Origin of the sequence: Aeromonas sp. S11(2024), assembly GCF_041402345.1 — a bacterium.
Classification (GTDB): domain Bacteria; phylum Pseudomonadota; class Gammaproteobacteria; order Enterobacterales; family Aeromonadaceae; genus Aeromonas; species Aeromonas veronii.
In genome coordinates this window covers 56,202-169,338 of the sequence record NZ_JBGLRC010000006.1, presented here as the reverse complement: position 1 = coordinate 169,338, position 113,137 = coordinate 56,202, and the positions used below count along the sequence as shown (strand labels likewise).

At 58.2% G+C, this 113,137-nt stretch carries 115 protein-coding genes and 1 pseudogene (2 of these 116 only partly in view); 45 read left to right on the top strand and 71 right to left on the bottom strand.

The features are described 5' to 3' along the window. From deoC to ACB040_RS07980, 4 genes are all read right to left on the bottom strand, one after another. On the bottom strand, window positions 1–409 hold the 5' portion of the coding sequence (gene deoC, locus ACB040_RS07995) for a deoxyribose-phosphate aldolase (protein WP_005341328.1). It extends 365 nt beyond the left edge of the window; the window shows 409 of its 774 coding nt (coding positions 1–409); it begins with the start codon at window positions 407–409; its stop codon lies off the left edge, out of view. Between the two features lie 424 nt (window positions 410–833). Further along, window positions 834–1,004, bottom strand: a complete 171-nt coding sequence (locus ACB040_RS07990) for a XapX domain-containing protein (protein ID WP_005340467.1) — start codon at window positions 1,002–1,004, stop codon at window positions 834–836. A 125-nt stretch (window positions 1,005–1,129) separates the two neighbouring features. Next, window positions 1,130–2,404, bottom strand: a complete 1,275-nt coding sequence (locus ACB040_RS07985) for a NupC/NupG family nucleoside CNT transporter (RefSeq protein WP_005340466.1) — start codon at window positions 2,402–2,404, stop codon at window positions 1,130–1,132. Between the two features lie 222 nt (window positions 2,405–2,626). Then, complete coding sequence (locus ACB040_RS07980) at window positions 2,627–3,400, bottom strand: TatD family hydrolase (RefSeq protein WP_371154078.1); 774 nt, start codon at window positions 3,398–3,400, stop codon at window positions 2,627–2,629. 41 nt (window positions 3,401–3,441) lie between these two features. On the opposite strand from ACB040_RS07980, the gene tppF reads away from it, so the two are divergent. Next, on the top strand, window positions 3,442–4,059 hold the full coding sequence (tppF, locus tag ACB040_RS07975) for a type IVa pilus pseudopilin TppF (protein ID WP_371154076.1): 618 nt from the start codon (window positions 3,442–3,444) through the stop codon (window positions 4,057–4,059). Between the two features lie 324 nt (window positions 4,060–4,383). On the opposite strand, the gene luxS is transcribed toward tppF, so the two are convergent. From luxS to ACB040_RS07955, 4 genes are read right to left on the bottom strand one after another with little or no spacing between them, the layout of a single operon-like run. Beyond that, window positions 4,384–4,893: an S-ribosylhomocysteine lyase gene (gene luxS / locus ACB040_RS07970; RefSeq protein ID WP_005340462.1), complete on the bottom strand. Its 510-nt coding sequence runs from the start codon at window positions 4,891–4,893 to the stop codon at window positions 4,384–4,386. Window positions 4,894–4,911: 18 nt separating this feature from the next. Then, window positions 4,912–5,505, bottom strand: coding sequence for a hypothetical protein (locus tag ACB040_RS07965; protein ID WP_272951253.1), 594 nt, complete (start codon window positions 5,503–5,505; stop codon window positions 4,912–4,914). Between the two features lie 59 nt (window positions 5,506–5,564). Then, window positions 5,565–5,903, bottom strand: coding sequence for a nitrogen regulatory protein P-II (glnB, locus tag ACB040_RS07960; RefSeq protein WP_005308848.1), 339 nt, complete (start codon window positions 5,901–5,903; stop codon window positions 5,565–5,567). 9 nt (window positions 5,904–5,912) lie between these two features. Beyond that, window positions 5,913–7,535 carry an NAD+ synthase gene (locus ACB040_RS07955; protein WP_338772563.1) on the bottom strand — a complete coding sequence of 541 codons (1,623 nt, stop codon included), beginning with the start codon at window positions 7,533–7,535 and terminating at the stop codon, window positions 5,913–5,915. Between the two features lie 11 nt (window positions 7,536–7,546). Here ACB040_RS07955 and ACB040_RS07950 point away from each other — a divergent pair, with 11 nt between their 5' ends. Beyond that, on the top strand, window positions 7,547–8,179 hold the full coding sequence (locus ACB040_RS07950) for a GspH/FimT family pseudopilin (protein WP_338772564.1): 633 nt from the start codon (window positions 7,547–7,549) through the stop codon (window positions 8,177–8,179). A gap of 3 nt (window positions 8,180–8,182) precedes the next feature. Here the strand turns inward: ACB040_RS07950 and tapY2 are convergent, their stop codons facing one another. The 7 genes and pseudogenes from tapY2 to ispH (ACB040_RS07915) all read right to left on the bottom strand — a co-directional run. Beyond that, window positions 8,183–8,458: a type IVa secretion system protein TapY2 gene (tapY2, locus tag ACB040_RS07945; protein ID WP_069529597.1), complete on the bottom strand. Its 276-nt coding sequence runs from the start codon at window positions 8,456–8,458 to the stop codon at window positions 8,183–8,185. Further along, complete coding sequence (locus ACB040_RS07940; RefSeq protein ID WP_338772565.1) at window positions 8,455–12,066, bottom strand: PilC/PilY family type IV pilus protein; 3,612 nt, start codon at window positions 12,064–12,066, stop codon at window positions 8,455–8,457. Before ACB040_RS07940 ends, tapY2 begins: the two co-directional genes overlap by 4 nt. A gap of 11 nt (window positions 12,067–12,077) precedes the next feature. After that, window positions 12,078–12,515, bottom strand: coding sequence for a type IVa pilus pseudopilin TppD (gene tppD / locus ACB040_RS07935; RefSeq protein WP_021230970.1), 438 nt, complete (start codon window positions 12,513–12,515; stop codon window positions 12,078–12,080). Beyond that, window positions 12,515–13,498 carry a type IVa pilus pseudopilin TppC gene (gene tppC, locus ACB040_RS07930; RefSeq protein ID WP_005340454.1) on the bottom strand — a complete coding sequence of 328 codons (984 nt, stop codon included), beginning with the start codon at window positions 13,496–13,498 and terminating at the stop codon, window positions 12,515–12,517. Before tppC ends, tppD begins: the two co-directional genes overlap by 1 nt. Then, complete coding sequence (pilV, locus tag ACB040_RS07925) at window positions 13,495–14,061, bottom strand: type IV pilus modification protein PilV (protein ID WP_338772566.1); 567 nt, start codon at window positions 14,059–14,061, stop codon at window positions 13,495–13,497. The genes tppC and pilV overlap by 4 nt, the downstream gene beginning before the upstream one ends. A gap of 2 nt (window positions 14,062–14,063) precedes the next feature. After that, window positions 14,064–14,468, bottom strand: a complete 405-nt coding sequence (locus tag ACB040_RS07920; protein ID WP_151286217.1) for a type IV pilin protein — start codon at window positions 14,466–14,468, stop codon at window positions 14,064–14,066. A 110-nt stretch (window positions 14,469–14,578) separates the two neighbouring features. Beyond that, window positions 14,579–15,049: pseudogene (gene ispH / locus ACB040_RS07915) on the bottom strand (4-hydroxy-3-methylbut-2-enyl diphosphate reductase); the annotation flags it as partial. A gap of 254 nt (window positions 15,050–15,303) precedes the next feature. Here ispH (ACB040_RS07915) and ACB040_RS07910 point away from each other — a divergent pair. The 3 genes from ACB040_RS07910 (at window position 15,304) to ACB040_RS07900 (ending at window position 17,465) form a co-directional block, all read left to right on the top strand. Next, entirely contained in the window at window positions 15,304–16,158 is an 855-nt protein-coding gene (locus tag ACB040_RS07910; protein WP_338772567.1) for an AraC family transcriptional regulator, read from the top strand. A 240-nt stretch (window positions 16,159–16,398) separates the two neighbouring features. Beyond that, entirely contained in the window at window positions 16,399–17,136 is a 738-nt protein-coding gene (locus tag ACB040_RS07905; RefSeq protein WP_338772569.1) for an AzlC family ABC transporter permease, read from the top strand. A 17-nt stretch (window positions 17,137–17,153) separates the two neighbouring features. Continuing rightward, a complete protein-coding gene (locus ACB040_RS07900) occupies window positions 17,154–17,465 on the top strand; it encodes an AzlD domain-containing protein (RefSeq protein WP_338772571.1) in 312 nt (103 codons plus the stop codon). 643 nt (window positions 17,466–18,108) lie between these two features. Here ACB040_RS07900 and ispH (ACB040_RS07895) read toward each other — a convergent pair. The 6 genes from ispH (ACB040_RS07895) to murJ form a co-directional block, all read right to left on the bottom strand. Continuing rightward, window positions 18,109–19,044: a 4-hydroxy-3-methylbut-2-enyl diphosphate reductase gene (ispH, locus tag ACB040_RS07895; RefSeq protein ID WP_371154069.1), complete on the bottom strand. Its 936-nt coding sequence runs from the start codon at window positions 19,042–19,044 to the stop codon at window positions 18,109–18,111. Then, window positions 19,044–19,496: an FKBP-type peptidyl-prolyl cis-trans isomerase gene (gene fkpB / locus ACB040_RS07890; protein ID WP_005341354.1), complete on the bottom strand. Its 453-nt coding sequence runs from the start codon at window positions 19,494–19,496 to the stop codon at window positions 19,044–19,046. Before fkpB ends, ispH (ACB040_RS07895) begins: the two co-directional genes overlap by 1 nt. Then, entirely contained in the window at window positions 19,493–19,990 is a 498-nt protein-coding gene (lspA, locus tag ACB040_RS07885) for a signal peptidase II (protein ID WP_005340447.1), read from the bottom strand. The genes fkpB and lspA overlap by 4 nt, the downstream gene beginning before the upstream one ends. Beyond that, window positions 19,990–22,851 (bottom strand): isoleucine--tRNA ligase, encoded by a 2,862-nt coding sequence (gene ileS, locus ACB040_RS07880; RefSeq protein WP_371154066.1) that lies wholly within the window; start codon window positions 22,849–22,851, stop codon window positions 19,990–19,992. The genes lspA and ileS overlap by 1 nt, the downstream gene beginning before the upstream one ends. Next, window positions 22,851–23,825, bottom strand: a complete 975-nt coding sequence (gene ribF / locus ACB040_RS07875; RefSeq protein WP_371154098.1) for a bifunctional riboflavin kinase/FAD synthetase — start codon at window positions 23,823–23,825, stop codon at window positions 22,851–22,853. The genes ileS and ribF overlap by 1 nt, the downstream gene beginning before the upstream one ends. Window positions 23,826–23,980: 155 nt before the next feature. Beyond that, window positions 23,981–25,543, bottom strand: a complete 1,563-nt coding sequence (murJ, locus tag ACB040_RS07870; protein ID WP_338772579.1) for a murein biosynthesis integral membrane protein MurJ — start codon at window positions 25,541–25,543, stop codon at window positions 23,981–23,983. A gap of 191 nt (window positions 25,544–25,734) precedes the next feature. Between murJ and rpsT the strand changes: the two genes are divergently transcribed. After that, window positions 25,735–25,998, top strand: coding sequence for a 30S ribosomal protein S20 (rpsT, locus tag ACB040_RS07865; protein WP_005308808.1), 264 nt, complete (start codon window positions 25,735–25,737; stop codon window positions 25,996–25,998). Window positions 25,999–26,047: 49 nt separating this feature from the next. Here rpsT and ACB040_RS07860 read toward each other — a convergent pair whose 3' ends face one another. The 8 genes from ACB040_RS07860 to rppH all read right to left on the bottom strand — a co-directional run bounded on the left by ACB040_RS07860 (window position 26,048) and on the right by rppH (window position 33,646). Continuing rightward, on the bottom strand, window positions 26,048–26,350 hold the full coding sequence (locus ACB040_RS07860; protein ID WP_013724128.1) for a metalloregulator ArsR/SmtB family transcription factor: 303 nt from the start codon (window positions 26,348–26,350) through the stop codon (window positions 26,048–26,050). Between the two features lie 51 nt (window positions 26,351–26,401). Beyond that, the gene (nhaR, locus tag ACB040_RS07855) at window positions 26,402–27,334 is read right to left on the bottom strand and encodes a transcriptional activator NhaR (protein WP_005340434.1); all 933 of its coding nucleotides are present in this window, start codon (window positions 27,332–27,334) and stop codon (window positions 26,402–26,404) included. After that, complete coding sequence (locus ACB040_RS07850; RefSeq protein ID WP_005348920.1) at window positions 27,321–27,728, bottom strand: hypothetical protein; 408 nt, start codon at window positions 27,726–27,728, stop codon at window positions 27,321–27,323. Before ACB040_RS07850 ends, nhaR begins: the two co-directional genes overlap by 14 nt. Next, window positions 27,725–28,915: a Na+/H+ antiporter NhaA gene (nhaA, locus tag ACB040_RS07845; protein ID WP_005358003.1), complete on the bottom strand. Its 1,191-nt coding sequence runs from the start codon at window positions 28,913–28,915 to the stop codon at window positions 27,725–27,727. Before nhaA ends, ACB040_RS07850 begins: the two co-directional genes overlap by 4 nt. A gap of 223 nt (window positions 28,916–29,138) precedes the next feature. Beyond that, window positions 29,139–29,933 (bottom strand): thymidylate synthase, encoded by a 795-nt coding sequence (gene thyA, locus ACB040_RS07840; RefSeq protein ID WP_005340427.1) that lies wholly within the window; start codon window positions 29,931–29,933, stop codon window positions 29,139–29,141. Next, window positions 29,933–30,757 (bottom strand): prolipoprotein diacylglyceryl transferase, encoded by an 825-nt coding sequence (gene lgt, locus ACB040_RS07835; RefSeq protein ID WP_031227775.1) that lies wholly within the window; start codon window positions 30,755–30,757, stop codon window positions 29,933–29,935. The genes thyA and lgt overlap by 1 nt, the downstream gene beginning before the upstream one ends. A 67-nt stretch (window positions 30,758–30,824) precedes the next feature. Continuing rightward, window positions 30,825–33,104: a phosphoenolpyruvate--protein phosphotransferase gene (ptsP, locus tag ACB040_RS07830; protein WP_279507405.1), complete on the bottom strand. Its 2,280-nt coding sequence runs from the start codon at window positions 33,102–33,104 to the stop codon at window positions 30,825–30,827. A gap of 14 nt (window positions 33,105–33,118) precedes the next feature. Further along, window positions 33,119–33,646, bottom strand: a complete 528-nt coding sequence (rppH, locus tag ACB040_RS07825; protein ID WP_005340421.1) for an RNA pyrophosphohydrolase — start codon at window positions 33,644–33,646, stop codon at window positions 33,119–33,121. A 733-nt stretch (window positions 33,647–34,379) separates the two neighbouring features. Between rppH and mutH the strand changes: the two genes are divergently transcribed. Both mutH and ACB040_RS07815 read left to right on the top strand, forming a co-directional pair. Beyond that, window positions 34,380–35,054 (top strand): DNA mismatch repair endonuclease MutH, encoded by a 675-nt coding sequence (gene mutH, locus ACB040_RS07820; protein ID WP_338772584.1) that lies wholly within the window; start codon window positions 34,380–34,382, stop codon window positions 35,052–35,054. Window positions 35,055–35,134: 80 nt separating this feature from the next. Next, window positions 35,135–35,458, top strand: coding sequence for an isoamylase early set domain-containing protein (locus ACB040_RS07815; protein ID WP_005348910.1), 324 nt, complete (start codon window positions 35,135–35,137; stop codon window positions 35,456–35,458). 108 nt (window positions 35,459–35,566) lie between these two features. Here the strand turns inward: ACB040_RS07815 and rplS are convergent, their stop codons facing one another. From rplS to ffh, 5 genes are all read right to left on the bottom strand, one after another. Next, window positions 35,567–35,914: a 50S ribosomal protein L19 gene (gene rplS, locus ACB040_RS07810; protein WP_005313505.1), complete on the bottom strand. Its 348-nt coding sequence runs from the start codon at window positions 35,912–35,914 to the stop codon at window positions 35,567–35,569. Window positions 35,915–35,946: 32 nt separating this feature from the next. Then, a complete protein-coding gene (gene trmD, locus ACB040_RS07805; RefSeq protein ID WP_005340400.1) occupies window positions 35,947–36,696 on the bottom strand; it encodes a tRNA (guanosine(37)-N1)-methyltransferase TrmD in 750 nt (249 codons plus the stop codon). Window positions 36,697–36,730: 34 nt separating this feature from the next. Next, window positions 36,731–37,252 carry a ribosome maturation factor RimM gene (rimM, locus tag ACB040_RS07800; protein WP_005340394.1) on the bottom strand — a complete coding sequence of 174 codons (522 nt, stop codon included), beginning with the start codon at window positions 37,250–37,252 and terminating at the stop codon, window positions 36,731–36,733. 24 nt (window positions 37,253–37,276) lie between these two features. Beyond that, window positions 37,277–37,525 carry a 30S ribosomal protein S16 gene (rpsP, locus tag ACB040_RS07795; protein ID WP_005340392.1) on the bottom strand — a complete coding sequence of 83 codons (249 nt, stop codon included), beginning with the start codon at window positions 37,523–37,525 and terminating at the stop codon, window positions 37,277–37,279. A gap of 177 nt (window positions 37,526–37,702) precedes the next feature. Beyond that, the gene (gene ffh, locus ACB040_RS07790; protein ID WP_005357987.1) at window positions 37,703–39,079 is read right to left on the bottom strand and encodes a signal recognition particle protein; all 1,377 of its coding nucleotides are present in this window, start codon (window positions 39,077–39,079) and stop codon (window positions 37,703–37,705) included. A gap of 202 nt (window positions 39,080–39,281) precedes the next feature. On the opposite strand from ffh, the gene ACB040_RS07785 reads away from it, so the two are divergent. Both ACB040_RS07785 and ACB040_RS07780 read left to right on the top strand, forming a co-directional pair. Further along, on the top strand, window positions 39,282–40,070 hold the full coding sequence (locus ACB040_RS07785) for an inner membrane protein YpjD (RefSeq protein ID WP_005340390.1): 789 nt from the start codon (window positions 39,282–39,284) through the stop codon (window positions 40,068–40,070). 42 nt (window positions 40,071–40,112) lie between these two features. After that, window positions 40,113–41,393, top strand: coding sequence for an HlyC/CorC family transporter (locus ACB040_RS07780; RefSeq protein WP_139441869.1), 1,281 nt, complete (start codon window positions 40,113–40,115; stop codon window positions 41,391–41,393). A 40-nt stretch (window positions 41,394–41,433) separates the two neighbouring features. Here ACB040_RS07780 and ACB040_RS07775 read toward each other — a convergent pair whose 3' ends face one another. After that, window positions 41,434–41,904 carry an Rrf2 family transcriptional regulator gene (locus ACB040_RS07775; protein ID WP_164537731.1) on the bottom strand — a complete coding sequence of 157 codons (471 nt, stop codon included), beginning with the start codon at window positions 41,902–41,904 and terminating at the stop codon, window positions 41,434–41,436. Between the two features lie 111 nt (window positions 41,905–42,015). On the opposite strand from ACB040_RS07775, the gene hmpA reads away from it, so the two are divergent. Further along, the gene (gene hmpA, locus ACB040_RS07770) at window positions 42,016–43,209 is read left to right on the top strand and encodes an NO-inducible flavohemoprotein (protein WP_338772589.1); all 1,194 of its coding nucleotides are present in this window, start codon (window positions 42,016–42,018) and stop codon (window positions 43,207–43,209) included. A 99-nt stretch (window positions 43,210–43,308) separates the two neighbouring features. Here the strand turns inward: hmpA and ACB040_RS07765 are convergent, their stop codons facing one another. From ACB040_RS07765 to ACB040_RS07740, 6 genes are all read right to left on the bottom strand, one after another. Continuing rightward, complete coding sequence (locus tag ACB040_RS07765) at window positions 43,309–43,893, bottom strand: flagellar protein MotX (RefSeq protein WP_338775020.1); 585 nt, start codon at window positions 43,891–43,893, stop codon at window positions 43,309–43,311. A gap of 395 nt (window positions 43,894–44,288) precedes the next feature. Then, a complete protein-coding gene (gene mdh, locus ACB040_RS07760; protein WP_005340384.1) occupies window positions 44,289–45,224 on the bottom strand; it encodes a malate dehydrogenase in 936 nt (311 codons plus the stop codon). 221 nt (window positions 45,225–45,445) lie between these two features. Next, window positions 45,446–46,108 (bottom strand): arginine ABC transporter permease ArtM, encoded by a 663-nt coding sequence (artM, locus tag ACB040_RS07755; protein ID WP_005348902.1) that lies wholly within the window; start codon window positions 46,106–46,108, stop codon window positions 45,446–45,448. Window positions 46,109–46,111: 3 nt separating this feature from the next. After that, window positions 46,112–46,762 (bottom strand): arginine ABC transporter permease ArtQ, encoded by a 651-nt coding sequence (gene artQ / locus ACB040_RS07750; RefSeq protein WP_064338813.1) that lies wholly within the window; start codon window positions 46,760–46,762, stop codon window positions 46,112–46,114. A gap of 3 nt (window positions 46,763–46,765) precedes the next feature. Then, complete coding sequence (locus ACB040_RS07745; RefSeq protein WP_149153638.1) at window positions 46,766–47,503, bottom strand: transporter substrate-binding domain-containing protein; 738 nt, start codon at window positions 47,501–47,503, stop codon at window positions 46,766–46,768. A 24-nt stretch (window positions 47,504–47,527) separates the two neighbouring features. Next, a complete protein-coding gene (locus ACB040_RS07740) occupies window positions 47,528–48,268 on the bottom strand; it encodes an ATP-binding cassette domain-containing protein (RefSeq protein WP_005357971.1) in 741 nt (246 codons plus the stop codon). A 201-nt stretch (window positions 48,269–48,469) separates the two neighbouring features. Between ACB040_RS07740 and argR the strand changes: the two genes are divergently transcribed. Further along, the gene (argR, locus tag ACB040_RS07735) at window positions 48,470–48,940 is read left to right on the top strand and encodes a transcriptional regulator ArgR (RefSeq protein WP_005340378.1); all 471 of its coding nucleotides are present in this window, start codon (window positions 48,470–48,472) and stop codon (window positions 48,938–48,940) included. A 90-nt stretch (window positions 48,941–49,030) separates the two neighbouring features. On the opposite strand, the gene ACB040_RS07730 is transcribed toward argR, so the two are convergent. From ACB040_RS07730 to glnK, 5 genes are all read right to left on the bottom strand, one after another. Continuing rightward, entirely contained in the window at window positions 49,031–49,936 is a 906-nt protein-coding gene (locus tag ACB040_RS07730; protein ID WP_064338814.1) for a Dyp-type peroxidase, read from the bottom strand. A gap of 103 nt (window positions 49,937–50,039) precedes the next feature. After that, the gene (locus tag ACB040_RS07725; protein ID WP_371154054.1) at window positions 50,040–51,074 is read right to left on the bottom strand and encodes an ABC transporter ATP-binding protein; all 1,035 of its coding nucleotides are present in this window, start codon (window positions 51,072–51,074) and stop codon (window positions 50,040–50,042) included. 82 nt (window positions 51,075–51,156) lie between these two features. Further along, window positions 51,157–52,782 (bottom strand): ABC transporter permease, encoded by a 1,626-nt coding sequence (locus ACB040_RS07720; RefSeq protein ID WP_371154052.1) that lies wholly within the window; start codon window positions 52,780–52,782, stop codon window positions 51,157–51,159. A gap of 39 nt (window positions 52,783–52,821) precedes the next feature. Further along, a complete protein-coding gene (locus ACB040_RS07715; RefSeq protein WP_371154096.1) occupies window positions 52,822–53,829 on the bottom strand; it encodes a Fe(3+) ABC transporter substrate-binding protein in 1,008 nt (335 codons plus the stop codon). Between the two features lie 258 nt (window positions 53,830–54,087). Continuing rightward, complete coding sequence (gene glnK / locus ACB040_RS07710) at window positions 54,088–54,426, bottom strand: P-II family nitrogen regulator (RefSeq protein ID WP_005341406.1); 339 nt, start codon at window positions 54,424–54,426, stop codon at window positions 54,088–54,090. Between the two features lie 201 nt (window positions 54,427–54,627). Here glnK and arfB point away from each other — a divergent pair, with 201 nt between their 5' ends. Next, window positions 54,628–55,044: an alternative ribosome rescue aminoacyl-tRNA hydrolase ArfB gene (arfB, locus tag ACB040_RS07705; protein ID WP_021230947.1), complete on the top strand. Its 417-nt coding sequence runs from the start codon at window positions 54,628–54,630 to the stop codon at window positions 55,042–55,044. A gap of 30 nt (window positions 55,045–55,074) precedes the next feature. Beyond that, window positions 55,075–55,566 carry a methylated-DNA--[protein]-cysteine S-methyltransferase gene (locus ACB040_RS07700; RefSeq protein WP_101530185.1) on the top strand — a complete coding sequence of 164 codons (492 nt, stop codon included), beginning with the start codon at window positions 55,075–55,077 and terminating at the stop codon, window positions 55,564–55,566. A 359-nt stretch (window positions 55,567–55,925) separates the two neighbouring features. Here the strand turns inward: ACB040_RS07700 and ACB040_RS07695 are convergent, their stop codons facing one another. From ACB040_RS07695 to tapT, 4 genes are all read right to left on the bottom strand, one after another. Beyond that, complete coding sequence (locus ACB040_RS07695) at window positions 55,926–56,351, bottom strand: hypothetical protein (protein ID WP_005340360.1); 426 nt, start codon at window positions 56,349–56,351, stop codon at window positions 55,926–55,928. Between the two features lie 194 nt (window positions 56,352–56,545). Beyond that, the gene (gene yaaA / locus ACB040_RS07690) at window positions 56,546–57,319 is read right to left on the bottom strand and encodes a peroxide stress protein YaaA (RefSeq protein WP_371154048.1); all 774 of its coding nucleotides are present in this window, start codon (window positions 57,317–57,319) and stop codon (window positions 56,546–56,548) included. 47 nt (window positions 57,320–57,366) lie between these two features. Then, complete coding sequence (gene tapU / locus ACB040_RS07685) at window positions 57,367–58,476, bottom strand: type IVa pilus ATPase TapU (RefSeq protein ID WP_005357951.1); 1,110 nt, start codon at window positions 58,474–58,476, stop codon at window positions 57,367–57,369. 28 nt (window positions 58,477–58,504) lie between these two features. Then, entirely contained in the window at window positions 58,505–59,539 is a 1,035-nt protein-coding gene (gene tapT / locus ACB040_RS07680) for a type IVa pilus ATPase TapT (protein ID WP_005340354.1), read from the bottom strand. Window positions 59,540–59,578: 39 nt separating this feature from the next. Between tapT and ACB040_RS07675 the strand changes: the two genes are divergently transcribed. The 5 genes from ACB040_RS07675 (at window position 59,579) to ACB040_RS07655 (ending at window position 62,575) form a co-directional block, all read left to right on the top strand. Continuing rightward, a complete protein-coding gene (locus ACB040_RS07675; protein ID WP_368177498.1) occupies window positions 59,579–60,280 on the top strand; it encodes a YggS family pyridoxal phosphate-dependent enzyme in 702 nt (233 codons plus the stop codon). Window positions 60,281–60,422: 142 nt separating this feature from the next. Further along, window positions 60,423–61,247 (top strand): pyrroline-5-carboxylate reductase, encoded by an 825-nt coding sequence (proC, locus tag ACB040_RS07670; protein ID WP_371154046.1) that lies wholly within the window; start codon window positions 60,423–60,425, stop codon window positions 61,245–61,247. Between the two features lie 11 nt (window positions 61,248–61,258). Further along, complete coding sequence (locus ACB040_RS07665) at window positions 61,259–61,810, top strand: YggT family protein (RefSeq protein ID WP_047436998.1); 552 nt, start codon at window positions 61,259–61,261, stop codon at window positions 61,808–61,810. After that, window positions 61,810–62,112, top strand: a complete 303-nt coding sequence (yggU, locus tag ACB040_RS07660; RefSeq protein WP_005340341.1) for a DUF167 family protein YggU — start codon at window positions 61,810–61,812, stop codon at window positions 62,110–62,112. Before ACB040_RS07665 ends, yggU begins: the two co-directional genes overlap by 1 nt. A 43-nt stretch (window positions 62,113–62,155) precedes the next feature. Continuing rightward, the gene (locus ACB040_RS07655) at window positions 62,156–62,575 is read left to right on the top strand and encodes a DUF4426 domain-containing protein (RefSeq protein WP_005340339.1); all 420 of its coding nucleotides are present in this window, start codon (window positions 62,156–62,158) and stop codon (window positions 62,573–62,575) included. A gap of 101 nt (window positions 62,576–62,676) precedes the next feature. On the opposite strand, the gene ACB040_RS07650 is transcribed toward ACB040_RS07655, so the two are convergent. From ACB040_RS07650 to ACB040_RS07620, 7 genes are all read right to left on the bottom strand, one after another. After that, a complete protein-coding gene (locus tag ACB040_RS07650; protein WP_005348874.1) occupies window positions 62,677–63,873 on the bottom strand; it encodes a NupC/NupG family nucleoside CNT transporter in 1,197 nt (398 codons plus the stop codon). 182 nt (window positions 63,874–64,055) lie between these two features. Then, the gene (locus ACB040_RS07645; RefSeq protein WP_005340335.1) at window positions 64,056–64,991 is read right to left on the bottom strand and encodes a LysR family transcriptional regulator; all 936 of its coding nucleotides are present in this window, start codon (window positions 64,989–64,991) and stop codon (window positions 64,056–64,058) included. 82 nt (window positions 64,992–65,073) lie between these two features. Beyond that, entirely contained in the window at window positions 65,074–65,610 is a 537-nt protein-coding gene (locus tag ACB040_RS07640) for a glutathione peroxidase (protein WP_005348870.1), read from the bottom strand. 58 nt (window positions 65,611–65,668) lie between these two features. Beyond that, on the bottom strand, window positions 65,669–66,232 hold the full coding sequence (locus ACB040_RS07635) for an NnrU family protein (protein ID WP_005340331.1): 564 nt from the start codon (window positions 66,230–66,232) through the stop codon (window positions 65,669–65,671). Window positions 66,233–66,464: 232 nt separating this feature from the next. Then, window positions 66,465–67,598 carry a glycerate kinase gene (locus tag ACB040_RS07630; protein WP_371154041.1) on the bottom strand — a complete coding sequence of 378 codons (1,134 nt, stop codon included), beginning with the start codon at window positions 67,596–67,598 and terminating at the stop codon, window positions 66,465–66,467. A gap of 9 nt (window positions 67,599–67,607) precedes the next feature. Continuing rightward, a complete protein-coding gene (locus ACB040_RS07625; protein ID WP_005340326.1) occupies window positions 67,608–68,870 on the bottom strand; it encodes a GntP family permease in 1,263 nt (420 codons plus the stop codon). A gap of 118 nt (window positions 68,871–68,988) precedes the next feature. Further along, entirely contained in the window at window positions 68,989–70,104 is a 1,116-nt protein-coding gene (locus ACB040_RS07620) for a sugar diacid recognition domain-containing protein (protein WP_338772616.1), read from the bottom strand. 209 nt (window positions 70,105–70,313) lie between these two features. Here ACB040_RS07620 and ACB040_RS07615 point away from each other — a divergent pair, with 209 nt between their 5' ends. Further along, window positions 70,314–70,688 carry a YacL family protein gene (locus ACB040_RS07615; RefSeq protein ID WP_041202421.1) on the top strand — a complete coding sequence of 125 codons (375 nt, stop codon included), beginning with the start codon at window positions 70,314–70,316 and terminating at the stop codon, window positions 70,686–70,688. Between the two features lie 66 nt (window positions 70,689–70,754). Then, a complete protein-coding gene (locus ACB040_RS07610; RefSeq protein ID WP_288728935.1) occupies window positions 70,755–71,051 on the top strand; it encodes a hypothetical protein in 297 nt (98 codons plus the stop codon). A 67-nt stretch (window positions 71,052–71,118) separates the two neighbouring features. Here the strand turns inward: ACB040_RS07610 and ACB040_RS07605 are convergent, their stop codons facing one another. Next, complete coding sequence (locus ACB040_RS07605) at window positions 71,119–71,856, bottom strand: ABC transporter substrate-binding protein (protein WP_021230935.1); 738 nt, start codon at window positions 71,854–71,856, stop codon at window positions 71,119–71,121. A gap of 120 nt (window positions 71,857–71,976) precedes the next feature. Here ACB040_RS07605 and ACB040_RS07600 point away from each other — a divergent pair, with 120 nt between their 5' ends. From ACB040_RS07600 to ACB040_RS07590, 3 genes are all read left to right on the top strand, one after another. Further along, window positions 71,977–72,807: a CPBP family intramembrane glutamic endopeptidase gene (locus ACB040_RS07600; protein ID WP_270659331.1), complete on the top strand. Its 831-nt coding sequence runs from the start codon at window positions 71,977–71,979 to the stop codon at window positions 72,805–72,807. A gap of 198 nt (window positions 72,808–73,005) precedes the next feature. Continuing rightward, on the top strand, window positions 73,006–74,322 hold the full coding sequence (locus ACB040_RS07595) for a sphingomyelin phosphodiesterase (protein ID WP_270659332.1): 1,317 nt from the start codon (window positions 73,006–73,008) through the stop codon (window positions 74,320–74,322). Then, a complete protein-coding gene (locus ACB040_RS07590; protein WP_270804015.1) occupies window positions 74,319–75,164 on the top strand; it encodes a hypothetical protein in 846 nt (281 codons plus the stop codon). Before ACB040_RS07595 ends, ACB040_RS07590 begins: the two co-directional genes overlap by 4 nt. Window positions 75,165–75,166: 2 nt before the next feature. Here the strand turns inward: ACB040_RS07590 and ACB040_RS07585 are convergent, their stop codons facing one another. After that, complete coding sequence (locus tag ACB040_RS07585) at window positions 75,167–76,387, bottom strand: DEAD/DEAH box helicase (protein ID WP_335820036.1); 1,221 nt, start codon at window positions 76,385–76,387, stop codon at window positions 75,167–75,169. Window positions 76,388–76,530: 143 nt separating this feature from the next. On the opposite strand from ACB040_RS07585, the gene ACB040_RS07580 reads away from it, so the two are divergent. Then, window positions 76,531–77,358, top strand: a complete 828-nt coding sequence (locus ACB040_RS07580; RefSeq protein WP_101530199.1) for a transporter substrate-binding domain-containing protein — start codon at window positions 76,531–76,533, stop codon at window positions 77,356–77,358. Window positions 77,359–77,416: 58 nt separating this feature from the next. On the opposite strand, the gene tpx is transcribed toward ACB040_RS07580, so the two are convergent. Next, window positions 77,417–77,917 (bottom strand): thiol peroxidase, encoded by a 501-nt coding sequence (gene tpx / locus ACB040_RS07575; protein WP_005341463.1) that lies wholly within the window; start codon window positions 77,915–77,917, stop codon window positions 77,417–77,419. A gap of 184 nt (window positions 77,918–78,101) precedes the next feature. Here tpx and ACB040_RS07570 point away from each other — a divergent pair, with 184 nt between their 5' ends. Further along, on the top strand, window positions 78,102–80,555 hold the full coding sequence (locus ACB040_RS07570) for a zinc/cadmium/mercury/lead-transporting ATPase (RefSeq protein ID WP_371154036.1): 2,454 nt from the start codon (window positions 78,102–78,104) through the stop codon (window positions 80,553–80,555). A gap of 429 nt (window positions 80,556–80,984) precedes the next feature. Further along, window positions 80,985–81,398, top strand: a complete 414-nt coding sequence (locus ACB040_RS07565; protein WP_259584162.1) for a hypothetical protein — start codon at window positions 80,985–80,987, stop codon at window positions 81,396–81,398. Window positions 81,399–81,447: 49 nt separating this feature from the next. Here the strand turns inward: ACB040_RS07565 and ACB040_RS07560 are convergent, their stop codons facing one another. Then, entirely contained in the window at window positions 81,448–82,176 is a 729-nt protein-coding gene (locus tag ACB040_RS07560; protein WP_005335875.1) for a 1-acylglycerol-3-phosphate O-acyltransferase, read from the bottom strand. Between the two features lie 185 nt (window positions 82,177–82,361). On the opposite strand from ACB040_RS07560, the gene ACB040_RS07555 reads away from it, so the two are divergent. Genes ACB040_RS07555 through ACB040_RS07540 form a run of 4 tightly spaced genes read left to right on the top strand, consistent with a single transcriptional unit; the run spans window position 82,362 to window position 86,106 of the window. After that, window positions 82,362–82,739: a hypothetical protein gene (locus tag ACB040_RS07555; RefSeq protein ID WP_005354882.1), complete on the top strand. Its 378-nt coding sequence runs from the start codon at window positions 82,362–82,364 to the stop codon at window positions 82,737–82,739. Between the two features lie 52 nt (window positions 82,740–82,791). Beyond that, window positions 82,792–84,834, top strand: a complete 2,043-nt coding sequence (locus ACB040_RS07550) for a protein-disulfide reductase DsbD family protein (RefSeq protein ID WP_371154033.1) — start codon at window positions 82,792–82,794, stop codon at window positions 84,832–84,834. A gap of 9 nt (window positions 84,835–84,843) precedes the next feature. Next, on the top strand, window positions 84,844–85,587 hold the full coding sequence (locus ACB040_RS07545) for a DsbA family protein (RefSeq protein ID WP_371154031.1): 744 nt from the start codon (window positions 84,844–84,846) through the stop codon (window positions 85,585–85,587). Window positions 85,588–85,590: 3 nt separating this feature from the next. After that, complete coding sequence (locus ACB040_RS07540; RefSeq protein WP_371154029.1) at window positions 85,591–86,106, top strand: protein disulfide oxidoreductase; 516 nt, start codon at window positions 85,591–85,593, stop codon at window positions 86,104–86,106. Window positions 86,107–86,168: 62 nt separating this feature from the next. Here the strand turns inward: ACB040_RS07540 and ACB040_RS07535 are convergent, their stop codons facing one another. Continuing rightward, window positions 86,169–86,993 carry a LysR family transcriptional regulator gene (locus ACB040_RS07535; RefSeq protein ID WP_371154027.1) on the bottom strand — a complete coding sequence of 275 codons (825 nt, stop codon included), beginning with the start codon at window positions 86,991–86,993 and terminating at the stop codon, window positions 86,169–86,171. Between the two features lie 130 nt (window positions 86,994–87,123). Here ACB040_RS07535 and ACB040_RS07530 point away from each other — a divergent pair, with 130 nt between their 5' ends. From ACB040_RS07530 to ACB040_RS07500, 7 genes are all read left to right on the top strand, one after another. Then, window positions 87,124–88,002, top strand: coding sequence for an NAD(P)-dependent oxidoreductase (locus tag ACB040_RS07530; RefSeq protein ID WP_371154025.1), 879 nt, complete (start codon window positions 87,124–87,126; stop codon window positions 88,000–88,002). Then, a complete protein-coding gene (locus ACB040_RS07525) occupies window positions 87,999–88,751 on the top strand; it encodes an SDR family NAD(P)-dependent oxidoreductase (RefSeq protein WP_371154023.1) in 753 nt (250 codons plus the stop codon). Before ACB040_RS07530 ends, ACB040_RS07525 begins: the two co-directional genes overlap by 4 nt. A 293-nt stretch (window positions 88,752–89,044) precedes the next feature. Next, the gene (locus ACB040_RS07520) at window positions 89,045–89,329 is read left to right on the top strand and encodes a DnaJ domain-containing protein (RefSeq protein WP_005343121.1); all 285 of its coding nucleotides are present in this window, start codon (window positions 89,045–89,047) and stop codon (window positions 89,327–89,329) included. 23 nt (window positions 89,330–89,352) lie between these two features. Further along, window positions 89,353–89,895 (top strand): hypothetical protein, encoded by a 543-nt coding sequence (locus ACB040_RS07515; RefSeq protein WP_371154021.1) that lies wholly within the window; start codon window positions 89,353–89,355, stop codon window positions 89,893–89,895. A 12-nt stretch (window positions 89,896–89,907) separates the two neighbouring features. Further along, the gene (locus ACB040_RS07510) at window positions 89,908–90,675 is read left to right on the top strand and encodes a hypothetical protein (RefSeq protein ID WP_005343119.1); all 768 of its coding nucleotides are present in this window, start codon (window positions 89,908–89,910) and stop codon (window positions 90,673–90,675) included. Window positions 90,676–90,686: 11 nt separating this feature from the next. Next, window positions 90,687–91,589, top strand: coding sequence for a hypothetical protein (locus ACB040_RS07505; protein WP_013723446.1), 903 nt, complete (start codon window positions 90,687–90,689; stop codon window positions 91,587–91,589). A 525-nt stretch (window positions 91,590–92,114) separates the two neighbouring features. Continuing rightward, window positions 92,115–93,602 carry a peptide MFS transporter gene (locus ACB040_RS07500; protein WP_371154019.1) on the top strand — a complete coding sequence of 496 codons (1,488 nt, stop codon included), beginning with the start codon at window positions 92,115–92,117 and terminating at the stop codon, window positions 93,600–93,602. Window positions 93,603–93,800: 198 nt separating this feature from the next. Here ACB040_RS07500 and ACB040_RS07495 read toward each other — a convergent pair whose 3' ends face one another. Then, window positions 93,801–95,021 (bottom strand): MFS transporter, encoded by a 1,221-nt coding sequence (locus ACB040_RS07495; protein ID WP_371154017.1) that lies wholly within the window; start codon window positions 95,019–95,021, stop codon window positions 93,801–93,803. A 123-nt stretch (window positions 95,022–95,144) separates the two neighbouring features. Here ACB040_RS07495 and ACB040_RS07490 point away from each other — a divergent pair, with 123 nt between their 5' ends. Beyond that, a complete protein-coding gene (locus ACB040_RS07490; protein WP_371154015.1) occupies window positions 95,145–96,053 on the top strand; it encodes a LysR family transcriptional regulator in 909 nt (302 codons plus the stop codon). 119 nt (window positions 96,054–96,172) lie between these two features. Here ACB040_RS07490 and ACB040_RS07485 read toward each other — a convergent pair whose 3' ends face one another. The 7 genes from ACB040_RS07485 to nudF all read right to left on the bottom strand — a co-directional run bounded on the left by ACB040_RS07485 (window position 96,173) and on the right by nudF (window position 103,999). Continuing rightward, window positions 96,173–96,985 (bottom strand): hypothetical protein, encoded by an 813-nt coding sequence (locus tag ACB040_RS07485; protein ID WP_371154013.1) that lies wholly within the window; start codon window positions 96,983–96,985, stop codon window positions 96,173–96,175. A 59-nt stretch (window positions 96,986–97,044) separates the two neighbouring features. After that, on the bottom strand, window positions 97,045–99,339 hold the full coding sequence (gene parC, locus ACB040_RS07480) for a DNA topoisomerase IV subunit A (RefSeq protein WP_371154011.1): 2,295 nt from the start codon (window positions 99,337–99,339) through the stop codon (window positions 97,045–97,047). Between the two features lie 83 nt (window positions 99,340–99,422). After that, window positions 99,423–101,333: a DNA topoisomerase IV subunit B gene (gene parE, locus ACB040_RS07475; protein WP_371154009.1), complete on the bottom strand. Its 1,911-nt coding sequence runs from the start codon at window positions 101,331–101,333 to the stop codon at window positions 99,423–99,425. 132 nt (window positions 101,334–101,465) lie between these two features. After that, a complete protein-coding gene (locus ACB040_RS07470) occupies window positions 101,466–102,053 on the bottom strand; it encodes a YqiA/YcfP family alpha/beta fold hydrolase (protein ID WP_270659200.1) in 588 nt (195 codons plus the stop codon). Window positions 102,054–102,065: 12 nt separating this feature from the next. Beyond that, window positions 102,066–102,884: a 3',5'-cyclic-AMP phosphodiesterase gene (gene cpdA, locus ACB040_RS07465; RefSeq protein ID WP_041202814.1), complete on the bottom strand. Its 819-nt coding sequence runs from the start codon at window positions 102,882–102,884 to the stop codon at window positions 102,066–102,068. Window positions 102,885–102,906: 22 nt separating this feature from the next. Beyond that, complete coding sequence (locus ACB040_RS07460) at window positions 102,907–103,311, bottom strand: DUF1249 domain-containing protein (RefSeq protein WP_202411252.1); 405 nt, start codon at window positions 103,309–103,311, stop codon at window positions 102,907–102,909. Window positions 103,312–103,357: 46 nt separating this feature from the next. After that, a complete protein-coding gene (gene nudF / locus ACB040_RS07455; protein ID WP_270659198.1) occupies window positions 103,358–103,999 on the bottom strand; it encodes an ADP-ribose diphosphatase in 642 nt (213 codons plus the stop codon). A gap of 304 nt (window positions 104,000–104,303) precedes the next feature. Here nudF and tolC point away from each other — a divergent pair, with 304 nt between their 5' ends. Further along, window positions 104,304–105,626, top strand: coding sequence for an outer membrane channel protein TolC (tolC, locus tag ACB040_RS07450; RefSeq protein ID WP_236297687.1), 1,323 nt, complete (start codon window positions 104,304–104,306; stop codon window positions 105,624–105,626). A 116-nt stretch (window positions 105,627–105,742) separates the two neighbouring features. Here tolC and hldE read toward each other — a convergent pair whose 3' ends face one another. Further along, entirely contained in the window at window positions 105,743–107,170 is a 1,428-nt protein-coding gene (gene hldE / locus ACB040_RS07445; RefSeq protein WP_005335903.1) for a bifunctional D-glycero-beta-D-manno-heptose-7-phosphate kinase/D-glycero-beta-D-manno-heptose 1-phosphate adenylyltransferase HldE, read from the bottom strand. A gap of 204 nt (window positions 107,171–107,374) precedes the next feature. Here hldE and lpxL point away from each other — a divergent pair, with 204 nt between their 5' ends. From lpxL to ACB040_RS07420, 5 genes are all read left to right on the top strand, one after another. After that, window positions 107,375–108,298: an LpxL/LpxP family Kdo(2)-lipid IV(A) lauroyl/palmitoleoyl acyltransferase gene (lpxL, locus tag ACB040_RS07440; protein WP_270659191.1), complete on the top strand. Its 924-nt coding sequence runs from the start codon at window positions 107,375–107,377 to the stop codon at window positions 108,296–108,298. Between the two features lie 513 nt (window positions 108,299–108,811). Beyond that, on the top strand, window positions 108,812–109,405 hold the full coding sequence (locus ACB040_RS07435) for a TetR/AcrR family transcriptional regulator (RefSeq protein ID WP_338772670.1): 594 nt from the start codon (window positions 108,812–108,814) through the stop codon (window positions 109,403–109,405). Window positions 109,406–109,439: 34 nt separating this feature from the next. Next, the gene (locus ACB040_RS07430; RefSeq protein ID WP_338772672.1) at window positions 109,440–110,486 is read left to right on the top strand and encodes a heparan-alpha-glucosaminide N-acetyltransferase domain-containing protein; all 1,047 of its coding nucleotides are present in this window, start codon (window positions 109,440–109,442) and stop codon (window positions 110,484–110,486) included. Window positions 110,487–110,940: 454 nt separating this feature from the next. Further along, entirely contained in the window at window positions 110,941–112,863 is a 1,923-nt protein-coding gene (locus ACB040_RS07425) for a PTS mannitol transporter subunit IICBA (RefSeq protein WP_076493337.1), read from the top strand. A gap of 37 nt (window positions 112,864–112,900) precedes the next feature. Then, window positions 112,901–113,137, top strand: partial view of a mannitol-1-phosphate 5-dehydrogenase gene (locus ACB040_RS07420; RefSeq protein WP_168797185.1) — the 5' portion only. 909 nt of this gene lie beyond the right edge of the window; only the first 237 of its 1,146 coding nucleotides appear in the window; it begins with the start codon at window positions 112,901–112,903; the stop codon falls past the right edge of the window.

Below are 113,137 nucleotides of genomic sequence, written 5' to 3'. Positions count from 1 at the left end.
CTTTCAGCAGCACCTTGGCACCACAGGCCTCTTTACAGGCTTTGACCAGATCAAAACCGATCTGTTCATTGCCGGCCATGAAGGCACGGTACGGGAACACCACGTCCACTTCATCAGCACCGTAGGCGACAGCGGCACGGGTCTCGGCCACGGCGATCTCGATGTCGTCGTTGCCGTGCGGGAAGTTGGTCACGGTCGCAATGCGCACGTCGGCAGCGCCGATCTCACGCAGGGTCTTGCGAGCGATAGGAATAAAACGGGGATAGATGCAGACGGCGGCAGTCAGGCCAGCCGGTGACTTGGCCTTATGGCACAGGTCGATCACCTTCTGATCGGTGTCGTCATCGTTCAGGGTGGTCAGGTCCATCAGGTTCAGGGCGCGCTGAGCGGCCACTTTCAGATCAGTCATTCTGTTCTCCAAAGTCTCGATTTAATCCAGATAACCGGGCACCACCATACCATCCAGCGATGGATGCACAGGCAGTAATCCCCAGCTATACGGGAATGGAATTACAGTGCGAAGGCACCGGCACTATCGGGATGCTATTCAAAACACCCTGCAGGCACTGCGACTGTAAATAAGGCAAGAGCCCTGTCACTTTCTTACAAAAGTGCGGACTTGGTTCCATGAAGACTTGAGAAAGGCCGACAACATCTGACCCGACTTCCCAATCAATTCCATTTGACCGCCAACACCCGATTTCATCGAGTATTAGTCATTGCCAGCACCCTGCTGGCAACGCCTATTTCAGCCGAGATACCCCCTGTTTGCAAGCCGGATTTACCAATTTCAGAGGTACCTCACATCTGGCAAATCCAGGTCTAAAAAAGCCTTACGAAAAGAAACGGGTCAGGATCCAGGAGTAGGCCAATCCCCCCAGATAGACCCCGACGATCCCCATTACCCCGGACAAAACGGGAGGCGCCGGGATCGGCAATTTGAGGAAAGAAAACAACAAACCAACTATAAAGCCGGCCACCATCGCCAGTAGCACTTCATTCATATAACCTCCGATTTGACTCATTTTATTATTAGTTTAGATAGGAAAACGGTTGTCACCGCTCCATACGCGAACGCCACGGCAGATGCCGTGGCGTTCGTGTTTATACCCTGTCAGTCAGGCGGCGATTACATGCCGGACAATGCCAGGAAGAAGCCTGCGATAGTGGCAGACATCAGGTTGGACAGAGAGCCAGCCAGTACGGCTTTCAGACCAAAGCGTGCAATGGTGCCGCGGCGGTTCGGTGCCATGGACCCCAGACCACCCAGCAGGATGGCAACAGAGGAGAGGTTGGCAAAACCACACAGCGCGAAGGAGATGATCGCCTTGGTGTGATCGGACATGGCCACACCGTTGATCAGCACTTCGTCTTTCAGGTACGGAGCGAAGTTCAGGTAAGCCACGAACTCGTTCACTACCAGCTTCTGACCGATGAAGGAACCGGCAACCACTGCTTCATTCCAGGGCACACCGATCAGGAAGGCCAGCGGGGAGAAGATCCAGCCCAGCAGCAGTTCCAGAGAGAGTTGCGGATAACCGAACCAGCCACCCACACCGGAGAAGATGCCGTTGATCATGGCGATCAGACCGATGAAGGCCAGCAGCATGGCGCCGACGTTCAGGGCCAGTTGCATACCGGCAGAAGCGCCAGCAGCAGCAGCGTCAATGACGTTGGCAGGCTTGTCATCCAGCTCGGCATCGGCAGAGCTCTCGTCGTAGTTCGGGGTCTCGGTCTCGGGAACCAGCAGCTTGGCGAACAGCAGACCACCCGGTGCAGCCATGAAGGAGGCAGCAATCAGGTACTCCATCTTCACGCCCATGGAGGCGTAACCGGCCAGTACGGAACCGGCAACGGAAGCCAGACCACCACACATGACGGCGAACAGCTCGGAGTCAGTCATCTTGGCGATGTAAGGACGAACCACCAGCGGCGCTTCGGTCTGACCGACGAAGATGTTGGCAGTTGCAGAGAGGGATTCGGTGCGGGAAGTACCCAATACTTTCTGCAGACCGCCGCCCAGCAACTTGATGACCATCTGCATGATGCCCAGGTAATAGAGCACTGCAATCAGGGAAGAGAAGAAGATGATGACCGGCAGAACACGGAAGGCAAAGACAAAGCCGCCGCCACCGAACACTTCAAACATCTTGTTGCTGACCAGACCGCCAAACAGGAAGTCGATCCCGTTCTGGCCGTAGCTGATCACGCTGGATACCGCGTCGGACACGCCGACCAGGATATCGCGACCAACCGGAACATAGAGAACAAATGCCCCCAGACCGGCTTGAATTGCGAACGCACCGACAACGGTACGGACGTTGATTGCCTTGCGATTGCTGGAGAACAGCACCGCGATAAGGACGAGCGTCGCCATCCCTACCAGACCCATGAACAAATTCATTATTATCTTCCTCTAGTAGCACCTGGCTTGTTAGCGAGTTGTTATTAAACCCAACTAATCAAGGGGAGCGCATTATACTAATTAAAGTCCGATAAAATAGAATGCTGGTCACATTTTATCGTTATCAAAATGTCCAAGTGTCACAAAATTAGACAGCAAACGATTTTTACGCTCATTTTTTTTCCTGACAACTAAATCAGGTGTTGCAAATTTGTTTCATGGCTATTGGTCGTGATGGAAAATATGCCGGGCAGTTTCAAATAACACCTTGGTAACATCCGCTGATGATTCCTCCCGCAAGGTCATCAATATTTCCGCTATTTTCGGCAGCGCTTCCGGGGTATTCCGGGTGCCTTGCTCACCTTGTAAGGGCATATCGGGCGAATCGGTTTCCAGCACCAGGGCCTCGAGCGGCATGGCCCGAAATACCTCTCGCGTCTTGTTCGCCCGTTCAAAACTGATTACCCCGCCCACCCCGAGTCGAAAGCCCAGTTGCCAGAAGGCCTCCGCCTGCTGCAACGAACCGCTGAAAGCATGGATCACCCCGCCACGTGGCGGCTTGAAGCGGCGCAACAGCTTGGCCACAGTGTCATTGGCGCGCACCGAGTGGATCATCAGGGGAAGCCCGACATCGGCAGCCAGCCGGATCTGAGCCTCAAACAGCGCAAGCTGCCCCTCCTGCGGCACGTGAGAACGGAGGTCCAGCCCGCACTCGCCTATGGCCACCAGCCCGGCAGGCTGGCTCATTACCAGCGTTCGCAGCCGCTCCATCACCCCCTCACGCTGCTCACCGGTATACCAGGGATGAATGCCCAGACCATAAAAGAGGCCGTCATGTTGCTCTGCCAGTGCCATCACACGAGTCCAGTTATCCTCTGCGATGGCAGGAATGATATACTCCGTCACCCCCAATGCCCGACAACGGGCCAGCAGTGCCTCCCTGTCCTGGTCGAACACCGGAAAGTCGAGATGGCAATGGGTATCTATCAGCTGCATATCACTCACACCTGTTTGCGGTATTTAATGGGTCATTGAACATGATGAACAACAGAAACAACGGCTTTACCCTGATTGAACTGGTGCTGGTGATCATAGTGCTGGGGATCCTGGCCGTCACCGCCCTGCCCCGCTTTATCAATATCAAGGATGATGCCCTGAAAAGCACGGTCTCGGCGACCGCAGGCAGCTTTGCCGGTGCAGTTCAGTTGGCTCATGCTGGCTGGGCGGTGAAAGTTCAGGGACAAGACCTCGCACTGTATAACTTCAGTGGGATGGGCAAGAAAGATCTGGATATCAACCACTACGGCTGGCCTGTGGGGACAGAAGAAGACTACAACATACAAGGAATTGATGTCATTTTTACAGGAGGAACTAGCGAGCAAATATCAGTAAGCAGCATAAACGACTGCGAACTCCTATTCGAGGCACTCCTCGACACAGACCAAACAGTCTCAAAGAAATTAGAGGAAAAAGCTGATTATTACTCGCAAATAATTGAAATCCCCAGCCAGGTTGAAAATGGACTACACCACGATAACTGCCGCTATATCCTGCGCGACTCGATGGGTCGCTTCCCGGCTGACTCAGAGTATGAAAACGGCCTCGGCTTCGAGTACAACAGCGTTACTGGTGCCGTGACCCGCAATTTTGATTGAGTTCAGCCTCTTCTGCGCAAGCTCGCTCTTTGCTTGAATCATCATCATAACGAACCGGCGTGCAGCAGCGCCGGTTCTCCTGAGTGAGCCCCCACTCCTCACACCATGCATCGTAACGGGCCAGCCAACGCAGCAATACCCCTTTCATCGTCGCACCTCCGCCAACAGGTTCAGGTCAAAAACCATCCTAATCAGAGTTGGCAAGGGGAGCAAGCCATCCCCATTTTTGCGGTCGGTCGAGATAGAAAGAGCCAGTCAGCATGGCTGACTGGCTCTTTTAACATTCCCTGAAGAGGTTATCCGATGAGCGACAGCTCATCATCCTCACAGGCTCTTCAGCTTCTCTTCCGGCAGGGCCAGCTCGTCGTTGTGGTTAACGCCGATGCCACGCTCCAGCACATGGCGAGCGATGGCATGAGCCTCTTCCAGCGAATGCATGCTGTAGGTCCCGCACTGATACTCGTTCAGCTCGGGGATCTTGGCCTGATCCTGCACGGTCAGCACATCGCTCATGGCTGCTTGCCAGGCGGCACCGACACGGGCCTCGTCCGGCGCGCCGATCAGGCTCATGTAGAAGCCGGTACGGCAACCCATGGGGGAGATGTCGATGATCTCCACGCCGTTGCCGTTCAGATGATCACGCATGAAACCGGCGAACAGGTGCTCCAGCGTATGGATACCGCGCTCGGAGAGGATCTCCTGATTCGGTACGCAGAAACGCAGGTCGAACACGGTAATGGTGTCCTTGTTCGGGGTCTGCATGGTCTTGGCCACACGCACCGCTGGCGCTTCCATACGGGTGTGGTCAACGGTAAAACTGTCCAATAACGGCATTTCTGACTCCTGATTTGGTTACCAGAACCAGCCCCCACGGGAGAGCTGATCCTTGCATTGACGGTACTGGGCGCCGTAGCGCTGGGCGCGAGCTTCCACTTTGCGAGAGGTCTTCATCAACCACCCCTTGCTGCGATAGCTGCCACGCCGGTAGCCACCCCACCCTTCGTGATAGTTGAGGTACTGGCCATAGGCATCCCACTTGGAGGTGCCATTTAGCCGCTGGGCCTTGTTAGTGTACCAACCCATAAAATCGATGGCGTCGGCAAAGTCATCGCGGTCACTCCAGCTGTTGCCGGTTTCCCGCTGGTAATCCGCCCAGGTTTCATCTTTGACCTGAGCATAACCATAAGCCGAACTGGCCCGCCCGGTCGGGATGAAGAGGAAATACTGCATCGGCGGCTGGGCATCATGTACGTAAGAGGACTCCTGATACATCATGGCCATCACCACATGGATCGGCGTCCCCCACTTCTCGTTCATCTTGAGCGCGGCCTTGTGCCAGTCCGGCTTCTCGCGAAAGATCTGGCACAGATTCTCCGGCTGAGCCGGTGGACGGGTACTACAGGCAGTCAGGCCCGCCAACAGGCTGGCGACCACAGCAAAACGCATCCACCCCATCAAATGAGGCCGCACTTCACGCCGCTGGTCAGGTAAAGAGATAGCCAAGGTCAGATCGCGTCTTCGTTCTCTTCGCCGGTACGGATACGAATGACACGCTCCACCTCGCAGACGAAGATCTTGCCATCACCAATCTTACCGGTACGGGCGGTGTTCTGGATCGCTTCCAGACAGGCGTCGAGATCCTCATCCTGCACCACTAGCTCCACCTTCACTTTCGGCAGGAAGTCGACCATATATTCGGCGCCGCGATAGAGCTCGGTATGGCCCTTCTGGCGGCCGAAGCCTTTGACTTCGGATACAGTCATGCCGTTGATGCCGATCTCGGCCAGGGCCTCGCGCACATCGTCCAGCTTGAACGGTTTGATGATGGCTTCAATCTTCTTCATGGTGACTCCTTACCAGTTCTGTTTGCCGAACCCGGATGTAATGGGGTAACGGCGATCCTTACCAAAGTTGCGAGCCGTAATGCGGGGCCCGACCGCCGCCTGACGGCGCTTGTATTCGTTGAGATCCACCAAGCGTATCACCTTGCGCACCACCGCTTCCTCGAACCCTTCGGCCACCATGTCGGCCACGGACGCATCCTCTTCCACGTAACGCTTGAGGATGGCATCCAAGATGTCGTATGGCGGCAGGCTGTCCTGATCCACCTGATCCGGTGCCAGTTCCGCTGAAGGAGGACGGTCGATAACCCGCTGCGGGATCACATAGTCGACCGAGTTGCGATATTCGCACAACTTGAACACCAGCGTCTTGGGCACATCTTTCAGCACGTCGAAGCCACCGGCCATGTCACCGTACAGAGTGGCATAGCCGACCGCCATTTCACTCTTGTTGCCAGTGGTCAGCACGATACGACGACGTTTGTTGGAGAGCGCCATCAGCAGCACGCCGCGGCAGCGGGCCTGCAGGTTCTCTTCAGTCGTATCGCGAGCGGTACCTTCAAACAACGGCGCCAGCTGGGTCATAAATCCTTCGAACATCGGCTCGATGGAGATGATGTTGAACTCAACCCCCATCCGCTCGGCCTGCTCCTTGGCATCTTCCACACTCATCTGTGCTGTGTAGCGGAACGGCATCATCACCGCCTGCACCTTGTCGGCCCCGATGGCATCAGCCGCGATGGCCAACGTCAGCGCCGAGTCGATCCCACCGGAGAGACCCAGCACAGCGCCGTGGAAACCGTTCTTGGTAACGTAGTCGCGCACCGCCAGCACCAGCGCCTGATAGGTCTCGGCCAACGGCTCCAGCGGTGCAGCGGGTTCCCGCTCCTTCACCGGCTGGCCATCAACAAAGCGTACCAGCGCCAGCTCTTCGGCAAACGGGGCCAGCTTGTGAGTCAACTCGCCCTGGCTGCTGAACACCTTGGAGCAGCCGTCGAAAATCAGCTCATCCTGACCGCACACCTGATTGAGGTAGACCAGCGGCAGACCGGTCTGATCGCAGCGCTCGGCCATCAGTTCGCGGCGGATCCAGGGTTTATCCTGATCGTATGGCGACGCATTGATGGTGAGCAGCAGCTCGGCCCCCGCGGCCTTGGCGGCCAGCGCCGGCCCCGGCTGCCAGAGGTCTTCGCAGATGAGCAGGCCCAGCTGGTGACCACGGAACGGCACCACGCAGGTCTCGGTCGCCGCGGTGAAGTAGCGCTTCTCATCAAACACGCCGTAGTTGGGCAAGTCCTGCTTGAAGTAACGAGCAATCAGCTTGCCCTGCTCATAGAGGGAGGCGGCGTTATAGAGTGACTCCCCTTCACGCCAGGGATGCCCGACCAAAATGGCACAGTTGCCCTGCCATTCGGCAACACGAGCCAACGCGGCTTCGACCCGGATCATCAGATCGGCGCGCAGCAGTAGATCTTCCGGTGGATAGCCGGTGAGGGCCAGCTCGGAGCAGACCAGCAGATCGGCACCTTGCTGCTCGGCCTGAGCTGCCGCAGCGAGCACTTTGTCAGTGTTATCTTCGATGGCGCCTACCGTCAGATTCAACTGGGCAAGCATCAGAGAGAGGGCTTTTGCCATGGCGATGCATCTTGAATTCGAAAATGATGGGGAATGATAAAGAAAAGGGGGGCAATCTGCCAGTTCAAGACAGGCGTAACCGTGTGACAGCAACCAGCGGGAAGGATAAGCTGTACATAGTCACGGAACGACAGGCCTTCGCAGATATGAAAAACGCCGGATTTACCCTGATGGAGTTGATGATAGCCATTGCACTGGGCGTCATTCTGTTGGGGATTGGTATTCCTTCTTTGGGCTCTCTGCTTAAAGACAGCACGGCTAACTATGAAAGCGAGCGGTTGATTAAGCTCCTGCGCTTTGCCCGCACCCAAGCTATCAGTGACCAGCAAACTGTCACCGCATGCCTAATAAACAACGATAACGAGTGTGTTGAACAGGATCCGGTTCAATTATTGGTTTTCATCGATGATGACGGTAATGCCGAGCTGGACGAAGGGGAAGTAGAACTCGCGCGCACACCAGCTTTTACTCCTGATGCCACCATCAGTTCAACCAGACCCCGAGTCTTGTTTGCCGCTGATGGAACCAGCCTAGGTACCAATATGACCGTAAGAGTCTGCATCAGCGAAGAACCCAGAGTTGATGTTGTAATCGCAGCATCAGGTCGCAGCAGTAAATCCGAAACCACCAGCATTTGCCCTTGACCACTATCTTGGCTGCAGTTTCTCTTGCCGTTGCGCAGCCTCAAGATTGAATGGCTGTTCGGTTGGCTGACACTCGATAACTCTCTTCACCATCAGAAGTTGCCCATTCAGTTCAAACCCTTTCTTTTGAAAGACGATTTCAGCACTCTGGCTATCCTTTATCGTTCCCTGAATAACGACATAGGTATCATTTGCCAACTCGACATAGCATTTTCTATCCACGACAGCATAGACATTGACTGCATTTAACAACGCCATCAGCCAGAGGATCATTTTCATTGTGACTCATCCTCATACAGGTATATTTTCTTGGGCGTCATATCCATTTCAGCCTCCTCCGCCCCTTCCGAACACTCCCCCTCGCCGGTACAGCGCTCAGGAACCCCTTCTCCTTCGTCTTTGAGAATCACCTCTTCACCCGGGGCACCACCAATAATCCGGATCTTTGAATCATCACCAGCATGGATCACTAGATCATCGGCCACCTTGTTATTGACTTCCACATAGCGTTCCGGGATTTCATTACCATCCTGATCCACCACATATTTGAAAGAGGTACCGTAATGCATGTCGACCATATACTGCCGCATGGCGCCTATCGACTGAATCGTACACTCCTCGAATGACTGAACCTGCGGCAAAAAAGAGGTGAAATAGAGCTTGCCTTGCAGCACAACCCCAGACCCCATCGACTTCTCTCCTGACTCGGCTAGCCAATATTTCCAACCCAATTTACTGGTAATGGCAGCTCTCAAACTAAGCAGGTCATTGGTGTCCGTGACACCAGCCAGAGGATCAACCGATACGTCATACAAGTCCGTCATCGTGATAGGGGCTGGAGCAGCAGTGTTATAACTCTTGGTAACTACCCCGTAGTCACGCAACATAAAATAGGCGTTTTGCACGGTAGACTCGGACGATGGGCGGTTTCGATCACCAGAACCAATCAGCACTGCATCGAATGGCCTATCTTTGAACGAGAAATAATCTTCGCCACTAATTACCGTCTTGGTCACTTGCTTGTTTATAGTACGTACCAATACAGGCTGAGTGAAAAAGCGGCGGTCATTAGCCTGTACATCATCAGACCCAAGACTGGCAAACTTGAAAATACTCCAGGAGCTAGTACTGGTTGAAGGCATATCCAGGCGCCAGATATTGCCGCCTGTATCACCAGCATAAATTCGGTCAGTTTTCCCATCACCATCACTGTCTAGAGTGGAAACTGACCCCGGCATGCTATCAACCATCGCAGTCACCTGCTTGTTGGTACTGGAGCCAGCTTCAGGTGTTGCGCTGAACACAAGAGCACCACTATCGGCATCGACCATGTAGACGCCCATACCCTTGCTGTCAGAGCTACCTATCCCGACTTTACTCTTATTGGCATCGTAACCACCGGAAAAAACCATCACCAATCGCTTGTTGCTCGGAGGAGCATCCCAAGGAATATAAGCCACCTCCGGTACTGACCAGGTTTCCCCCAGTAATGAGAAGCCCGCAGTCTGACTATTGATCGTCCATTTCAAGCTGGGGGCATCTGGATTGGTAATATCGAGCGCATAGTAGCTACTACCACCCCCTCGCAAACCGAAAAGCAGCCAGACAAAGTCTCCCTCTGATGCCTTGATAACACCATTCCTGTTGGCATCCTTGATCAAAGCAACCGGTGAAGCATCAACACCGTAGATATGATCGCCAGACTCGGCATTGAGACGTAGAGCTTCTTGCCTGGGCAACAGCTCATAGGGGATCATGGCCCAGCTTTCATCAACCGTACTACCGAGATCTTTGAACATATGCAGGAAACCAGCATTGGTTCCCATCAGGATCCGCAAGTCAGGGGTACAGGTGCTCTGGCCTGAAGCAATGGAGCAACCATAATTGACCACCAATGGACGAGAGTGCAGGGGGTCTCCCACTATGTATGGCCGAATGGTGGTACTGGCATCATAATCTTCATCGTCCACATCGACACCTTTTGTCCAGTCGATCTGTCCGTCAAGCTCGGTGGCACTGGCCAACCGCATGTAGCTGGCCAAGTTGTCGGCAGAGCCTGCGATCGACACCAAATTGGCTTTGTTAAAGGCATCCAATCGCTTGGGCGATGCAACCGTATTGATCACATAAAGATTGCGATTGGTCTTCTCTGCCAACATGGACTGCACGCCGCCCTTGGCAACCAGATTGCCATCCCGTTCCGATGACCAATAGGTCTGAGCCTGATCCAGAATGGAACCATCTACCTTGATGGCGGGCAAACCGTTAACATCTGCCACATACCCATCACCAGACAAAACCAGCTTCTTCAGGTTACCCTTCCAGCGCGGCCCAGTATCAGGCTCGAACATGGCGTAATAGATATTATTGAGGCTGCGAGTCCGGTCAAAGTTGTTAGTGGTGATAGCTGGCGACACCAGAGAGGTGTTTATCCGCAAAATGGCTAACAGGGAAGATCGCAACGCCTGAGTGAGAGCTTCAGCACTGACCGCAGGGTAATATTGACCGCCTCCACGTCTCGCCGTTTCTGCCAGCAGATTGCCCGCCCCAGAGATCGCGTCATCACCAAATCCCACGGTAAACGTGGTAACAGTCTGCTTGCCGGGCGATGAAGTATTTACATCCTTGTTCTTCATGTAGCCAGCCATCGCTGCCAGATAGCTCTTGGAAGTGCCGGAACCATATCCCACTGTTGAGCCGTAGGCAGCCCGTTCATCTGGGCTTAGCGAATCCGTCAACGCTTTTACTGCACTATCAGCAGCCGTATCGCTGGTCGGAGCACCATCAGTGACATAGATGACATAGCCATTATTTGAACATTTGTCATAAGGCGAGGTGTAAGTACCTTCCGGATCTTCAGCAAGCTTGTCCCGCGTACCACCTTGCTTGCCATAAAGTACAGATTGCCCTCCATAGAAACGGTAGGCTTCATAGAGGGTTTCACATAATGGCGTATTGGTCGTAGCCGACAGGTCTTCCACAGTATTGAGCAAGTCCTGTTCGGCAGTAATGGTGCCGACAATATCGTCGTTACTGAGGATGCGACGTACCACTCTGCCACCATTGGTACTGGTACTATTGTTGGTATTGAAGATGGCCAAGCCGAAATCAACCCCAGGAGTGGAGGAGATCACCGACTTGACCGCATCCTTGGCGATACGCAAGCGTGATTCAACGGCATAACCCGTCGGCCCGTAATACCAGCGGATATAGTTGGCAGTGTAGAGAGTTACACTGGTATTGCTACCCGATGTGGCATTATTCGCATTAGCTGTGTAATACCACTCGCCGCGAGTGTTGCTGGTTTTGTCGACCGGATAACCATCGCCGACCGCCCCCACCACCAGCGTTCCGTTGAAAGGATTGGCTGGATTGCGGTTCTGAATATCCTGCTTGCAGTCGACAATGGTGATGTCATCTTCGTACTTGCCAGAGATGGTCTCCCAATCCCCCTGACGAGGTAATCCATTGCGATAACTTGAATAGACATACGTCCAGACTTGGGACTGAAAATAACCGACCGTGCTTAGGGGGGTCTTTGATGAGGCGCAAGCATTGATGCTGTCGCGAAAACGCCGAGAACTATTGATGGCGGGCACAGAACCATCGGTCGAATAATAGATATAATTAAGCGAGTTACTGGTATCAGGATCCCGGTTCAGCGCTGGGTAGACAGTGGCAGGATTATACTTTTCCCGCTCCAGCTCCATGGTTTCGGCCATACTGCCAGAGTTGTCGAAGATAATCAGCACCTTGGGCCGATAATCTCCCGCTTTCGAGAAGTCATAGATGAACAGTTCGGTATCATCCGAGTAAGCATCGCTGGCGACAGCTGGCACACTAAGTGCACACAGGGCCATCAGCCACAGTTTTCCATGATGTAACATCGCTGTCGCTCCTATTCAGCCGTCTTTAACAATGGCTGTTCGACTCCAACCGTCCACGTCATAGGACGCCCCTGTTTTCCGTACGCTTGGCTTGCCTCGAGCTCTACATAACGGCAGGCTGGTATGACGTTCTTGCTGGTCGCGTCAAATCGGCGCTTGCACACTGTTTCACTTCTATATTGCATGGTGGCGTTACCCATAGAGCCACTCACTGTTGACGTTGCCGTCGAAACCGAAGGCATCTGAGCAATCTGGGTAGCAAGCCCTGCTTGCTGCATAGCGCCACCTATGATGCCCTCTACTCTGTGTTCGACTTGCTGTAACGCCGCCGCCGCTCCACTAGCACGTAAATCCATGCCCCCAGATTGCATCAACACCACGGCAATCAAAGTCAAAGGGGCCAGAATCACCAGCGCCACGATCAATGCAACGCCACGTGAATGCTTCACTACCCACCTCCCGCCATCACCATGGGATTACGCAATACCACAGTACTTTCCAGCAATAAGCGTCGAAACCCATCCCCATTGCCAGCCACGCTGATATCTCCCAGTTGATAGACATTGTTGTTGGTATAGCGACTGGATGCCTGCAGCGAGCGCACAAGCAAAAAAACACGGACTGCGATGACCCGCCCCTCGCCCCACTCTTGCGAGGTGACTGCATCTATGGCGGAAAACTTGTCTACACGACCATCCGGCACATTGCTGGTATCGACCCCAAACAACAGCACCATCCGTTCAATACCATCAACCAAAGCCCCAGATATCAACCAAGAACCGCCATCAGCAGTGAGGATACGCTTGCGCAGTTCAAAACCACCACGACCATTAGGCGAGAGGTAATAGACATGATGCTGGTACTCCCAAATCTGACGCATCGGCATGGCCGCCTCGGAAGGCGCAGTCTCATTACCTCTGAATAAATGAGCCTGTTGAGTATTGGTGGCCATATAGAAACGATTGGCATCCAGTCCTCCTGTCACCGGATTGCCAATCAGGCGCTTGATACTGATGACATCTGAGCCGGCAACGCGAGTAGAGGATGAGATACAGGCAAAACCACTCATGGTGCCTGCAGCACTGATATGAGTAACCCACAGCGGGCGTACTGGAAAAAGGTTGGAGGGTAGACTCCCTTCATTTCTCTCATCCAGACAGTCATTTGTCACGGTAGCATCAGCAGACAAAGTGAGCTCATCACCCGCAATCAAAGCCCCCCCCGTGAAATCCCCCCAAAACCCGGCCCAGCGTAAATCCTGAGTGATGAGACGCATGGCAATTCGACCATTTTCGAGCAGCTCACTCTGATCGAAGGACTCATTGGTGGTAGCGCGTGAGGCCACAAAAATACTCATCACCCCACCGAGCAGAAAAACACCAATCACCATTGCGATGAGCCATTCAACCAGCGTAAACCCATGATGTTTCATAGCGTCGTCATCAGAACAAACTGACGCCTCGTTAAATCAACACCTGCAATTCCACATGCCGTCGTAATCGCTGATGCAACGCCATTTGCCCCATCATGAGATGATTCACGTCCAGCCCAAAAAATTGAGACCGTCAATGCATTGCTGGCTCCCTTGATAATGCAGCCGGTGGGATTTTGTAATGTTGCTCCGGCCCCCGAAGCAGCACTTCCCATTAATGACTGTCGCCAATAATAGAGATCGAGAGCCCGTAACTGAGCATCGCTACAGCTGCTCATAGTGCCATTTTCATTAGCGCAGGATGGCAATGATGAAGTGCCTGCGCTGACAATCCAGGTATTGTTAGCTTGCGACTCCCAGGCTCCACGGTTGACTCTGAGCCTCTCAACCATATCGTTAGCCAACCAGCTGGCTATTGTGCGCTGTCGGGCTTCATATCCGGAAAACTTAGACTGAGCCTGCATAGCAACCAGTCCCAGCAAGCCAAATGACAACACTACTGCCGCTATCATCACCTCCAGCAGGCTGAATCCCCTCTCATGTGATGAAACACGAATGGCCATGGCTATTCCCAACAGCTATTGCTAGCTGCACCAGAGGCACTTTTGACACCCAACTGATTAATGGAAAACACCGTGCAATCGGTATCTTTGGCTTGGGCTGTCGCCGCGCCAGCACTGGCTGACAAGGTGTAGGTGTTGCCTGATACGGCAATGGATAATTGATACAGGCCATTCTCAGATACACTACTGATACCAAGAGCAGCAGCAGAGGATGCATACTGATTGAAATCCATAAAATAGGTTTCTTGCCGATTGGCCGCATTCAACAGCATGCTCTTGGCTTCGACGCGATGACTGGTCAGCACATATTGCTGATAGGCGGGATAAGCGATAGTGCCAAGAATCGCCACGATGGCGATGACAATCATCAACTCAATAAGAGAAAAGCCACGAAAGTATCCAATCATATCCCATCCTTGGTGACAGACTGCTTCATAAGTTTAACGCCGAGCCTGTCTCTTGAACAAACCCGGCGTCATTATCAACACACTTTATTCTTAAGCCTTCCTGGCTGCACTCAAATTATTCTAAGTTCGGGAGGAACCTCAAAGACTACGTTCTCTTCACGGCCAGGATGCTCGGCAACCACCTTGCCACCCAGCTCCCGCAGGCGGGCAATCACGTTTTGCACCAGCACCTCAGGGGCGGATGCGCCGGCAGTAACTCCGATCGCCTTCACCCCTTCCAGCCAGCTCGCCTCAATCATCGACGCATCGTCGATAAGATAGGCTCTGGCGCCCACCTTCTCGGCCAGCTCCCGCAGACGGTTGGAGTTGGAAGAGTTGCGAGATCCCACCACCAGCATGGCGTCCACCAGCCCCGCCATCTCCCGCACCGCATCCTGACGGTTCTGGGTGGCGTAGCAGATATCGTCCTTGCGCGGCCCCTGGATCTTGGGGAAGTGCTTGCGCAGCGCATCGATCACGTCAGAAGTCTCATCCACGCTCAGGGTGGTCTGGATAATGAAGCAGAGGTCAGGATCGTCCCGACCCACTTCAGTTTGATGTCATGTTTATACGAAAGCTCACTTGGCCCAGACTAAATCATGTCAGGATGGCTTCATACAAGGCCACTCGAGAGGTACACTTACCTATCACCAAATGACTATTTGGTAAGTTAATACGACGTCATAATTTTTTGCATCTTGCAATCAGGCAAAAAGAACCCAATGAGTCACACCCTCGATTCACGAAGAGAACCCAAGGAAACTTCAGATACCATTAAATTGGAAGTAGCACTTTTATGCAAAAACCACGGGTTGATACCGTTACAGCAGAGATAAAAATGAAAGAAAAGACTCATTTCCAACGGATCGATGCACTAGGTGGCGTTGATATGCTTCAGGCACGCTATTACAAGCAGCGCTTTGCTCGGCATGTCCATGACACTTTCTGCATTGGCGTTATCGATCAGGGAGCACAGCGATTTTACCGTTCAGGGACAGAGCACGTTGCCCCGCGCGGGGACATCATCATTGTCAACGCAGACGATGTGCATACTGGTAGCTCAGAACTAGAGCAAGGGTGGGGTTATCGTGCCATCTATCCCCATCCAGAGATGCTACGCAATATTCTGCGACAAATACCTGACAACACAGATTTTATCCCTTGGTTCCCCGATGCAGTTATTCACGATCCCGGTCTGTCGGCACAGCTACTACTGACCTTCGATATGCTGGGAAAAGAAGGCAATCACTTGCTTAAAGAAAGCCTGCTGCTCTCTTCACTCATGCTGCTGAGCCTGCGCTACAGCAAAACGCGTAAAACTCCGGCGGCGCTGCCAGCCACTACACGACCGATCCTTCTAGCTAAAGAGTTGATGGACTGTTGCCCACAAGAGGAGCACACACTGACACAGCTCGCGGAGCTGGCAGGTCTGAGCCAGTGGCATTTTCTCAGGCAATTCAAGGCAGTAGCTGGCATGACACCACACGCCTATCTGGTACAAGCGCGCCTTCGAAAAGCCCGTGCCTTACTGCGTCAAGGCACTACCATCCTCGACACAGCCATCCTATGTGGCTTTACCGATCAAAGCCATTTCCACCGCCATTTTAAAAATTCTGTGGGTCTGACTCCCGGCGAATTCATCAAGGCCTGACCCCTCGAAAACAAACAAAAGTTGTTGTTCGACCCAAGAAGCACAACAGTCCACCGCCTCACGACAGTCACGACAAGGGCATCAAATCAAGCACAGACCGCCCCCACCCACCGCTCTACCCGCTCACTCAGTCTGAATTCGCCTAATCTCACTACCAGTAGCAAGATCATTCAATACTGCCGACTCCGCGACCGTTAATGTTACCTACTCTTTTTACTTACCTAATCCGTGAGAAAAGCAATGATTGAATCAGGCACCTGTTCCTCTCCTTCAGAACAGTCATCTTCGAGCTCATCGTTTATGCGTGGGGCTATTGAGATGCTTCCACTGTGCGTTTCCGTAATCCCATGGGGAATATTGGCGGGATCAATGGCAATACAGGCCGGTTTAACCTTCTGGCAAAGCGTAGCAATGTCGGCCATTGTTTTTGCCGGCGCGGCCCAGCTGGTTACCTTAGGCATGATAATGGCAGGAGCAAATTTATTTACAATTCTTGTTTCAGTATTTTTCATCACATCACAGCACTTCATATACGGCCTCACTCTCAGAGAGTTTGTGTCCTATCTTAAGATTAAGCTCCGCCTTCCTATTGGTTTTTTGCTCACCGATGAGCTGTTCGCCTTGAGCGAGACAAAAAACAAAGAATCTGAGTTGACACCCAGTTATTTAATCGGTGCCGGACTGACTTTCTACCTCTCTTGGAATGCGTTCAGTTTGATGGGTATTTTAATGGCCTCCTCGGTACCGGACCTTGAAAAATACCATCTCGATTACTCTATTGTCGCAACCTTTATCACCATTGTGGTACCTATGGTGAAAAAAATGAGCACCCTGGTTAGTGTCGCTGTTTCACTGTTGCTCTCCATGCTTCTTAGCTATTGGCAACTAGAGGGCGCCATTGTCATCTCCGGGCTCTGCGGCATGTTCTCTGCAGTACTGGCATCTGTACTACTGAATGAAGAGCAATCTCAAGAATAACTCAATAAGGATAGAAGATGAGTTGGTTTCTTATTTTAGCACTGGCAACAATTGTGTTTTGTAATCGTTATATCTTTCTTGAACCTAACGTACCATTAAAAATACCTAACTTTGTCAACCGGGCGCTTAAGTATTCTGCACCATGCCTCATGACTGCGATATGCGGCCCAATTATACTCATGGAGCATGGCACCATAAGGGAATTCCCTAATAACCCGTATTTTCTGGGCGCACTGATCAGCATCGTTATTTCATTTTACATTAAGAACATCGTCAGCGCCGTCTTGCTAAGCCTTGCTGCCTTTTACACTATTAACTATTTCATCTAGCCCTGCTATCAGAGGATAACGTATGGACCGCGTGGCAAAAGATTATCATCACTCAACGGACATAATAAAGAGCTACGAAATATTACCCCTCCAGGGAGTATGGAGTTGGCTGACAGGAAAATAAGTACTGGGTCGCAAACCACTTCGGCATGTCTCTTTCGTTACTATCTGTGTCTTTCACAATGGGACGAAGAGTATTGTTCTAAGATATTAAAAACTTCCGTTAACAGCAAAATCCCCGTTTTTATTTTTAACGCCAGCATTCTGCAGAAGGCTGAGCAGCCATAATGGAAAGAAAATTGGCGAATTCATCGGGCAAGGACGTTATGGTCAGACACAGCAAGACTAAAGAGATAATGTTATATAGCGGCATGAATGCAAAGAAATAAGGAGAGCGCACACAAGGCCACCAGAGCTGTAACGCAAGTCAGTTAAGATAATTTGAGTCTCAACCCGCGGGGTATAAAGTCTAAGAATGAGGGAGGCATGATGCCTCCCTCTTTTTATTGCATGCCCGTCAGGATAAGGGTTGGAGCCAAATTGACTCTTTAATCATGGAGACACTTTGGATATTCAGCATCTCGAGTATTTAGTCACAAAAATGCTTAACTAACAGGCATCAGGCTCCAAAACCGGCACTCTTCTAGAGGATCCGCAGCTCGGGTGGTACCTCAAACACCACGTTCTCTTCACGGCCAGGATGCTCGGCGACCACCTTGCCTCCCAGCTCCCGCAGGCGGGCAATCACGTTTTGCACCAGCACCTCGGGGGCGGATGCGCCAGCGGTGACGCCAATCGCCTTCACGCTTTCCAGCCAGCTCGCCTCAATCATCGACGCATCGTCGATAAGATAGGCTCGGGCACCTACCTTTTCGGCCAGCTCGCGCAGACGGTTGGAGTTGGAGGAGTTACGCGACCCCACCACCAACATGGCGTCCACCAGCCCTGCCATCTCCCGCACAGCATCCTGACGGTTCTGGGTGGCGTAGCAGATATCATCCTTGCGCGGCCCCTGGATCTTGGGGAAGTGCTTGCGCAGCGCATCGATAACATCAGAGGTCTCGTCCACGCTCAGGGTAGTCTGGGTGACGAAGCAGAGGTCATCCGGATTCTTTACCTGGAGCTTGGCCACATCTTCCGGTGTTTCTACCAGATACATGCCGCCTTCGCGATTCTCGTACTGCCCCATGGTCCCGATCACCTCGGGGTGACCGGCGTGGCCGATGAGCACAGCCTCGGAGCCCTTGCGGCTGGCGCGATGAACCTCCATGTGCACCTTGGTCACCAGCGGACAGGTGGCATCGAATACCTTGAGGGCTCGGGACTTGGCCATCTCGCGCACTGTCTTGGCCACACCGTGGGCAGAGAAGATGACGATGCTGTCGTCCGGCACCTCGTCCAGCTCCTCGACGAAGACGGCACCCGCATCTTTCAGCTTGTTCACCACATAGCGGTTATGCACCACTTCGTGGCGGACATAGATGGGGGCACCGAACTTCTCCAACGCGCTCTCGACAATGCTGATGGCGCGATCGACACCGGCGCAAAAACCGCGAGGGTTAGCGAGCAGAATATCCATTAATGCACCTTCTCCTCATCATCAACGCCCAGGATCTCCACCTCGAAGGTGACGGTATGACCGGCCAGCGGGTGGTTGAAATCGACCGTCACCGACATCCCGGCTACCGCCCGGATAATGCCCGGCAGCTCGCTGCCATTGGGCTGATCGAACAGGATGATGGTGCCGACTTTTGGCTCCACATCGGCGCCAAATTTGGCACGGTCGAGATGGTAGATGTTGTCGGGATTGGAGAGACCAAAGGCCTCTTCCGGCGCCAGAGTAAAACTCTTGCTCTCCCCTTCGCTCAGCCCCAACAGGCACTGCTCGAAGGTGGGGGTCAGGCTGCCATCGCCCATCCGCAGGCGGGCAGGTTTGCCGTGCAGCGCCGTGCTGTCGGCAACCGAGCCATCTTCCAACTTGATGGAGAAGTGGAACAGCACGCTGCTGTTAGCGGTGATCTGCTGGCTCATGCCTGCTCCTTTTTCTCACCACGGAAACCGTCCAGCACGATCATGGCGGCCCCGATAAAGATAAAGCTGTCGGCCAGATTAAATGCCGGCCAATGCGCACGCTGCCAGTAGAAGTCGAGAAAATCGACCACATGGCCCAACACCAGTCGATCAAAGACGTTGCCGAGGGCGCCGCCGATGATGAGTGAATAGGCGATACCGCTCCAACGCTGGGTCACCGACTGCTTGCGCAGCCAGTGGATCAGCAATCCACAGATGGCAAAAGCCAGCACCGCGAAGAACCAGCGCTGCCAACCCCCCTGATCAGCCAGAAAGCTGAATGCGGCGCCCTTGTTGTAGACGTGAACCAGATTGAAGAAGGGGGTGATCTCCACCCCCGGGTAACCAAATGGCAGCAACTTGACCACGGCGAGCTTGCTCGCCTGGTCCAGTACAAAGGCCAGCACTGCCAGCCACAGCCAACGCAGGCCGCTTTTATGTTGAGTCATGTTCATCAGGCAAATTGACGCGTTTCGCCGTCACCCTCAACGTTGGTCACACAGCGACCACAGATCTCTTCGTGACCCGCGATAGTGCCCACATCTTCTACATGGTGCCAGCAGCGGTCGCACTTGGCGGCGGCAGACTGGGTCACGCTCAGCCACAGGTCATCACGCTCGGTCGCCACAGAGCCTTCCGGCGCAGTGTCAGCCTCAACAACCTTGGCCTTGGAGGTGAGCAGCACGAAGCGCAGCTCATCAGCCAGGGCATTCAGGCGTGCAGCCAGCTCCGGCTTGGCGAACAGGGTCAGCTCGGCCTGCAGGGAGCCGCCGATGCGCTTCTCACCACGAGCCACTTCCAGCGCCTTGTTCACTTCACCGCGCACGGTGAGGATCTCGGCCCAGAACTCGTCGTTGAGGGTTTCACCCGCTTCCAGCCCGAACAGGCCGTCGTACCACTCTTCGGTGAAGACGAACTCGCCGCGCTCACCCGGCAGCAGGGCCCAGATTTCATCAGCGGTGAAGCTCATGATCGGCGCCATCCAGCGCACCATGGCCTCGGCGATGTGATAGAGGGCGGTCTGGCAAGAACGACGGGCCAGGCTGTCAGCCTTGGCGGTGTACTGGCGATCCTTGATGACGTCCAGATAGAAGGAGCCCATCTCGATGGAGCAGAACTGCATCAGCTTCTGGGTTACACCGTGGAAGTTGTACTCGTCGAATGCCGCCATGATCTCGGCCTGTACCGCTTTGGCACGACCCACAGCCCAGCGATCCACCACCACCATGTCGGCAGGTGCCACCATGTCGGTCGCCGGATTGAAGCCGTTCAGGTTGGCCAGCAGGAAGCGGGCAGTGTTGCGAATACGACGATAAGCATCGGCAGAGCGCTTGAGGATCTCGTCGGAGACAGTCATCTCGCCGGTGTAGTCAGTGCTCGCTACCCACAGACGCAGGATGTCTGCCCCCAGCTTGTTCATTACGTCCTGCGGGCTCACCACGTTGCCGATGGACTTGGACATCTTGCGACCCTGACCATCAACAGTGAAACCGTGAGTCAGCACCTGGTTGTACGGAGCCTTGTCTTTCATGGCCACGCCGATCATCAGGGAGGACATGAACCAGCCACGGTGCTGGTCAGAACCTTCCAAATACATGTCGGCCGGCTTGCCGTTGAACTCGGGACGGGCATCAACCACGGAAGCGTGGGTAGAACCGGAGTCAAACCAGACGTCCAGAGTGTCAGGCACCTTGTCATACATGTCGGCATCGCTACCCAGCAGCTCGGCCTTGTCCAGATCCCACCATGCCTGAATACCGGACTGCTCGACCCGCTTGGCGACTTCGTGCATCAAGCGCACGGATTCCGGATGCAGTTCCTGGGTCTCTTTGTGGACGAACAGGGAGATGGGCACACCCCAGGTGCGCTGACGGGAGATACACCAGTCAGGACGGTTCTCGACCATCGCCTGAATGCGGTTTTTACCCCAGGCCGGTACCCAGCCGCTCTGGCCTTGCTGGGCAATGCCGTCCTTCTCGATGCGCTCGATCTCTTCCAGTGCGCGCTTGCGCAGACCCTTCTGCTCCATGCTGATGAACCACTGCGGGGTAGCACGGAAGATGATCGGGGTCTTGTGACGCCAGCAGTGCGGATAGGAGTGGTTGAACACCTTGTGATGCAGCAGGGCGCCGCGCTCGGTCAGCACTTCGATCACGGAGGCGTTGGCCTTGAACACATGCTGACCGGCAAACAGTTCGGTATCCGGCAGGTAAACACCGTTGCTGCCAACCGGGTTGGCCACTTCCAGACCGTACTTCTGACCGACCACGAAGTCTTCCTGACCGTGGCCAGGGGCAGTGTGTACGGCACCGGTACCGGCATCCAGGGTGACGTGATCACCCAGTACCACCGGCACGTCGAAGCTGTAGAAGGGGTGGTTGAAGCGCAGCAGCTCAAGCGCGGCGCCCTTGGCGTAACCCAGATTGTGGAACTTCTCGATACCGGCGCGATCCATCACATCCTTGACCAGCTCGGCGGCCAGGATCAGACGCTCGGGGTGCTCACCTTCAACCTGCACCAGCGCATAGTCGAGGTCGGCATGCATGGCGATAGCGCGGTTGGCCGGCAGGGTCCACGGAGTGGTGGTCCAGATCACCGCAGAGATCGGCCCCTTGCCGGTGTGGCCTTCGGCGCAGTCAAACTTGGCGGCAACGGTCGCCTCATCAACAGCCTTGAAGCGCACATCGATGGAGGGGGAGTTCTTGTCGTAGTACTCCACTTCGGCTTCAGCCAGCGCAGAACCGCAATCGGTACACCAGTGCACCGGCTTGGAACCTTTGTGCAGGTGGCCGTTTTCAACGATCTTGGCCATGGAGCGGATGATGTTGGCTTCGGTGCCAAAATCCATGGTCAGGTAGGGGTGTTCCCAGTCGCCCAGCACACCCAGACGGATGAAGTCGGTCTTCTGCGCTTCGATCTGGGTCTTGGCGTATTTGCGGCACTCGGCGCGGAATTCGGCAGCGGAAACCTTCTCGCCCGGCTTGCCGACCATGCCTTCCACTTTCAGTTCGATAGGCAGACCGTGGCAATCCCAACCCGGCACATAGGGGGAATCGAAACCGGAGAGGCCCTTGGACTTGATGATGATGTCTTTGAGGATCTTGTTGACCGAGTGACCGATGTGAATGTTGCCGTTCGCATAGGGGGGGCCATCATGCAGAATGAAAGAAGGCTTGCCCGCTTTGGCGCGGCGAATAGCGCCGTAGAGATCCTGATCGTACCAACGTTTCAGCATGTTGGGTTCGCGCTTGGCCAGATCGCCACGCATCGGAAACTCGGTTTCCGGAAGATTCAGGGTGTGTTTATAGTCGCTCATCAGTCCTGGGTTCCCTTCTTTTCTAAAAGAGTGCTGGGTAAATTGAATTGTGGCAGCCCGAACCAGGCTCGGGCCGCCAGGGCATCTCGTTCGATCTGCTCTTTCAAGGCAGTGAAAGAGGCAAACTTCTGCTCTTCGCGCAGCTTGTGGCGAAGCAGCACCTTGACCTGCTGACCATATAGATCACCAGAAAAATCAAATAGATGTACTTCCAATCTGGCTTGTGTACCGCTCAAGGTTGGCCGTACACCCACATTGGCTACACCGGGGAAGGTCTTGCCGGAACATATCACTTCCACCGCAAACACGCCACCGACCGGGATCACCTGACGCTTGAGGGCCAGATTGGCGGTGGGAAAACCTATGGTGCGCCCCAGCTTGTCGCCGTGGGCCACCCGGCCGCTGATGGTGTAGGGGCGGCCAAGCATCAGCTCCACCTCCTCCAACCGGCCCGACTTGAGGGCTTCACGCACCAGGGTGCTGCTGACCCGCTGCCGTTCGAGCTGGAAGCTCTGGGTGCTGATCACCTCGAAGCCGAAGCGATGACCCGCCTCCTCCAGCAGGTGGAAGTCACCTTCCCGCCCCTTGCCGAAGCGAAAATCGTCGCCGACCACCAGGTAGCGCACCCCGAGCTTTTCCACCAGCAACTGCTCGATGAAGGTCGAGGCTGCCTGCTCGGCAAAGCGGTGGCTGAAGCGCACGCAGAGCATGCGATCGATATGCAGCCCCTGCAGCGCTTCATACTTCTCGCGCAAGCGGCTCAGGCGCGCCGGCGCCTCGCTACCGGCAAACAGCTCCAGCGGCTGCGGTTCAAACAGCATGACGCAGGCGGGCAATCCCAGCTGGGCCGCTTTCTCCTTGAGACGTGCCAATACCGCATGGTGACCCTGATGAACCCCATCAAAGTTGCCAATGGTTAATACACATCCCCGGTGACGGGGCTTGAGATTGTGAATGCCGCGAATAAGCTCCATCAGTGCCTTGTGCGTTGCTGCCATGGAAATCGGCGGATTATATATCAGGCAGCAGGCATGGTCAGCCCTCATAGCCTGATTTCAACTATCCGGGCCCAAGCCCGCCCATCTGCGGCGCCATGAGGCACTATCCCCATGGCGCCGCAGGATCACGGCTACTGCTGCCCCGATTTAAGGTGACGCGGCCGAATGCCCAGCAGCAGCAACACCACGGCATAGACCGCAGCCCCCAGCGACAGCAGCATGGTCAGCTGCAAACTGGCCTTGCCCATGCTCCATGCGCCCCACTGGGCCAGATCCGGCGACAGATAGGCGAGCACGCCTCCCATCAGCACGCTGGCGACCAGCAGCTTGAGGCAGAACACGCCGGTATGACGGGAGGGATGATAGACGCTCTGCTGGTACAACCCTTTGAACAGCAAAGCCGCATTCAGAGTACCCGAGCAGGCGGTCGAGAGCGCCAATCCCACGTAACCGAGCGGGTAGATGAAGATGAGGTTGCAGACCATGTTGGCAATCATCGACATCACCCCGATCCGCACCGGCGTTTTGGTGTCCTGACGGGCGTAGTAACCGGGCGCCAGCACCTTGATCAGCATCAGGGAGAGCAGACCGGTAGTGGAGGCCAGCAGGCTGGCGCTCGACATGCTCACTTCATGCAGGCCAAATTCGCCGCGCATGAACAGCACCCGCAAAATGGGCTCGCGCATGACCGCAATGCCTATCATGGCGGGCAGGCCGAGCAGCATCACCATCCGCACCCCCCAATCCATGGTGCGGGAGAAGTCCGCCGGATCGGCATCCACATGCTTCTTGGCCAGCGCAGGCAGGATCACGGTACTGATGGCTACCGCAAACAGCCCGAGGGGGAACTCCAGCAGGCGATCCGAGTAGTAGAGATAGCTGATGGCACCGGTCGCCAGGAAGGAGGCGAGCATAGTGTTGACCAACAGGTTGATCTGGCTGACCGATACCCCGAACAGGGCGGGGATCATCAGGGTGCGGATCTTCACCACCCCCGGGTGATTCCATCCCCACTTGGGCCATACCAGCATGTTGATTTGGCGCAAAAAGGGGTACTGGAACAAAAACTGCACCAAACCGCCCAAAAAGACACCAATCGCCAGCGAGATCTCAGGTTTGTCCATCAGTGGCGCAATCCACCAGGCCGCCGCAATCATGGTGATGTTGAGAAACACCGGCGTAAACGACGAGACCGCAAAGCGGCCGAAGGTGTTGAGGATAGCCCCCGCCATGGCGGTAAAGGTGATGAACCAGAGGTAAGGGAAGGTGATTTTGAGCATCAGACTGGCGAGCTCGAACTTCTCGGCCGCAGGGCCGCCGTGCAGCCAGTCCCAGAACCAGCCCCAGCCAAACAGCGCGGTCAGCACACCCGAACCGAGCACACCAAGCAGGGTGACCACAGTCACTATCCCCCCCAGCGTGCCCGCTACCGCCGCCAGCAATTCACGCACCTCCCCCTCGTCGCCATTTTTCTTGTACTCCGTCATCACGGGAACAAAGGCCTGGTTGAAGGCACCTTCGGCGAACAGACGACGCAGAAAGTTGGGAATGCGATTGGCAAAAAAGAAGACGTCGGCGGCCACCCCGGCACCGAGCAGATTTGCGATGACCACATCGCGAACCAAGCCCATTACGCGGGATGCCAGCGTCATTCCGGACACTATCATGCCGGATTTGATCAATTTCTTACTCAAGACGAGGCCTCTGGAACTGTCAGAATGAAAAGAATGCTGCTAGAATCGGCCGACAGTTTAACCGTCTCCCTACTGACACACCACCGGGAGGCGGTGTTTATTTGCACAAATCATTTGACAATATGTGGTTGGAAAGGCATATTTCCGGGCCTTTTCAATACACTCGCTAAGACAGTTTTAGGAGTTTTACCTTGGCTAACATCAAATCTGCTAAGAAGCGCGCTCTTCAGTCAGAAAAACGCCGTCAGCACAACGCCAGCCGTCGTTCCATGACCCGTACCTACCTGAAGAAAGTCATTGCTGCTATCGCCTCTGGCGACAAAGCTGCTGCGACTGCCGCTTTCGCTGTTGCTCAGCCGATCATGGATCGTATGGCGACCAAAGGCCTGATCCACAAGAACAAAGCTGCTCGTCACAAGAGCCGCCTGTCTGCCCAGATCAAAGCTATGGCTTAATCAGCTTCTGCTGATCAAAGCTGAAAAAACCGGCCTTAGTGCCGGTTTTTTATTTATCTGCGCTGCAATAAAGTCGATGCAGCAAGCTGATCATTTCACGCACTTCATGGCTGCGCAGCGAATAGTAGACCGTCTGGGCCTCTTTGCGCGTCGTCACCAGCTCATCCCGCCGCAGCAGCGCCAGATGCTGTGACAAGGCCGACTGACTCAATCCCAATCGCTCGTTGAGCTCCCCCACCGACAGTTCGCGCTCCAGCAACTGGCACAGAATAAACAGTCGCCGTTCGTTAGCCAGCGCCTTGAGCAAGGCCACTGCTTTACTCGCATTGGCTTCCATCTCTTCAAGTTGCATCACATCTCTCCTCTACCACTCATCGCCGATGATACGTGGTGACGGGCCGTTTTAAAACGACAGGGTGGCCGGCTGGATGGCGGAGAAGTTCTCCTGGCCGGAAAAGAGAAAGGTAAAATCGCTCTCGCAGACCCGCTTCACCGCCGGATGCTGGATCATCCGCTCGGCGAAGATGACGTAATACTCCTCCATCAGATCCTGGGTTTCCCCGATCAGCATCACCCCCTCCCCCTCGAGGATCTCCTCCCGATAGATGGTCGGCGCCATGAAGATGCCCTGATTGAAGAAGCCAAACGCCTTCATCAAGGCGGCATCATCAAACTCGCCAAGAATGCTGGGAGAAACCCCCTGCTGTTCGAACCACTGGGTTAGCTGACGCCCCATGGCGGTACGGCGACCGGGGATCAGCAGCTTGCGCTCCTCCAGACAGGCGGGAAAGGGCTTTTCGGGCAATGGCGCCTTGCAGAAGAAGCTGACGCCACAGCCGCCCAGCCGTTTGGAGAGCAATCCAGCATGCTGGCTGGAATCTACCGGACAGTCGGAGAGGATCATATCGAGCTTGTGCTCGCTCAGCTGCTCCAGCAGCAGTTCGTGGGTTGATTCGAAACAGCGCAGATGGATGGAACCATCATTGGGGATGACAGAGAGCAGCACACGGCTGGCAAGGCGCTTGGAGAGGGCATCGGCGATGCCGACGTCAAACAGGATCTGGCTCTCCTTGCGGTAGTTGACGATATCGAGCATCTCGTAGGAGAGGCTGAACATCTTGTCGGCATAACGAAACACCAGTTGACCCAGCTCGGTCGCCTCAAGGGAGCGCCCCTTGCGTTTGAGCAGCTTGCCACCGAGGCGCTGCTCCAGCAGCTTGATCTGGCCGGTGACGGTTTGCGGGGTCAAAAAAAGGGCTTCCGCTGCCTGGGTAACGGAGCCCTTCTTCTGAGTCATCCAGAAATAGTAGAGATGGTTGTAGTTAAGGTGTGACATCCGATGGGGTTCCCGCTTGACGCGGACTCCGGTAGCAGCTGAGTTCAACCGCCAGAATGTCATACATGTCGCTAACCGAGTCAACCTTGTTCGCGCCAAACTGCTCCATCAGACTGGCCTTGAGGCGTGCCTTGTCAGGCATCCGGTCAGCGCAATAACGCTTGTTGGAACGCTTTACCATCTCGCCAGCCCGGCTGCTCAGTGCCCGCTCGGAGAAGGTTTCGCCAAAGCGCGCCTTGGCCTGCTTGTCCCCCAGCAGCAGGGCGCTGTCTACCACCCCGTTGAGATAGGCAGAGCAGTTCGCCGAAGTGGCGTCCTGCTTGCAATCCTCCAGCCCGCCGGCCCATGCCGCGGGGCTCAACAACAGCATCAACAACCCTGTATGCAGCTTCATAGTCCCTCCGTACTCTGTTCCCCTTCACCCTTGGGAAGGGCCATGCGCAAGGCCAGATAGCCGACTACCGCCGCCATGGTGGAGCCCACCAGGATCCCGAGGCGAGAGTAGCTGCCGTAATCCAGCCCACCGTGCTCGAAGGCGAGAGACGCGATAAACATCGACATGGTGAACCCGATGCCACAGAGGATGCTGACCGCAAAAATCTGCTTGAAGTTGACCCCGGGCGGCAACTGGGCGATGCCCAGCTTGACCGACAGCCAGCTGATGGTGAACACCCCGAGCGGCTTGCCGATAAACAGCCCCAGCATGATCCCCATCGGCACCGGACTCAGCAGGGAGGAGAGACCAATCCCTTCCAGCGATACCCCCGCGTTGGCAAAGGCAAACAGCGGCAGGATCAGATAGGCACTCCAGGGGTGCAACTTGTGCTCCAGATACTTGAGCGGCGAGGCGTAGCGCTTGCCGTTAAGCGGGACCATAAAACCGACTACCACACCGGCCAGGGTCGCATGGACGCCAGACTTGAGCACAGCAACCCAGAGCACCAGACCAACCAGCATGTAGAGGCTGATCCTGTCCTCACCACGGCGATTCATCCAAAGCAAGGTGAGGGTTGCCAGAATACCGATGGCCAGCGCCTCAAGCGACAACTGCTGGGTATAGAAAAGCGCGATGATGATGATGACGCCAAGGTCATCCATGATGGCCAGCGCCAACAGGAATACCTTGAGGCTCACCGGCACCCGCTTGCCGAGCAGCGCCATCACCCCGAGGGCAAAGGCGATATCGGTCGCAGCCGGAATTGCCCAGCCAGCGCGCGCCACTTCATCCGAATAGTTGAAAAAGGCGTAGATCAAGGCCGGAGCCAGCATGCCGCCCACCGCCGCAATAGCCGGAAAAGTCGCTTGCACCCGAGAGGAGAGCGCCCCTTCCAGCATTTCACGCTTCACTTCCAGACCAACCAGCAGGAAGAAGATCGCCATAAAGCCATCGTTGATCCAGAGCAGCAGCGGCTTGTTGATGTCGAGAGCCGCGATGCGCACCTGCACCGGCGTGTCGAGAAACGCCTGATACCCGCCAGCCAGCGCGGTATTGGCCAAAATCATTGCCAGCATGGCAGCCATGATCAGAATAATTCCGGAGGCGGCCTCCAGCTTCAGGAACTTTTTGATTACGTCACTCATGGTTAAATTTTCCACCGTATTGCTTTGGTTTGAGTCTATCCCTTGCAACAACCAATGGAAAATCGTTTCTTGCTGCTCAATACAACGAAAAAACCGAAAGCAAAATAGAACATACCTGCTATAAGCAGGTTTTTCCTCGTCTCTGGCTACCGTCTTATTAATCAATAAAATGAATTTTCAATTATTTAACTGCATAAAAAAGGCGCCCTGAGGCGCCTTGCTATCAGATGGCGACGGGCGCCTTGATGCCGGGATGGGGGTCATAACCCTCGATCTCGAAATCCTCGAACTTGTAATCGAAGATTGAGTCAGGTTTGCGCTTGATCACCAGGGTCGGCAGCGGGCGCGGCTCGCGGGAGAGCTGCAGAGCAGTCTGCTCCATGTGGTTGGAGTAGAGGTGCACATCACCGCCAGTCCAGACAAAGTCACCCACTTCCAGATTGCACTGCTGGGCCATCATGTGGGTCAGCAGGGCGTAGCTGGCGATGTTGAACGGCAGGCCGAGGAACACATCACAACTGCGCTGGTAGAGCTGGCAGGAGAGCTTGCCGTCCGCCACATAGAACTGGAAGAAGGCGTGGCAGGGAGCCAGCGCCATCTTGTCCAGCTCGCCCACGTTCCAGGCGGAGACGATGATGCGGCGCGAATCCGGGTTGTGCTTGATGTCATCCACCGCCTTCTGGATCTGGTCGATGACAGACCCGTCAGCCGCAGGCCAGGAGCGCCACTGCGCGCCGTAAACCGGCCCCAGATCGCCATTCTCGTCGGCCCACTCATCCCAGATGCTGACGCCGTTTTCCTTCAGATAGGCGGTATTGGTATCCCCATTGAGGAACCAGAGCAGCTCGTGAATGATGGAGCGCAGGTGGCACTTCTTGGTGGTCACCAGCGGGAAACCTTCCGCCAGATTGAAGCGCATCTGATGGCCGAACAGGGAGACAGTACCGGTGCCGGTACGGTCTGACTTGACGGTGCCCTCATCGAGGATTTTCTGCATCAGGTCGAGATAAGCTCGCATTATTTCGCCTCCTTCACGGCATTACCGAACAACTGCGGACGCTTGTAGGCGGCCCAGATCATCAGGGCACCGGCGATAATCATCGGGGTGGAGAGGATCTGGCCCATGCTGATCTCCTGGAAGTAGAGACCGAGCTGGCTATCCGGCTGGCGCACAAACTCCACCAGGAAGCGGAACAGACCGTAGAACAGCAGGAACATGCCGGAGATGGCGCCGCGCGGCGGATTCTTGCGCCAGAACAGGTTGAGGATGATGAACAGCACCACCCCTTCCAGCGCGAACTGGTAGAGCTGGGAGGGATGACGCGGCTCGGGGCCGGCCTCCGGGAAGATGATGGCCCAGGGCACATCGGTGACCCGGCCCCACAGCTCGCCGTTGAGGAAGTTGCCGATCCGGCCAACGCCGAGACCGAACGGAATGAGCGGTGCCACAAAGTCGGCCACGGTGAAGAAGTGGCGCTTGGTCTTGTGAGCAAACCAGATCATCGCGGTGATAACCCCGATCAGGCCACCGTGGAACGACATGCCACCGGTCCAGATCTTGAACAGATAGGTGGGATCCGCGAGGAAGAGATCGAAGTTGTAGAACAGCACGTAACCGACACGACCACCGAGGATCACCCCGAGGAAACCATAGAACAGCAGATCCGACACTTCGTTGCGGGTCCAGCCGCTGTTCGGTGCATCGGCGCGACGGCCAGCCAGCCACATGGCAAAAGCGAAACCGAACAGGTACATGAGACCATACCAGCGTACCGATAGTGGTCCCAAACTGAATGCTACGGGATCAATCTGCGAGAAAACCCAATATCCATCGTGCTGCATATGCGGCCCCAGTCAAAATAAAAGCCGCATTTTCCGATCATTCGTCAGCAGGGACAAGGCATGATTATCAATCACTCTGTTTCGATTTATGACCGGCTCGCAGCAAACCGCCCAAACCATGCTCCTCCAGATAGCGGGCAAACAGGCCGCGCAGTACGTGGGGGTTGTCATGTTTGAGGCCATCGGCCATCAGTTCGGTCAACTCGCTCAGGGTGGATTGACGCAGCACGTACTTGATCCGGGCGATGTTGTGGGTGTTCATACTGAAGCGGCGATAGCCCATGGCAAGCAACAGCAGCACACCGACCGGATCACCGGCCAACTCGCCACACACCGACACCGGCTTCTGGTAGCGATGGGAGGCATCAACCAGCTGTTGCAGGGCGCGGATCACCGCAGGATGGAAGGCATCATAGATGTTGGCAACCCGGGAATTGTTGCGATCTACCGCCAGCAGGTACTGGGTCAGGTCGTTACTGCCCACCGACCAGAAATCGATGAGCGGCGCCATCTCCGGCAAGATAAAGAGTGCTGAGGGCACCTCGATCATCACCCCGAGGCTGGGGTAGCGGATCACCGCATCGCGGCTTGCCGCCTCTTCTGACACCTCTCGCCACGCCTGATCCAGCAGACGACGAGAGGCTTTGATTTCGCTGACGCTGCTGATCATCGGCAGCATGATGGCCAGATTGTCCAGCCCTTCACTGGCCCGCAGCATCGCCTTGAGCTGCACCAGAAACAGTTCGGGGTGATCCAGAGTGATCCGGATCCCCCGCCAGCCAAGGAAGGGGTTTTCCTCGACGATGGGGAAATAGGGTAACGGTTTGTCGCCGCCCACATCCAGCGTCCGCATGCAGACCGGCCGGTTGCGGTAGGTCTCCAGAATGCCGCGATAGCGGGCGGTCTGCTCCCACTCGGAGGGGAAGCTCTCCTGCAGCATAAAGGGGATCTCGGTGCGATAGAGACCGACCCCGTCCGCCAGCTGGTTGAGGGAGATCTCGGTATCGGCGCTGAGACCGGCGTTGAGCAACAGGGAAACCTTGGTGCCGTCGGCCGTCTCGGATGGCAGGTTATCGATGCTGCGCACCAGGGTATCGAGCGCCCGTTCTTCGCTCAGCAGCTGACGATACTCGGTCAGTATCACCTGATTGGGCTCGATGAAGAGATCGCCGCTGTAGCCATCGACAACCAGCATGCGACCACCGATGTCACCTAGGGGCAGATCGACCCCCATGATGGCGGCGACCCCCATGGCGCGGGCCAGAATGGCCGCGTGGGAGTTGGTGCCCCCCTTGAGCGAGACCACGCCGGTCAGATACTCGCGGGGCACTTCCGCCAGAATGGTAGCAGTCACCTCGTCGGCAACCAGCACCACCGGCTCGCCGATGGAGATATGTTCCGGTTCATTCTGCACCAGTCGGCTGATCAGCCGCTGGGCAATATCCTTCACGTCGGTGGAGCGCTCCTGCAAGTAGGGATCCTTCATCCCCTTGAACTGCTCGATCAAGCGATCACTGATGAGCTTGACCGCAGAGACCGCAGTCCAGTGCTCCTTGCTCACCTTGTTGCGAATCGGCTTGATGTAGCCGGGATCGTTCAGCAGATGGAGGTAGATATCGAAGATCGCCACCGAATCTTGGCTGTAGCTCTCGCGAAAACGCAGCGCCAGACTCTCCAGATCGTGGCGCACCTCCTCAACCGCCAGCTCCAGCCGCGCCAGCTGGCTGGCATGGTCTTCATCCTTGCGCGGGGTAATGGACGAGAGCGCCTTACGGGGCCGCCACACCCAGGCCTTGGCCATGGCGATGCCGCTGGCACCGGCAATACCACGCAGTGGCTTGCTCCAGTCGGTCTTCTGCAACCACCCCTTGGCCTGCGCCTGGGCAATCCGCGCCGCCAGCTGGGCCGCCAGGGTGACCATGAAGGACTCTTCCCCCTCATCGAAGCGGCGACTCTCCTTCTGCTGCACCACCAGAATGCCGACCACCTGACGCTGATGCATGATGGGAGCGCCGAGGAAGGAGCGGAATGCCTCTTCGGCGACATCGGGCAGGAATTTGAAACTGGGATGCGCGGGGGCATCAGCCAGGTTGATCAGCTCTTCCCGCTGACCCACCAGACCGACGATGCCCTGCTCGTAAGGCAGGGTCACCTTGCCGACTGCGGACGGGGCCAAGCCGTCGGTAGCCGCCAGGCGATAGCGGCGCACCTCGGGTTCCGAGACATAGACGGAGCAGCAGTCCACTGCCATGGCGTGCCGGGTCTGGCTCACCAATGCCTGCAAGGCCTGCTCGAGGGTATTGGCCTCGGCCATGCTCTCGACGATACGTCTCAGTTCCGTTAACAACTAATCTGTGCTCCTTAACGGGCGCGGTTGCGCCGCCCATCTTTCTTGTTGACCTGCACTGCCGGCACTGGCATCGCCAGCGGGGCAAACTCTTTCATGACCCGGCGGTAAACCTCCCGCTTGAACGAGACGACCTGACGTACCGGGTACCAGAAGCTGACCCAACGCCAGTCGTCAAATTCGGGATGGCCATGACAGCCGAACTGGATCCGCGACTCCTTGCCCGAATTCAGCTGTAACAGGAACCATTTTTGTTTTTGGCCAATACAGACCGGTGAACTGTCCCAGCGGACAAGACGTTTGGGTAAACGGTATTTTAGCCAGTTACGACTGGTGGCCATGATGGTCACATCTTCGGGCTTGAGGCCAATCTCCTCATACAGCTCTCGATACATGGCCTGCTCTGGCGTTTCACCATCATCAACCCCCCCCTGCGGAAACTGCCAGGAGTGCTGCCCATAGCGTTTAGCCCACAACACTTGTCCTTCACGGTTACAGATCACGATACCGACATTGGGACGAAATCCGTCGCCATCAATCACGTGATCACCTTATAAAGGCTGAATCTATAAGGAGATTGTTCCACATTCACTCCGTGGCAGCAAACAAGGAGTGAATCCCCTGTTTCATGAATAACTTTCAATTTCAAACATACTTATAAACAAATCCAAGGATCCACGCCCCCAAGTTGCCCACCCAGGCTGTGCATAAAGCTGTTAGCAAACGGGTATATACAGTACTTTTTAACTGTACGCGAAAAGTGCCTCTCCGTATCACCACTCGGCACAAAATATAAAAAATCATTATTTTTTATAAACTTGAGATAAAACAACTGGATCTAGATCCATGTTCCACCAAGAGTCAGATCCATGATCCGGATTGTGAACAAGTTCAACTGCTCAAAGATCCACCGCGGCGAAATTATCCACAGGAGTGGCACAATATCTACCCCGTTTACCCGGTAAAAATGGGGGGGCATTCACAATTTTTTGTAACATATCAGCGACTCCAACCACTTTCATCCACTTATCCAAGATTTCTGTGGATAACTGTGTGTAACATCATGCACAAACCCTTGGACAACTATTTCGAGGTCAAACCAGACCTGGCTTACTGCTCGATAAAACAGACAAAATCCTTTAAAATCACAAGGATGAACTGATAGCCCCCAAATTCTCTGCATTTGATCTTATCCACTCAGGATCGGTTATAAAAACAGCGATCCTTCTCGGGATCCTCCCCTGTTAGAATATGGCGAGCAAGATGGAGCCAACTATGCCAAGCAATCCCCAATCCGAGCAGGAGTTATTGAGCCGCGCCTATGCCATGGCCGGCTTCACGCTGGCACAGCTGGCCGCCGAGGCTGGCGTTGTGGTGCCCAAAGACCTGCGCCGTGACAAGGGGTGGGTCGGCCAGTTGATCGAGCTGCAACTGGGGGCCAGCGCCGGGAGCAAGCCGGAGCAGGACTTCCCGGAGCTGGGGATCGAGCTCAAGACGATCCCCGTGGATCCTCAGGGCAAACCGCTGGAGACAACCTTCGTCTGCGTTGCCCCGCTGATCGGCGTCAGCGGCCAGCGCTGGGAGGAGTCCAACGTGCGCAACAAGCTCTCCCGGGTGCTCTGGATCCCGGTGGAAGGCAGTCGGGAGATCCCGGTTGGCGAGCGGCGGGTCGGTATGCCGCTGATGTGGAGCCCGAATGAAGAGGAAGATCGGCTACTGCGTCAGGACTGGGAGGAGCTGATGGACATGATAGTGCTGGGAGAAGTGGAGCAGATCAGCGCCCGCCACGGCCAGGTGATGCAACTGCGGCCCAAGGCGGCCAACAACAAGGCGCTGACTCGCGCTATCGGCCGCGATGGTCAACCCATCATGACCCTGCCCCGTGGCTTCTATCTCAAGATCGACTTTACCCACAGTTTGCTGCAACGCTATTTTGCCTTGCCGACTTGATCTGCCTTATCAACATCTTTGTCATATGGTGGTATAAAAATAGACAGGAGCCATTTTTAACTCACAGACAAGGAGGCGTCATGCCACTGATCAAACAGTTTTTAAAGTCCAAGCCCGAGGTCAAGGTGACCTTTGCCGTAGAGAAAGAGGCGGCTGCAGGAGCGGAACAGGTGATGCTGATCGGCGAATTCACCCAGTGGCAACCGGTCGAGCTGAAACGCATGAAGAGCGGCGAATTCAAAGCCACCCTCAATCTGCCGACCGACGGCCCGGGTTACTTCGAATATTGCTACCAGCTCATCACCCCGGCAGGGGAAACCCTCTACGAGAATGACTGGGCAGCAGACGACTATGTGCCAGGCCCCTTCGGGCGTGACAACTCGGTGGTGCGAGTGATCCAGTAATGGCAGCAAGATAACCAATTGACGGATACAAAAAAGGCTCGCCATTGGCGAGCCTTTTCACTACCTGTCGAGCTATTTGCCGACATACCGACACCAATTCGAATCGAATTAGTTGAGCTTCTCTTTGATACGAGCAGCTTTGCCGGACAGGTTGCGCAGGTAGTACAGTTTGGCGCGGCGAACATCACCACGACGCTTCAGTTCTACACTGTGGATCAGCGGAGAGTGAGTCTGGAATACACGCTCAACACCTTCGCCGTTGGAGATCTTGCGAACGGTGAAAGCAGAGTGCAGACCGCGGTTACGCTTGGCAATAACGATGCCTTCGAAAGCCTGCAGACGCTCTTTACCACCTTCTTTAACACGAACTTGAACACGTACAGTGTCGCCCTGGGCAAAAGCCGGGATGTCGGTACGCAGTTGCTCTTGTTCAAGCTGCTGAATAATCTTGCTCATTGTCTTTCCTTACCTAGGATAAACTGAAAACTCTACTTAACGCTGTCACGCACTTCGCGGACATACTCGGCAAGAAGTGATTCTTGCTCGTCAGTCAGAGCTAGGTTGTTAATAAGTTCCGGCCTTCTTTGCCAGGTTCGTCCGAGCGACTGCTTGAGACGCCAGCGTCGAATCACTTCGTGATTGCCGCTTGTCAGCGCCTCGGGCACCGCCAATCCATCCAACACCTCCGGCCGAGTGTAGTGGGGATGATCCAGCAAGCCATCCGTAAAGGAGTCTTGCTCGGCACTGGCCTGATCGCCCAAAACCCCGGGGACCAGACGCGAAACCGCATCGATCAGGGTCATGGCAGGCAACTCGCCACCACTTAACACGTAATCCCCGATAGACCACTCTTCGTCGACTTCGGTTTGTATCACGCGTTCATCGATACCTTCGTATCGACCGGCTACCAGAATCAGTTTCTGATTCGTCGCCAACTCGGTTACGCCCGCTTGAGTCAGCTTGCGTCCCTGAGGAGAGAGATAGATGACTTTCGCCCCGTCTCCCGCTGCTTGCTTGGCTGCATGAATCGCGTCACGCAGCGGCTGAACCATCATTAACATGCCGGGCCCACCACCATAAGGACGATCATCGACCGTACGGTGTTTGTCGTGGGTAAACTCCCGGGGGTTCCAGCACTCAATCTGCAGCAGGCCACTCTTGACGGCCCGACCCGTTACCCCGTGCTCGGTAATGGCTCGGAACATTTCAGGGAAGAGGCTAATGACCCCAATCCACATAAGAAACCTCCGGCACCCGTGTTAGCGCGGGAAACTAGAAACCAGGATCCCAATCAACTTCGATTGTTCGAGCAGTCAGATCAATATTCTTGATCACCTGCTCTTCCAGGAACGGAATCAACCGCTCCTTTGCACCAAAGGCATCTTTTACATTGGCCTCAACCACCAACACATCGTTGGAGCCGGTTTCCATCAATTCGGTCACCTTGCCCAGGTCGTATCCCTTGGTGGTCACCACGGAGCAACCAATCAGGTCACGCCAGTAGAACTCACCTTCAGGCAACGCAGGCAACAGATCGGCGGGTACGCCAATCTCGACATTGGTCAATGCCAGGGCATCTTCGCGCACATCGATACCATCGAGTTTGCAAATCAGACCCTTGTTGTGACGTTTCCAGGATGAAACCCGAATTTCACGCCACGCCCCGTTCTGATTAATCAGCCAGGGGTTGTAATCGAAAATCGCTTCGGCAACATCGGTGAAGGAGTTCACTTTAAGCCAGCCCTTGATGCCATAAACGGTACCCAGGGTGCCCAGAACTACAGGTTTTTCCACCTTAACTCCTTACCGTTGGGCTGATTAAGCAGCTTTTTTAGCGTCTTTGATCAGCTTGGCAACGCGGTCAGAAACAGCGGCACCAGTAGCAACCCAATGCTCGATACGAGCCAGGTCCAGGTTCAGCTTTTCAGCTTGACCAGCAGCAACCGGGTTGAAGAAACCAACGCGCTCGATGAAGCGACCGTCACGGGCGCAACGGCTGTCAGAAACTACTACCTGGTAGAACGGACGCTTTTTCGCGCCACCACGTTGTAAACGAATGGTTACCATATCGTCCTCATTAACATCTAATGAACAAGGCCCGCAAACACGCGGACCCTAGCTTAAAATAAGCCGCGTAATTCTACTTGGATTCGTAATAATTGCAACCAAGCCAGCCATTTTTTGCGCAGAGCGGCAATGAAAAGGGGCCTGCCGCAGCAGACCCCCATCAACACGCAGGCCGGATCAGAACGGGCCGCGACCGCCACCGAAACCGGGGGGCATCATGTTCTTCATCTGGCTCATCATCTTGCGCATGCCGCCTTTACCGGACATTTTCTTCATCATGCGCTGCATCTCGGTGAACTGCTTGAGCAGCTTGTTCACGTCCTGCACCTGCATGCCGGAACCTGCGGCGATACGGCGTTTGCGGGAACCCTTAATGAGATCAGGGTGGGCGCGCTCCTTGGGCGTCATGGAGCTGATGATGGCCTCCATCCGCACGGTGAGCTTGTCATCCATCTGATCTTTCACGTTATCCGGCAGACCGGACATGCCGGGCAGCTTGTCGAGCATCCCCATCATGCCGCCCATGTTGCGCATCTGGGCCAATTGCTCGCGGAAATCTTCCAGATCGAAGCCTTTGCCGCTCTTGACCTTGCTGGCCAGCTTGGCCGCTTTCTCTTTATCGACATTGCGCTCGACCTCTTCGATAAGAGAGAGCACATCGCCCATACCGAGGATGCGGGAGGCGAGGCGATCCGGGTGGAACGGCTCCAGCGCATCGGTTTTTTCGCCCATACCGATAAACTTGACCGGCTTGCCGGTGATGTGACGTACCGACAGAGCAGCACCACCACGGGCGTCGCCATCCGCCTTGGTGAGGATCACACCGGTAAGCGGCAGCGCTTCGTTGAACGCCTTGGCGGTGTTGGCGGCATCCTGACCGGTCATGGCATCCACCACGAACAGGGTCTCGACCGGCTTGATGGTGGCATGCAGATCCTGGATCTCGGCCATCATCTCGCTATCGACGTGCAGACGACCGGCAGTATCGACGATCACCACGTCATAGAATTTCTTGCGCGCCTGATCGATGGCGGCGGTGGCGATGTCGACCGGCTTCTGGCTGGCATCGCTCGGGAAGAAGTCGACACCGATGTCATTGGCCAGGGTTTCCAGCTGTTTGATCGCCGCCGGACGATAGACGTCGGCACTGACTACCAGCACCTTCTTCTTGCTGCGCTCTTTGAGCAGCTTGGCCAGTTTGCCAACTGTGGTGGTCTTACCGGCCCCCTGCAGACCGGCCATCAGGATGATCGCAGGCGGCTGGGCAGCCAGGTTGAGCTGTTCGTTGGCCTCCCCCATTACGGTGACCAGTTCACCGTGCACAATCTTGATGAATGCCTGGCCCGGGCTCAGGGATTTGGCCACTTCCTGCCCGACTGCGCGCTCTTTGACACGCGCGACGAAATCACGCACGACCGGCAGGGCGACATCCGCCTCGAGCAGCGCCATGCGGACTTCGCGCAGGGTTTCCTTGATATTGTCTTCGGTCAGGCGACCACGGCCACTGACATTGCGCAAGGTGCGCGAGAGTCGTTCAGTCAAATTCTCAAACATGACGGATTCCGGTTCTTGGCGTAATAAATTGGGGGCATTATAACCCAGAGCGGGCGCGAGGACGATTATTCACCGCACCGCAGCAGCAGGGACCTTCTCCCTATATATGGGCAGATCGGCCGTTGCACAACTGGCGAGCACTTCTCGTGCAAGGTATACTGCCCCTCTTACCCTCAAAAGCTTGTGCAACAACGACCTGGTTATGATCGTAATCTCTGTTCTGGCCCTGGCGTTTTATCTGCTGGCCATCATCGCCTCCCTGCATCTGTTACTGAGCGCCAAGCCGGTGGGACAGCGCTCCCTGTTTGCCTGTATCGGATTGGCCCTGATCGCCCACGCCAGCGCCCTCGGTTCAGAGGTATTGCAGAGTTACGGCCAGAACCTGAGCATGCTCAACGTTGCCTCGCTGGTCAGCCTCATCATCAGTTGCTTCATGACCTGCGTGACCCGCCGCTTCAACGGCTGGATCCTGCTGCCGGTGGTCTACAGCTTCTCGGCCCTGCTGTTGGCGGCCAGCGCCTTGATCCCGGGTCGCTACATAACCCATCTGGAGGCCCACCCCCAGCTGTTGCTGCACATCGGCCTCGCCCTGATGGCCTACTCGGTATTGATGATCGCCTGTCTATTTGCGCTGCAGCTCGCCTGTCTGGACAAACAGCTTAAATCGAGAAAAATCAGCAACCTGCCAGCCATGCCGCCACTGATGACAGTGGAAAAACGGCTGTTTCAGTTGATCTCTGCAGGGGTGCTGCTACTGACACTTTCCATCGCCTCCGGCCTCTTCTTCCTCGAAGATATGTTCGCCCAGGGCAAGTCTCACAAGGCAGTGCTCTCCATCCTGGCATGGTGTGTCTACGTGTTGCTGCTGTGGGGTCATCACACCTATGGCTGGCGCGGCCGCAAAGTCATCACACTCAGTCTGATCGGCAGCTTCATCCTGACTCTTGCCTACTTTGGCAGTCGCTTCGTCAAAGAAGTGCTGTTGAGCTGACACCTATACTCTTTTAGCCATACCATCCAACAGGAGCCCTTTTTGGACAGCATCTCAACGAGTACATTACTGATTGTTCTCGTTATCTTGATCCTTCTTTCCGCCTTTTTCTCCAGTGCCGAAACCGGCCTGATGTCCATCAACCGCTACAAGCTGCGGCATCTGGCACAGACCAAACACAAAGCCGCACGTCGCGTCGAGCAACTGCTCGCCCGCCCCGATCGCCTGCTGGGGCTGATCCTGATCGGCAACAATCTGGTCAATATCCTCGCCTCCGCCATCGCCACCATCGTCTGTATCCGGCTGTTTGGTGATCTCGGGGTCGCCATCGCCACCTTCGGCCTGACTCTGGTGGTGCTGGTATTCGGTGAAGTGACGCCAAAGACCCTGGCCGCCATGTTTCCTGAGAAGATCGCCTATCCCGCCTCCTGGATCCTCAAGGGGCTGATGGTGCCGCTCTCGCCGCTGGTCTGGCTGATCAACGGCATCACCAGCGGCCTGCTCAAGATGCTGAAGATCAATCCCAACAAGGATGACTCCCTCAACACCGAGGAACTGCGCACCATCGTCAATGAGGCGGGTAACCTGATCCCCCAGCGTCATCAAGAGATGCTGCTGAGCATTCTGGATCTCGACAAGATGCTGGTCGAGGACATCATGGTGCCGCGCAGCGATATCTACGCCATCGACATCAACGATGACTGGAAGAGCATCCAGCGCCAGCTGGCCCACTGCGCTCACACCAAGATCCTGCTCTATCGCGACAATATCGACGACGTTGTCGGATTTTTACACGCTCGCGATGCCCTGAGGCTGGTAGCCAGGGACCAGTTCAACAAATCGAGCCTGTTGCGGGAAGTGGACGAGATCTACTTCATTCCGGAAGGAACGCCGCTCAACGTGCAGCTGGCCAAGTTCCAGCGCAACAAGGAGCGAATTGGCCTGATCGTCGACGAATACGGCGACATTCAGGGGCTAATCACTCTGGACGACATTCTGGAAGAGATCGTCGGCGACTTCACCACCTCCATGACGCCAGCGCCGAGCGACGAGATCCACCCCCAGTCAGATGGTTCTTATCTGGTCGAAGGCTCAGCCAATATTCGTGAGCTGAACAAGGAGATGAACTGGCACCTTCCCATCGACGGCCCGCGCACCCTCAACGGTCTGATCCTCGAATATCTGGAGGAGATCCCCCAGCCCAACATCGGGATCCGGCTGGCCGGTTATCCTATCGAGATCCTCGATGTGGAGAACAACATGGTGAAGATGGCGCGGATCATGCCGGCATCGTACCGGGCGGAGTCGGATCCGCAAGATTGAAAAAGGGCTGCCAATGGCAGCCCTTTTCTATTGCTCATCGTCATTGCTCATCTTCATCATCCGGCTCCAGCACCAGCGTCGGGATCAGCTCGCCGAACACCCGTTGCAGCTCGTCACGGTTGGCTAGCAGGTCTTGCAGCGTATAGCTGTCCATCACCGCCAGAAACGCATCCATCGCCTCTTTCAGCGCACTCTTGAGCAGACAGACAGAGACGATGTGACAAGCGGGCGAGCCGCAGTCAATGCCGTCCAGATTGCCTTCCAGCGCCCTGATCACCTGCCCGATATTGATGCTAGCGGGATCGCAAGCCATGCGAATGCCGCCATTCTTGCCCCGCTGGGATTGCAGATAGCCCAGCTTCACCAGCTGATTGACCACCTTCACCATGTGATTGCGGGAAACGCCATACAGGGCCGATACCTTGGCAACGCTCGACAACTCCCCTTCCGGCAGGGTGGCAAGATAGAGCAGGGCTCTCAATCCGAAATCTGTATAACTGGTTAGTCTCATAAAACCTGATTAGCGCGATGCGAAAAGTGGAGTATTGATTCAAATCAAATAAACATCTAGGATGCCACTTATTAAATGACATTTTATATGTTCAATTAGAACGAGGCCCCTATGCTAGATCAAACCACCGTTGCCGTCATCAAAAGCACTATTCCGCTGCTCGAATCGGCAGGCCCTGCCCTCACCCAGCACTTCTACCAGCGGATGTTCAGCCATAACCCGGAGCTGAAAGATATCTTCAACCTGGCCCACCAACGCAGTGGCGGCCAGCCGCTGGCCCTGTTCAATGCAGTCGCCGCGTATGCAAAAAATATCGACAATCTGGGAGCGCTCGCCGGTGCGGTCGAGCGGATTGCGCACAAACATACCGGATTCCTGATCCAGCCGGAACAATATCACATTGTAGGTAGTCATCTCTTGGCCACGCTCAAAGAATTGGGCGGAAGTGCGGTCACCGACGAGGTGCTGGAGGCATGGGGCAAGGCGTATGGCGTGCTGGCCGACATCTTCATCGGCCGCGAGCAGGAGATCTATCAGGAGAAGGCCAATCAGGATGGCGGCTGGCAAGGTACCCGCACCTTCATCATCAAGGAGAAGCGAGCCGAGAGCGCCCTCATCACCTCCTTCCTGCTGACGCCGGAAGATGGCAAGCCGGTATTGACCTTCAAACCGGGCCAATACCTCAGCGTCAAGCTGGTTCACCCCGAGCTGGAATATCAGGAGATCCGCCAGTACTCCCTCTCCGATGCCCCCAACGGGCAGGACTACCGCATCAGCGTCAAGCGTGAGCCGCTGGGTCAGGTCTCCAACCTGCTGCACGATCACCTGCAGGCGGGTGACAAGATCGAGGTGATGCCCCCTACCGGCGATTTCTACCTGAAAGCCGACAGCCAGACCCCGGTGGTACTGCTCTCAGCCGGTGTCGGCGTGACACCGATGATGAGCATGCTCAACCAGCTGCTGGCGAACGGCCATCAGGCTGATGTCACCTGGTTGCACGCCTGCGAACAGGGCGCTGTACACGCCTTCCGGGAGGATATTCAGCAAAAATCCCGCCAGCATCCCAACTTGCTGAGCCGGACCTGGTATCGGGAACCGGAGGCCAGCGATGTACAGGGTGAAGATTACGACCTGGCCGGCACCATGGATCTGACTGCCGTGAAGGAGCGCATCACGCCAGAGGCCCACTACTACTTCTGTGGCCCCGTCGGCTTCATGCAGGAGATCAAGCGGCAGCTGCTGGCGGCTGGGGTGCCAACGGGGCAGCTCCATTACGAAGTTTTTGGCCCCCACCAAGATCTCTAAGGCGCAGGCAGCCATATAACAGAGGGAGGTTCCGGCCTGTCATGGCACGGCGGCTGGAACCGGACCCACAGGTGCAGATCTGTGGGTCATTTTTTTGGATCAGTGCATCGCCTTGGCGTGGGCCACCACGTTGGCCGGCATCCGGTTGCCAAGACGGTTGAGCAGACTCGCCGCCTTCTGGTGCAGCGCCTTGTCACCTATGACGGAGCCATGGAGCCAGCGATAGGCGTCCTCATAATCGAGCGGACTGCCCATCCCCTGCAACAGCATCTCGACCCACTCGATGCGAGCCCGCAGAAAACCGAGGCTGGCCGCCTCGCGCATCAGAGTTTCGGCTCGCACCAAATCCTTCTGCACCAAAGTTCCTTTCCAGTAGTAGCGACCCAGCTGCTCCAGCGCCGGCGCCAACCCCTGATTGGCCGCCTCCCACATATATTGCACCCCGAGCTCGGCGTTGGACTTGGTACAGACCCCCCACGCCAGCATATCCCCCCAGAGGAATTGATAGGCCGGGATCTTCATCACCGAGGCGCGCGCTTCGATATCCTGAGTCAGCTGACAGCGATCCTGTTTAACCTGAGTGAGGTGGCGCCCCTGCTCAATCCAGTTGAGCAGCTCGTCCTGACGATAGAGCGGCACCGCCTGCAACTCGCCAGCGGCCAGAGGAGCGGGAGGCGCCACCACAGCAGCAGGCTCCGCCGGTTTTGGCAGCGGCGCGGCCCCCTCGCCACTGCTGGCAACGGGTGTGACCGGCTCGGCCGGAAGCAAGACGGGAACGGCCTCAGAGGGCGCTGGCGTAGCTGCAGAGACAGGGGCCGTTGCCACCGCAGCACTGCTTGCGGTCGGTGCCGATGCACTTGCTGCAGGCGCATCGCTCGATACGGCAGCCGATACCGCCTCGGCACCATAGAGGGGCGCGGTGAATGTACCGACAAGAATGAGAAGGGTAAGGGGTTTCATCATAAGGATCTCCTGCTGCACTCTGTTATCGGCACCAAGCCCCATCCCCTTAGCCTGCCGGGCGGATCTCATCAATACAAAAGGGAGCCGAAGCTCCCTTGTTGGCACGGTTGACCCGCTTACTTGACGAAATCGACACCCAGCTGGATATCGGCTTTCAGGGTAGCCAGCATGCCTTCCATCGCTTCCTGCTCGAACGCGCTCAGCTTGCCGTAATCCAGTACGGTTTCGACGCCATTCTTGCCCAGCAGTACCGGCTGTGCGAAGAAGGTGGCGTGCTCGCCGTTGCCTTCCACGTAGGCGCACTCAACAACGTTGGCTTCGCCCTGCAGACCCTTGATGAGGGAGAGACCAAAACGGCAAGCCGCCTGACCCATGGAGAGGGTCGCAGAACCGCCACCGGCTTTGGCTTCCACCACTTCGGTACCGGCATTCTGGATGCGCTTGGTCATGGCTGCCACTTCTTCAGCGGTGAAGGAAGCGCCTTCAATCTGGGAGAGCAGCGGCAGGATGGTGACACCACTGTGACCACCGATCACGTTGACGCGTACCTTGTCGATGTTCAACCCTTTGGCAGCGGCCACGAAGGTCTCGGCGCGGATCACGTCCAGGGTGGTGACACCGAACAGACGACGCTTGTCATAGACACCGGCTTTCTTCAGCACTTCGGCGGCGATAGCCACAGTGGTGTTGACCGGGTTGGTGATGATGCCGATCAGTGCTTTCGGGCAAGTGGCCGCGCACTTCTCGACCAGATTTTTGACGATACCGGCGTTAATGTTGAACAGGTCGGAGCGATCCATCCCCGGCTTGCGTGCCACACCGGCGGAGATCAGCACTACATCGGCCCCAACCAGTGCAGGAGTCGGATCTTCACCGCAGAAGCCCTTGATGGCGACGTCGGTAGGAATATGACTGAGGTCAACGGCCACACCCGGGGTGACCGGGGCGATGTCATACAGGCTCAGCTCGGAGCCAGCCGGCAGACGGTTTTTCAACAGCAGAGCGAGGGCTTGACCGATGCCACCAGCGGCACCCAGAACGGCAACTTTCATGATCAACTCCATGTTTAAGCGTAGGTTTAAGGTTGTTTGTTGTTGTGCGCCCAACCTTAATGGATCCCCCCATAAAAAACAATCTGATAACAGTTGCAGTCACGGGTTCTGTGAGCCACGAAACATGCGGGAGCAAAAATTGGAGGGAAATACAAAAAGTTGGAGGAGAAGCACAGTTTTTCTGCACTTCCCCTTACCATAAAGAGGTAGATCCGAGGGTCTCAGGATTGGAATGCCAGCGCCCGTTTTTCACACCAGCGAAAACCAATTGTTAACAATCCGTTCATCGCCAGATAAAGCCCACCAGCCACCCCGAACACAGCCAGGGTATCGTAGGTCTGGGCGTTCAACCCCTGCGCCAGCCCCATGATGTCCATGATGGTGATGGTACTGGCGAGGGAGCTCCCCTTGAGCACCAGGATCACCTCGTTGGAGTAGGCAGGCACCAGATGACGGGCAGCATGACGCACCTTCATCCACAAGGTCTGGCGGCCGTTAAAGCCAAGCGCACGACACGCCTCTACTTCACCGGCCGGGATGGCATCAAGCGCCCCCTTGAACAACCGGGTGGAATAAGCCGCTGTGTTGAGACCCAGCGCCAGCACGGCGCAGAACCAGGGCTGCTTGAGCAGCGGCCAGAGCGGGCTGGCTTTCAGCCACTCAAACTGGCCCGGCCCGTAGTAAATCAGGAAGATCTGAATGAGCAGCGGCGTACCGGTAAAGAGCAGCACCCACAGCTGCACCAGCTGGGTCGCTACCGGCAGGCGCAACTCCAGCACCCAAGTCATCAGGGCCGCCAGCACAATCCCCAGCAGCAGGCTGAACAGGGTCAGTTCCAGCGTGGTGACCAGACCGCCCAGCAACGTAACGAGATACTCTTGCATCAGTTAGCCTCCGTAGCGGCGGGTGTAGCGGGCAGCCAGCCCGAGGCCATATTCACTCACCAGACTGATGGCCAGATAGATGAGGGCGGCAGCGGCATACCAGGTGAAAGGCTCATAGGTACTGGCCGAGGCCATCTGGGCCTGACGCATCATCTCGTTGACCCCGATAAGCGACACCAGCGCGGTATCTTTCAGCAATACCAGCCACTGGTTGCCGAGGCCCGGCAAGGCATGGCGCCACGCCTGCGGCAACACGATGCGAAAAAAGATGTGCCTCTTGCTCAAACCCAACGCCAGCGCCGCCAGCCGTTGACCTGAAGGCACCGCATTGAGCGCCGCCCGCAGGGTCTGGGTCGCATAGCTGGCGAACAGCAGGGAGAGCGCCAGCACGCCACAGGCAAACGGGCTGAACTCCACATACTCGCCAGTGATGAGGAACAGCACCTGGGTCGAGCCGAAGTAGATGAACAGCACCACCAGCAACTCGGGCAGACCACGGATCAGCGTGGTCAGGGTGGCCACCGGCCACACCAATGCACGCTGCTTGCTGAGCTCGGCGGCACTGAACGCCAGCGCCAATACCATGCCCCCGACCAGTGATGCCAAGGCCAGCCCGAGGGTCATCCAGGCTGCATCCAACAACAGGCTCAACATGGCTTACTGCGCGAAGTATTTGTCGAAGATTTTCTGATAGGTGCCGTTGGCCTTGATCTCGGCCAGCCCCTTGTTCAGCTGGGTCAGCAGCTCCTGATTGCCCTTGGCGACCGCGATGCCAAAGCCGGTACCGAAGTACTTGGCATCCGTCACCGGCGCCCCCACCACCGCATACTCCTTGTGCTGCTTCAGCCAGTCGGCAGCAACGGCGGTATCGGCAAAGACACCGTCGGTACGGCCATTCATCATGTCGAGGAAGGCGCTCTGGTAGCTGGCGTACGGCACGGTCAGCAGACCCTTGCTCACCCAGTTATCAACCAGATAGGACTGGTGAGAGGTACCGTTCTGCACGCCGACTGTCTTGTCGACCATCTCTTCCGGCCCCTTGAAGGCCCCTTTCTTGGCGACGAATACTGCCGAGTTCTCGTAATAGATGTCGGAGAAATCGACCTGAGCGGCCCGTTCAGGGGTTACGTCCATGGCGGCGATGGCGGCATCGTAGCGACGGAATTTGAGGCTGGGGATCAGGCTGTCAAAGGCCTGGTTGTGGAAGCTGCACTCCAGCTTGGCCTGCTCGCAGATGGCGCGCGCCAGATCGATGTCAAAACCCTGAAACTCGTTCTTGTCATCCAGGTATTCGAACGGCGCGTAGGTGGCCTCGGTGGCGAACTTGATCTCTTTGGCCAGTACGGAGGTACTCAACAGGCCCATGGCAGCAACCAACAACAGACTCTTTTTCATGACAGCTTCCTTATCGATTCAATATCAATGCATCAAGAATTCGGCAAACCGGCTGGTTTGCGGGGATTGGAAAATGGCAGCGGTGCCGGATTCGATGATCCGCCCCTTCTCCAGATAAATCACCTGGCTGGCTACCTTGCGGGCAAAGTCGACCTCGTGGGTCACCACCACCTGGGTAATGCCGGTCTGGCTCAGGTTGCGGATGATCTCGGCCACCTCTTTGGTGATCTCGGGATCGAGGGCAGCTGTCGGCTCGTCAAACAGCAGCACTTCCGGGTCCATCATCAGGGTACGGGCAATGGCCACCCGCTGCTGCTGACCGCCAGAGAGACGGGCAGGCCAGGCATCGCGCTTGTCGGCCAGTTGCAGCTGGGCCAGCAGGTAGGCCCCCTTCTCGATGGCGGCCTCCTTGCTCATACCGAGCACCTTGACCGGCGCTTCAATCAGATTCTCCATCACAGTGAGATGTGGCCAGAGATTGTACTGCTGGAACACCATGCCCACCTTGCGACGCAGCAGTTGGGACTGGCGGTTGAATTCGGCAGCAGAGAGGGAGTTCGGGAAAGAAAATTCACTTTCACCAATCCGCAGAACACCCGCATCCGGGGTATCCAGCAGATTCATCATCCGTAGCAGGGAACTCTTGCCAGCACCGCTCGGGCCCAGCAACACCAAGGTTTCACCGGGGGATGTCCGAAAGCTGACCTGTTGCAGAACCGGCACCTTGTGCCAAGACTTCTCGATACCTATTAATTCAATACCCATACAGTCCAATTGAATAAGTTTTCAAAATTTCATCCCGATTCTATCCCTAATAAAGGTTGATGCAAGCCATTTTTGAATCAATATGCAGAACAAGCGCCGCTTCCTTGCAAAAAACGGCATATGAATGCAAAATGGCCCCGCTGTTCGTATCTGCCGCCTGTATCGCACAGGCCGCCACACCTCCTCATTCGTGAGACCAAGATGAAACACAACGACAAGCAAGAAAAACTGGCCAAGGCCTTTAAAGCCTTGCTGAAAGAAGAGCGCTTTGGCTCCCAGGCAGAAATCGTCACCGCCCTGCAAGAGCTGGGCTTCGAGAACATCAACCAGTCCAAGGTATCGCGCATGCTGAGCCGCTTCGGCGCCGTTCGCACTCGCAATGCCAAGATGGAGATGGTCTACTGCCTGCCGGTGGAACTGGGCGTGCCCACCACCTCCAGCCCGCTCAAGAATCTGGTGCTGGACGTCGATCACAACGGCGCACTGGTGGTGATCCACACCAGCCCGGGCGCAGCCCAGCTGATCGCCCGCCTGCTCGACTCCCTCGGCAAGGCAGAGGGGATCCTCGGCACCATCGCCGGTGATGACACCATCTTCATCACCCCGACCAGCGACACCGATATCGAAGAGCTCTACCTCTCCGCTCTCGAGCTGTTCGAACAGACGCCGTAATGGCCGCTACCGCGTCATCGCGGTCACGCCAGAACGAAAAATCCCGGCCAAGGCCGGGATTTTTGTTTTCTGCAGCTTCGTCAGGCGGGCTTATTTGCCCTGCGCCATCAGAAAACCTTCCGATGGTGCGAAGAAAGCCGCGCCAGTCACTGCCTTGGTGAAGCGCAGCAGATGGTCGAAGTGGCTGCCCTCCCCCTTGTACATGCTGGCCAGCATGGCGTTGAAGTGCTGCGGAGTGCGGCAGCAGGAGATGAAGTAGAGCCCCTGCTCGGTCATGGTGCCCCAGGGCATGCTCTGGCGCAGGATCTCCATGGACTCCCCTTTCGGCGTCTTGAGGTTGACCCGCTTGATGTGGGCGGTCAGCGGTTTGGCGGCAGACTCATACTCGATGTTGTCGGGCTTGGTGCGACCGATAATGTCTTCCTGCTCTTTCTGCGCCAGCTTCTCCCAGTCGCTCATGGCGTGGACCCAGCGCTGGACATGAATATAGGAGCCACCGGCAAACTCGCCTTCCGCCAGCAGCGCCACTTCGGCACGGTGTTCATCCTGCGGGTTCTCGGTGCCATCAACGAAACCGGTCAGGTCACGGAAATCCAGGTTGCGGAAACCGCGCACCTCTTCGGCCAGTTCGACCAGTCCGGCCAGCAGCGCCATCACACGGTGACCGGCGTGGTGCAGCACATCCACCCGATCAGCGCGCAGCTGAATAAAGAGATCAAACGGGGTGTTGGGGGCTTCCTGACCGTTGGCGGATTGCGCCATAAAGCTGCGGAACTGGGGCGGACGGGCGGCAGGGTAGAGACCATCCCAGGCATCGGCGCCAACGGCAACCAGACCGCTGAAACCGGCATCGGGGAAATCGGCGGCGACCGCCTGCCACAGGGCGGGCAGTTTGGCCAGACGGCCGACCAGTTCGGCGGCGTCACCAGTGCGATTGAACATCAGATAGAGGGCGTGCAGATTCGGCTCTGCGCAGATCCCGGCTTGGGCTTTCATATATCTCTCCCCTGAGTAGGCGTTAGCGTTACGGGCTATTTGCGTTGCGCGATTATAAACCAGAGTGGATCCAGTTCTTTGATTTCACGACGATATCACGCGTTCAGGGCAAAGGGTCAAACAACACCAACCCATGGGGGGCAACTTTGATCCGTGCCCGCATCCCATCAATGGGCTCGCCAATGCTCGCCTCCAGCTGCAGATCTCCACACTCGAACAGCACCCGGCAGTGGTGGCCGAGGAACTGCTGCTCCACCACCTTGAGCTCGCCATCTGCGGCGCTCTCCAGCAGCAGCTGCTGGGGTCTGAGCATCAGCTGCAACTGCTCGCCCACCGCACGGCCATGAGGCTCGCTGCCACAAATGACCCCGAGCGCCGTCTGCACGCAGTGGCTGTCCACCACCTCGGCAGCCAGATAGTTGACCCCGCCGAGAAACTCCGCCACGAAGCGGTTTTGCGGGCGGCGATAGAGCTGCTCCGGCTGGCCCACCTGCTCGATGTGACCGGCGCGAAACAGCGCCAGCCGATCGGCGAAGGCGAACGCCTCCTCCTTGCTGTGGCTGACGAAGATGGCGCCGATCCCCTGCTGCTTGAGCAGGGCGCGGATCTCGAGGATCAACTTCATCCGCACCTGGGTATCAATGTTGGAGAAGGGCTCATCCAGCAGCATCAGCCGCGGCTTGCACACCAGCGCCCGGGCGATGGCCACCCGCTGCTGCTGACCACCGGAGAGCTGGTGCGGATAACGATCCCCCAGCCCCTGCAGATTGACCAGCGCCAGCGCCTCGTCCACCTGCTGCTGGCGGGCACTGCGGTCGAGTTTGGTCAGCCCGAAACCGACGTTGTCGGCCACCGTCAGGTGGGGAAAGAGGGCGTAATCCTGAAAGATCATGCCGATGTTGCGCGCCTCGGGCGGCACGCTGGCACCCGGCCCGTCGAGCAGGGTATCGCCGAGGCGAATAGAGCCCTCTGCCAACGGCAGCAGCCCGGCGATGGCCTTGAGCAACGTGGTTTTGCCGCAGCCACTGGCTCCCAGCAGGCAGACGATCTCATTGTCTGCCACCGTCAGGGAGAGCTGTTCCAGCACATTGCGGCCGTTGTAACGGCAGCTGACATTTTCAACCTGCAAACAGGACAAGGCTGACTTCCTCTCGTTTCTGGCGGCGCGCTGCCTTTCGGTTCAGCACACCGCATGCAATTTCATTGACCGACGTGGCGACTCAGTGACCCGGACTGTCCAGACTGCGGTTGACCCAGATCAGCGGCAACAGCCCCACCAGCACGATGACGATAGCGCCCAGGGCACCGCGCTCCAGCATCTCGTCCGAGACGAACTGGTAGACGTGGGTCGCCAGGGTATCGAAGTTGAACGGCCGCAGCAGTAGAGCGGCGGGCAGCTCCTTCATGGATTCGATGAATACCAGCATGGCACCGGCAAACAGACCCCGGCGCACCAGCGGCAGATGAACCCGCCACAGCATGCCGCCATCCCCCTGCCCCAGGGAGCGGGCAGCCATGTCGAGACTGGGGGAGATCTTGCCCATGCTGCTCTCCACCGAGCCGATGGCGATAGCCACGAAGCGCACCAGATAACCGAACACGATGGCGGTGATGGTGCCGGTCAGCAGCAAGCCCGGACCCTGACGCCCGAGCCACTCGGCCAGATCATTGATGGCAAAGTCGAGGGCGGTGAGCGGCACCAGCACCCCGATGGCCAGCACGGTACTCGGCATGGCGTAGCCCATGGCGGCGATGCGCAGGGGCAGCAGACTCTTTATCCCGCCATCAAGACGACGGAAGAAGCCGAGCAGCAGGGCGATGCCCATCGCCAGCAGAGCAGTCAGCGCCGAGATGAGCAGACTGTTACCCGCAAAGCGGACAAACTCCGGCGTCCACGACAATTCGAAGTAGCGCACCCCGTAATCGAGCAGGATGACGAACGGCAGAGCGAAACCGGCCAGCACCAGCCCCCAGCACCAGAGACCGGCCAACCAACGGCCAATCCCCTTGAGCGGATAGCGCAGCGGCTGCTCATGGCCCATGGACTTCTGGAACACCTGCTGCCGACTGCGCGAGCGACGCTCCAGCGCGATCAGCAGCACCACAGCCAGCAGCATCAGGCAGGAGAGTTTGGCCGCGGTGGCCAGACTGCCGTAACCGAGCCAGGTGTCGTAGACCGCCGTGGTCAAGGTGTTGATGGCAAAGAAGTGGACGGTGGCGAAATCGGCCAGCGTCTCCATGGCCACCAGCGATACCGCCACCATGATGGCGGGGCGCGCCAGCGGCAGACTGAGGCGACGAAAGCTCTGCCACGGGGTGCAGCCGAGCAGGCGGCTGGAGTGGATCAGGCTGACTGACTGCTCGAGAAAAGAGGCGCGGGTCAGCAGATAGACATAGGGGAACAGCACCAGCGCCAGCACCCAGGCGGCGCCACCAAGGGAGCGAATGGCAGGAAACCAGTAATCGGCCGGACTGTTCCAGTCAAAGAGGGCGCGCAACCCCGCCTGCAACGGGCCCGAGTAGTCGAGCAGGTCGGTATAGACGTAGGCGACGATATAGGAGGGCATCGCCATCGGCAGCATCAAGGCCCACTGCAGGGCACGGCGCCCCGGCACCTGACACATGGCCACCAGCCAGGCGGTGGGCACGCCAAACAACAGGCTGAGCAGCACCACGCCGACCACCAGCCCCAGGGTATTGCCCAAATAATCGAGCAGCACGGTATCGGCGAGGTGGCGAAAGAGATCTCCCTCAGCCGAGAAGGCAGAGAAAAGCAGGGCAATAACCGGTAAACCCAGCAGCAGGGCGATGGCCCAGCTGCCGGTCATCCATCCAAAATTTTTCATGAGACCACAGATGTTGATGGGGCCGTTGGCCCCATCTGATTACAAGTCGAACTTCACCTCATCCAGCAACTGCAAGGCGTCCTTGCGGTGCTTGGCGTAATCGCTGACCGGTAGTGCGTCAGACTTGAAACTGCCCCAGGACTTGACCATGGCGGAAGGCTCGACTCCGGCCTTGACCGGATATTCGGCGTTCACATCCGCATACATGTGCTGGGCGGTATCACCAGCCAGAAACTCCATCAGCTTCTGGGCCTCGGCCTTGTTCTTGGCATACTTGGTCATGGCCACGCCGCTCACGTTGACGTGGGCACCGCGGTCAGCCTGGTTCGGGAAGTTGATATAGACCGCATCCGCCCAGGACTTCTGCGCAGGATCTTTCAACATGGCGCCCAGATAGTAGCTGTTGCCGAGCGACACGTCACAGATACCATCCTTGATCGCCTTGACCTGATCCCGGTCGTTGCCCTGTGGCTTGCGCGCCAGGTTGGCCTTGACCCCTTCCAGCCAGGTTTTGGTCTCGCCCATGCCGTGATGGGCAATCATGGAGGAGACCAGCGCCACATTGTACTCATGCTTGCCGCTACGGGTGCAGATTTTCCCTTTGAATTCCGGTTTGGCCAGATCTTCGTAACTGATGGTCTCGAGCTTACCGAGGCGATCCTTGCTGGAGTAGATGGCGCGAACCCGGGTGGTCAGGGCGAACCAGCGATTCTCCGGATCACGATAGATGGCGGGGATGTTCTCCTGCAGGATCTTGCTGTCCACCGGCTGCACCAACCCCTTGTCCACCAGATCGGTCAGACGGCTGATATCGACGGTCAGCATCAGGTCGGCCGGAGAGAGCTTGCCTTCCCGCTCCAGACGCTCGTTCAACCCCTCTTTGGCGAACACCACGTTCACCTTGATGCCAGATTCCTTCTCGAACTGCTGGATGATGGGCTTGATCAGCTCATCCTGCCGGTTGGAGTAGACATTCACTTCCCCGGCCGCCAATGCCGACTGAGCTGCCAACGCAGAGAAAGCCAGTGCCAACATCTTCATTTTCATCATCCATTCCTTGATTAGCTATACAGAGTGATAACGATTGCCGTTTGCATTCTGCATACATCTTATAAGCGGATCAAGAAAGCTCGCCGTCGCCACATCACATATTTAATCGCCCATAAATGAAAAGGGCCGGATGGAATCCCATTCGGCCTCTTCTGAGCAAAACGTTATGTTGATCAGGCTTCAATAAGCGCTCACTCCATCGGGATTCCCCGAGATCGGGAGGTCAACAGATCTGTACGTCACGGATGCGGTTCATCACAGCGCCTCGTCGTCACTCTCGCCGGTGCGGATGCGCACCGCTTGCAGCAAGTCGTAGACAAAAATCTTGCCGTCGCCGATCTTGCCGGTATAGGCCGCCTTGCAGATCGCCTCGATCACCCCTTCCACGTTATCATCGGCGGTAGCAATCTCCAGCTTCACCTTGGGCAGGAAGTCGACCTGATACTCGGCTCCCCGGTATAATTCGGTGTGTCCCTTCTGGCGGCCAAATCCCTTGACCTCGGACACGGTCAGCCCTTCCACCCCCAGGTTGGCAATAGCCTCGCGGACATCGTCCAACTTGAACGGTTTGATAATCGCACTAATCAGCTTCATCTGGTTGCTCCCAATCCATGGTGTGTCATGAATCGGTTTTCAATTCTTATGCCAAGTATTTTTATTGTTTTATTTCATATAGATAGAGTTTAATGCCGGCGCCATTCGTCAGGCACATCCCCATAACCGGCCAGCACGCCCCATAATGAGGCACCATGCTGCAGCGGTCAGCGGGTATGCACCAAACAAGAGCAAAACAGCATGTTAGTTATCTCCAACAGCGTCACGATCCCCTGGCATGAGCTGCAATTTCAGACCATGCGGGCACAGGGCAACGGTGGACAGCACGTCAACAAGACCGACTCCGCCGTCTGGCTGCGCTTCGATTACCGCAACTCTCCCAGCCTGACGCCCCTCTACAAGGAGGGTCTCGACAAGCTGAGCGACAGCCGGGTACACGACGGCTTTATCCTGATCCGGGTCGAGAGCCATCGCAGCCAGGACATGAACCGCAAGGAGGCGATGAGCCGTCTGGTGGAGTTGCTGAAAAAAGCAGCCTGGCGCCCCAAGGCTCGTCATGCCACCAAGCCGACCCGCAGCTCCCAGCGCAAACGGGTCGATGCCAAAAAGCGCAAGGGGGATATCAAATCCGCCCGCGGCAAACCGGTACTGGACTGAGCCCCCCCAGCCCCCAAAGGATGTCAGCCGATGAGATACAGTTTTTGCGACAGCGCACGCGGCCCCCTGCTGGTCGCCATCGATCAGGATGGCCTGCGCTATGTGGAGTTCGTACAGGGGGAGCAGCCGGTAACTCCGACCGATGAGTGGCTGCGTGATGACCTGACTCTTGCTCCTTTCGTCGAGCAGTTCACCGCCTATTTTGCCGGAAAATTGCAGCAGTTCGATCTGCCCATGGCAGCGAAGGGCACCCCGTTCCAGCAAACGGTGTGGAACGCTTTGTGTGATATCCCCTATGGCGAGACCGTGAGCTATCTCGAGATTGCCCAGGCTATCGGCAATCCCAAGGCAGTGCGAGCAGTAGGCGCTGCCAATGGCCGCAATCCGCTGAGCATCATAGTACCCTGCCATCGGGTGATCGGACGCAGCGGCGAGCTGACCGGCTATGCTGGCGGCATTCCCATCAAGCGCTGGTTGCTGGCACTGGAACAGACAGGCACAACATTCGAGCTGGCCCCATGAGACGATGAGCGCCTTGGAGAGGGCGAGACAATATGGTGACCAGAATGAAAAGGCTTTCAGTCAGTGACCACGCTTTGCTGACAAGATGAACAGAAAATGAAGAATCGCCTCAGAACTACTTCAGATTGAGCTTGGCATGATGGCTCCATACTTGAATGGCACGGCTCATTCGCTGATTCAAGTAGCACCCATGTGACGCTTCCAATCTGTCTTTTTCCCCGCGCCTCCTCTGAGGCGCTTTTTTTGTGCCGACACAACAGGCCACCACCCGGGCTGAATGGCCTGAACGCCACAAAATCTGTGCCCGCCCAAAAACCAAGAGGCGAAGGATCATCCTTCGCCTCTGATGTAACAGCTGGCTACTCGCTCTGGGGCAGGAACTGCAGTTCCGGCGCCGAGGAGGTCAGCACATCGGCGCAATAATCCCAGGTCGAGATGCGATAGTGCTGCAGATCTTCATCCAGATGCAGACCGTCCGACTCCTGATGGAACCAGCTGGCAAAACGGGATGGGGTGATGAGCTGGATCTGCTCTTCGATGGCGTGACTATCCTTCCCCTCGGCCAGATCGCAATCCTCGATGACCCGCAGGGCATAGATATGGCGAAAATAGACCCGGCAGAGGATTTGCGGGGGCAGATCGATGCTGCGTGCCCGACCCAGCATGATGGTCAGGGAGTCGCTCCAGAGATCCTGATGCAGCTCGGCCACAACCAGACCGGGTGGGAGCTGGCGGGACGGAGCCCAAGGGACGGCAACCTGCCGAATGGCATTTTTCTGTTCCATATTCACCTCACGACGACTCGCTCCCTGTCTTGAGTCTATCTGAACCACATAGTCCCGGCGAAGGCAATCGATGGACACTAAAAACGGCAATAAAAAAGCCGACGTATCAAACGTCGGCGAATAAAAAGTGCTTACAACAGAGGATTCACATATTCAGACCCGTGGGTCGAAAGATTGGTTCCCTCTTTTTGTAATTAATTTTCGGCGCGTTTAAACATCAGGGTATTGGCGTCCGACTCTTCCGGTACGAAGTAGTAGCCCTCGGCGTTGAAACCGGTCAGCTGCTCCACCTCGGTCAGACGGTGCTTGATGATGTGGCGAGCCATCATGCCGCGCGCCTTCTTGGCGTAGAAGCTGATGATCTTGAACTGGCCGTTCTTCTCATCCTTGAACACCGGTGTGACAATCCGCCCTTTCAGGCTCTTGGGGCGTACCGACTTGAAATACTCGTCGGAGGCCAGATTGATCAACACTTCATACCCCTGCGCTGCCAGCGCGTCGTTGAGATGGTGAGTGATCACCTCCCCCCAGAACTGGTAGAGATCCTTGCCGCGACTATTGTCGAGCCTGGTCCCCATCTCCAGCCGGTAGGGCATCATCAGGTCAAGGGGACGCAACACGCCATAGAGACCTGAGAGCATCCGCAGGTGTGCCTGAGCGAAGTCAAAATCGGCCTCGCTAAAATCCTCTACCGCCAAACCGGTGTAGACATCCCCCTTGAAAGCCAGCAGCGCCTGACGGGCGTTGGCGGGGGTGAAATCTGGCTGCCACTCGGCAAAACGGGCTGCATTGAGACCGGCCAGCTTGTCGCTGATCTTCATCAGAGTGGCGATCTGGTCAGGGCTCAGTTGGCGGGCCCGGCTAATCAGTTCGGCGGAGTGATCCAGCAGCTCGGGTTGGGTGAAACGGGGTGTCACCAGCGGTGACTCGTAATCCAGCGTCTTGGCCGGGGAAACCACAATCAGCATAACGTTCCTTTATGGCGAGGGGCCGAACGGCAGAGCGGCCCCATGATTCATTCATCCAGCGTCACATTGTCCAGCGTGCCGGTGCCGAGCCGCTCACGACCGGAGAGCTTGATCAGCAGCCGCAGGTCGTTGGCCGAGTCGGCGTGGGCGAGTGCCTCACTGTAGCCAATCTGGCCGGCGCAGAACAGGCTGAAGAGCGCTTGATCGAAGGTCTGCATACCCAGCTCGGTGGATTTGGTCATCACCTCCTTGAGGCGATGCATCTCTCCCTTGCGGATAATGTCGGTGATGAGCGGGGTATTGAGCAGGATCTCGAACGCGGCGCAGCGCCGCTTGCCATCCATACTCGGCACCAGCTGCTGGGCGACGATGGCCTTGAGGTTGAAAGAGAGATCGAACAGAAACTGGCGGTGTTTGTCTTGCGGCACCAGATGCAGGATGCGATCCAGCGCCTGGTTGGCATTGTTGGCATGCAAAGTGGCGAGACAAAGGTGTCCCGTCTCGGCGAACTGCAGGGCAAACTCCATGGTCTCCTGACTGCGGATCTCACCGATCAGGATCACGTCTGGCGCCTGACGCAGCGAACTTTTCAGCGCCACATCGAACGACTCGGTGTCGATCCCCACCTCTCGCTGGGTCACCAGACTGCGACCATGCTGATGGACGAACTCCACCGGATCTTCCACCGTCAGAATGTGACCATCGGCATGCTGGTTGCGATAGCCGATCATCGCCGCCTGGGTGGTCGATTTACCCGCCCCGGTGGCGCCGACAAACAGCACCAGCCCCCGCTTGGCCATCGCCACCTCTTGCAGGATCTTGGGTAGCTGCAGATCTTCAAAGGTGGGAATGCGGGTCTCGATACGCCGCACCACCATGCCGGGCAGCTCCTGCTGCCAGAAGGCGCTGACCCGAAAACGACCAAGCACCTCGCGATAGATAGCGTAGTTGGCCTCCTTGGTGCGGATATAGCGCTCGAAGTGATCGCTGCTGAGGGTATCCCTGACCAGCGTCAGCGCCCCCTTCTTGTCGAGCGCTTCGCCCCCCAGCGACACCAGATGGCCATTCACCTTGAGGGTGGGCGGCGAGCCCACCGTCACAAACAGATCCGATCCCTTTCGCTCGACCAGCTCGCTCAGCAGATCATCCAGATTCATCATCTATCCCTCCCTGGGTGCGAGTCTCTTAAATGCTGTTGGGATCGACGGCCTTGGCCTTGGCATCGAGGGATGCCACCACACCACGACTCACCAACTGCTTGAGACTCTGATCCATGGTCTGCATACCGTGGGTCATCCCGGTCTGGATCACCGAGTAGAGCTGGGCGATCTTGTCCTCCCGAATGAGGTTACGCACCGCCGGAATGCCCATCATGATCTCGTGAGCCGCCACCCGACCGCCACCAATGCGCTTGAGCAGGGTCTGGGAGATGACCGCCCGCAGGGATTCGGAGAGCATGGAGCGCACCATGTCCTTCTCCGCGCCTGGGAAGACGTCGATGATACGGTCGATGGTCTTGGCCGCCGACGAGGTGTGCAGGGTGCCAAACACCAGATGGCCGGTTTCGGCGGCAGTCATGGCCAGACGAATGGTCTCAAGGTCGCGCATCTCACCCACCAGAATGATGTCCGGGTCTTCCCGCAGGGCCGAGCGCAAAGCGTTGCTGAAGCTCTTGGTATCCCGGTGAACTTCCCGCTGGTTCACCAGACAGCGCTTGTTCTCGTGGACGAATTCGATGGGGTCCTCGATGGTGAGGATGTGGTGATGGAAGTTCTCGTTGATGTAGTTGACCATGGCCGCCAGGGTGGTCGACTTACCGGAACCGGTCGGGCCGGTTACCAACACCAGACCCCGCGGGAACTCGGCAATCTTGCGGAAGATCTCCGGCGCATCGAGATCCTCGAGGCTCAGCACCGTGCTGGGGATGGTACGAAATACCGCGCCCGAACCGCGCGCCTGCTGGAAGGCGTTAACCCGGAAACGGGCCAGATTGGGTACCTCGAACGAGAAGTCGACCTCGAAGTTCTCCTCCAGCTCCTTGCGCTGATGGTCGTTCATGATGTCGTAAATGAGGGCATGCACTTCCCTGTGTTCCAGGGCGGGCAAATTGATCTTGCGAACCTCACCATCAACCCTGATCATCGGGGGAACCCCGGCCGAGAGGTGTAGATCCGAGGCTTTATGCTTTACACTGAAAGCCAATAACTCTGTGATATCCATAGACTTGTCATTCTCCCATCACAAGATCACTAACGAAATATGAACCAGATTGCCCAGCACCTGTTTCAGGTAAAGGAACGTATTGCCCAGGCCGCCGAACGGGCTAGCCGCAACCTGCAGCAGATCCGCCTGCTGGCCGTGAGCAAGACCAAGCCGGTCGAGGCCATCATGGCTGCCCATGCTGCAGGTCAGCGCTGCTTTGGCGAATCATACGCTCAGGAAGCAGCGGCCAAGATCGATACCTTGCGCCAGCAGCCGGAATATAGCGACATAGAGTGGCACTTTATCGGCCCTTTGCAATCGAACAAATCCAAACTGATCGCCGAACGGTTTGACTGGGTGCAGAGCGTGGATCGGGACAAGCTGATCGACCGCCTCAACAACCAGCGCCCAACTACAATGGCACCGCTAAATGTTTGTCTGCAAATCAATATTAGCGGAGAGAGCAGCAAATCCGGAACGTCGGAACAAGAGATTTTCCGCCTTGCCGAGCTGGTCTCTCAAAGTGAGCGACTGGTGCTGCGGGGGCTGATGGCCATTCCCGAGCACACCAGTGACGAGCGCGTACTGGCCGCCCAAATGACCCGTATGCAGACTCTGTTCACCGAGCTTACGCGACAATACCCGAGCGTCGATACCCTCTCGATGGGGATGACCGAGGATCTTGAACTGGCGATAGCCCACGGCAGCACCATGGTGCGGGTCGGCACCGCCATCTTCGGCGCCCGTGACTACTCATAGGCAAGGCCAGCGGATAACCCATACGTCCGCCTCTTGCCGCGACTTCATCAACAGGAGCGTTTGATGGAACACCGAATTCTGGCGTCAGGTGGTGCAGGCAGCACCCACCCCGCCGCGACCCCATGTGCAACAGGAGCATCTGATGCAGCATAGAACGCTGGCCTTTATCGGCGCGGGCAACATGAGCCGCAGTATCATCGCCGGACTGGTCAAGGCAGGTTATCCCGCCGGGCAGATCACTGCTGCCAACCCCAGTCTGCCCAAGCTGGAGGCGCTGGCGAGCGAACATGGCATTCGCATCACCCAGAGTAATGCCGAGGCGGCCCGCGACGCCGAAGTGATCGTGCTGGCGGTCAAGCCGCAGCTGATGGCCGGCATGCTGGCAGCGCTGGTTGCCGAGCTGGGATCCCTTGAGGGCAAGCTGCTCATCTCCATCGCGGCCGGTATCAAGGTGGCGCGCCTTGGCGAGATGGCCGGTGGCCACGACCGCATCATCCGCACCATGCCCAATACCCCGGCCCTGCTGGGTCTGGGCATGACCGGTCTCTATGCACCCGAGCATATTGCCGCCGTGGATCGTGACTTTGCCGAGCAGATGATGCAGGCGGTCGGCAAGACCCTCTGGGTAGAGCAGGAGTCTGGCATCAACGGCATCATCGCCGCGGCGGGCAGTGCTCCGGCCTACTTCTTCCTCTTTATGCAGGCGATCGCCGAAGAGGCAGAGGCAATGGGCTTCTCGCCCGATCAGGCACGCCTGCTGGTGCAGCAGACCGCGCTGGGCGCAGCCGCCATGGTGGAGCAAAACCCCGAGCTGGGGCTGCAGACCCTGCGTGAGCAGGTGACCAGCAAGGGCGGCACCACAGCCGAAGCCATCAAGACATTCCAGCAGCAGGGGCTGATGCCGCTGACTGCGCAAGCCATGCAGGCGGCCGTTGCTCGCGCCACCGAAATGGAAACCCTCTTCTAACAGGAGCCCAGATGAACACTGCTTACTTTCTGATTAACACCGTTTTCGATCTCTACCTGATGGTGATCCTGCTGCGCGTCTGGCTGCAGTGGGCCCGTGCCGACTTCTACAACCCGATGAGCCAGATGGTGGTCAAGCTGACCAATCCGCTGGTGATCCCGCTGCGCCGTGTGATCCCGGGCTTGGGCGGCATCGATCTCGCTTCCGTGGTGCTGGCGCTGGCCATCGCCTTCGCCAAGCTGGCTCTGCTCAAGAGCATGAACGTGCTGCTGGCGGACTGGCTCAGCATCAGCCTGTTTGCCGCGCTGACCGTGCTGAAAAAAGCGGGCTCGATGATCTTCTGGGTACTGCTGATCCGCGCCATCCTGAGCTGGGTCAGCCAAGGCCGCAACCCCATCGAATACGTGATGCATCAGCTGACCGAGCCGTTCCTCGCCCCTATCCGCCGCGTACTGCCGGCACTGGGTGGGCTGGATCTCTCGGTGCTGGTCGCCTTTATCGGCCTGCAAGCCATCAACTACCTGCTGGGTGACCTGTTCGGCCAACTGTGGTGGATGATTTGATGCCAGCCGTCCTGCAACAAGGGGATGAACTGGTACTGCATCTGGTGATCCAGCCCAAGGCGAGTCGGGATCAGATCATCGGATTGCATGGCGAAGAGCTGAAAGTGGCCATCACGGCGCCGCCGGTCGATGGCCAGGCCAACAGCCATCTGATCAAGTTTCTGGCCAAGCAGTTCAAGGTGGCCAAGGGACAGATCACCATAGTGCGGGGCGAGCTGGGGCGACACAAAACCGTCGCCATCGACAGCCCCAAACAGTTGCCGCAAGAAGTGAGTGCACTGCTGAATGACACGCAAGGCTGAATGAATCGGCCTGCGCCAACCGTAGATATGAGAGGGATGACAGATGAAAACAGCCTGGATGAGTGGCCTGCTGGCACTGCTGATGACACTGCCGCTCAAGGCAGAACAGATGAAGGAACTGGGGCCCTGGCTGGTGCACTACAACGCCTTCAACTCCAGCTTCCTCACACCAGAGGTCGCCAAGGCGTATGGACTGGAGCGCAGCCGCTACAACGCCATCATCAATATCGCGGTACAGGACAAGCAGAAAGTGGCGCAAGCCGTGGGGATCACCGGTGAGGCCAAGAACCTGACCGGCACCATCCGCACCCTGAACTTTCAGGAGGTAAAAGAGGGCGATGCCATCTACTATCTGGCGACCCTCCCCTACCGCAACGAAGATACCTATCAGTTCACCCTGAAGATCATGGGCGGCGGGCAGCAACAGAACCTCAGCTTCCAGCAGACCTTCTACGTCGACTGAGTAGCAACAAGAAGCCCCGACCAAGGTCGGGGCTTCATTTTATCCATATGACAAGGGCGCCATCAGGGCGCCCTTGTTGCATCTATCCCGTACCGCAGCGGTTACAGGGCGAGGAACAGACCGGCAAGACAGGCACTCATCAGGTTCGCCAGCACGCCGGAGAGAATGGCACGCATGCCGTAACGGGCGATGAAGGATTTGCGCTCCGGCACCATGGAGCCCAGACCGCCGATCAGGATCGCCATGGAGGAGATGTTGGCAAAGCCGCACAGGGCGAAGGTCACGATGGCCTTGCTCGACTCGCTCAGAGTCTGATCCTGCACCAGACCGATAAAGGCGACGAACTCGTTGACCACGATCTTGGTGCCGATCAGAGCGCCAGCGGCTTGTGCCTGATCCCAGGGCACACCGATCAGCCAGGAGACGGGGGCAAACAGCCAGCCCAGAATGATCTGGAAGCTCAGATCCAGCCCCACCAGACCGCCAGCCCAGCCGAGCAGACCATTGAGCATGGCGATCACGCCAACGAAGGCCAGCAGGGTGGCACCGACCGCCACCGCGATATTGAGGCCGGACATGGCGCCATCGGCAGCCGCTTCGATCACGTTGGTAGCGCGGGGGATCTCCACATCCTGATGGTGATCGACCTCTTCAGCTCCCGGCGGCACCAGGATTTTGGCCATCGCCAGACCGGCAGGGGCCGACATGAAGGCTGCCGCGATCAGGTATTTCAGCTCAACCCCGAGGCTGGCATAGCCCACCAGGGTGCCACCGGCGACGGAGGCGAGACCACAACTCATCACAGCGAAGAACTGGGAATCGGACATCTTGGAGAGGTAGGGTTTGACCACCAGCGGCGCTTCCACCATGCCGACGAAGATGTTGGCGGTCGCGGAGAGGCTCTCGGCACGGCCGGTGCCCAGCAGCTTCTGCAAGCCACCACCCAGCAGGGCGATCACCCGAGGCATGATGCCGATGTGGTAGAGGATGGCGATCACCGCGGAGAAGAAGATGATGACCGGCAACACGTTGAAGGCAAAGATGAAGCCCAGCTTGAACTTGGCCAGATCGCCGAACAGGAAGGCGATCCCCTCCTGACCATAACCGATCACGCTGCTTACGCTCTCGCTGACCCCGTTCAGCACGTGCTGACCGGCAGGCAACCAGAGCACCAGACCGGCAAACATGATTTGCAGGCAGAGGGCAAGGCCAACTGTTCGCAACGGGATACGACGACGATTATCAGAGCAGATGACGGCAAGCGCCAGGATACTCAGGATGCCGAGCAGGGCAATCATAGGGACTCCATCAGGTGGGGCAAAAGATGGGCGCGGATTCTGCGCCTCTCACCCCGTCACTGCAAGTCCGCTTGGTTACAACCCTGTTAGAAAAAACGTTTGCACGATATCGGTTGCGCCAACTGGCTGATTTGGTTCGGTTTTAGTATCAGGAGAAATCGAGAGTTCTTAAATGGAAACAATCATTCCTCACCACCGGACAATTTACCCCCGAGCCAGGGGGCCAGTCGCTGCTCCCAATAGGGTTCGGGGCCAAAGCGGGCCTTGAGGAAATCGATGAAGAGACGGATCTTGGGATCCAGATGTTCGCGACGGGCATAAACGGCGTGTACCGCCATCTGCTGGTTCGGTCGCCACCCTGGCAACACCGGGATTAGCTTGCCGCTCTGTAACTCCTTGTCCAGCAAGTAGTTGGCGATATAGGCGATGCCGAGACCGGCCAGCGCCGCATCCCGCACCGCCTCCGCCATATCCACCCGATAGTTACCCGCTACCTGCACCGTCTGGCGCTCCTTGCCCTGGCGAAACGACCACTGGTGATAGCGCCGCTCCCGACTCTGGTAAGTGATGCAGTTGTGCTGGGCCAGATCCTTGGGATGAAGCGGCGTGCCGTGGCTCAGCAGGTAATCCGGCGAAGCCGCAACCACGAAGCCGATGTCGGCCAGCCGCTGTCCCACCAGCCCTTCCGGCTTGTCCTCATAGGTGGTGAGCCAGAGATCCAGCCCCTCATCCACCAGATTGGTTCTGTGGTCGAACAGCGAGACCTCCAGCTCCAGCTCGGGATAGCGATCCTGAAAAGCCTTGAGATGAGGAATGACGTGCAGACGACCAAATGATTGGCCCACCCCGAGATGGAGCACGCCACTCACCTTGCCACGCCGCTCGGCGATCATGGAGTCCGCCTCCTGCGCCACCGCCACCAGCGCATGGCAGTGGCGGGCATACTCCTGACCCAGCTCGGTCAGGACGAAGCGGCGGGTGGTGCGCTGTACCAGCTGGGCGCCAAGAGTGGTCTCCAGCAGCGCCAACTGCTTGCTGATATGGGATTTGGAAACCCCGAGACGACGGGCGGCGGCAGAGATCCCCTGCTCGCGCACCAGCGCATCGAAGATCACCATTTGAGGAAGACGTTGCAGCACAAGATAACCGGATTGAGTGGCGGGAGCCCATTATTCCAGAGCCGCCCGCCAAGGAATAGGGTCAGAGCCCCAGCGCCCGGGTGATCTGCAGTTTGAGGGGGTCGTCAGCCGGATTCTGGTTGGCGCCGTAGCTGGCGATCAGCTTGCCATCGCGCCCCACCAGATACTTGTGGAAGTTCCAGTTCGGCTCATCCCCATCAGCGGCCGCCGCCAGCCCCTTGAACAGTGGCACAGCATCGGAGCCCCGCACCGCTACCCGATTGAACATCGGGAAGGTGACGCCATAGTCGCGGCGACACACCTCGGCGGTCTTGGTCTCGTTGCCCGCCTCCTGCCAGAAATCGTTGGAGGGGAAACCGAGAATAATCAATCCCTTATCCTTATAGCTCTGGTAGAGCTTCTCCAGATCGCGGAACTGGCCGCTGTAGCCGCAGTAGGAGGCGGTATTGACCACCAGCACCACCTTGCCCTCGGTCAGCTGACAGAGGTTGTGGCGCTGGGCATTGTTGAGCTCCCGCATCTCCACATTGAAATAATCGGGGCACGCCGCAGAGGCCGCGCTAGCCCCCAATAACAGCAACAGAGTGAACCATTTCATCGCCAAGACTCCTTTTGTTTTGTCCATCATACGCGGTTACCAGAGCCGCAGTTCACTCTCAATGCAGGGGAATGCCGGTCAGCCAGCCGTGGCCCCAGAACACCAGCAGCGCGGTGGCAACAAGGCCAGCCCCGACGCTGATGCCGGTGCCCGTCCAGTTGGCCGCCGGACGGGGATATCGCTGCCAGTCCCGCACCGAAATCCAGACCATGCTCACCAGCGCCCACAGCCCGATGCCGCCAAACAACACCAGAGAGCGCGCCTCGCTGTTGACCAGCAGATGGGCCACCGCCCAGAGCAGGGTACCGAGCAGTTGGGGATGCACCAGCCAACGCCGCAGATGGTTGGGCCCCTGGCCGGAGAAGAAGAGGATCAGCGCAAAGGGCATCATCACCGTCATGGTCATCGGCCCCCACTCCGGCAGGAAATAGAGCGGCAGCGAGCTGGCCGAGCGCCAACCGGCGATGATGCAGGCGATGGCGACAAACACCAGCAGGGAGAAGAGCCCCTTGTAGCGATTCTCACCCAGCCGCTCGCGCAGTCGTGCCCGATGGGCCACCGCAAAACAGGGGTAGAGATGGATCAGGGTAAACAGCGCAACCCCCAGGGTCAGCAGGAACATGAGTCTCTCCTTGTACTTGGTACGACCACTATGCCGTAAAGGGAGATTTGCGCCTATCAAAACCGCGCTGACCCATGGAGTCAAAAGTGTGGCAAGACAAAGGAACGGAAAGAAAAGAGCCGATCACGATGGATCGGCAAATAAGTGCCAGGGCAGTCAGACATCTCGCGGGAGAGGAGATGCCCCAAACGGGGATATTGAGTGGCCGATGGCGCCCATCGGCCGAACCGGATCAACCCTTGAGTTGATAGAGTGCCGCGACGTTGCGCGCAGTGAGTTGAATGTTGGTGCTGGCGCTCTCCAGCGCCTCCGGCAGAGACATGGCGCGGTTGACTACGGCGAATACCGCGTCCAGCCCGTGATCGTGTACCACACCGCAATCGTCGGTCAGGCAACCGGAGATGCCGATCACCGGCTTGCCGAACTGCTTGGCGCAACGTGCGACACCGATTGGCGTCTTGCCATGGATGGTCTGGCTGTCGATACGACCTTCGCCGGTGATAACCAGATCCGCATCGGCCACTTCATCGGCCAGCTTCAGGGCTTCAATCACGATCTGGATGCCGGGCTTGAGCTCGGCGCCAAGCAGGCCCACCAGGGCCGCGCCCATGCCACCGGCAGCGCCCGCCCCCGGAATATCCTTCACCTGCTTGCCAAGGGCCTGCTCAATGCAGTCGGCATAACGGGAGAGGTTGGCATCAAGTTCGACAACCATCTCGGGCGTTGCCCCCTTCTGCGGGCCAAACACCGCAGAGGCGCCTTTCGGGCCGCACAGCGGGTTGTTCACATCACACGCCACCTCGATAACCAGCTCGCCCAGACGCGGATCCAGACCGCTCAGGTCGATGGTCTCGAGCTCACCGAGACCCGCGCCACCCAGCTCGATGGCAGAGCCATCGGCTTTGAGCAACTTGCCGCCGAGCGCCTGGATCATACCGGCTCCGCCGTCATTGGTGGCGCTGCCGCCGATACCGAGAATAAGGTGCTTCACCCCCATCTCCAGCGCGGCCAGGATCAGCTCGCCGGTGCCGAAGCTGGAGGTGAGCAGCGGATTGCGCTGCTCGGGCGCCACCAGATGGATGCCGGAGGCGGCAGCCATCTCGATGACGGCGCGCTCGCCATCACCCAGCAGGCCGACGAAACCCTGCACCTTGTTGCCAAGGGGCGCGGTCACTTCGACCGGCAGGATCCTGCCACCGGTGGCATCGACCAGCGATTGCACCGTGCCCTCACCGCCATCGGCCATCGGCAATTTGACGTAGGTGGCGTTCGGCAGCACCTGCTTGAAACCAGCCTCGATGGCATCAGCCACCGCCATGGCGCTCAGACTCTCCTTGAATGAATCGGGGGCAATAACAATTTTCATATCAATTCCTTAGGCGAGGCCAAACACGCCAAACATCAGGGTGGAGACAGTGGCAATGGTCAGACCGACTGCGGTTTCGTAAGGGATAAGTTTCAGACGCTCACCCACGCCCATGTGGACGCTGCCACCGGTGGCATGGAAGAAGGAGCCGTGGGGCATGTGGTCAAACACGGTGGCACCGGCATGGATCATCGCCGCTCCGGCCAAACTGCTGATCCCCAGTTCAATCAGGGTGGAGCTGAATACGTTGGAGGCCACCACGGTACCGGCGGTAGTCGAGGCGGTTGCCAGCGACATCAGGGCACCGGAGATAGGCGCCAGCAGGTAGGAGGGCAGACCGGAGGCGGTCAGGCCGCTGATCAGCACATCTTTCAGGCCGGAGTTGGCGATGATGCCTGCCAGGGTACCGGTACCCAGCAGCATGATGGCGACCGGCGCCATGCGGGCGAGGCCGGAGACCGCAAACTGGTTCACCTTGCTGAATTTACCCATCATCAGGGCACCAACCAGACCACCGAGGGGCAGCGCAATCAGCGGATCCACCACGATACCGGCGACCGGCCGCAGGGCCAGCAGCAGGATGGCGACCAGCGGTGCACTGATGGCGGCGGCAAAGCCCGGCAACTTGGCACCGGCAAAGCTCACCACTTCATCAGCAGCAACCTTGCTGCCCTTGTTGTTCAACCTCTTGGCCAGCCAGTAGGCCATCACCAGACCGAACAGACCCGGGATGATGCCCGCCGCCATCACAGAGGTGAGGGGCAGATGGAAGGCATCAGCCGCTGCAATGGCGTTGGGGTTGGGGGACATGACGTTACCCGCCTTGCCGCCGCCGATCATCGCCAGCAGGATGGCCGCCTTGGAGAGGTCGGCACGGCGGGCGATGGCCAGCGCGATGGGGGCGACCGTGATAACGGCCACATCCACGAATACGCCGACCGCAGTCAGGATCAAGGTTGCCAGCGCCAGCGCCAGCAGGGCGCGGGTTTCACCCAGCTTCTTGACGATAGTCTCGGCGATAGTGGTGGCCGCACCCGATTCGATCAGCACGCCGGCCAGCACACCGGCCGCCAGGATCCGCATCACCGCAGTGGTGATCCCCTGGGCACCGCCGATCATCAGGGCGACGGTCTGGGTCAGATCGGCACCGCCAATCAGGCCACCGGCCAGGGCACCCACGATCATGCCGTAAGCGGGCGGCACCTTCTTCAAAATGAGGATGATGGCGATGGAGAGCGCCGCGATGGCGCCAAGGGCTGTAACCGGGATCATGACGGACACCTTCAATGGGAGTGAATGGCCGCCATTATGGAGATCTGCAATCAGAATGCTTTGGCTTACAAACCAAAAATTGCGTCATTTAAAAGTAGTTTTTTGTCTAACTTTACAATCACAAGTCGAGATTAAGGCCGAGATAGAGCAAAAATTTGTCGTCTAACTTGTTGAAATTCAACCCGGTTATCTGCTCTATCCGCCCCAGCCGATAGCGCAGGGTATTGGGGTGAATGAACAGGGCTTCGGCACAGCGATGCAGATCACAATCCTGCAAGAAATAGTGGCGCAGGGTCTTCTGCAGCGCCCCTTTACCATCTTCCCGGGCCAGTTTCTGCAGCGGTGTGCGCAGCTGATCCGCTTGCCAGGAGTCCGCCAGACTGCCCAGCAGCACTGGCAAACGGTAATCCTCAAAGAAGTAGACCTGTTTGCGCGGCGCCTGCCGCATACCACGGCGCAGGGTATCTCGCGCCGTCTGGTAAGAGCGCGCCAGCCCGTAGATCCCGGCGAAGTAATCGCCCACCGCGATATGCACCTTGAAGTGGGGAATGCGGGCCAGCAACTGCTTGATCCGGCTGCGCTCCTGCGCCGATTGCCAGACGCCATCACTCAATTGCGCCGGTTTGAGCACCACTATCTCGTCGAGCCCGTTGATGGCGACCAGATTGTCCCGCTCCGGATTTTCCAGCTGATGGACCAGCTCCCGCAGACGCGCCGGATCCGCCTCCTCCAGCGCAAGCACGGCCACCACCCGAGGCTGGGCCAACTCCAGCCCGAGAAAACGGGCCGCCTGCTGCAATTGATCGACTCGCCCCTCGCCCCGAATGAGCTGCAACACCAGCTCCTCCTTGTGGCGCTTGTCCCACTGCAACTGCTCGGTGAGCGCCGCCTGCTCCAGGATCAGTTCTGCCGTCATTCGCACCAGCTCGGCGTAAGCACGCACTTCCTCCGGATCGCCGGAGATACCGATCACCCCGATCAGCTCCCCCTGATAGGAGATGGGCAAATTGATGCCGGGTCGCACCCCTTTGAGCTGCAAGGCAGTCGCTTCGCTAATCTCCACCACTCGGTTTTCGGTCAATGCCAGCACGGCCCCTTCGTGGCGCTGATGAATCCGCTCCGGATTGCCGGACGCAATGATGAGGCCATGTTCGTCCATCACGTTGACCGAGAACGACAGGATCTTCATCGCCCGTGCGACGATCTGGCGGGCAAGGTTATCGTTTAGCTGCATAACATCTCCGGACAAGGGGCTGATCTGGCGGCGCCACCACGGGCCGATTCAGGGCACATGGGCGCAAAGATGCCACATCATCAAGACAAGCGAGAGGGGGATCGCTAGAATAGGCCACTTTACCCGATGTGTGCCCCGCCATGGAGCAGGAATTGCGTGCTTGCACCCGCCTGCCCGTGATGGCCCATCCCTCCGATCTGGACTGTGCTATGGATTATGAATTTCGCCGCGACCCGTTTGGTGGCTATCGCGCCCGGTTCTCCATGGGCCATGAAGCCATCGGTCAGTGGCTGATCGACGAGGTTGGCAAGGATGAGGAGAAGCTCGACGAACTCTTCTCCATCATTGATCAGCTCTCCAACCGCACCCGAGTCGAATACCGGCTCAACGGCGGTGACTACTCCCTGCTGCTGACCCATGAAGAGGCGGAGGTGAAAGCCAACGCCCTCAATATCGAGCTAGGTGAGGATCTTGACGATCTCGCCTACTACGATGATGAACAGCTGGCCATGTGCGGGCTGGAAGATTTTGCCCAGGTGCTCAGCTCCTGGCGCGCCTTTATCCGTAACGAGGATATGGGCTGATTGACCCAATGTCGGATTACTATGTCGGGCAAATGTGCCCTTTTGCCTAACTCAACAGGATTGACTATGTCTATTTACGATTTTGATGACGAACTGCCGGAAGACGAAGAACAGGAATCCACCAAGAAAGCGGCTGCACCTGCCAAGAAGAAAGGCAAGCAGGTGATGAACACTCAGGTCAACCTGAGCCCGCGCGATGCCAGCCGTCTGAATGGCATGCACGTTGAAGCGATCACCACCCTGGACGATGTCAGCCTGCCGAAGAACGTGATCTTCAAAGCGGGTCTGATTGCGCTGGGCGAACTGGAAGCCGGCAAGCGCGCTGATATCATCGCCCGCGTGATCGCAGAATCAGGCCGCTAATCGCCCCTGAAGGCATAAAGAAAGCCGGAGCCACTGCTCCGGCTTTTTGTTTTCCGCCTAGGCACTCTCAACGGCAATCGATCCCCTTTCCGGCTCGGGAGACCAGTTGGTCATAGCGACCATCGGCACGGGCGGCAGCCAGGGCATGATTGAAGCGCTCAAGCAGGTTGGCGGCCTCCGGATACTGCCGTGAAATGATCAGGTAAAAGGTGTCGCTCTGACGAAAGTGGGGCAATGCCTGCAGATGGCAGGGGTCGCCAAACAGCTGACGGCTGGCATCCCGGGTCACCGTCTCGTTCATCGGCAGCAGATCGATCCGTTTGCGATCCAGCAGTTGCAGACACTGTGCCAGGGTCTTGGGGCGCTGCAGATCCAGCCCGAAACGCTTGATCACCCCGTCGGCATGGCTGGTGCTCCACCCCAGCGGAATGCAGACTCGCAGCCCTTGCCAGCGGCCAGCCTGAATGGCCTCGCTCCCCCGATAGGTAAACCAGGAGAGGCGATCTATATGAATGGGAGCGCTGTAGTGGAAGAGCTTGGCCCGATCGGCAGTCCAGGCGTAGGGGAAGGTGGCCGCGACCAACCCATTGCGGGTCAACTGATAGCCGCGGGGCCAGGGCAGGTAGTCGACCTGGAGCTCTCGATACCCGGCCTCTTGCAGCAGGGTCGTCACCAGCCGGGTGCTCTCGCCGCCTTCAGGCAGTGCCTTGCCGGTATAGGGGGTGAACTCACCGGTCACCAGCAGCAAGGGTGCGGCCTGCAGCCAGACACACCAACAACACAACAACCACAGACAGTGCTTCATCAGCTGCTCTCCCTTTACCCTGTTGATGAGTATAGAGAAGGGATCCGACCACCTCCTGCGCGGTTGTCCTGCTGACGCCCTCTTGTTAAGGTTGCCGCCTGCCTCGATCAAGGAGATCCAATGTTACCCCTTCCCGACTCATTTATCTGGGGCGCGCTGGCGCTGGCCGTGCTGCTTGCCCTCTTCCGCCAGCGTCTTCCCGCCTTGGCCCTGCTGGGACTCTCCCTGCTGCTGGCACTGTGGCTTGACCGAATGACACTACCCGCCCTGCTGGTCTCGGTCGCAGGATTACTGCTGGCGTGGCGTACGCCAACCCTCCCCGCCCGCCGGGCGATGGCGGCCAGAGTGGTGCTGATCCTCTGGGCGATTGCGCTGACCCTGCACCTCATCCCCGGCTTCAACAATCTCAAGGTGCTGGATCAGGCGCTGGCAGGCCCCGCCAGCGTGCCGTTCAACATGTATCTGAACCTCGACAAGCCGCTGCTGCTCTTTGGCTTGCTGCTGGCCTGCCCGATGCTGCTGGGCAAGGGGGGCGCAATCCGCTGGCGCCCGCTGGCCCTGTTGCTGCTGCCGCTGGGAGCCCTGCTGGTCATCGCCTGGCAGTTGGGGGCACTGAAACCGGAAGTGGGTCTGCCCCACTGGTGGTGGCTGTTTGCACTCAACAATCTGCTGTTCACCTGCGTGGCGGAAGAAGCGCTGTTTCGTGGAGCTATCCAGCAGGGGTTGACCGAGCGTTACCGCCCCTGGATTGGCATCGTCGTGGCTGCGCTACTGTTCGGAGCCATCCACCTGCCCGGTGGCCCGCTGCTGGCGCTGTTTGCGACCCTGGCAGGCTGCTGCTACGGCTTGGCATTCCAGCTCAGTGGGCGACTCTCCGTGGCCATCCTGATCCACTTCGCCTTCAACTTCGCCCATCTGGCGCTCTTCACCTACCCGCTGGCCCACCGCTAACTCCTGAAGGCGCCTGACACGGGCGCCTTCCCTCGCTCTTCCCTCTCTCTTTAAGCGTGCTGCCTCGCTCGCTTTACACCTCCACAAAGCTCCAAACAAAACCAATTCATTTACTTGTAATCAAAATGTAAACAAACTGACCTCTGCATTCGCCATAACAGTCACTTTCCATTGCCCTGCAACCAAAAGGATCCTGTGATGCAGAAAACCCTCAGTTATGCCGCCCTGCTGCTGGTCAGCCAGTTCCCGCAACTGGCACTGGCCGATACCGATGTCTATCTCACCAACAACAGTCCTGAACCGCTTCAGATCGACATCCGCCAAAGCGGCAGCGGCCAGCTGCAACCCGGCAGTCAGTGGAGCCAGCACCGCACCGAGCTGGGCCCGTGGGAGAGCGCCATGGTACTCAGCTTCAATCGCTATGAGGGGGTCAAGGCGGGCAAGAGCTATCTGTTCGAAACCCGCGTGACCACAGCGGGTGGCGACGTCTATCGGCTCAACCAGCTGATGGAGGGAACCTGGTGGAACACCACCTTGCAGCACGGTGGCGAGACGCCGACCGGCGCATCCGGCTGGCAAAACGATCGGGCGATCCATCGCGTTGCAGGGTCACAAGAGCTGGCCTTTGCCGCCAAGTTCACCGGCCGCTACGACGATCTGCACTATATGATCACGCCTCCCCAAAAACGGGAGCAGCCGGAACCGGCAGAAAACAGGCTCAAGGTGGCCAGCTACAACGTCTGGGCGCTGCCTGTGATCGCCTCCAGCATCGGCGAGCGATTGACCTTGCTGCCTGATTATCTCAAGGATTATGACGCCCTGCTGCTGCAAGAAGTATTCGATGGCCGCCGCGAGGGCTTTTTGCAGGCGCTGGCGAAAGAGTACCCCTACCAGACCAAGGTACTCGACAAGCCCGGGATCAACGTCCACGACGGCGGCGTAGTGATCGTCAGCCGCTATCCCATAGTGCGGGAGGCCCAGCTGGTCTATCCCCAGTGCACCGGCACCGACTGCTTCGCCGACAAGGGGGTGATGTACGCCGAGGTGATCAAGGGGGGCAAGGCGTGGCACCTGTTCGCCACCCACACCGCCAGCTTTGACACCGACGAGGCGCGCAAGCTGCGGCAGATCCAGTTCGGTCAGATCCGCTCTCTGGCAGCCAGCCTCAAGATCCCCGCCAGCGACACCGTCATCTATGGCGGCGACTTCAACGTCAACAAACGCAAGTTTGCCGATGACTACGCCAACATGCTGGCCAATCTGAACGCCCATGAACCCGCCTATGGCGGCTATACCGAAGCCACCTTCGATCCCAGGATCAACCCCTATGCCGGTGGCCCGCTCTCCGGTGGCGCCAACGTTGAGTATCTGGACTATCTGGTAGTAAGCCGGGAATACGGCAGCGCCAGCCACAACCTCAACACGGTCTGGATCCCACGCAGCAGCGATGGCAGCCTCTGGCCCGCCAGCAACCTCTCAGACCACTTCCCGGTCAAGGGAGAGATCAGCCGATGACTCGCCGTTACGGGATACTGGCGCTGGCGATCCTGACCCTTTTGCTGGTGAATCTGGGCTGGCAGGAAGAGCAGTCCCCGATATCGCCAGAACGGTCGGCGACGCCTTCTCCGGCCGATGTGCAATTGCCAGCAGAACCGGGGAGCCAGCCTCCCCACATGCCAAACGCTGAGGGGATGGATGGCAAAAGCAAAGAAGTGCCCAGCAGCTGGCAGGCGATGCCGGATGAACTGATCAACCAGCTTGCCAGCGAGATCAGCGACAGCGAGATCAGCGACAGCGAGATCAGCGACAGCGAGATCAGCGACAGCGAGATCAGCGACAGCGAGTTGCCGCTGGCGCAGCGTGTGAGCAATCTGGAAGCAACAGAGGACGGGTGGCTGAGCGAGGGGGAGAGCCTGATCCGGCTACAGGGGCGCTATGCCCTGGCGCTGGATCAGTTGGCGCAGGAGAGCGAGCAGTTGCCGCTGGCCGAGCGGCTGGACGCCCTCAGCCGCTTGCAGGATCGGTGGGCGGCGGATAATCCGAATCTGGCAGGCGAGCTGTTCAACCCGGATGCCCGCCTGCAGCAAGCTCGTCAGCTTTGGGGAGATGAGGATCTGGCCACCCTGGCCCGCCACTTCCTCCCCGCAGAGAAGGCTGAAGCCACGCTGGCGTTTGCCGAGGCGCGCCAGCAGCAACTCGATCAACGTAGCCGCTACCAGCGAGAGCTGGCCGAGCTGGAGCAGCAACTGGCGACCAGCCAACAGCAGATGGATCCTGCGCTGTGGCAACAGCACAAGGAGGAGGTGTTGAGCCAGTGGCGTCGTGACTTCTTCGCGCGGGAACAAGGTAAACCCTGAGGTCAGCGCTTGCCCTTGAACTGCTTGACGCTGCGTTTGGCCTGAGTGCGGCGATTGGCCTGCTTGTCACGAGGGGGGCGCTTGCCCTCCCCGCTGGCAGGCTGGTCGGTGACCGGGAATCCCGCCAGATCGCCCAACGGCAGATCGCGGCCGGTCAGGGTGCGAATGGCTTGCAGCATGTCACTCTCGCCATGGCAGACCAGCGAAATGGCCAACCCTTCGCGGCCAGCCCGGGCGGTACGACCGATGCGGTGTACGTAAACAGGGGCGCTGGCGGGCAAGTCCAGATTGATCACCACCGGCAGCGCCTCCACATGGATGCCACGCGCCATCAGGTCGGTGGCCACCAGCACCCGAATTTTGCCCTCTTTGAAATCGCTGAGCGCCTGCTCGCGCACCGCCTGTTCTTTTTCGCCATGGAGGGCAGCCACAGCGATACCTGCCTTGGCCAGCTTTCTGGCAACCCCGTCGGCATCATCCCGCGCACTGATAAAGACCAGCACCTGCGGCCACGCCTGCTCCTTGAGCAAGCTGATAAGCGCCGGGACCTTGCTGCTCTTGTTGACCAAATAGAGCCGCTCTTCGATCTCGTTCACCACGCTGTTAAGGGGGTTTGCCTCGATACGGTTAGGCTCGCGCAGCAGGCCGTTGGCCAGCGCCTCCAGCTCGGCAGGCAAGGTGGCGGAGAAGAGCAGGGTTTGGCGATCCGCCGGAATAAAGCCGAGCAGCGCCTTGATGTCGGGAGCAAAGCCCATCTCCAGCAAGCGATCCGCTTCATCCAGCACCAGCAGTTGCAAACCATCCAGCCCCAGCAGTTGCTGGGTCAGCAGATCCCGCAGCCGCCCCGGCGTGGCGACCAGCAGCTGTGGCCCCTGCACCAGTTCGGCCTGTTGCCGCTCCTGCGCAACGCCCCCACACAACGTCACGATGCGCAGCCCCAGCGCCTCGGCACCCTCTTTTATCGCGGCAGTGACCTGAATCGCCAGCTCGCGGGTCGGCACCAGCACCAGACCCTGCACCTGGCTGGAGGCCGGCTCCAACCGTTGCAGCAGCGGCAAGCCAAACGCCAGCGTCTTGCCGCTGCCGGTCTGGGCCAGCGCCAGCAGATCCTGCCCCGCCAGCGCCGCCGGAATGGCCAGCTGCTGGATGCGGGTCGGCGTCTGCAAGGTGGCGGGCAAAGAGGCAAGCAGAGCGGGATGAAGGGCAAGTTCGCTAAAGGTCATGGCGCTACGTCAACAAAGAAGTGGGAGGCGAAGTCTAGTGAGCGGGGGCCGAGAAGTAAAACCCTATCCATGATGGCCTGGCCGAGGGGGCTGGCGACCGGCTGACTACACTTTAGCTGACCCATCACCAAGAGAGACTCGCCATGACCAGACACATCTCCCTTCTGCTGCTCGTGGTCACCCTGCTCGGCAGCGCCACCCTCGGCCTGTCGCAGAATCCGGAGAACGACGTCGCCCTCGAGCCGCCGAAACCGGGGCGCATCCTCAATGCCCACCTTGGCGAGCTACCGGGGCTGGTCAATGCCGACAAGACAGGCCCCTTTGTCGACCTGGTACACGCCATCGATGATCTCTACCCCGATGTGACCATCAAGATCACCATCTACCCCATCGCCCGTGCCATGGCTGGGGTGATCTCCGGCAAGGCTGATCTGGGGCTGCCCGCCATCCGCAACCTCAAGGATATCGATATGCTGGCTTATCGCTTCAGCACCCGCAGTTTTGGCAAAGTTGCCCATGTGATTTACAGCAATACCGCCTATCCGGTCACCACAGATATGGCCTACGGCATAGTGCCCACCAAACGGGATCTGCTAATCGAGGCGGTTCCCGACTATATGCCCTTCCCGGTGCAGCGATCGATGAGTATCGAGCAGTCACTGCGCAAGCTCTCACGCGGCCGTATCGACGCCTTTGTCTGGGCACAAGAGGAGGCCGACCTGATGCTCAAGCAGCTGGGGCTGACCAATATCAGGCGAGAATTTTTCGGGGATTTCGAGGATGTCTTCATCATCCAGAAAGGGGCAGCAGGTGATGAGATGGACGAATTTCTCCGGCAAGCCATCGATCAGCTGGCTGCCACCGGCAAACTGGCCGAGATCTACGAGAAGATCCACCGCCCCTATGTGGAGTGGCAACCCTCCCCAACCGCCAAGGCTGAACCGGCGACCACCCCGCCAGCTACGCCCTGAACGGACAATTCCCGCATAAAAAATCCCGCCGAAGCGGGATTTTTTATGGCTTGCAGCCTTACAGCACGGCCAGCGCCGCAGCGTAGTTCGGCTCGTCGGCCACTTCGGCGACCAGCTCGCTGTGCAGCACCTTGTTGTCACCATCCAGCACCACGATGGCGCGAGCGGTCAGACCGACCAGCGGACCGGAAGAGAAGGCAACGCCGTAATCTTCCATGAAGGCCGCACCGCGCAGGGTGGAGAGAGTCACTACCTTGTCCAGACCTTCGGCGCCGCAGAAGCGGGACTGGGCGAACGGCAGATCGGCGGAGATGCACAGTACAACTGTGTTCTCCAGCGCGCTGGCCTGCTCGTTGAACTTGCGCACAGAGGTCGCGCAGGTGGGAGTATCGACGCTCGGGAAAATATTCAGGATTTTGCGCTGACCGGCAAAGCTTGCCAGGGTCACGTCGGAGAGATCCTTGGCCACCAGGGAGAAGGGCTTGGCTTGCTCACCGGCGACCGGGAAGTGACCAGCGACGGAGACCGGGTTGCCTTGCAGAGTGACTGAGTTGCTCATGTGTTATGTCCTTTATTGGTGTAGTAAAAATCCGAGTGCTCAGTATAGGGGCGGCGGGACCAGACAAACACCCGCGAAGACAAGGGATATAAAGGGGTTGACCTTGGACTTAACACCAAGGTTTAGACTCCTTCTCGGTAATCAGGGATCTCGCAGGGGCGGGATCCATCAAGAGGGACTCATCATGAGCAAATCCTGCTGCAATCATCAGCACGCCGCCCCCATCAAGGCCGTCAGCAAGGCGGCCCCCGGCCAGAGTGAGCATCACCACGATAGCCACTGCTGCGACAACACCACGCCCGTCAGTTGCTGTTCAACCCCGACGCCTCATGAGCACGCATCCCGTGACGGCAATGAATCCCCCGGGGATGAAGAGCCTCCCCGAGGAAGCTGTCACGATCAAGCGTGCTGCAGCGCCCCCTTATCGCTAGCTCACGATCATAAGCATAAGCATGAGCATGAGCATGAGCATGAGCACGATATGCCACCTGCCGACCCGCTGGTTGCGCCGGAGCAAGGCAACAGTCGCCACAGCTGGCAGGTGTTGGGGATGGATTGCCCCAGCTGCGCCCGCAAGATCGAGACCGCCGTCAGCCGGGTGAGCGGCGTGCAACAGGCGCGCGTGTTGTTTGCCACCGAGAAGCTGGTAGTGGATCTGGCCCCCGGCCTCTCCCCCGATCCCGTCACCGCCGCCGTGCTGGCCGCCGGTTTCCAGCTCAAGGGTGCTCAGGCCAATACAGCCCACACAATCACAAAGGAAGCAACACGCCAAAGCCCGCTGCTGACCACCCTGGGCAAATATTGGCAGCCCCTGTCACTGGCCGGCCTGATGCTGGTCGCCGCCCTGCTGCCGAAAGAGTTCGGTCAGCCGCTCTTTACCCTGGCGACCCTCTGGGGGCTGTGGCCCATCTCCCGCAAGGCGTGGGCGCTGACCCAAAGCGGCTCCCCCTTCGCCATCGAGACCCTGATGACGGTCGCCGCCGTGGGCGCCCTGTTCCTCGGCGAAACCGCCGAAGCGGCCATGGTGCTGCTGCTCTTTATGCTGGGGGAACATCTGGAGGCCTACGCCGCCGGGCGCGCCCGGGCCGGGGTGACCGCCCTGATGGCACTGGTACCCGACAAGGCGCTGCGGATCCGTACCACTGCCGAGGGCGAGGTGCGGGAAGAGGTAGCTGCCGATGAGCTGCGTCCCGGCGATATCATCGAAATCGCCCCGGGTGCCCGTCTACCTGCCGACGCCCGCCTGCTCGATGAACTCGGTGCGTTTGACGAAAGCGCCCTGACCGGTGAATCCATTCCGGTGGAGCGTCGTCAGGGTGACAAGGTGCCTGCCGGCAGTCTGGCGGCGGATCGGGTGCTGCGTCTTGAAGTCGTCTCCGAGCCCGGCAACAACGCCATCGACCGCATTCTGCACCTCATCGAGGAGGCCGAAAGCCAGCGCGCCCCCATCGAGCGCTTTATCGACCGCTTCAGCCGCTGGTATACCCCGGCCATGATGCTGGTTGCCCTGCTGGTGGTGCTGGTGCCGCCTCTTGCCTTCGGCCAGAGCTGGGACGAGTGGGTCTATCGCGGGCTGGCGTTGCTGCTCATCGGTTGCCCCTGCGCCCTGGTTATTTCCACCCCGGCGGCGGTTACCTCGGCGCTGGCGGCAGCAACCCGGCAGGGGGCCCTGATCAAGGGTGGTGCAGCACTGGAGCGATTGGCCCATATCGATACCGTGGCGTTTGACAAGACTGGCACCCTGACCCTGGGCAAGCCGCAGCTGACCGAGCTGGTGAGCCTCAATGGCCAGCCGGAAACCGAACTGCTGGCACTGGCGGTTGCCATCGAGCAGGGCTCCCACCACCCGCTGGCCCGTGCCGTGGTGGCCGCTGCCAACGAGCAGGGGCTGGCACAGGTAGAAGCCCGCGATCTGCGTGCCCTGCCGGGCATGGGTGTTGAAGGGCGCATCAACGGCGAGCTGTGGCAACTGCTGGCACCGAGCCGGATAGCTACGCTGAGCAAGGGCCAACACGCCCAGATCGCCATGCTGGAGCAACAGGGCAAGACGGTGGTCGTGCTCTGCCAGAGCAGCAGCGAACAGGCTCTGCCGGTGGCCCTGCTGGCCCTGCGGGATCAGATCCGACCGGAAGCGGCTGCTGCGCTGCAAGAGCTCAACCGGCTCGGCCTGCAGAGCATCATGCTGACCGGGGACAACCCCCGCGCCGCCGAGGCCATCGCCGGTGAACTCGGGATGGGCTGGCGCGCCGGCCTGTTGCCGGAGGGCAAGGTCGATGAAATAGCCAAGCTCGCCAGCTCGCAGAAAGTCGCCATGATCGGCGATGGCATCAACGATGCACCGGCCATGAAGCGGGCTACCATCGGCATCGCCATGGGCGGTGGCACCGACGTGGCGCTGGAGACCGCCGATGCGGCGCTGACCCACAACCAGCTCGGCGGTATTGCCGCGATGATCCGGTTGTCGCGGGCGGCACTGGCCAATATTCACCAGAATATCGCGCTGGCACTGGGGCTGAAGGCCATCTTCCTGGTCACCAGCCTGCTCGGCATCACCGGCCTGTGGATTGCGGTGCTGGCCGATACCGGCGCCACCGCGCTGGTGACCGCCAACGCCCTGCGCCTGCTGCGCAAGCGTTAAGCCAGCCAATGGCATCCCAGCCAAAAGCCGTCCCCCAACCGGGACGGCTTTTCTTTTTACTCTCATTTCTCTCACGGCACCCCGTAAAAGAAAAAGCGCGCCTGCCGGTCGGCAGTCGCGCTTTGCTTACTCTCTCGGAGTTATCCCACCCTTGGCAAGGTGGAATTCAACCCGGGGGCGCCGAGCCATCCCCCGAGCTCAATAAGCTTTAGTTCCCATTTCAAGCGCGAAATTCTAATCAGCGGCAATCGATTCAAATGTGAGCGGAATGGCAAAAAAAACCATCCAGTTTCAACAAGATAACGTTTTCAGACTGAAACTTCGATCCGGCTCACAGACCTCGTGACCATTTGGCCTCATATCTGGAAAACGGCAGTCACGGGGTCAGAAAAGCAATGTCTGATCAAGTGGATAGACAAGGAGTAAACAATGAAACGGATTGAAGAGCAGGCAAGACGACTCGATCAGGAGTATCAGGCGATCGGGCAGCTGTTCGACCAGTTTTGCCAGCAGGCTGGCACCCTGGCCGAGCAGTATCACTTCTTCAACTGGCCCGATTATGAAGACTCGCCCCCGCTGAGCCGCGCCTTCACCCTATTGGGGGAACCCCGCGAACTGCGGCTGCGCTGTCAGCCCGGTGAGCGCTCCGCACTCAATGGCCTGATCCAGGTGGCCTCGGAGGATGGCACCATAGATGCCAGCCTCGGATTTCGCGCCGATGGCCAGTTGCTGCTGGAGTCCGGCAATCTGCTAGACAACCCGCCCGGACTGCTGCTCAAGCTGCTGCTCGGCGCGGTGTGGCAACACAAGCCTCAGGATGAGATCACCGGGCAGCCGCACTGAACCATTAGTGATGTAGAGATAGCCCTTTTCAATTCATCTGCGCTATCCGTCAGGCGGCGTGGCTGTGGCCCAGCTTGCTGTCCAGTTCGGTCAGCTTGGCCTCCATCCGGGCGCGGCAGGTGTCGGAGAGATCGCGAATGCCGCTGGCACCGTGTTCCTTGCTGCAAACCGGCGCCATCACTTCCACCAGCACTTCGCCGTTGTCCCAGCGATTGAGGTCGACCTGGCCGAAGTAGCTGGAGCAGACGATGGGCACAACGGGCACTTCAGCCTGTACCGCAGTGTGGAAAGCGCCCGCCTTGAACGGCAGCAGGCCACGCCCCTGGGAGCGGGTCCCTTCCGGGAACATCCAGATGGAGGTGCCACGGTTCTTGATGCGATCCACCACCTGACCTATGGTGCCGATGGCACGGGAGCGGTTGGAGCGGTCGATCAGCACGTTGCCGGAGAGCCAGAAGATAAGGCCGAACAACGGCAGCCAGAGCAGGCTCTTCTTGCCCACAGCCACCACACCGGGCTGCACCGCACCGGTCACGGTGAAGATGTCGAAGTTGCTCTGGTGGTTGCAGACGTAGACCGCCGGGCCGACCGATTTGACCTCGTCTGCCACCGTCACTTTGACTCGCAGTCCGATCAGCGGGCAGACCGCGTGATACATGCGGGCGAAGACATAGACGTTGTTGGGATGGCGCGGACGAACCAGACAGAGCAGCAGGCCGAACAGGAACCAGAAAATGAGCAGCAGACCAAGCAGCAGCACACGGGCAATTTTGAGCATCGAACACCTCGAGTTTTAACTCGGCGCAGTATACTGATCCCCCTTTTAGCGAACAAGCGTTCGCCAAACAGAACCGACCACCCTCCCCGTCGCGCCACCCACAGTGCAGCTCATCAATACGCCGCCGACTTGCCCCACCCGCCATTGGTCGTTAGGATGGCCCCATCTTGATGGACGGGGCGAACATGATGTTGCAACAACGGGTAGCGAAACATCTCCTGCTGCTGGTCTGCCTGCTGGTGCTCAATTGTGCGGCCCAGCCGCTGGCCCGGCTTGCCCTGCTCGATCACGCCCTCAGCTGTCAGGCTCTGCCCGTTCCAGGCTCGGCAACGGATCAAGAGGATGCCAAACCGGCCAGCCCGCAACCCACCAGCTGCCAGCTCAACGGCAAGTGGCTAAGCGCCGCCACCCTGCTCTGCGTCGAACAGCTCTTCTTTGCCGTGGCCGTGCTGATCGCCCTGCTGGCCCCCCTTTGGCGCTACACACCGCCACTACCCCCTCCCAGAGTCATCTCGCCGCCCGAGCGACGTCTGCACCTCACCCTCTGCGTCTGGCGGGAATGAGTTCGGCAGCGTTCTTTCGTTAGCTGTCACTCATTTTTGCGAGACCAAAAAGATGTCGAATCTCTTCAAGGCGGCCCTGCTACTGGGCGGTCTGCTGTGGCAATCCATGGGATTGGCCAGCGACACGGGCTGGCTCACCAGCCCACAGAATGATCACGCCCGGGTACGGCTGCAGGCCGACCGCAGCACGGCAGATCAGACCCGCATCCTGCTCGATGTCGAGCTGGAGTCGGGCTGGAAAACCTACTGGCACAGCCCGGGAGAAGGGGGCATTGCCCCCCAGATCCTGTGGGACGAGCCGGTCGGAGACTTTCAGTGGCGCTGGCCGGTGCCACGCCACTTCGAGGTAGCCGGGCTCAGCACCCAGGGTTATCAGGGGGAGGTGCGCTTCCCCCTCAGCCTCAACTATCCCGCAGGGCAACCGCTCAAGGGGACTCTGCGCCTCTCGACCTGCAGCAACGTCTGCATCCTGACCGACTTCCCCTTCACCCTGGCGGTAGATGGGCAGACTCCGGCCGGTTTCGACTTCGGCTGGGCCAAGGCCATCAGCAATCTGCCACAACAGCTGCCCGCCGCCACCCGGGTCGAGCTCGGTTATCAGCACAACCAGCTGCAACTGCGCGCCGAGCGGGCAGAGGGCTGGCAATCACCAGCGCTCTTTATCGACGCTCTTGAGGGGGCCGAGTTTGGCAAACCGGCGCTTGAGGTCGAGGGCAACACCCTGATCGCCCGGGTGCCGGTGAGCGATGGCTGGCAGGGAGATGCGCCGGATCTACGCGGCCAATCCCTCGGCCTGCTGCTCACCAGTGGCGAGCTGGCATGGCAGGGCAAGGAGACGATCGGCGCGCCACTCGCGCTGCCCAACCAGAGTCATTCGCTGTTCTGGTTGCTGGGGGCGGCGCTGCTCGGCGGCCTTATCCTCAACCTGATGCCCTGCGTGCTGCCGGTGCTGGCGCTCAAGCTGGGAACTGTGTTGCAACATCAGAAGCGTGAACAGGGAGCGGTGCGCAAGCAGTTCCTCGCCGCCAGCGCCGGGATCATCGCCTCCTTCTGGGTGCTGGCGGCCATGAGCAGTCTGCTGCGCGCCACGCAAGGGGCCGTCGGCTGGGGCATCCAGTTCCAGAGCGCCGGTTTTATCGGCTTGATGGTGCTGGTCACCCTGCTGTTTTGCGCCAACCTGCTGGGGCTGTTCGAGATCCGCCTGCCCAGCGCCCTCAGCACCCGCCTTGCCACCAGCGGCGGCAATGGCCTCGGCGGTCACTTTCTGCAGGGAAGTTTCGCCACCCTGCTGGCGACCCCATGCTCGGCCCCTTTCCTCGGCACCGCGGTGGCCTTTGCGCTGGCGGCGCCACTCGGCCAGCTCTGGCTTATCTTCACAGCTTTGGGGATTGGCATGAGCCTGCCCTGGCTGCTGGTGGCGGCCCTGCCGCGGCTCGCCCTCTGGTTGCCGAAACCGGGGCGCTGGATGAACCATCTGCGCATCCTGCTCGGCTTGCTGATGCTGGGCTCCAGCCTCTGGCTCACCAGTCTGCTCGACAACCATCTCGGCAGCTATGCCACCGGCTGGCTGATAGTTGCCATGCTGCTGGCGCTGCTGAGTGGCATCATCTGGCGTTACGGCATGCGCGGCTTCACGCTGGCAATCGCCCTCGCCACCCTGATTGGCAGCCCCCTGCTGCTGAGCGGCGCCTTTAGCGCGCAGGGCTCGGCCAGCGTTGACAAGGTGGTCTGGCAGCCGCTCTCTGAACGCGCCATCACAGATGCGCTGGCCCAGAACAAGCGGGTCTTTATCGATGTCACCGCCGACTGGTGCGTTACCTGCAAGGCCAACAAATACAACGTGTTGCTGCGCGATGAGGTGCAACAGGCCCTCTCGGCCCCCGATGTGGTGGCCCTGCGCGGCGACTGGAGCAAACCAAGCGACACCATCGCCGCCTTCCTGCGTAAGCGGGGCGCGGCGGCCGTCCCCTTCAACCAGATTTACGGCCCGGAGTTGCCGCAGGGGGTCACGCTGTCACCCCTGCTCGACAAGGACGATCTGCTGACCACATTGCACAAGGCTGGCCTGCTTCAGGCTGGCACCACCCGATTTTAAGGAGTAATCATGAAACCGACTCTGAGCGCCCTGACCCTGCTGGCCTCCCTTTCCGCAGCCCTGCTGGCTCCGGCCCTGCACGCCGCCCCCTTCACCCCGGAGCAGGAGGCGCGTATCAAGGAGCTGATCCGCGAGACCCTGATCGCCAACCCCAAGATCCTCGACGAGGCGGCCGAATCCTGGGAGAAGCAGAACGCGGCAGACCAGGAGGCGCAGCTTGGCAACTTCATCAAGGGCAACAAGGATGTGCTGTTCAACAGCGCCACCAGCCCGCGCCTCGGCGCCAAGAACCCCAAGCTGACGCTGGTGCTGTTCACCGACTACAACTGCCCCTATTGCAAGCAGTTCGATCCCCAGCTTACCAAGCTGCTCAAGGCCTATCCGGACGATCTGGGGCTGGTGATCAAGCTGCTGCCGTTCAAGGGGCAGACCTCCGCCAAGGCGGCCCAATACAGCCTGACCCTGTGGCAGCAGGATCCCGCCCGCTTCCTCACCCTGCACGACAAGCTGATGAGCAAGCAGGGGATGCTGACCGAGGCGGACATCAACAAGGCGCTGGCCGCCACCGGCAACACCGCGCTCAAACCGGCCGCCAAGGCGACCGAAGAGCTGCGCAACAGCCTGCGCATCGGCACCATTCTGGGGGTACAGGGCACTCCGGCGACCCTGATTGGCAACCAGCTGGTGCCAGGCGCCATCCCCTATGAGGAGCTGGAGCAGCTGGTCAAGGCCGAACTGGCCAAGCAGGGGTAAGGGATGACCACCAATCCTCAACCCCGCTGGCGCCGCTGGGGCAAGGAGGCGCTCTGGCTGCTGCTGATGGCGCTGGTCATCTCGACCCTGCTGGATCTGTGGCGCAGCCCGACCCTGCCAGAGGGGGCGATGAGCGCCCCCGTCACCCTGCAGGATGGCAGCAGCACGGATCTCGCTACCTTAAGCCAGGGCAAGCCGCTGCTGGTCTACTACTGGGCCAGCTGGTGCGGTGTCTGCCGTTTCACCACCCCGGCCGTGCAACAGCTCTGGCAGGAGGGGGAAAACGTGCTGACGGTGGCGCTGCGCTCCGGTAATTCCGAGCAGTTAGCCAATGGGATGAGTAAGAAGGGGCTCACCTTCCCGACCCACAACGACGAGTCGGGAGCGCTGGCCGCCAAGTGGCAGGTGGGCGTCACCCCGACGTTCCTCGTTATCAAGGATGGGACGCTTGTGAGCAGCACCACCGGCTGGAGCTCGAAGTGGGGCCTGCAGCTGCGGCTCTGGTGGGCGTCGCTCTAGCCACACAACAACATTGCCTTCAACAGGGCCATCCCACCGGATGGCCCTTTTTTATGCCGACATCAGGCGGGGAGCGGCATCCCGCGCACCTGAGCCAGCAGGGCTGTCACCGCCGTCGAGCGCAATGCATCCGGGGCATAGCAGAGCCCCACCCGCCGCTTGAAGGAAGAGGCCGCCAGCTCGGCGACTGTACAACCGGGTGGACAAAGCGAACGGGGCAACCAGGCGATCCCCGCCCCGGCGGCCACCATAGTCGCCGCCAGTCGCAGCGACCCCGCCCGCCGTGGATAGAGGGGCGCCTGATTGCCGAGGATGGCGATCAGCCGCAGGTGGGAGTCGTGACGCGGGCAGGTGACCCAGGGCTCGTCCGCCAGCACCGCCGGGGTGAGCGCTCCCTTGCCCGTCAGCGGGTGATCCGGCGGCAGCACCAGCACAAACTCCTCCTCCAGCAGGGGGATAAAGAGCTCGTCACCGCAACGCAGGGATTCACACCCCAGCCGCACATCGCCACAGCAACCCTCCTCCAGAGTCAGCAGGATCTCCTCGTGGGCGAGTACCCCGTTGACCAGCGTCCCCACCACTCCATCGCCAAGGTCTGCCTCAATCCCCACCGTCAGCTCGAGGCAGGGGGAGGTTTCACGAAACTCGCGGGCGAGGGAGTCGGTATCGGCGATCAGCCGCTTGGCGCGGGGATAGAGCCGGTGCGCCGCTTCGGTCCCCTCAACCCCGCGCGCCTGCCGCACAAACAGGGTCACCCCCAGTTCATCCTCCAGCGTTTTGATGGTGGTGGAGAGGGTGGGCTGGGTAATGAAGAGGCGGGTGGCCGCCGCCGTGATGTTGCGCTCCTCGAAGACAGCCACAAACGCACGCAGGGTTCGCACATCCATAGAATTCACCTATACCAGACAGTCATAAAAGCCATTTTTCACGGCGACACGGGGCAAATATAGTGGCTCGCCTGCCACAAGGCATCCCAATTTTCTATATCAGCGTCTATCAACACAGCCAGGAGCCATCATGCGCCATCTCTCTGTCATCGGCCTCGGGGCCATGGGCTCCGCCCTCGCCACCACCTTGCTCAAGGCGGGCCATCCGGTCACCGTCTGGAATCGCAGCGCCGCCAAGGCCACCCCGCTGCAAGCGCTGGGCGCGACTCTCGCCCCCTCGGTTGGCGCAGCTATTGCAGCAAGTGATATCACCCTTGTCTGCGTCGATAACTACGCTGTCAGCCAGCAGTTGCTGGACGAGGCGAGCGATGCGGTGGCGGGCAAGCTGCTGGTGCAGCTCTCTACCGGCAGCCCGCAGGGGGCCAGAGCGCTGGAGAGCTGGAGCCACGCTCGCGACGCCCGTTATCTCGATGGCGCCATCCTCTGCTTCCCGGATCAGATCGGCACCAGCGATGCCAGCATCATCTGCTCAGGGGCCAGCATCGCCTTTAGCGAGGCCGAGCCGGTGCTGCACCTGCTCGCCCCCACCCTCGACCATGTGGCCGAGGCGGTGGGCGCCGCTGCGGCGCAAGATTGCGCCGTCGCCGCCTACTTTGCTGGCGGTCTGCTCGGAGCCCTGCACGGCGCCCTGATCTGCGAGGCGGAAGGGCTGCCGGTGGCCAAGGTGTGCGCCCAGTTCAGCGAACTCTCGCCGATCTTGGGGGGCGATGTGGCCCACCTTGGCAAGACGCTGGCGAGCGGCGATTTCGATCACCCCTACGCCAGCCTGAAAACCTGGAGCGCCGCCATCAGCCGCCTCGCCGGTCACGCCACCGATGCCGGGATCGACAGCCGCTTCCCGCGCTTTGCCGCCGATCTGTTTGAGGAAGGGGTGGCGCAAGGGTTTGGCCAGCAGGAGGTCTCGGCCCTGATCAAGGTGCTGCGGGCGCGCAATGGAGCGGCACAATGAACGAGCTGACCAATCAACCCCAAATTGCACTGGTCACCGGCGCCGCTGGCGGGATTGGCCGCCAGCTCTGCATCGGGCTGGCCGAGGCGGGTTATCGGGTGATTGCCACCGATCTGGCCCCTCACGCTTTCGACCATCCCGAGATCCACTTTCACCCGCTCGATCTGCGGGACGAGCAGGCTATCGTGGGGCTCTTTGCCGAGGTGCGCGCGCAGCATGGCGGCGTCCATCTGCTTATCAACAACGGCGCCATCAGCAAGTTCCACACCCGCTTCGAGGAGCTGAGCGCAGCCCAGTTTGATCAGGTGATGACGGTCAATGTGCGCGGCGCCATGCTCTGTGCCCGCGCCTTTGTGCAGGCCAACCGCGAGCTGCCCTATGGCCGCATCATCAATATTGCCTCCACCCGCTGGCAGCAGAACGAACCGGGTTGGGATGCCTACGGCGCCTCCAAGGGGGCGCTAGTCGCCCTCACCCAGTCCCTCGCCAACTCGCTGGCCGACCATCCCATCACGGTCAATGCCATCAGTCCGGGCTGGATCCAGGCAGAGGATTACCACACCCTGACCGAGGCGGATCATCGCCAGCACCCGAGCGGCCGGGTCGGGTGCCCTGACGACATCACCCGCGCCTGCCTCTTTCTGGCGGATCCCCAGAACGACTTTATCAACGGCGCCAATCTGGTGGTCGATGGCGGGATGAGCAAGAAGATGATCTACCACACCTCCGCCTCCTTCTGGGAGGAGTAACCTCTGCGGCGGCAGCCCGATTTGCGCTGCCGCCGCCATCTCACCCCACACTCGCCCCTGACCATTTTTTCATCGCCTTCCCGTGCCCGCCCCTTGCACTGGCCAGACCGACTGGCAACAATAGACGCTCAACTGACACCTCTTCATCTCGCCCGTTAATTGATCGCCCAACTCATCGCGTTGGCGGGCTGTTTCCGTTAAAATGACGGGTTTTTGCCGTGCCTGGTTTGCCAATCCCCACCATCAGGCACTCGCAGCGTGAATCCTATGATGCCAGTGATGCAGGATCTGCCATGAACAACTACTTTCGGGTGCTGGGCGTCAAGTCCAACGCCAGCGAAAACGACATCAAGAAAGCCTATCGTCGGCTGTCAAACCAGTACCACCCCGACAAGCTGCACGGGGCCAGTGAAGAAGAGAAAGAGCAGGCAGCCATCAAGCTGCACCAGGTAAAGCAGGCCTATGAAGTGCTGTCCGATCCGAAACAGCGGGCCGCCTTTATCAAGGATTTCAACAACGTCATCGTGACCGACCCCGCCTCCGCCATGCAGGAGATGTGGGATCAGTTCTACCCCTAAAACAGCAGGCAGAAAGAGCAACTATGCAAAAGAGATGGGACCAGGCGCGGCTCAAGTCGCTGCAAAGCGATGCCAGCGAAAACATCGAATCCTACCGGGATCAGGACGACCCCAAGGGGCTGGAACAGTTCACCGACCAGATGAAGAGCCTGCTGCTGGCCGATATGAGCATGCTGGAGTTTATGCCCGAGTATCTGCCGCTGGCCCTCTATGGCCGGGTGCAGTTCCCGGCCAAGGCCAAGTCGCAGTGGAACAAGTGGCTCGCCAGCGGCGAGCAGCCGGGCTGGGACGAGTTCAAGGTGAGCGTCGGCTTCAACAACGCCGCCCTGCCGCTGGTCAAGGCGGTGCGGGCCCAGAGCGAAGATCAGCTGATGGAAGCCTGCGCCGTGCTGTTCCTGCTCGACAACCCGCTGCCGCGCGGCAGCCACCGCGGCGATGACGACTATGAGCTGCGCGACGAAGGAGATGAAGACGGGGAAGATGCCGACGCCGACTACCACGGCGGCAGTGACCGCTATGGTGATGACGACGGCGATCAGGATATGTACGACGAAGTCCGTTTCTAATTGGGGCAAGGCATGAGCAACAGTCTGATAGAAATTACCGCCATCGAGATCAAAGAGCTGGCCGTTATCGAGCCGAAGCAGGCCAGCGAGAAGTTCGAGCTGATCGCCAAGACCATGTCTGACGACCAACTGGCAGAAGTGATTGAAAACATTGATATCGTTACCCTGACCCAGATCAACGGCCAGCACGATATCTCCTTCCCCTCCATCATCTCCGAGCTGATGACCCCGGAGCGGATCCGCGACATCGTCTGCCAGCAGCCGCTCTATTGGGAAGAGGCGATCAAGAACAACGCCGATGAGCTGCAACAGCACACCTTCGACTTCCTCAACTACCTGATCCGCACCCAGGACAGCGAAGCCAAGCAGCGCGAGATCCTTGAGTGCGTGGCCGAAGATCCGGCCGGTCTCTTCTACCTCGCCATCCCCTTTATCGAGTTCTATCGCGGCGATCGCTATGAAGAGGACGAAGGCTATCGCGACGTGCTGCACGCCGAAGAGGAAGACCTCGAAGAGTCCCTGCGCTACAGCGAGCGCCAGCAGAGCGAGGATGTCCACGACTACGCGCTGGATGACCCGAGAAGCCTCTTGATGCTCATTCGCGAGCTGGCCCCCGAGGTGGAGAAAGCCATCAAGGCACTGCTGCGCAACGAGCACTCCAGCTGGGACGGCATCATCAACAAGTTTGCCGCCGAGCTGGTGATGCAGGCCAAAGAGAAGAACAAGGTCGAGGAAGACGAGTACGGCGACGTCGACGACATGTTCAGCTTTCTGGATTAAGGAGCCCATTCATGCAGTTAGTCATTCGCGATGCCAACCAGGGCCCCTTTCTGACCCAGGTGCTGCGCTTTGGCCGCGACAACGAACTCTTGAGTCAGCAGCAGCTCGCCGCCATCAAGGGCAAGGCGGTGCTGATGAGCCTCAAATTCGCCGACAAGTACTACAACAAGTACAAGATGCACCTGCTGGAGCAGGCGGCCCACGACGTCATCGGCGTGGTGAGCCTCGGCCTGCAGGAGCTCTCGGCGCGGGACCCAGCCAAGGCGCTGGCGCTGCTGCAGGCACCGGAAGGCCCCATCAAGCCGTTTCAGAAGGGCTGGTCGATGCTCATCACCGTCAGCCCCAAACAGGCAGGCAACAGCCTCTACGGTGACGTGGATGCTCGCCTGCTGGACAAGATCTCGAGCCCGCCCGATGTGGAGGAGTGGCAAGGGTGGCAGGAGTACGAGAAGGCGCTGACCGAGCACAACAAGAGCCGCCTGATGGAGCTCATCGACCAGCACTTCTTCGCCTGCGAGAGCGACCACCCCACCATGGAGGACAAGCTGGCCGAAGCGCTGCTCTACCGCATCCTCTGCGGCAAAGGCAGTGGCGCCGCCCCGCTCAAGGTGAAACAGGATCTCAAGCGCAAACTGGCGCGGGAGATTGAGCTCGACGAGAGCTGGTATGACACCGACTACCTCGCCGCCCAGCTCGCCCTGATGCTGAGCGCGCTGCCCGCCGACATGGCCGCCGCCCTGCGGCAGGAGCTGAGCCCGGGCTTTGTGCCCAATCTGTTGCACACCCTCGGCTTTGTGCGCCAGTACCAGCTGCTGCAAAAAGAGAACGCCTCACCGGAGAAGCTCGACAACATCGAGATGCGCGCCGGTCTCAAGCACCCGCTGCTCGGTTGGCCGCTCTACCACGACTTTTAAGGCCGCTTTCGCCGCCCATCAGTCGCACCACAACGCCCGGCCCGCCGGGCGTTGTTATATCCTCCCCTCACCCTCTCGACAGCGGGGAGGTAACACACGCAAGTCACCCTAGGGCTACCCCTTCTCTTCCCAATATTTATTCACTCAATACCCGAGGATGAATAAACAACCTGCAATACAACAACTTGGCGCCAGCTGCGTTTAGGGACAACAAAGCGGGATGCAAATCCCGCTACAGCGCCATAATCGGCACCAAATAGCCGACTGGATCACATCAACCGTGTCGCAATCACGTGGTAAGCCAAGCTAAAACCACGACTCAATCACGCATAAAAAGGCGGAATAGATCAATAAAAAGCAATTAATCGCGCCGGATTAAATTTCAGGTATGGCTATTTGCACCGCTTGGCCGCTAAATGACAGACCGGCCTTCAGACCAGCATGGAAGCGCACAAGGCTAGCCGGCAGCAGACCGGTACGCTCTCAGGACGAGTAATGATTTTCTTCTCTCACAGGAGACAGACCGTGAGCGCTTCGAATCAACACCCCACCATTCCCCCCGGCTCCGGGGCGCTGTTCTTTATCCAGACCTTCTCGACTCTGGGGTTTGCCGTGCTCTACTCCACGCTGGTGCTCTACGCCACCAAGCGACTCGGCTTCAGCGAATCCCAGGCCAACGCCATGATGGGGGTCTTCGGGGCCTTCAACTATGGCCTGCACCTGTTTGGCGGTTATCTCGGCGGGCGCTACCTCAGCAACCGCAACCTGTTCGTGATGGGGATGGTGCTGCAGGTGATCGGCTGCTACTTCATCGCCGAGATGGGGATCACCGGCCTCTACTGGGGGCTCGCCATGTTCCTTACCGGCAGCGGCCTCAACGTCACCTGCCTCAACATGATGCTGACCCAGCGCTTCGCCCCGGATGATCACCGCCGCGAGAGCGCCTTCCTGTGGAACTATGCCGGGATGAATCTGGGCTTCTTTATCGGCTTCACGGTGGCGGGCTACTTCCAGCTCACCGAGGATTACCGCACCCTGTTCCTGTTTGCGACGCTGGGCAACATCATTGCCATCATCGCTACCTTCGCCTGCTGGCCCATTCTGGCGGATATCAGCACCCCGCTGCGCCATGTCAAAGGGAGCGGCTTCTACCGCCGCATGCTGGCGGGTATCGCCATTCTGGCCATGCTGGTGCCGGCGCTGCGTCTGCTGCTGACCCACGCCAGTTTCAGCGGCAGCTTTGTGCTGATCCTGGGGGCCGTGGTGCTGGTACTGCTCTGCGTGATGACCACCCGCCACCCGGACGCCGCCGAGCGCAGCCGCATGGTGGCCTATCTGATCCTCGCCCTCGGCTCCCTCATCTTCTGGTCGCTCTACCAGCTGGCGCCCATGGGGCTGATGCTCTTCTCCGAGCACAACATCAACCTCAACGTGTTCGGGCTGCGGGTCGCCCCCCAGTGGATCCAGAACATCAACACCCTCGTCATCGTCATCGGTGGCCCGCTGATGGCGCTGCTGTTCAAGCGGCTGCGCGAACAGGGGTGGAATATCGACATCCCCTCCCAGTTTGCCGCCTCCCTGTTCTGCATGGGATTGGGGATGCTGGTGCTGCCGATCGGTATCCATCTGGCGGGGGCCGACGGGCTGGTCGCCTTCAAGTGGATCGCCATCAGCTATGTGCTGCAGAGCTTTGGCGAGCTGCTCATCTCCCCCATCGGCTACGCCATGATTGGCAAGCTGGCCCCCGCCAGCCTGCAAGGCTTGATGATGGGATGCTGGATGATGGTCACTGGCGTCGCCTCGGTACTGGCGGGCTATGTCTCCGGCGCCATGCCGCAAAATATCGGCAACACCCCGGTCGCCACCAACCCGGGTTACAGCTCGGTATTCAATATGCTGGGCTGGGGTTCGCTGGCAGGCGGCGTCGTGTTGCTCCTGCTGGTGCCCCGCCTGCGCCAGCTGATCGCCTCCAAGATCACCCCACCACCGGCGGCCACTGCCATTCCTGTCTAATCGGGTTCGGGCCAGCCTTTTCAGTGGCCCCTGCCAGAGCGAACGGTTGAATCAGCGGCACTGCTGTTAATGTAAAGGGCCCCGCCATCATGGATGGCGGGGCCCTTCTCTTTTGGTGGGATGGATGACCCGCGTCTGGCTGCCGAGCCCCCGTTTAGGCTTCGTCAATCAAGCCTATGTCCCCACAGGTCTCGTTTCTCAAACATCCGATTTTGGGGTTCCCAAACGCAGCAGCTTGAGCAATCGATATAGAAAAAGTGGCTGAATAATCGTCAACACTATGGTTAGCCAAGCCAATAGAGTTATGTTGCCAAGGTGACCATCGACATTTGTTAAAATCATCGAAGAGACGATGGCAGCCGAGCCACTAAATATATGTTGAAAAACATTTTGTAATGACATGAATCCCGCCCTTTCCCAAGGCGCTGCTACTTGACTATTAACAGCAGCAACGGTGATCGTTCGGGTCGATGTAACCACCATGAATAACGTGAAAATCACTATGGTCGGCAACCCAGGCTCATGCAAAAAACCATCCCAAACAACCGCTATCGTCAATGCCCCCATCAAAATCGTCACTTTCATTGCGCCAAAACGGTCAATAAACAATCCGCCAAGCTGCATTGAAAACAGGCTAAAAATACCGCCCATGACATAGTACTGACTCATATCGCCGCGAGGGACATCAAGGTTAAATTGAAAATAAGCAGCTATGTTGGGAACAATAAGAAAGGTGCTGAAAATTGCCAACCCAATTGCCATAAACGCATTCAACACCACAGGTCGCTTCAACATTTCAATGGATGAAAAAGCCTTCTTGTTCAATCCCAAGTGGGCCGTCATTCCAGGCAGCCTTGTATATACCGCCACGCAGATACACAATCCCAAGCCACCTAAAACATAGAAAGGTGCACTCCATCCTTTTAACATTGCCAGCTCCAATCCCAACGGCACACCGGCAATCGCTGACAACGAAAACGCCCCCATCACGATGGCCATCGCTCGACCACGTTGATCTATTGGTGTGGCATCCACAACGATCGCCAGAGCAATGGATGTTGCAGGACCGGCAAACATACCGGCCAGCAAGCGGGTAAAGAATAAACTTTCCATATCCCATGCCAAAGCACAGGCCCAAGTGGATAGCGTGATCCCCAACAATGTGATCAATGCAACATGCTTTCTATCAAATAGGTCGAGATATCTGGCACATAACAACGATGATAGTGCGGCTGCCAGTGCATACCCGCCTCCTAAATATCCTATATAGGTTTGACTTATATTTAGTGCACGAGATAAATCAGGCCCGAGAGGCATAATCATCATGAAATCAAGCGCACTGACCAATTGAATCAATGCCGCCAACCAGACAACGTTAAAATCCATAACCGAACAATTACTGTGAGTTTTTTCACCCATATTATTTTCATCTAGCATAATAATGTTTACTCTCAATCTTTAGAGATAGAAAGTATACCCACTATCACATTTTAATTTTATTCGTTAAAATGGCATGAATTGTTATCAGATTAGGGATAATCAATGCGTACCGGCATGGAATTGAATGCGCTGAAGATTTTCATTGCAGTGGTTGAAAACAGCAGTTTTGTCGGGGCATCTAAAACCCTTCAAATCCCCACCTCAAATGTGAGCCGCAGTATTTCTCAATTGGAAGAAGCCTTGAACCTTCAACTGATTGAACGCTCAACCCGCCATATGAAGCTCACACAGTCAGGACAACTGCTCTATACCCGAGTCAAACCACTGCTGGAATCACTGGAGCAAACCGAGGCTGAATTGACATCACAGCAGATTCAGCTGAAAGGGCCATTACGCATCTGCATCCCCAATGAGGCTGGGCCAAAACTGCTCGGTACAGCCATTGCCGACTTTGCCTGCCAGCATCCTGAAATAACGATCAGCTGCATTACCAATCTCTCCGGACTTGAATCATTAAGAGAGGATTTGGACATGGCAATCATCATTCATAGAGGCAAGATGGATGACTGCGATTACATAGCCAGCCATTTGACCACCATTCCCTGTACTGTTGTTGGTTCCCCTTCATTGATCCAGAAGTGGGGACTTCCCAACCACACATCACAACTCAAAACTCTCCCCTGCATAACAACGGTGAGCGCACTGAAAGGGATGCCTTGGCAATTTACTCGCACAGGCAGTGAATTTTCCACCATCCAAGTGAATGAACACTACCGGGTCAATAGTGGCGAACTGGCATTAAAAGCAGCAATAGCCGGTGTAGGGTTTGCCATTCTTGCCAAAGTCTCCTGCCAGGAGTTTATTAATGATGGCAGTTTGGTTGAGATTGAACTTGAATTACCCGCCGCCCCATTGCAGTTGTTTGCTGTTTATGCAAATCGCCAATATCTTCCTGCTAAAACGCGTGTATTTATTGAGTTCGTACGACAAAATATTATGAGCTATCAGTAGCTAGAATCGGTAAAGCCTCAACAGGTCAGGCTGACTTTTCAAGATATCAAAATTTTTAGTCTACCAGATTTTATCGTTTGCGAACGTCTGATTACGCTTCGATAATCAGACCTACTCCCCTACTTATATTCAAAGATACGTAACATATATTCTGAAATAGCCTCCCTTAACTTAATGTAAAGTAAGTGCATGTCTCTAGGTTCTTTATTAGAAATCCCTTGATGTATAAGAAAATTTCGCTCTTCCAATAAATCATCATCAAACTTTAAATTTACACTGTCAAACATCCTTATTATTAGTTCTCTGGCACAAATATCTTTCTTAAGATTTGTTTTGTATTTAAATTTCCCTTTAATAAATGGATAACCATAATTGACTGCATACGAATACTTCAATGCTTCCAGCAGGATATATGATAGTGATAATTTTATTTCCAATGGGAGTTGCTTTGCCTCTGGCTGTGTAAAATAATCAATAATCACTGGAATGTTTCTTGTTTCATATACATGGTCGAATCCATACCAACAACACTCTAAATAATTAACCAAGCTTTGGCTATCGGCTGGGTTTATTGGTGATGGAGATGCGGAGTAAACCCCAGATACTGACCATTGTTTTCCACATGATGGGATTTCATTTGTGATGTCACGATATGAATAGAAACTAACTTGTGCATTCAACGCAAATGAAAGCATCCATGCCAACTTCATCATGCTTAGTTCTAAATGCTGTATGTCTACTACATTTCTAACTATAGCTACTGATGACTCAACAAAAGAATATCTACAGTCATTCGAAAATGGCTTGTTATACCCTTCCCTTTGGAACCATTCAATCTCATAGCCAAATGATTTAAATATTATCGGAATAGTTCTAATGTCTGAATTTGAGTATTTAAAAATCACATTAGAGAAGTAGCATTTAACATCCATATCATTCCTTTAAAATAAGGGAGCCTTAGCTCCCTTTTATTTAACCATGTATTTATTTATCAAGCATCCGTATTCTCGCCCGCTTCAGGCTCAGCGTTAGCCACAGCCTCTATCTCTATCCTGTCCACCCGCTGCAAACCGCGGGGCAGTTTGGCGCCACGGCGGCCGCGCTCGCCGCGGTAGTAGTCGAGATCGGACGGTTTGAGGGTGAGCTTGCGCTTGCCGGCAAACAGGGTGACCGACTGGCCCTGCGGGATCACGGCGGCCATCACCACAAACTCCTCCCGCGCCTTGACCCGAGCAGAGGGGATGCTGATGAGCTTGTTGCCCTTGCCCTTGCCGAGCACCGGCAGGGTGTTGAGCGGGAACAACAGCATACGCCCTTCGTTGGAGATGGCCATGCAGAGATCGGTCTCTGGCGAGCCGATCTTCTGGGGTGCCATCACCTGACCCCCTTCCGGCACGGTGAGCAGCGCCTTGCCGTTCTTGTTCTTGCCGATCAGGTCGTCATAGGTGCAGACAAAGCCGTAACCGGCGTCGCTGGCGATCAGATACGGCTCACCCTCGTTGCCCATCACCAGATGACGCACCTCTTCCCCTGCCCCCAGTGCAAAGCGGCCGGTGAGCGGCTCGCCCTGACTGCGCGCGGATGGCAAGGTGTGAGATTCAAGGGCGTAGGTGCGGCCCAGCGTGGAGAGGAACACCGCCTGCTGGTTGCTGCGGCCACAGGCGTGGGCCAGATAGCTGTCCCCCGCCTTGTAGGAGAGCCCCTCGACATCCACGTCGTGACCCTTGGCGGCACGCACCCACCCCTTGTCGGAGAGGATGACGGTGACCGGTTCGCTGGGAATAAGCTCTTTCTCGGTCAGCGCCACGGCGGTGGCACGCTCCACCAGCGGGGTGCGGCGATCGTCGCCGTACTTCTCGGCATCGGCCAGCAGCTCTTTCTTGAGCAGGGTGTTGAGGCGACGCTCGGAGCCCAGAATGAGCTCCAGCTTGTCGCGCTCTTCGGCCAGTTCGTTCTGTTCGGCGCGTAGCTTGAACTCTTCGAGCTTGGCCAGATGGCGCAGTTTCAGCTCGAGGATCGCTTCGGCCTGGGTCTCGGTAATGTTGAAGCGCTCCACCATCACCTTGCCCGGCTCATCCTCGGTACGGATGATCTCGATCACCTCGTCGATGTTGAGATAGGCGATCAGCAAGCCTTCGAGGATGTGCAGGCGAGCCAGCACCTTGTCGAGGCGGAACTGCAGACGGCGACGCACCGTCTCGCGGCGGAACTGGATCCACTCGCTGAGGATGGTCTTGAGGCACTTCACCTGCGGCCGGTTGTCGAGGCCGAGGATGTTGAGGTTGACCCGGTAGTTCTTCTCCAGATCCGTGGTGGCGAACAGGTGGGCCATCAGCCCCTCCACGTCCACCCGGTTGGAGCGCGGTACGATCACCAGACGGGTCGGGTTCTCGTGGTCAGATTCATCGCGCAGATCGGTGACCATCGGCAGCTTTTTCGCCACCATCTGGGCGGCGATCTGCTCCATGATCTTGGCGCCAGAGGCCTGATGAGGCAGCGCGGTGATGACGATGTCGCCATCCTCCTCGCTCCAGACCGCCCGCTGCTTGATGGAGCCCTTGCCGGTCTCGTAGATTTTGCGGATATCGTCACGCGGGGTGATGATCTCGGCGTTGGTCGGGTAGTCCGGCCCCTGAATGTGCTGCATCAACACATCGAGCCCCGCATTGGGGTTGTCGAGCAGCTCGGCACAGGCGTAGGCCACTTCCCGCGCGTTGTGGGGCGGGATGTCGGTCGCCATCCCCACCGCGATACCGGTCACCCCGTTGAGCAGGATGTGCGGCAGACGGGCAGGCAGCACCACCGGCTCCTTCATGGTGCCGTCGAAGTTCGGCGTCCACTCCACCGTGCCTTGGCCGAGCTCTGAGAGCAGCAGCTCGGAGAAGCGCGACAGCCGCGCTTCGGTATAACGCATGGCGGCGAAGGATTTGGGATCGTCCGGCGCCCCCCAGTTGCCCTGACCATCCACCAGCGGGTAGCGGTAGGAAAAGGGCTGGGCCATCAGCACCATGGCTTCATAACAGGCGCTGTCGCCGTGGGGGTGGTACTTACCCAGCACGTCACCCACGGTACGGGCGGATTTCTTGTGCTTGGAGAGGGCAGACAGACCCAGCTCGCTCATGGCGTAGATGATGCGCCGCTGCACCGGTTTGAGGCCGTCGCCGATATGCGGCAAGGCCCGATCCATGATGACGTACATGGAGTAGTTCAAGTAAGCCTGTTCGGTAAAGGTGCGCATTGGCTGGCGCTCTACCCCGTCCAGACTGAGCTCGATAGCATCACTCATGTGATTTTCTCTTTCGGTTCGGGAGCCGCCACAGGGCGACTCCGGCTAAATGCTTGCTGGCCCTGTGCGGGCCAGCCGACGGCTTAGATGATGGCGAGGTTGCCCTTCTCTTCAAGCCACTCACGGCGATCACCCGCCCGCTTCTTGGCCAGCAGCATGTCCATCAGCTGCAGAGTCTCGTCAGCCGCATCCCCTTCGCTCTCCCCTGCCGGCTCCATGGTGAGCTGCACCAGACGGCGGGTGTTGGGATCCATGGTGGTTTCCCGCAGCTGTTTCGGGTTCATCTCACCCAGACCCTTGAATCGGGTCACCATCACCTTGCCCTTCTTCTTCTCGGCTTCGACCCGCTGCAGCACGCCGTTCTTCTCGTCCTCGTCGAGGGCGTAGTAGACCTCTTTACCGATATCGATCCGGTAGAGGGGCGGCATGGCGACATAGACGTGGCCCTTCTCCACCAGCGTGCGGAAGTGCTTCACAAACAGGGCGCAGAGCAGAGTGGCGATGTGCAGACCGTCCGAGTCCGCATCCGCGAGGATGCACACCTTGCCGTAGCGCAGGCCGCTGAGATCCTCGGAGTCGGGGTCGAGCCCGATGGCGACCGAGATATCGTGAACTTCTTGCGAGGCGAGCACCTGACCGGCCTCCACCTCCCAGGTGTTCAGGATCTTGCCGCGCAGCGGCATGATGGCCTGAAACTCGCGATCCCGCGCCTGCTTGGCACTGCCGCCCGCGGAGTCACCCTCCACCAGGAACAGCTCCCCCTGCATGGGGTCGGCGCAGTTACAGTCGGTCAACTTGCCGGGCAGGGCCGGGCCCTGGGTAATCTTCTTTCGCACCACCGTCTTGGCGGCGCGCATCCGGCGCTGGGCGCTGGAGATACAGATCTCGGCGATCTGCTCCGCCAGCTCGGTATTGCTGTTCAGATAGAGGCTGAAGGCATCCTTCACCACGCCGGAGACAAACGCCGCGCTCTGGCGGGAGGAGAGGCGCTCCTTGGTCTGACCGGCGAACTGTGGATCCTGCATCTTGATGGAGAGGATGTAGGCGCAGCGATCCCAGATATCTTCCGGGGTCAGCTTGACCCCGCGCGGCAGCAGGTTGCGGAACTCGCAGAACTCGCGCATGGCGTCGAGCAGCCCCTGACGCAGACCGTTGACGTGAGTACCGCCCTGGGCGGTGGGAATGAGGTTCACGTAGGATTCGGCGAGGCATTCGCCCCCTTCCGGCAACCAGCAGAGCGCCCAGTCCACCGCCGATTGTTCTGAGCTGAACGAGCCGATAAAAGGCTGCTCCGGCAGGCAGGTGAACTGCTTGACCGCGTCGACCAGATAATCCTTGAGGCCATCTTCATAGCACCACTCCAGCTTGATGCCGGTGTTCTTGTCGAGGAACTTGATGGTGAGGCCGGGACAGAGCACAGCCTTGGCTTTGAGCAGGTGCTCCAGCTTGGTGACCGAGAACTTGGGCGAATCGAAGTAGCTCGCCTGCGGCCAGAAGCGCACCCGGGTGCCGGTGTTGCGACGACCACAAGTGCCGGTGATAGTCAGCTCCTGCACCTTCTCGCCACGCTCGAAGGCGATGTCGTAGACCTGACCGTCGCGACGCACCGTCACCTCGACCCGATCGGAAAGGGCATTCACCACCGAAATACCCACCCCGTGCAGACCGCCGGAGAACTGGTAGTTCTTGTTGGAGAATTTGCCGCCCGCGTGCAGCTTGCAGAGGATCAGCTCCACCCCGCTGACCCCCTCTTCCGGGTGGATATCGACCGGCATGCCGCGGCCGTCGTCGATCACTTCGAGAGACTGGTCTTCATGCAGGATCACCTCCAGATTGCGGGCGTGACCTGCCAGCGCTTCATCGACGCTGTTGTCGATGACCTCCTGGCCGAGGTGATTGGGCCGGGTGGTGTCGGTATACATGCCGGGGCGGCGACGCACCGGTTCAAGGCCATTGAGGACCTCAATGGCATCCGCATTGTATTGAGTAGACATGGAGGGCCTTGCGAATTGACGTTTGGAGGGAATCTTAACTGCTAGGCGGGGGTAGAACAAACTCCCCGCACCGAAAGCTTGATCTGGAGAAGAACAAGCAGGGCGAGACCGTCCTTATTGACTCAAACCTGACTATAACCCGAGGAAACGGATGATCTGGGCGGGGTAACGCTCGAACGCGACAAAGGCGTGGTTGCCGCCGCACTCCAGCGAGAGGCGGGCAAAGCGGTATTCATCCAGCGCCTTGCGATAGTCGAGCACCTCATCCCCCTGCTGTTGCAGCACCCAGAGTCGCTCCGGCGCCGCCACCGGTACCGCCAGTGCCCGCAGCTCGTCCATATGTTGAGGCAGCAGTACATACTGCTCCCCGGTATAGGGATTGGTCTGGGGGCCGAGGTAGTCACAGAGCAGCTCGTGCGGGCGCACCGCCGGATTGATCAGTGCCGCGCGGCAACCGTACTGCTCGCTCACCCGGGTCGCCATAAAGCCACCGAGGGAGCTGCCCACGGCGCCGAGTTTGAATTCACTACCATAACGACCCTGCAGATAGGCGATGGTCTGCTCGATAGCCGCCCAGGCCGCCGCTGGCGTATTGGGCTGGGCCGGAATGATCACTTCGATGTCGGGCCGGTTGGCGGCCACCCAGGCAGCCATCTGCTGGGCCTTGGCGGAACCGGGTGAGGAATTGAAACCGTGCAGATAAAGGAGAACCGACCTCATGAAATGCTCTCCTCAATAACCGGTGGCGTTGGGGTCGGGCACAAACTGCCCCACCGGCAGGCGCCACACCTCACTGGCCACCCGCCCATCCGGATAGAGGGTGAGATAGCGCCAGCCCGGTCCGGATTCATCCAGCGCGAAGCCATCAGAGAGCGGTTTGAACTGAATGCAGGTGGAGGGGCTGGCAATCAGCCGCACCCCGCGGTGCACCTCGTCAAACTCCTGATGGACGTGGCCAAACAGGATGGTCTTCTGCTGCGGATGACGAGCCAGCACGGCGAACAGGTCATCGGCATTCTTGAGATTGTGCTGATCCAGCCAGGCGCAACCCACCGGCACCGCCTGATGGTGCAGGGTGATAAGAGCGTGGCGATCAGGATATTGGCGCAGGGCGCGGTCGAGGGCGGCCAGCTGGTGATCGCCAATCATGCCGTGGGGTTTGCCGCGCACCTGGGTGTCGAGCAGGATCACCTGCCAGTGGTCGCCCACCAGCTGCTTGGATTCGCTGATCCCGGCGGCATGGAGATATTCGGTCATCAGCGGGCTGTCATCGTGATTGCCAGGCAGCCAGTAGATGGGGCGGCCAAGGGGCGCCATCATGGAGGCGAAACGCTGATAGGATTCCGGGCTGTGATCCTGCGACAGATCGCCGGTCGCCAGAATCACCTCGTAGGGGTGTTCATTGGCCTGCACCTGTTCCAGCACGGCGGCCAGACTCTCTGCGGTGCGCACAGCCAACAGCCGCCCTTCGGCACTCGCGAAGAGGTGGGTGTCGGTAATTTGCAACAGGCGCACACTGCCGTCCTGCGCCTGGGGGAGCTCTGTTTCCAAAATCACGCTTCTTTTTATTTGTTCAACTGGAGATATTGATCGGGCTGGTACCATGTCTGAGACAAAATTTTAGCCATTCGGCCAGAAACAGATTTACCTGCTCCTTTTCGTCCCGCTGGTGCATCTTTTTATTGGGATAATCATAACGTGGTTGCAAACGGGAAATCTGTTGCGCTGCACACACTTCCGCCATCCGCACATCATGATACAAACGAATCTCTATCTGAGCTTGTAAATATTCGGGCAATTCGGGGTTGTGCTGGCTCAGGATCACCTGATTGGTGAAGCGACTCTCGCCAATGATGGTGAGCTGGAACTGCAGATCGTTGCCAACCCGATAGCGGCGCTCGGCCCCGACTTCCCCATCTGGCGGCAGCAGTTTCATCAACGCCATGTAATTGACCTCGCAGGTACGCTGCAAGGACATCAGGTCAGGCACATAGCGCCTGCTCTGTTGCAGGGTCAGCGCCACCTCAGCGAGCCGCCAGCCAGCGGGCACGCAGCTCGCCGTGGTTGAGGGCCAGCCACTGCAGGGCGATGACCGAGGCCGCATTGTCGATGCGTCCCTCTTTGAGCCAGGCGTAGGCCTGTTCGCGGCTCACCACGTGCACCCGGATATCCTCGCCTTCATCCGCCAGCCCGTGCAGCCCCTCGGCCTTGCTGGCATCCACCTCGCCCACAAAGACCTCGATCCGCTCGGTGCTGCCGCCCGGGCTCACCAGATAGCTGATGGCATGCTCGCAGCGGGCCACCTCGATACCGGCCTCTTCCACCGCTTCGCGACGCACCACCGCCTCGGCGGTCTCACCTTCGTCGATAATGCCGGCCACCAGCTCCAGCAGCCAGGGGGTCGGGCTGGTCTCCATGGCGCCGATGCGGAACTGCTCCACCAGCACTATCTGGTCGCGCTCCGGATCGTAGGGAAGCAGCGCGGCAGCATGGCCCCGCTCGAACAGCTCGCGCACGATGGGCTGATTCCAGCCACCAGCAAATAACCGATGCTGCAAACGATAGACATTCACCTTGAAGAAGCCGTTATATACAGCTGATTTTTCAATGATTTTCACATCATCGGCGGCGTAATGCCGATCTTGCGGCAAGGGTTGCTGCGACATCCGGGGCTCCCGTCAGCTTGACTTGTATCAGTTTGACCATAAAATCCGAGGAACATGAATGAACGTTCATTCACTCGGCGTGCCATGGTAATGAGGGGTGGATTTTAGCAGCCACAGACCATTTGGCTAGGCGCGCGGGGAGAAAACTGCGTCCGGTTCTTGACGTTCCCGTCACCGGACCTGAGACTCTTAGCATTAAATTTTGCTTATAGTAGAGTGATTAAGCTGCAATCAAGCTTGGTCGGTGACAATATTTGCCTCTCCAGCAACCAGTTTGGGTTACTACATAAGGTTAAAACGATCTATGAAAAGAACACTTTTGTCAGTCATGGTGTTGCTGGGCGTCAGTGCCGGTGCCCATGCCGAAAACCTGCTCGACATCTACCAGCAAGCCCAGATCAAAGACCCGCAGTTGCTGCAGTCCAAAGCCGTTCGCGATAAAGCCTTCGAGCAGATCAATGAATCCCGTGCAGCCCTGCTGCCCCAGATCAATCTGGGTGCTGACCTGAAGTACCTGCAAAACGAAAACGATACCCAGACCAACAACAGAGCCTCCGGTTCACTTTCACTGGATCAATCCATCTATCGTCGCAGTAACTGGGTCAATCTGGATATCTCCGAGAAGAGTGCAACCCAGAATGACGTAGCCTACAACCTCGAAATCCAGAACCTGATGGTGCGCACCGCCAAAGCCTACTTTGATGTGCTCAAGGCGATGGATACCCTGGAGTTCGTCCGTGCCAACAAGGTTGCGGTAGAACGTCAGCTGGAGCAAACCCAGCAGCGTTTCGAAGTGGGCCTGACCGCCATCACCGACGTCCATGAAGCGGAAGCCTCCCGTGACCAAGCGCTGGCTGACGAGATCAATGCCGAGAACGAGCTGGACAACAGCTATGAGACCCTGCGCGAGCTGACCGGTATCGATCACCGCAATCTGGACGTGCTGAACACCGATCGTTTCAGCCCGCAGAAGACCGCTTTCGGCTCCGACAAGTGGCTGGAGCTGGCGCTGGACAAAAACCTGCAACTGCACAGTGCCCGCATCAGTAAGGACATTGCCAAGGAGCGGATCGATCTGGCCAAAACCGGTCATGAGCCGACGCTGGATCTGGATGCCGGACTGCAGACCAGCAATACCGATTACAAGCTTGATAGCATTCAGAGCGGTGGCAATGACAATCAGGCCAATATCGGCCTGACCTTCAAGCTGCCGATTTACAGTGGTGGCGCCACCAGCTCCAAGGTGAAGCAGGCTCAGTACGACTACGTGGCGGCCAGCGAACTGCTGGAGAAGAACTTCCGCTCGGTGCAGAGCACAGTGCGCTCCTCCTACAACAACGTGAACGCCAGCATCGGCTCGGTTCGCGCCTACAGCCAGTCAGTGGTCTCCGCCGACAGCGCCCTGAAGGCGACCGAAGCCGGTTACGAAGTGGGTACCCGTACCATCGTCGACGTACTGGACTCAACCAAAAAGCTATATAGCGCCAAGCAAAAGCTCTCCGAAGCCCGTTACAACTATATCCTCAATATCCTGAGCCTGAAGCAGGCTGCCGGTGTGCTGGAAGCGCAGGATCTGGTGGAAGTGAACCAGGGTCTGATGCCTGCCACGGCAAAAGCCAAAGGCTGATAGCCGCTATCGTGCATGAAAAAGGCGACCGCAAGGTCGCCTTTTTGTTATCCGTATTTCGGTCGGCTTGCAGCCGCCGATAGTGAGCCCCGCCAGATTGCGGGGCCAGCAGAACGTTAGCCGCGCTCGCGGATCGTCTTGATGATGTCGGTGGTGGAGCAGCCATCCTCGAAGTTGAGAACGCGCACCTCACCGCCATTGGCAGTCACTTCGGCGTAACCGGCGATATCTTCCGGCTTGTAGTCACCGCCCTTCACCAGCAGATCGGGCAGGATCTCGGCGATCAGGCGCTGCGGGGTATCTTCACCAAACGGCACTACCCAGTCCACCGCGCCCAGCGCAGCCAGCACCGCCATGCGGCGCTCGGTCGGGTTGACCGGACGACCCGGCCCTTTCAGACGGCGAACCGACTCGTCGGTATTGACCGCCACGATCAGACGATCCCCCAGCTTGCCGGCGTTGGCCAGATAGGAGACGTGACCGGCATGCAGGATGTCGAAGCAACCGTTGGTCATCACCACCTTCTCGCCACGCAGACGGGCGGCACGAACCGCCACTTTCAGCTGGGCTTCGGACATGACGCCGAAGCCGGTCTCCTGCTCGGTATAGAGGGCGTTGGCCAGCTCGACCGGACTCACGGTAGAGGTACCCAGCTTGCCGACCACGATACCGGCAGCGGTATTGGCCAGTGCGCAGGCTTCGTCCAGGCTCTTGCCTGCCGCCAGCGAGGTGGCCAGAGTGGAGATGACGGTATCACCGGCACCGGTCACATCATAAACCTCGTGGGCCTGAGCCGGCAGATGCAGCTCCGGCTGACCTTCGCGGATCAGGGTCATGCCGTTCTCGGAACGGGTGACCAGCAGGGCATCCAGCTCGAAACGCTTGACCAGATCCAGCCCCTTGGCGACCAGCTCCTCTTCGCTCTTCACCTTGCCTACCACAGCCTCGAACTCGGACATGTTGGGGGTCAGCAGAGTGGCACCGCGATACTTCTCGAAGTCGGTCCCCTTGGGGTCGACCAGCACCGGAATACCCGCGGCTCGGGCGCGCTGGATCATGCCGGGCACGTCGTTGAGAGCCCCCTTGCCGTAGTCGGAGAGGATCATCACGTCGCTATTAGGCAGCGCCTGCTCGACCTTGCTCATCAGCAGGGTGGCATCGACGGAGTGGAAGGGCTCTTCAAAGTCCAGACGCAGCAGCTGCTGGTTGCGTGACAGCACCCGCAGCTTGGTGATAGTCGGGAAGTCGGCCAGACGAACGAAATCACAGGCAACCTTGACGCCAGCCATCTGGCCAGCCAAAGCATCGGCAGCCTCGTCCTGACCGGTCAGGCCAAGCAGCACAGCGTGAGCGCCAAGGGCGGCGGAGTTGAGGGCCACGTTGGCCGCGCCACCGGGACGCTCCTCAATGTGTTCAACCTTGACCACGGGCACCGGCGCCTCGGGGGAGATCCGACCGGTAGGGCCATGCCAGTAACGGTCCAACATGACATCGCCAACGACCAGAACGCGGGCTTTTTCAAAATCGGGCAGGGTGATCTTCATCTGTATCGACTCTCAAAACCTGAAAAATCAGCGGGCGATTTTATCACACTCTTTTATCCGGTGTAGAAAAAGCCGACCGCGGTTGCCGCCGCTGTCACGCTAACCGGACGCAGGCTACCCCTCTGACCAGCACACAGCCATTCGCCCCCGCCCCCCCTTTTCGGCTAGAATCCCCCGATTGTGTTTGCGAACAAGAGATTAGCCATGGCCCACGACAACGCTCCTCGCCTGGAGCCCCGCCTGTTTCATCCCCGTTACTGGGCCAGCTGGTTCGGCCTCGGCCTGCTCTGGCTGCTGACCCTGCTGCCGTGGCGCAGCCAGATGTGGCTGGGTCGTCAGCTCGGTCAGCTTGCCGCCAAAGTGCTCAAGTCACGGGTGAAGATTGCCCGTCGCAATCTGGAGCTGGCGATGCCGGAGCTGACTCTGGCCGAGCGCGAGAAGCTGCTCAAGCAAAACTTCGAGAGCGTGGGCTGCGCCGTATTCGAGGTGGGTATCGCCTGGTTCTGGCCGGACTGGCGGATGCGCAACCTGATGAAGGTGGAAGGGGAAGAGCATGTCATTGCCGCCATGGAAAAAGGTCAGGGCATGCTGCTGCTCTCCTGCCACTTCCTGACGCTGGAACTCAACGCCCGCTGTTTCGGTCTGGTACGGCCAGGGGTCGGCGTCTATCGCCCCAACACCAACCCGGTGCTGGAGTATGCCCAGTATCACGGTCGCTGCGCCTCCAACAAATATCTGGTAGACCGGATGGACGTGAAGGGGATGATCAAGGCGCTGCGCAACGGTGACGCCCTCTGGTACGCGCCGGATCACGACTATGGCTCCCACGCCAGCGTGTTCGTGCCCTACTTCGCGGTGGAGCAGGCGGCCACCATCACCGGCACCGCCACTCTGGCGCGGGTGAAGAACACCGTCACCCTGCCCTGCTACAACATCCGCACCAGCGAGGGTTACACCCTCCATATCGGGGCGCCCCTCGCCGACTACCCGAGTGGGGATGACATGGTCGATGCGGCTCGCGCCAACCGCGAGATTGAAGCCGCGGTGCGCAAGGCGCCGGAGCAGTACATGTGGCTCCATCGCCGCTTCAAGACCCGCCCCTCCCCCGAGGATGCAAGCTTCTACTAAGCCGCAGCCCCGACAGGGCTCAGATCGCAAAAACCGACAAACCGCCTGCTGGCGGTTTGTTTTTATCTGCTATCAGCCCTGTGCGGCAAGCAAGCGCCCCGAACATCAGCCGCGCAATCACACCCGACATTTTTCCTCCCATAACAATCAGCAAGCAGCAAAAATAGTCATAAGGCCGCAACCCTGCGGACTTTTCATAGCCAACCGGAAGACGATGTCTCCGCTCTCAGATCCTTTGAGCCAACAGGCGAGCGATTTGAGGCGTGAGCTGCCCCACGAACAGAGACTCATAAAGTCCCCGCCGTAATGATCATGACGTTGACCAACTTGGCTTTTCCGGGAAGAGCAGTAGCAGTTCGCCGGGATAGCTTGCACCGATGTCTGCCAACCAGCCAGTTTTCCCCCTTCTTGGCCAATAATGGCTTGCTTATTGATCACACCAGGAATAAGGTGAATTTCACCACAAAATGAACGAACGTTCGCTCAAAGACATTCGACTGAGAGACGCAGCCCATGCCCATTAATCACTTCCGTTTAGAGCAGCGGCGAGAACTGATCATTCAGGCAGCCCTCGGCTGCTTCATCGAGCGAGGCTTCCACCAGACAGGGATGCGCGACATAGCCACCGCCGCAGGGGTTAGTCTGGGCAACCTCTATAACCACTTCGCCCGCAAAGAGGAGCTGATCGCTCTGATCGCTTCGCTGGAAGCCGGCGAGTTGCAACCCCTGTTGGATGAGCTAGATCAGGGCTCCGCCCGCACGGCACTGGCCCGCTTTGCAATCGGCTATCTCGCTTGGTCGCAGACACCGGAGAATCTGCTGCTCGGCACCGAAATCCTGGCCGAGCTGACCCGCCACCCCGAGATGGCAGCCACCTTCGCCAGCAACCAGCGTCAGATCTGCGATGCCCTTGCCAGTACGATACGGCGGGGACAGCAGGAGGGATGTCTGGAGGCAAGACTGGACCCCACTCTCACCAGCCAACTGCTGCTGGACGGGCTGGAAGGGCAGGCTCTGCGCGATGCACTTCTTCTCCATCCGGGTCAGCCCTCAGCGGCGCAGCGACTGCCACAGCTGCTGGACCTGCTGCTGGGGCCAGCCAACTGAGCCATGGATTCATCTTCTGCGAGGCAAACCAATCATGACTTCGTCATCCAATAGACTGGAGGGACTGGATCTGGCCCGCGCCATGGCCCTGCTCGGCATGGTACTGGTGAACTTTCGCATAGCCATGGGAGTCTTGACCGGCGGACCTGACTGGCTCAAAGCCATACTGGATGCGCTGGAGGGCCGTTCTGCCGCCAGCTTCGTGGTGCTGGCTGGCATTGGGCTGGGGCTGTCAACCCGCAAGCTGGCATGGCCGGCAGCCATGACCCACACCGCCAGGCGGGCGCTATTCCTGCTGATCTTGGGCCTGCTCAACTACTTGGTGTTTCCAGCCGACATCATCCACTACTACGCCGTCTACTTTCTGCTAGGGGCCTGCTGTCTCAGGCTTCCCTCCCCTTGGCTGCTAGCCCTTATACCGCTGCTGGCGGCGACCTTTGTCGGCCTGCTGTTCCTGCTCGATTACGATCGGGGCTGGCAGTGGCAAAACTTCAGCTATCCCGAGTTCTGGACCCTGGCCGGCTTCATCCGCAATCTGCTGTTTAACGGCTGGCACCCGGTGGTGCCTTGGCTGGGCTTTCTGCTCTACGGCCTCTGGCTGAGCCGCCAATCTCTGGCCAACCCTGCCACCCAGCGGTGGCTACTGGCTGGTGGGGTAAGTGCCATGGCGCTGGCCAAGGGGCTGTCACTCTGGTTATCGACCCTCTTATCTAACCTCGAGCTGGCGCCACTGCTGACGACCCAACCCATTCCCCCGGTGCCGCTATATCTGTTGTTCGGCATGGGAGCGGCCAGCACCCTGATCGCACTCTGCCTCTGGCTGGGGCGCGCCCTGCCCGAGGCCCACTGGTGGCGAGTTTGGCTGCCAGTCGGCCGGCAAACCCTGACCCTCTATCTGGCCCATATCATGCTTGGCATGGGGACGCTGGAGGCGCTCGGCTGGCTGCAGGGGCAGGATCTGCCCGAGGTGGTGCTGGCCGCCAGCCTCTTCGCCCTGGCGGCGCTGCTGTTTGCCAATCTCTGGAATCAGCGCTTCGAGCGAGGCCCGTTGGAGTGGTTGATGCGCCGGCTCTGCGGCTGAAACACATCATGAAAAACTGAAAGCGGGTTACAAATTTATTGATTCATTGGTAAGCAATGGAGTATTTCGATAGATCCATCGCCACTACCCACTGATGAGTAATTGAGTGATTTGTCCCATTCGAATACAAAAATTGAATTTGTGACAAAAGTCACCATTCAACAAGAGAGCCACAAAACAACTTTAGTGACTTGAGTCACAAAAAATGACCATGCAAAACAGAAAAGATCGAAATGTAGCCGAATTACAGCATGTGAATGTGACGCAGGTCACTGGTTCTGGAGGGGGTATGACGGGGTATCTGAGAGGTGGATCACAAGACACCCCGTTTTCAGCCTAATTTGATCGCAAGCTGGTAGATTGAAGTTGCTTAGACGACCGGGATGGCGGTTCGGCAAAACCGGCCATCCCGACTACCACTTTTAATCAAACAGGCTTAAAACGGGGTCCCGACATGTTATCACCGGATACCAAAGTCAAGATACAGAATTTTGGACGCTTCCTGTCCAATATGGTCATGCCCAACATAGGCGCCTTTATCGCCTGGGGCTTTATTACCGCCCTCTTCATCCCCACCGGCTGGCTGCCCAATGAAACCTTGGCCAAGCTGGTCGGCCCCATGATCACCTATCTGCTGCCGCTGCTGATTGGCTACACCGGCGGCAAACTGATGGGCGGTGAGCGCGGCGGCGTGGTAGGTGCCATCACCACCATGGGCGTCATCGTGGGCACCGACATCCCCATGTTCATGGGCGCCATGATGGTCGGCCCGCTCGGTGGCTGGGCCATCAAGCGCTTCGACAAGGCGATGGACGGTCGCGTCAAGAGCGGCTTCGAGATGCTGGTCAACAACTTCTCCGCCGGCCTTATCGGCATGCTGCTGGCCATCCTCGCCTTCTTCGTGATTGGCCCCTTCGTCAAGGTGCTCTCCGGCCTGCTTGCCGGTGGCGTCGGCTTCTTGGTGGACAACCACATGCTGCCGCTCACCTCCATCTTCGTCGAACCGGCCAAGATCCTGTTCCTCAACAACGCCATTAACCACGGCATCTTCTCGCCGCTGGGGATCCAGCAGGCGACCGAGCACGGCAGCTCCATCTTCTTCCTGATTGAAGCGAACCCGGGCCCGGGCATGGGCGTGCTGCTGGCCTACATGGTGTTCGGTCGTGGTGCGGCCAAGCAGTCCGCGGCTGGCGCCTCCATCATTCACTTCTTCGGTGGCATCCACGAGATCTACTTCCCGTATGTGCTGATGAACCCGCGCCTCATTCTGGCGGTGATCGCCGGTGGCATGACCGGGGTCTTTACCTTGACCCTGTTCAACGCCGGTCTGGTCTCACCCGCGTCGCCGGGCTCCATCTTCGCAGTGTTGTTGATGACGCCGAAAGCCTCCCTGATCGGGGTCGCCCTCTCCATCATCAGCGCCACTCTGGTCTCCTTCCTGGTCGCCGCCGTATTCGTTCGCGCCCAGCAGCCGGAAGCCGACGAGGCCGATGCCCTCGGTGAAGCCACTCGCAAGATGAAAGCCATGAAGGGCGGCAAGCCCGAAACCGCAGCGGCCAAGAAGCCGGGCGGCGAACTGATGGCAGTGCGCAATATCGTAGTTGCCTGCGATGCGGGGATGGGTTCCAGCGCCATGGGCGCCGGCATGCTGCGCAAGCGGGTACAGGCCGCCGGACTCGATATCAGCGTGACCAACCGCGCCATCGATCAGCTCGACGATCAGGTGGACTGGGTCATCACTCACAAGGATTTGACCGAGCGGGCCCGTCGCCATGCGCCGAACGCTCACCATATCTCGCTCACCAACTTCCTTGACAACGGCCTCTATCAGGAGCTGGTACAGAGCCTGAGCCGCGCCGCCAACGATGACGTCGCCAACCCGCAACTGCTGGTGGCCGCCAACGACGACAGCTACGAGCCGCAGGCAGCCGAAGTCTTTACCCTGAGCCGTCATGACGTGCATCTGGGACTGAAAGCGGACAACAAGGAGGCTGCAATCCTGACCGCAGGCCGACTGCTGGCGGAGCGTGGCTACGTGGCGCCCGACTACGTCAACGCCATGCTGGAACGTGAACAGCTGGTCTCCACCTACCTCGGAGAATCCATTGCCGTGCCCCACGGCACCATCGCCGCCAAGGAGTTTGTGAAGCGTACCGGCATCGTCATCTGCCAGTACCCGGCCGGGGTCGCCTTTGGCGAGGCTGCCGATGAGGTAGCACGGCTGGTGATCGGTATCGCCGCCCGCAACGACGAACACATGCAGGTGATAACCCGCCTGACCAATGCACTGGATGAACCCGGTCTCATCGACCGGCTGGCCAGCACCACGGATCCCCAGGCCTTCCTGGATCTGCTGGGTGCCGAACAGGCTGCGTAATCATCTTTCATCGTCTTTGGTTCAAGAGGTTAATATCATGAAAACATTGCATTTTGGTGCTGGTAACATCGGTCGCGGCTTTATCGGTAAAGTGCTGGCGGATGCCAGCCATCAGGTCACCTTCGCCGACGTCAACGACACCCTGATCGACCAGCTCAACCACCGTCAGGAGTACAAGGTCCATGTGGTGGGGGCAGATCAGAAGCTGGACGTGGTGCGTAACGTGGCAGCAGTGAGCTCCGCCGGTCACGAGGTGATCGCCCGTATCATCACT

Excerpts from the sequence above, each read along its gene's own strand:
- fkpB (WP_005341354.1), bottom strand. The coding sequence starts at position 19,496 with ATGAGCCAGCAGATCACCGCTAACAGCAGCGTGCTGTTCCACTTCTCC.
- proC (WP_371154046.1), top strand. The coding sequence starts at position 60,423 with ATGCAGCATAGAACGCTGGCCTTTATCGGCGCGGGCAACATGAGCCGC.
- nhaA (WP_005358003.1), bottom strand. The coding sequence starts at position 28,915 with ATGAGTGACGTAATCAAAAAGTTCCTGAAGCTGGAGGCCGCCTCCGGA.
- thyA (WP_005340427.1), bottom strand. The coding sequence starts at position 29,933 with ATGCGAGCTTATCTCGACCTGATGCAGAAAATCCTCGATGAGGGCACC.
- lpxL (WP_270659191.1), top strand. The coding sequence starts at position 107,375 with ATGGCCCACGACAACGCTCCTCGCCTGGAGCCCCGCCTGTTTCATCCC.
- glnK (WP_005341406.1), bottom strand. The coding sequence starts at position 54,426 with ATGAAGCTGATTAGTGCGATTATCAAACCGTTCAAGTTGGACGATGTC.
- rpsP (WP_005340392.1), bottom strand. The coding sequence starts at position 37,525 with ATGGTAACCATTCGTTTACAACGTGGTGGCGCGAAAAAGCGTCCGTTC.
- hldE (WP_005335903.1), bottom strand. The coding sequence starts at position 107,170 with ATGAAGATCACCCTGCCCGATTTTGAAAAAGCCCGCGTTCTGGTCGTT.
- glnB (WP_005308848.1), bottom strand. The coding sequence starts at position 5,903 with ATGAAGAAGATTGAAGCCATCATCAAACCGTTCAAGCTGGACGATGTG.
- ffh (WP_005357987.1), bottom strand. The coding sequence starts at position 39,079 with ATGTTTGAGAATTTGACTGAACGACTCTCGCGCACCTTGCGCAATGTC.
- ACB040_RS07955 (WP_338772563.1), bottom strand. The coding sequence starts at position 7,535 with ATGGCAAAAGCCCTCTCTCTGATGCTTGCCCAGTTGAATCTGACGGTA.
- ACB040_RS07640 (WP_005348870.1), bottom strand. The coding sequence starts at position 65,610 with ATGAAATGGTTCACTCTGTTGCTGTTATTGGGGGCTAGCGCGGCCTCT.
- artM (WP_005348902.1), bottom strand. The coding sequence starts at position 46,108 with ATGCAAGAGTATCTCGTTACGTTGCTGGGCGGTCTGGTCACCACGCTG.
- tppC (WP_005340454.1), bottom strand. The coding sequence starts at position 13,498 with ATGAAACATCATGGGTTTACGCTGGTTGAATGGCTCATCGCAATGGTG.
- arfB (WP_021230947.1), top strand. The coding sequence starts at position 54,628 with ATGTTAGTTATCTCCAACAGCGTCACGATCCCCTGGCATGAGCTGCAA.
- hmpA (WP_338772589.1), top strand. The coding sequence starts at position 42,016 with ATGCTAGATCAAACCACCGTTGCCGTCATCAAAAGCACTATTCCGCTG.
- ACB040_RS07720 (WP_371154052.1), bottom strand. The coding sequence starts at position 52,782 with ATGAAAAATTTTGGATGGATGACCGGCAGCTGGGCCATCGCCCTGCTG.
- ACB040_RS07785 (WP_005340390.1), top strand. The coding sequence starts at position 39,282 with ATGATCGTAATCTCTGTTCTGGCCCTGGCGTTTTATCTGCTGGCCATC.
- argR (WP_005340378.1), top strand. The coding sequence starts at position 48,470 with ATGAAACACAACGACAAGCAAGAAAAACTGGCCAAGGCCTTTAAAGCC.
- artQ (WP_064338813.1), bottom strand. The coding sequence starts at position 46,762 with ATGTTGAGCCTGTTGTTGGATGCAGCCTGGATGACCCTCGGGCTGGCC.
- ACB040_RS07515 (WP_371154021.1), top strand. The coding sequence starts at position 89,353 with ATGCAAAAGAGATGGGACCAGGCGCGGCTCAAGTCGCTGCAAAGCGAT.
- ACB040_RS07740 (WP_005357971.1), bottom strand. The coding sequence starts at position 48,268 with ATGGGTATTGAATTAATAGGTATCGAGAAGTCTTGGCACAAGGTGCCG.
- ACB040_RS07625 (WP_005340326.1), bottom strand. The coding sequence starts at position 68,870 with ATGATCCCGGTTACAGCCCTTGGCGCCATCGCGGCGCTCTCCATCGCC.
- ACB040_RS07860 (WP_013724128.1), bottom strand. The coding sequence starts at position 26,350 with ATGCAACTTGAAGAGATGGAAGCCAATGCGAGTAAAGCAGTGGCCTTG.
- tapY2 (WP_069529597.1), bottom strand. The coding sequence starts at position 8,458 with ATGAAAATGATCCTCTGGCTGATGGCGTTGTTAAATGCAGTCAATGTC.
- ACB040_RS07495 (WP_371154017.1), bottom strand. The coding sequence starts at position 95,021 with ATGGGTGAAAAAACTCACAGTAATTGTTCGGTTATGGATTTTAACGTT.
- nhaR (WP_005340434.1), bottom strand. The coding sequence starts at position 27,334 with ATGTCACACCTTAACTACAACCATCTCTACTATTTCTGGATGACTCAG.
- mutH (WP_338772584.1), top strand. The coding sequence starts at position 34,380 with ATGCCAAGCAATCCCCAATCCGAGCAGGAGTTATTGAGCCGCGCCTAT.
- ispH (WP_371154069.1), bottom strand. The coding sequence starts at position 19,044 with ATGGATATTCTGCTCGCTAACCCTCGCGGTTTTTGCGCCGGTGTCGAT.
- ACB040_RS07550 (WP_371154033.1), top strand. The coding sequence starts at position 82,792 with ATGTCGAATCTCTTCAAGGCGGCCCTGCTACTGGGCGGTCTGCTGTGG.
- ACB040_RS07655 (WP_005340339.1), top strand. The coding sequence starts at position 62,156 with ATGAAAACAGCCTGGATGAGTGGCCTGCTGGCACTGCTGATGACACTG.
- trmD (WP_005340400.1), bottom strand. The coding sequence starts at position 36,696 with ATGTGGATTGGGGTCATTAGCCTCTTCCCTGAAATGTTCCGAGCCATT.
- ACB040_RS07565 (WP_259584162.1), top strand. The coding sequence starts at position 80,985 with ATGAAACGGATTGAAGAGCAGGCAAGACGACTCGATCAGGAGTATCAG.
- ACB040_RS07540 (WP_371154029.1), top strand. The coding sequence starts at position 85,591 with ATGACCACCAATCCTCAACCCCGCTGGCGCCGCTGGGGCAAGGAGGCG.
- ACB040_RS07910 (WP_338772567.1), top strand. The coding sequence starts at position 15,304 with ATGCAAAAACCACGGGTTGATACCGTTACAGCAGAGATAAAAATGAAA.
- ACB040_RS07615 (WP_041202421.1), top strand. The coding sequence starts at position 70,314 with ATGGATTATGAATTTCGCCGCGACCCGTTTGGTGGCTATCGCGCCCGG.
- lspA (WP_005340447.1), bottom strand. The coding sequence starts at position 19,990 with ATGAACATGACTCAACATAAAAGCGGCCTGCGTTGGCTGTGGCTGGCA.
- ACB040_RS07435 (WP_338772670.1), top strand. The coding sequence starts at position 108,812 with ATGCCCATTAATCACTTCCGTTTAGAGCAGCGGCGAGAACTGATCATT.
- ACB040_RS07505 (WP_013723446.1), top strand. The coding sequence starts at position 90,687 with ATGCAGTTAGTCATTCGCGATGCCAACCAGGGCCCCTTTCTGACCCAG.
- ileS (WP_371154066.1), bottom strand. The coding sequence starts at position 22,851 with ATGAGCGACTATAAACACACCCTGAATCTTCCGGAAACCGAGTTTCCG.
- tapT (WP_005340354.1), bottom strand. The coding sequence starts at position 59,539 with ATGGATATCACAGAGTTATTGGCTTTCAGTGTAAAGCATAAAGCCTCG.
- tpx (WP_005341463.1), bottom strand. The coding sequence starts at position 77,917 with ATGAGCAACTCAGTCACTCTGCAAGGCAACCCGGTCTCCGTCGCTGGT.
- ACB040_RS07580 (WP_101530199.1), top strand. The coding sequence starts at position 76,531 with ATGACCAGACACATCTCCCTTCTGCTGCTCGTGGTCACCCTGCTCGGC.
- ACB040_RS07510 (WP_005343119.1), top strand. The coding sequence starts at position 89,908 with ATGAGCAACAGTCTGATAGAAATTACCGCCATCGAGATCAAAGAGCTG.
- yggU (WP_005340341.1), top strand. The coding sequence starts at position 61,810 with ATGCCAGCCGTCCTGCAACAAGGGGATGAACTGGTACTGCATCTGGTG.
- yaaA (WP_371154048.1), bottom strand. The coding sequence starts at position 57,319 with ATGCTGATTGTGGTTTCCCCGGCCAAGACGCTGGATTACGAGTCACCG.
- ACB040_RS07850 (WP_005348920.1), bottom strand. The coding sequence starts at position 27,728 with ATGAAGCTGCATACAGGGTTGTTGATGCTGTTGTTGAGCCCCGCGGCA.
- tppF (WP_371154076.1), top strand. The coding sequence starts at position 3,442 with ATGATGAACAACAGAAACAACGGCTTTACCCTGATTGAACTGGTGCTG.
- ACB040_RS07590 (WP_270804015.1), top strand. The coding sequence starts at position 74,319 with ATGACTCGCCGTTACGGGATACTGGCGCTGGCGATCCTGACCCTTTTG.
- ACB040_RS07990 (WP_005340467.1), bottom strand. The coding sequence starts at position 1,004 with ATGAATGAAGTGCTACTGGCGATGGTGGCCGGCTTTATAGTTGGTTTG.
- ribF (WP_371154098.1), bottom strand. The coding sequence starts at position 23,825 with ATGGAGCTTATTCGCGGCATTCACAATCTCAAGCCCCGTCACCGGGGA.
- ACB040_RS07630 (WP_371154041.1), bottom strand. The coding sequence starts at position 67,598 with ATGAAAATTGTTATTGCCCCCGATTCATTCAAGGAGAGTCTGAGCGCC.
- ACB040_RS07940 (WP_338772565.1), bottom strand. The coding sequence starts at position 12,066 with ATGTTACATCATGGAAAACTGTGGCTGATGGCCCTGTGTGCACTTAGT.
- ACB040_RS07775 (WP_164537731.1), bottom strand. The coding sequence starts at position 41,904 with ATGAGACTAACCAGTTATACAGATTTCGGATTGAGAGCCCTGCTCTAT.
- ACB040_RS07585 (WP_335820036.1), bottom strand. The coding sequence starts at position 76,387 with ATGACCTTTAGCGAACTTGCCCTTCATCCCGCTCTGCTTGCCTCTTTG.
- ACB040_RS07700 (WP_101530185.1), top strand. The coding sequence starts at position 55,075 with ATGAGATACAGTTTTTGCGACAGCGCACGCGGCCCCCTGCTGGTCGCC.
- rplS (WP_005313505.1), bottom strand. The coding sequence starts at position 35,914 with ATGAGCAAGATTATTCAGCAGCTTGAACAAGAGCAACTGCGTACCGAC.
- ACB040_RS07545 (WP_371154031.1), top strand. The coding sequence starts at position 84,844 with ATGAAACCGACTCTGAGCGCCCTGACCCTGCTGGCCTCCCTTTCCGCA.
- ACB040_RS07645 (WP_005340335.1), bottom strand. The coding sequence starts at position 64,991 with ATGGTGATCTTCGATGCGCTGGTGCGCGAGCAGGGGATCTCTGCCGCC.
- parE (WP_371154009.1), bottom strand. The coding sequence starts at position 101,333 with ATGTCTACTCAATACAATGCGGATGCCATTGAGGTCCTCAATGGCCTT.
- luxS (WP_005340462.1), bottom strand. The coding sequence starts at position 4,893 with ATGCCGTTATTGGACAGTTTTACCGTTGACCACACCCGTATGGAAGCG.
- ACB040_RS07525 (WP_371154023.1), top strand. The coding sequence starts at position 87,999 with ATGAACGAGCTGACCAATCAACCCCAAATTGCACTGGTCACCGGCGCC.
- ACB040_RS07425 (WP_076493337.1), top strand. The coding sequence starts at position 110,941 with ATGTTATCACCGGATACCAAAGTCAAGATACAGAATTTTGGACGCTTC.
- ACB040_RS07650 (WP_005348874.1), bottom strand. The coding sequence starts at position 63,873 with ATGATTGCCCTGCTCGGCATCCTGAGTATCCTGGCGCTTGCCGTCATC.
- ACB040_RS07815 (WP_005348910.1), top strand. The coding sequence starts at position 35,135 with ATGCCACTGATCAAACAGTTTTTAAAGTCCAAGCCCGAGGTCAAGGTG.
- ACB040_RS07520 (WP_005343121.1), top strand. The coding sequence starts at position 89,045 with ATGAACAACTACTTTCGGGTGCTGGGCGTCAAGTCCAACGCCAGCGAA.
- ACB040_RS07695 (WP_005340360.1), bottom strand. The coding sequence starts at position 56,351 with ATGGAACAGAAAAATGCCATTCGGCAGGTTGCCGTCCCTTGGGCTCCG.
- ACB040_RS07730 (WP_064338814.1), bottom strand. The coding sequence starts at position 49,936 with ATGAAAGCCCAAGCCGGGATCTGCGCAGAGCCGAATCTGCACGCCCTC.
- tapU (WP_005357951.1), bottom strand. The coding sequence starts at position 58,476 with ATGAATCTGGATGATCTGCTGAGCGAGCTGGTCGAGCGAAAGGGATCG.
- ACB040_RS07560 (WP_005335875.1), bottom strand. The coding sequence starts at position 82,176 with ATGCTCAAAATTGCCCGTGTGCTGCTGCTTGGTCTGCTGCTCATTTTC.
- ACB040_RS07620 (WP_338772616.1), bottom strand. The coding sequence starts at position 70,104 with ATGCAGCTAAACGATAACCTTGCCCGCCAGATCGTCGCACGGGCGATG.
- mdh (WP_005340384.1), bottom strand. The coding sequence starts at position 45,224 with ATGAAAGTTGCCGTTCTGGGTGCCGCTGGTGGCATCGGTCAAGCCCTC.
- ACB040_RS07965 (WP_272951253.1), bottom strand. The coding sequence starts at position 5,505 with ATGCGTTTTGCTGTGGTCGCCAGCCTGTTGGCGGGCCTGACTGCCTGT.
- ACB040_RS07715 (WP_371154096.1), bottom strand. The coding sequence starts at position 53,829 with ATGAAAATGAAGATGTTGGCACTGGCTTTCTCTGCGTTGGCAGCTCAG.
- ACB040_RS07610 (WP_288728935.1), top strand. The coding sequence starts at position 70,755 with ATGTCTATTTACGATTTTGATGACGAACTGCCGGAAGACGAAGAACAG.
- ACB040_RS07635 (WP_005340331.1), bottom strand. The coding sequence starts at position 66,232 with ATGTTCCTGCTGACCCTGGGGGTTGCGCTGTTTACCCTGATCCATCTC.
- ACB040_RS07675 (WP_368177498.1), top strand. The coding sequence starts at position 59,579 with ATGAACCAGATTGCCCAGCACCTGTTTCAGGTAAAGGAACGTATTGCC.
- ACB040_RS07665 (WP_047436998.1), top strand. The coding sequence starts at position 61,259 with ATGAACACTGCTTACTTTCTGATTAACACCGTTTTCGATCTCTACCTG.
- lgt (WP_031227775.1), bottom strand. The coding sequence starts at position 30,757 with ATGCAGCACGATGGATATTGGGTTTTCTCGCAGATTGATCCCGTAGCA.
- ACB040_RS07460 (WP_202411252.1), bottom strand. The coding sequence starts at position 103,311 with ATGTCCTTGCAGCGTACCTGCGAGGTCAATTACATGGCGTTGATGAAA.
- ACB040_RS07985 (WP_005340466.1), bottom strand. The coding sequence starts at position 2,404 with ATGAATTTGTTCATGGGTCTGGTAGGGATGGCGACGCTCGTCCTTATC.
- ACB040_RS07920 (WP_151286217.1), bottom strand. The coding sequence starts at position 14,468 with ATGATTGGATACTTTCGTGGCTTTTCTCTTATTGAGTTGATGATTGTC.
- ACB040_RS07490 (WP_371154015.1), top strand. The coding sequence starts at position 95,145 with ATGCGTACCGGCATGGAATTGAATGCGCTGAAGATTTTCATTGCAGTG.
- ACB040_RS07555 (WP_005354882.1), top strand. The coding sequence starts at position 82,362 with ATGATGTTGCAACAACGGGTAGCGAAACATCTCCTGCTGCTGGTCTGC.
- ACB040_RS07595 (WP_270659332.1), top strand. The coding sequence starts at position 73,006 with ATGCAGAAAACCCTCAGTTATGCCGCCCTGCTGCTGGTCAGCCAGTTC.
- tolC (WP_236297687.1), top strand. The coding sequence starts at position 104,304 with ATGAAAAGAACACTTTTGTCAGTCATGGTGTTGCTGGGCGTCAGTGCC.
- ACB040_RS07745 (WP_149153638.1), bottom strand. The coding sequence starts at position 47,503 with ATGAAAAAGAGTCTGTTGTTGGTTGCTGCCATGGGCCTGTTGAGTACC.
- pilV (WP_338772566.1), bottom strand. The coding sequence starts at position 14,061 with ATGGCCATTCGTGTTTCATCACATGAGAGGGGATTCAGCCTGCTGGAG.
- ACB040_RS07980 (WP_371154078.1), bottom strand. The coding sequence starts at position 3,400 with ATGCAGCTGATAGATACCCATTGCCATCTCGACTTTCCGGTGTTCGAC.
- ACB040_RS07485 (WP_371154013.1), bottom strand. The coding sequence starts at position 96,985 with ATGGATGTTAAATGCTACTTCTCTAATGTGATTTTTAAATACTCAAAT.
- ACB040_RS07605 (WP_021230935.1), bottom strand. The coding sequence starts at position 71,856 with ATGAAGCACTGTCTGTGGTTGTTGTGTTGTTGGTGTGTCTGGCTGCAG.
- ACB040_RS07470 (WP_270659200.1), bottom strand. The coding sequence starts at position 102,053 with ATGAGGTCGGTTCTCCTTTATCTGCACGGTTTCAATTCCTCACCCGGT.
- ACB040_RS07535 (WP_371154027.1), bottom strand. The coding sequence starts at position 86,993 with ATGGATGTGCGAACCCTGCGTGCGTTTGTGGCTGTCTTCGAGGAGCGC.
- ACB040_RS07900 (WP_338772571.1), top strand. The coding sequence starts at position 17,154 with ATGAGTTGGTTTCTTATTTTAGCACTGGCAACAATTGTGTTTTGTAAT.
- ACB040_RS07905 (WP_338772569.1), top strand. The coding sequence starts at position 16,399 with ATGATTGAATCAGGCACCTGTTCCTCTCCTTCAGAACAGTCATCTTCG.
- parC (WP_371154011.1), bottom strand. The coding sequence starts at position 99,339 with ATGAGTGATGCTATCGAGCTCAGTCTGGACGGGGTAGAGCGCCAGCCA.
- nudF (WP_270659198.1), bottom strand. The coding sequence starts at position 103,999 with ATGTCGCAGCAACCCTTGCCGCAAGATCGGCATTACGCCGCCGATGAT.
- ACB040_RS07530 (WP_371154025.1), top strand. The coding sequence starts at position 87,124 with ATGCGCCATCTCTCTGTCATCGGCCTCGGGGCCATGGGCTCCGCCCTC.
- ACB040_RS07430 (WP_338772672.1), top strand. The coding sequence starts at position 109,440 with ATGACTTCGTCATCCAATAGACTGGAGGGACTGGATCTGGCCCGCGCC.
- ACB040_RS07570 (WP_371154036.1), top strand. The coding sequence starts at position 78,102 with ATGAGCAAATCCTGCTGCAATCATCAGCACGCCGCCCCCATCAAGGCC.
- ACB040_RS07600 (WP_270659331.1), top strand. The coding sequence starts at position 71,977 with ATGTTACCCCTTCCCGACTCATTTATCTGGGGCGCGCTGGCGCTGGCC.